The 83121-nt window shown below is 71.5% G+C and carries 69 protein-coding genes, 1 tRNA gene and 1 pseudogene; 41 read left to right on the top strand and 30 right to left on the bottom strand.

The genetic code is table 11. The features are described from left to right. From JYK17_RS16930 to dnaK, 5 genes and pseudogenes are all read left to right on the top strand, one after another. Window positions 1-627: pseudogene (locus tag JYK17_RS16930) on the top strand (hypothetical protein); the annotation flags it as partial. Between the two features lie 93 nt (window positions 628-720). Next, window positions 721-1782, top strand: a complete 1062-nt coding sequence (locus JYK17_RS16925) for an ATP-binding protein (protein WP_108006312.1) — start codon at window positions 721-723, stop codon at window positions 1780-1782. Beyond that, window positions 1779-3578, top strand: coding sequence for a vWA domain-containing protein (locus JYK17_RS16920; protein WP_222810654.1), 1800 nt, complete (start codon window positions 1779-1781; stop codon window positions 3576-3578). Before JYK17_RS16925 ends, JYK17_RS16920 begins: the two co-directional genes overlap by 4 nt. 64 nt (window positions 3579-3642) lie before the next feature. Next, window positions 3643-4068 carry an OsmC family protein gene (locus JYK17_RS16915; RefSeq protein WP_108006308.1) on the top strand — a complete coding sequence of 142 codons (426 nt, stop codon included), beginning with the start codon at window positions 3643-3645 and terminating at the stop codon, window positions 4066-4068. A 110-nt stretch (window positions 4069-4178) separates the two neighbouring features. Continuing rightward, window positions 4179-6044 (top strand): molecular chaperone DnaK, encoded by a 1866-nt coding sequence (gene dnaK / locus JYK17_RS16910; RefSeq protein WP_108006306.1) that lies wholly within the window; start codon window positions 4179-4181, stop codon window positions 6042-6044. 64 nt (window positions 6045-6108) lie between these two features. Here the strand turns inward: dnaK and narJ are convergent, their stop codons facing one another. Next, on the bottom strand, window positions 6109-6603 hold the full coding sequence (gene narJ, locus JYK17_RS16905; RefSeq protein ID WP_108006304.1) for a nitrate reductase molybdenum cofactor assembly chaperone: 495 nt from the start codon (window positions 6601-6603) through the stop codon (window positions 6109-6111). 132 nt (window positions 6604-6735) lie between these two features. Next, a complete protein-coding gene (locus JYK17_RS16900) occupies window positions 6736-7599 on the bottom strand; it encodes a Sco1979 family transcriptional regulator (protein WP_108006302.1) in 864 nt (287 codons plus the stop codon). A gap of 267 nt (window positions 7600-7866) precedes the next feature. Here JYK17_RS16900 and JYK17_RS16895 point away from each other — a divergent pair, with 267 nt between their 5' ends. Further along, on the top strand, window positions 7867-8064 hold the full coding sequence (locus JYK17_RS16895) for a hypothetical protein (protein WP_222810657.1): 198 nt from the start codon (window positions 7867-7869) through the stop codon (window positions 8062-8064). Here the strand turns inward: JYK17_RS16895 and JYK17_RS16890 are convergent. Next, complete coding sequence (locus JYK17_RS16890; protein ID WP_222810653.1) at window positions 8046-8885, bottom strand: helix-turn-helix domain-containing protein; 840 nt, start codon at window positions 8883-8885, stop codon at window positions 8046-8048. The genes JYK17_RS16895 and JYK17_RS16890 overlap by 19 nt on opposite strands. Before the next feature lie 183 nt (window positions 8886-9068). Between JYK17_RS16890 and JYK17_RS16885 the strand changes: the two genes are divergently transcribed. Together JYK17_RS16885 and JYK17_RS16880 are read left to right on the top strand one after the other, a co-directional pair. Next, on the top strand, window positions 9069-9374 hold the full coding sequence (locus tag JYK17_RS16885) for a 4a-hydroxytetrahydrobiopterin dehydratase (protein WP_108006298.1): 306 nt from the start codon (window positions 9069-9071) through the stop codon (window positions 9372-9374). 4 nt (window positions 9375-9378) lie between these two features. Continuing rightward, a complete protein-coding gene (locus JYK17_RS16880) occupies window positions 9379-10125 on the top strand; it encodes a class I SAM-dependent methyltransferase (protein WP_108006296.1) in 747 nt (248 codons plus the stop codon). On the opposite strand, the gene JYK17_RS16875 is transcribed toward JYK17_RS16880, so the two are convergent. Together JYK17_RS16875 and JYK17_RS16870 are read right to left on the bottom strand one after the other, a co-directional pair. Beyond that, window positions 10106-10570: a hypothetical protein gene (locus JYK17_RS16875; RefSeq protein WP_108006294.1), complete on the bottom strand. Its 465-nt coding sequence runs from the start codon at window positions 10568-10570 to the stop codon at window positions 10106-10108. The two genes, JYK17_RS16880 and JYK17_RS16875, sit on opposite strands and share 20 nt — an antisense overlap. Next, entirely contained in the window at window positions 10567-11046 is a 480-nt protein-coding gene (locus JYK17_RS16870) for a hypothetical protein (RefSeq protein WP_222810652.1), read from the bottom strand. The genes JYK17_RS16875 and JYK17_RS16870 overlap by 4 nt, the downstream gene beginning before the upstream one ends. A 39-nt stretch (window positions 11047-11085) precedes the next feature. Between JYK17_RS16870 and JYK17_RS16865 the strand changes: the two genes are divergently transcribed. Next, window positions 11086-12036, top strand: coding sequence for a helix-turn-helix transcriptional regulator (locus JYK17_RS16865; protein ID WP_222810651.1), 951 nt, complete (start codon window positions 11086-11088; stop codon window positions 12034-12036). An 81-nt stretch (window positions 12037-12117) separates the two neighbouring features. Here the strand turns inward: JYK17_RS16865 and JYK17_RS16860 are convergent, their stop codons facing one another. Together JYK17_RS16860 and JYK17_RS16855 are read right to left on the bottom strand one after the other, a co-directional pair. Continuing rightward, on the bottom strand, window positions 12118-12393 hold the full coding sequence (locus tag JYK17_RS16860) for a hypothetical protein (protein ID WP_108006288.1): 276 nt from the start codon (window positions 12391-12393) through the stop codon (window positions 12118-12120). A gap of 109 nt (window positions 12394-12502) precedes the next feature. Beyond that, the gene (locus tag JYK17_RS16855) at window positions 12503-13279 is read right to left on the bottom strand and encodes a phytanoyl-CoA dioxygenase family protein (RefSeq protein ID WP_372465144.1); all 777 of its coding nucleotides are present in this window, start codon (window positions 13277-13279) and stop codon (window positions 12503-12505) included. A 137-nt stretch (window positions 13280-13416) separates the two neighbouring features. On the opposite strand from JYK17_RS16855, the gene JYK17_RS16850 reads away from it, so the two are divergent. Next, window positions 13417-14406, top strand: coding sequence for a class I SAM-dependent methyltransferase (locus JYK17_RS16850; protein WP_222810649.1), 990 nt, complete (start codon window positions 13417-13419; stop codon window positions 14404-14406). A 74-nt stretch (window positions 14407-14480) separates the two neighbouring features. On the opposite strand, the gene JYK17_RS16845 is transcribed toward JYK17_RS16850, so the two are convergent. Then, complete coding sequence (locus JYK17_RS16845) at window positions 14481-15773, bottom strand: glycosyltransferase family 39 protein (protein ID WP_108006282.1); 1293 nt, start codon at window positions 15771-15773, stop codon at window positions 14481-14483. A gap of 370 nt (window positions 15774-16143) precedes the next feature. Here JYK17_RS16845 and JYK17_RS16840 point away from each other — a divergent pair, with 370 nt between their 5' ends. Both JYK17_RS16840 and JYK17_RS16835 read left to right on the top strand, forming a co-directional pair. Further along, entirely contained in the window at window positions 16144-19590 is a 3447-nt protein-coding gene (locus tag JYK17_RS16840; RefSeq protein WP_222810648.1) for an nSTAND1 domain-containing NTPase, read from the top strand. 57 nt (window positions 19591-19647) lie between these two features. After that, window positions 19648-20352, top strand: a complete 705-nt coding sequence (locus JYK17_RS16835) for an SDR family oxidoreductase (protein WP_108006278.1) — start codon at window positions 19648-19650, stop codon at window positions 20350-20352. Window positions 20353-20404: 52 nt separating this feature from the next. Here the strand turns inward: JYK17_RS16835 and JYK17_RS16830 are convergent, their stop codons facing one another. The 4 genes from JYK17_RS16830 to JYK17_RS16815 all read right to left on the bottom strand — a co-directional run bounded on the left by JYK17_RS16830 (window position 20405) and on the right by JYK17_RS16815 (window position 25849). After that, window positions 20405-21100, bottom strand: a complete 696-nt coding sequence (locus JYK17_RS16830) for a glycoside hydrolase family 75 protein (protein ID WP_108006276.1) — start codon at window positions 21098-21100, stop codon at window positions 20405-20407. 221 nt (window positions 21101-21321) lie between these two features. Beyond that, entirely contained in the window at window positions 21322-22107 is a 786-nt protein-coding gene (locus JYK17_RS16825) for an aldo/keto reductase (protein WP_222810656.1), read from the bottom strand. Between the two features lie 165 nt (window positions 22108-22272). Then, window positions 22273-24099, bottom strand: coding sequence for an AMP-dependent synthetase/ligase (locus JYK17_RS16820; protein WP_108007445.1), 1827 nt, complete (start codon window positions 24097-24099; stop codon window positions 22273-22275). 250 nt (window positions 24100-24349) lie between these two features. After that, complete coding sequence (locus JYK17_RS16815) at window positions 24350-25849, bottom strand: MFS transporter (protein WP_108006274.1); 1500 nt, start codon at window positions 25847-25849, stop codon at window positions 24350-24352. Between the two features lie 133 nt (window positions 25850-25982). Between JYK17_RS16815 and JYK17_RS16810 the strand changes: the two genes are divergently transcribed. Continuing rightward, window positions 25983-26963 (top strand): Lrp/AsnC family transcriptional regulator, encoded by a 981-nt coding sequence (locus JYK17_RS16810; RefSeq protein ID WP_222810647.1) that lies wholly within the window; start codon window positions 25983-25985, stop codon window positions 26961-26963. Between the two features lie 877 nt (window positions 26964-27840). Here the strand turns inward: JYK17_RS16810 and JYK17_RS16805 are convergent. Beyond that, complete coding sequence (locus JYK17_RS16805) at window positions 27841-28713, bottom strand: LysR substrate-binding domain-containing protein (protein ID WP_222810646.1); 873 nt, start codon at window positions 28711-28713, stop codon at window positions 27841-27843. Window positions 28714-28855: 142 nt separating this feature from the next. On the opposite strand from JYK17_RS16805, the gene JYK17_RS16800 reads away from it, so the two are divergent. After that, entirely contained in the window at window positions 28856-29905 is a 1050-nt protein-coding gene (locus tag JYK17_RS16800; protein WP_108006268.1) for a bile acid:sodium symporter family protein, read from the top strand. Here JYK17_RS16800 and JYK17_RS16795 read toward each other — a convergent pair. The 3 genes from JYK17_RS16795 to JYK17_RS16785 all read right to left on the bottom strand — a co-directional run bounded on the left by JYK17_RS16795 (window position 29841) and on the right by JYK17_RS16785 (window position 34026). Next, window positions 29841-31076 (bottom strand): DUF5005 domain-containing protein, encoded by a 1236-nt coding sequence (locus tag JYK17_RS16795; RefSeq protein ID WP_108006266.1) that lies wholly within the window; start codon window positions 31074-31076, stop codon window positions 29841-29843. The genes JYK17_RS16800 and JYK17_RS16795 overlap by 65 nt on opposite strands. A gap of 10 nt (window positions 31077-31086) precedes the next feature. Then, window positions 31087-32952 (bottom strand): exo-alpha-sialidase, encoded by a 1866-nt coding sequence (locus JYK17_RS16790; RefSeq protein ID WP_222810645.1) that lies wholly within the window; start codon window positions 32950-32952, stop codon window positions 31087-31089. A gap of 144 nt (window positions 32953-33096) precedes the next feature. Beyond that, window positions 33097-34026 (bottom strand): quinone oxidoreductase family protein, encoded by a 930-nt coding sequence (locus JYK17_RS16785; protein WP_108006262.1) that lies wholly within the window; start codon window positions 34024-34026, stop codon window positions 33097-33099. Window positions 34027-34142: 116 nt separating this feature from the next. Between JYK17_RS16785 and JYK17_RS16780 the strand changes: the two genes are divergently transcribed. Next, window positions 34143-34580, top strand: coding sequence for a MarR family winged helix-turn-helix transcriptional regulator (locus JYK17_RS16780; RefSeq protein WP_108006260.1), 438 nt, complete (start codon window positions 34143-34145; stop codon window positions 34578-34580). Window positions 34581-34599: 19 nt separating this feature from the next. Continuing rightward, window positions 34600-35124, top strand: a complete 525-nt coding sequence (locus JYK17_RS16775; RefSeq protein ID WP_108006258.1) for an isochorismatase family protein — start codon at window positions 34600-34602, stop codon at window positions 35122-35124. A 656-nt stretch (window positions 35125-35780) separates the two neighbouring features. Here JYK17_RS16775 and JYK17_RS16770 read toward each other — a convergent pair. Beyond that, a complete protein-coding gene (locus JYK17_RS16770; protein ID WP_108006256.1) occupies window positions 35781-36500 on the bottom strand; it encodes an SDR family oxidoreductase in 720 nt (239 codons plus the stop codon). A gap of 121 nt (window positions 36501-36621) precedes the next feature. On the opposite strand from JYK17_RS16770, the gene JYK17_RS16765 reads away from it, so the two are divergent. After that, window positions 36622-37455, top strand: a complete 834-nt coding sequence (locus JYK17_RS16765) for a LysR family transcriptional regulator (protein WP_108006254.1) — start codon at window positions 36622-36624, stop codon at window positions 37453-37455. A 71-nt stretch (window positions 37456-37526) separates the two neighbouring features. On the opposite strand, the gene fdhD is transcribed toward JYK17_RS16765, so the two are convergent. The 5 genes from fdhD to JYK17_RS16740 are packed head-to-tail and all read right to left on the bottom strand — an operon-like array spanning window position 37527 to window position 43999. Continuing rightward, on the bottom strand, window positions 37527-38375 hold the full coding sequence (fdhD, locus tag JYK17_RS16760; protein ID WP_108006252.1) for a formate dehydrogenase accessory sulfurtransferase FdhD: 849 nt from the start codon (window positions 38373-38375) through the stop codon (window positions 37527-37529). Window positions 38376-38382: 7 nt separating this feature from the next. Next, a complete protein-coding gene (locus tag JYK17_RS16755; RefSeq protein ID WP_108006250.1) occupies window positions 38383-39243 on the bottom strand; it encodes a 2Fe-2S iron-sulfur cluster-binding protein in 861 nt (286 codons plus the stop codon). Beyond that, on the bottom strand, window positions 39240-41063 hold the full coding sequence (locus tag JYK17_RS16750) for an NAD(P)H-dependent oxidoreductase subunit E (RefSeq protein ID WP_222810644.1): 1824 nt from the start codon (window positions 41061-41063) through the stop codon (window positions 39240-39242). Before JYK17_RS16750 ends, JYK17_RS16755 begins: the two co-directional genes overlap by 4 nt. 4 nt (window positions 41064-41067) lie before the next feature. After that, window positions 41068-42987, bottom strand: a complete 1920-nt coding sequence (locus tag JYK17_RS16745) for a molybdopterin oxidoreductase family protein (RefSeq protein ID WP_108006246.1) — start codon at window positions 42985-42987, stop codon at window positions 41068-41070. Between the two features lie 40 nt (window positions 42988-43027). Further along, complete coding sequence (locus tag JYK17_RS16740) at window positions 43028-43999, bottom strand: 2-dehydropantoate 2-reductase (RefSeq protein WP_108006244.1); 972 nt, start codon at window positions 43997-43999, stop codon at window positions 43028-43030. Between the two features lie 225 nt (window positions 44000-44224). On the opposite strand from JYK17_RS16740, the gene JYK17_RS16735 reads away from it, so the two are divergent. The 20 genes from JYK17_RS16735 to JYK17_RS16645 all read left to right on the top strand — a co-directional run bounded on the left by JYK17_RS16735 (window position 44225) and on the right by JYK17_RS16645 (window position 67769). Continuing rightward, window positions 44225-45556 (top strand): OFA family MFS transporter, encoded by a 1332-nt coding sequence (locus JYK17_RS16735; RefSeq protein WP_108006242.1) that lies wholly within the window; start codon window positions 44225-44227, stop codon window positions 45554-45556. Beyond that, window positions 45525-45659 carry an MFS transporter small subunit gene (locus JYK17_RS41365; protein ID WP_258198170.1) on the top strand — a complete coding sequence of 45 codons (135 nt, stop codon included), beginning with the start codon at window positions 45525-45527 and terminating at the stop codon, window positions 45657-45659. Before JYK17_RS16735 ends, JYK17_RS41365 begins: the two co-directional genes overlap by 32 nt. 173 nt (window positions 45660-45832) lie before the next feature. After that, window positions 45833-46771, top strand: a complete 939-nt coding sequence (locus JYK17_RS16730) for a beta-ketoacyl-ACP synthase III (RefSeq protein ID WP_108006240.1) — start codon at window positions 45833-45835, stop codon at window positions 46769-46771. 138 nt (window positions 46772-46909) lie between these two features. Then, window positions 46910-47587 carry a GntR family transcriptional regulator gene (locus JYK17_RS16725; RefSeq protein ID WP_108006238.1) on the top strand — a complete coding sequence of 226 codons (678 nt, stop codon included), beginning with the start codon at window positions 46910-46912 and terminating at the stop codon, window positions 47585-47587. Window positions 47588-47744: 157 nt separating this feature from the next. Then, complete coding sequence (locus tag JYK17_RS16720; RefSeq protein ID WP_108006236.1) at window positions 47745-48926, top strand: ROK family protein; 1182 nt, start codon at window positions 47745-47747, stop codon at window positions 48924-48926. Window positions 48927-49093: 167 nt separating this feature from the next. After that, complete coding sequence (locus JYK17_RS16715; RefSeq protein ID WP_222810643.1) at window positions 49094-50611, top strand: sugar ABC transporter ATP-binding protein; 1518 nt, start codon at window positions 49094-49096, stop codon at window positions 50609-50611. Further along, window positions 50608-51627, top strand: coding sequence for an ABC transporter permease (locus JYK17_RS16710; protein WP_016431642.1), 1020 nt, complete (start codon window positions 50608-50610; stop codon window positions 51625-51627). Before JYK17_RS16715 ends, JYK17_RS16710 begins: the two co-directional genes overlap by 4 nt. Before the next feature lie 64 nt (window positions 51628-51691). Further along, complete coding sequence (locus JYK17_RS16705) at window positions 51692-52732, top strand: substrate-binding domain-containing protein (RefSeq protein ID WP_108006232.1); 1041 nt, start codon at window positions 51692-51694, stop codon at window positions 52730-52732. Window positions 52733-52791: 59 nt separating this feature from the next. Further along, entirely contained in the window at window positions 52792-54000 is a 1209-nt protein-coding gene (locus JYK17_RS16700; RefSeq protein WP_108006230.1) for a Gfo/Idh/MocA family protein, read from the top strand. A 111-nt stretch (window positions 54001-54111) separates the two neighbouring features. Continuing rightward, a complete protein-coding gene (locus JYK17_RS16695) occupies window positions 54112-55110 on the top strand; it encodes a sugar phosphate isomerase/epimerase family protein (protein ID WP_108006228.1) in 999 nt (332 codons plus the stop codon). A 104-nt stretch (window positions 55111-55214) separates the two neighbouring features. Continuing rightward, window positions 55215-57719, top strand: coding sequence for a PQQ-dependent sugar dehydrogenase (locus JYK17_RS16690; protein WP_108006226.1), 2505 nt, complete (start codon window positions 55215-55217; stop codon window positions 57717-57719). A gap of 14 nt (window positions 57720-57733) precedes the next feature. Further along, window positions 57734-59101, top strand: a complete 1368-nt coding sequence (locus JYK17_RS16685; protein ID WP_108006224.1) for a ThuA domain-containing protein — start codon at window positions 57734-57736, stop codon at window positions 59099-59101. A 74-nt stretch (window positions 59102-59175) separates the two neighbouring features. Then, the gene (locus JYK17_RS16680; protein WP_108006222.1) at window positions 59176-60447 is read left to right on the top strand and encodes an inositol-3-phosphate synthase; all 1272 of its coding nucleotides are present in this window, start codon (window positions 59176-59178) and stop codon (window positions 60445-60447) included. Next, window positions 60444-61436, top strand: a complete 993-nt coding sequence (locus JYK17_RS16675; protein ID WP_108006220.1) for an SCO3242 family prenyltransferase — start codon at window positions 60444-60446, stop codon at window positions 61434-61436. Before JYK17_RS16680 ends, JYK17_RS16675 begins: the two co-directional genes overlap by 4 nt. Continuing rightward, window positions 61433-62419, top strand: coding sequence for a sugar phosphate isomerase/epimerase family protein (locus tag JYK17_RS16670; RefSeq protein WP_108006218.1), 987 nt, complete (start codon window positions 61433-61435; stop codon window positions 62417-62419). The genes JYK17_RS16675 and JYK17_RS16670 overlap by 4 nt, the downstream gene beginning before the upstream one ends. Continuing rightward, window positions 62416-63213 carry an EboA domain-containing protein gene (locus JYK17_RS16665; RefSeq protein ID WP_108006216.1) on the top strand — a complete coding sequence of 266 codons (798 nt, stop codon included), beginning with the start codon at window positions 62416-62418 and terminating at the stop codon, window positions 63211-63213. The genes JYK17_RS16670 and JYK17_RS16665 overlap by 4 nt, the downstream gene beginning before the upstream one ends. After that, window positions 63213-64061: a TatD family hydrolase gene (locus JYK17_RS16660; protein ID WP_181362313.1), complete on the top strand. Its 849-nt coding sequence runs from the start codon at window positions 63213-63215 to the stop codon at window positions 64059-64061. The genes JYK17_RS16665 and JYK17_RS16660 overlap by 1 nt, the downstream gene beginning before the upstream one ends. 3 nt (window positions 64062-64064) lie before the next feature. Further along, window positions 64065-65234, top strand: coding sequence for a metabolite traffic protein EboE (gene eboE, locus JYK17_RS16655; RefSeq protein ID WP_108006212.1), 1170 nt, complete (start codon window positions 64065-64067; stop codon window positions 65232-65234). Next, the gene (locus JYK17_RS16650; RefSeq protein ID WP_108006210.1) at window positions 65231-66628 is read left to right on the top strand and encodes an alkaline phosphatase family protein; all 1398 of its coding nucleotides are present in this window, start codon (window positions 65231-65233) and stop codon (window positions 66626-66628) included. Before eboE ends, JYK17_RS16650 begins: the two co-directional genes overlap by 4 nt. A gap of 100 nt (window positions 66629-66728) precedes the next feature. Next, complete coding sequence (locus tag JYK17_RS16645) at window positions 66729-67769, top strand: sugar phosphate isomerase/epimerase family protein (RefSeq protein WP_108006208.1); 1041 nt, start codon at window positions 66729-66731, stop codon at window positions 67767-67769. Between the two features lie 70 nt (window positions 67770-67839). On the opposite strand, the gene JYK17_RS16640 is transcribed toward JYK17_RS16645, so the two are convergent. The 5 genes from JYK17_RS16640 to JYK17_RS16620 all read right to left on the bottom strand — a co-directional run bounded on the left by JYK17_RS16640 (window position 67840) and on the right by JYK17_RS16620 (window position 75867). Continuing rightward, window positions 67840-69249 (bottom strand): OFA family MFS transporter, encoded by a 1410-nt coding sequence (locus JYK17_RS16640; RefSeq protein WP_181362312.1) that lies wholly within the window; start codon window positions 69247-69249, stop codon window positions 67840-67842. Further along, window positions 69246-70637 (bottom strand): OFA family MFS transporter, encoded by a 1392-nt coding sequence (locus tag JYK17_RS16635; protein WP_222810642.1) that lies wholly within the window; start codon window positions 70635-70637, stop codon window positions 69246-69248. The genes JYK17_RS16640 and JYK17_RS16635 overlap by 4 nt, the downstream gene beginning before the upstream one ends. Window positions 70638-70757: 120 nt before the next feature. After that, window positions 70758-72902, bottom strand: a complete 2145-nt coding sequence (locus tag JYK17_RS16630) for an acetate--CoA ligase family protein (RefSeq protein WP_222810655.1) — start codon at window positions 72900-72902, stop codon at window positions 70758-70760. Window positions 72903-72906: 4 nt separating this feature from the next. Beyond that, the gene (gene frc / locus JYK17_RS16625) at window positions 72907-74151 is read right to left on the bottom strand and encodes a formyl-CoA transferase (protein ID WP_258198186.1); all 1245 of its coding nucleotides are present in this window, start codon (window positions 74149-74151) and stop codon (window positions 72907-72909) included. 33 nt (window positions 74152-74184) lie between these two features. Next, on the bottom strand, window positions 74185-75867 hold the full coding sequence (locus JYK17_RS16620) for a thiamine pyrophosphate-binding protein (RefSeq protein ID WP_108006200.1): 1683 nt from the start codon (window positions 75865-75867) through the stop codon (window positions 74185-74187). Between the two features lie 144 nt (window positions 75868-76011). On the opposite strand from JYK17_RS16620, the gene sucC reads away from it, so the two are divergent. From sucC to JYK17_RS16600, 4 genes are all read left to right on the top strand, one after another. Continuing rightward, window positions 76012-77142 (top strand): ADP-forming succinate--CoA ligase subunit beta, encoded by a 1131-nt coding sequence (gene sucC, locus JYK17_RS16615; RefSeq protein ID WP_222810641.1) that lies wholly within the window; start codon window positions 76012-76014, stop codon window positions 77140-77142. Window positions 77143-77156: 14 nt separating this feature from the next. Then, a complete protein-coding gene (gene sucD / locus JYK17_RS16610) occupies window positions 77157-78041 on the top strand; it encodes a succinate--CoA ligase subunit alpha (protein WP_128801454.1) in 885 nt (294 codons plus the stop codon). Between the two features lie 93 nt (window positions 78042-78134). Beyond that, a complete protein-coding gene (locus tag JYK17_RS16605) occupies window positions 78135-79697 on the top strand; it encodes an aldehyde dehydrogenase family protein (protein WP_128801453.1) in 1563 nt (520 codons plus the stop codon). Window positions 79698-79860: 163 nt separating this feature from the next. After that, window positions 79861-79945, top strand: a tRNA-Leu gene (locus tag JYK17_RS16600). Window positions 79946-80037: 92 nt separating this feature from the next. Here the strand turns inward: JYK17_RS16600 and JYK17_RS16595 are convergent. The 3 genes from JYK17_RS16595 to JYK17_RS16585 form a co-directional block, all read right to left on the bottom strand. Next, window positions 80038-80889: a PrsW family intramembrane metalloprotease gene (locus tag JYK17_RS16595; RefSeq protein WP_108006192.1), complete on the bottom strand. Its 852-nt coding sequence runs from the start codon at window positions 80887-80889 to the stop codon at window positions 80038-80040. 80 nt (window positions 80890-80969) lie between these two features. Next, window positions 80970-82067: an acyltransferase family protein gene (locus tag JYK17_RS16590; RefSeq protein WP_108006190.1), complete on the bottom strand. Its 1098-nt coding sequence runs from the start codon at window positions 82065-82067 to the stop codon at window positions 80970-80972. A 136-nt stretch (window positions 82068-82203) separates the two neighbouring features. Next, the gene (locus tag JYK17_RS16585) at window positions 82204-82659 is read right to left on the bottom strand and encodes a tellurite resistance TerB family protein (protein WP_108006189.1); all 456 of its coding nucleotides are present in this window, start codon (window positions 82657-82659) and stop codon (window positions 82204-82206) included. Window positions 82660-83121 lie beyond the last annotated feature (462 nt).

Here is an 83121-nt window from a genome sequence, read left to right as displayed (position 1 = left end):
GTGCGGGCCGCGCTGCGCCGGCCCGTCGAGGCGGGCGGCGAGGAGCAGCACCCGGCCCGCCGCCGCTCGGAGCCGCTCGTGCTGGCCTCCGGCAACCTCGGCCTGGTCTCCTTCCCGGACGTGCCGCACCGGATGAGCAAGGAGGAGATCGACGCCCGCCACCCGGCGCTGCTGACGACGCTCGCCAACCACCCCGGCATCGGCTTCCTGCTGGTGCGCAGCGAGAAGCACGGCGGGGTGGTGCTGGGCGCCCACGGCGCCGAGATACCGCTCGACGCGCTCGACGACAGGACGGGCCCGCTGGCCGTGTTCGGGCCGGGCGCGGCCGACGCCGTGCGCCGTACGCACTCCTTCGCGCACACCGCCGACATCATGGTCAACTCCGCGCACGACCCGGCCGACGGCGAAGTCCTCGCCTTCGAGGAGCAGATCGGCTCGCACGGCGGGCTCGGCGGCGCCCAGGGCAGGCCCTTCCTGCTCTCCCCGCTCGCGTTCTCCGAGCCGGCCGAGGACGGCCTCGACCTGGTCGGCGCCGAGCAGCTGCACCGCGTGCTGCGCCGCTGGCTGCGCGAGTCCAACGGCCCCCAGGTGCCGCTGACCACTCAGCCCGAGGAGCGGGCCGCGTGAAAATCGGCTGCGCCGGCTGATCCGTACGCACACACTGTCCGTATCGGACATCGCGCACCTGCGCGCCCTTCTCGACCCTCCTGGAGCCGCTGCGTGCAGGCAGCCGTCACCGTCACCCCCGCCCGTATACCGGAGCTGCTGCTCGGTCTCGCGACCGTGCGGCCGGTCTTCATCTGGGGCGCCCCCGGCATCGGAAAGTCCTCCCTCGTCCGGGAGTTCGCCGCATCGCTGGGACTGGAGTGCGTGAGCCTGCTCGGTACCCAGCTCGCGCCGGAGGACCTGATCGGCGTCCCGCAGATCCGCGAGGGGCGGTCCGTTTTCTGTCCGCCGGAGGCCATCGCCCGCGACGAGCCGTACTGCCTGTTCCTGGACGAGCTGAACGCCGCAACGCCGGACGTGCAGAAGGCCTTCTACTCGCTGATCCTCGACCGCCGCATCGGCACCTACGAGCTGCCGAAGGGCTCCATCGTCATCGGCGCCGGCAACCGCTCCACGGACAACGCCCTCGCGCGACCCATCGCCTCCGCCCTCGTCAACCGCCTCGCCCACGTCCATCTGCAGGCGTCCGCGAAGGACTGGCTGACCTGGGCCGCGAACAACGACATCCACCCGTGGATCCTGGAACACCTCACCGACCGGCCCGACCACCTGTGGTCCAAACCGCCGAAGACCGAGGAGCCCTTCTCCACGCCCCGCTCCTGGCACATGCTCTCCGACGCGCTGCACTCCTTCGGCCAAGGCCTCGACGAGGAGACGCTGAAGGTCCTCGCCCACGGCACGCTCACACCGGCGCACGCCACCGCGTTCTGCGGCTACGTCAAGATCGTGCGCAGCCGCTTCGGCATCGAGGCCGTCATCAAGGGCGACGCCCGCTGGCCCAACCGCCCGGAGGACCGCGACCTGCTCTACTACCTCGCCGAGTCCTTCCGCGGCCGCCTGATCAAGGAACTCCCGGTCAGCAAGGAGCACATGTCGGCGAACGGCCGGCAGACCGCGTACCGCGCCAAGTCGCTGCTGGTGCAGCTCGCCGAGATCTCCGTCGAGGTCGCCCAGACCGTCATCGCCTCCGACGCCGACGGCAACCCCGTACTGCCCTCGTGGTTCCTCATCGAGGCCGCCCGGGACATGCCGCGCCTGGTGGAGGCGCGCCGATGAGCCGCACCCGCGGCAAGGGGGAGAAGAAGCGGGACCTCGCGGCCGAGGCGTTCGCCGAGGGGATGAAGCTGGTGCGGGCCAACCCGGCGCTGGCCGCCGTCGAGTTCGGCATCTGCGGGCAGGAGGAGTGCCGGGCCGCGCCGCGCGACGGGCTCGTCGTCGTCGACTCCGACGCCGACCTGCACATCCACCGCAAGCGCCTGGCCGACCCCGGCGCCTGGGCCTGGGCGATCGCCCACGCCGTGCTGCACCTCGGCTTCGGGCACGTCCCGGCGGCGAAGGGCGCGCGCACCCAGCCGGACCGGTTCGACCTCGCCGCCCGCTGCGTCGTCGTCAACCGCTTCCTGCTCACCTTCAGCATCGGCACCACCCCCGACGACCTGCCCGGCTCCTATCCGGACGGCGACGAGGAGCAACTCGCCGCGCGCTGGCGGCGCGACGGGCTCCCGGCCGTCTACGAACGCTGCGGCACGGCGGGCCCCGAGCCCGACCAGCTGCTGGTGCCGTATACGGACTGGCTGGGCCAACCCCCGGACCACCAGCTGGCGTTCGCCACCGCGCTGACCCGCACGGTCTCCGCGGCGATGGACATGGCGGGCGGCCGCCGCGACTCCCTCAGCGGCGAACTCGCCCCGCTGCGCCCCTGGGAGCGGGCGCTGAGCTGGTTCATCTCCTCCTACCCGCTGCTCGGCGGCATCGCGGCCGGTATCGAGCTCGTCGCCGACGCCGAACTCACCCGCGCCCACGGCATCTCCGTCGCCGCGGTGAACCCGCAGGCCGGCGAGATCTACGTCAACCCGCTGCGCGGCTTCGAGGAGGAGGAATGGCGGTTCATCCTCGCCCACGAGATGCTGCACGCCGCCCTGCGCCACGGCGACCGCTGCGGCGCCCGCGACCCGTATCTGTTCAACATCGCCTGCGACTACGTCATCAACGGCTGGCTGTGCGAGATGCAGATCGGCACGATGCCCGAAGGACTGCTGCACGACCCGGAGTTGAAGGGCCTGTCCGCCGAGGAGGTCCACGACCGCATCGCCGGCGACCTGCGCCGGATGCGCCGCCTGTCCACGCTGCGTGGCAAGGGCCTCGGTGACGTCCTCGGCGCCCCGCTCGGCAGCCCCCGCGACCACGTCGACCTCGACGAGTTCTACCGCCGGGGCCTGGCCCAGGGCCTGGACCTGCACCAGCGCCAGGAGCGCGGCTTCCTGCCCGGCGGCCTGGTGGAGGAGATCCGCGCCCTCAGCCATCCGCCGCTGCCCTGGGACGCGCAACTGGCCCGCTGGTTCGACGAGTTCGTGCCCCGCCCGGAGCCCGTCCGGTCCTACGCCCGCCCCTCGCGCCGCCAGTCCTCCACCCCCGACATCCCGCGAGCGGGCCGGTACTTCCCGCCCGAGGAGATCGCCCGCTGCACCTTCGGCGTGGTCCTGGACACCTCCGGCTCCATGAACCGCACCCTGCTCGGCAAGGCGCTGGGTGCCATCGCCTCCTACGCCGAGGCCCGTGACGTACCGGCCGCCCGCGTCGTCTTCTGCGACGCGGCCCCGCACGACGCGGGCTATGTGCCGGTCACCGAGATCGCCGGGCGGGTGCGCGTGCACGGCCGCGGCGGCACGGTTTTGCAGCCCGGCATCGACCTGCTGCACCGCGCGGACGACTTCCCGCCGGGCGCACCGGTCCTGGTGATCACCGACGGCTGGTGCGACGTGCTGCGGGTGCGCCGTGAGCACGCGTATCTGATCCCGCAGGGGGCACGGCTGCCGTTCACCGCCCGTGGGCCGGTCTTCCGGGTGAGCTGAGAGCAAATGTGATCGGATGGTGCACAGGGCCCCAGCCCAGGGGACCGCGTCGAAAGGATTCATCGTGGCTACCACGCGCACCGCACACACCGAGTGGGAAGGCAATCTGCTCGAGGGCAACGGCGTCGTCACCTTCGACTCCTCCGGCATCGGCCAGCAGCCGGTGACGTGGGCGTCGCGGGCACAGGAGGCGAACGGGAGGACCAGCCCCGAGGAGCTGATCGCCGCCGCCCACTCCAGCTGCTTCTCCATGGCGCTGTCGCACGCCCTCGCGGGTGCGGGCACCCCGCCCACCAAGCTGATCACCAACGCCGACGTCACGTTCCAGCCCGGCGAGGGCATCACCGGTATCCACCTCACGGTCGAGGGCACGGTGCCGGGCCTGGACAACGACGGCTTCGTCGCCGCGGCCGAGGACGCGAAGAAGAACTGCCCGGTCAGCCAGGCCCTCACCGGGACGCCGATCACCCTGTCGGCGAAGCTCGCCTGACGCTGCACTTCCCTCAGATGCCGCGCCCGGAAAACGGGCGCGGCATTGACATTCCTGCACTCAAGTTTTGTGCTGGAGTCTGGGAAGTGCCCTGGCGGAAGGGGACCGAAATGGCACGCGCGGTCGGGATCGATCTCGGGACCACGAACTCCGTGGTGGCCGTCCTGGAAGGCGGTGAACCGACGGTCGTCGCCAACGCGGAGGGGGCCAGGACGACTCCGTCGGTCGTGGCCTTCGCCAAGAACGGGGAGGTGCTGGTCGGGGAGGTCGCCAAACGGCAGGCCGTGACGAACGTGGAGCGGACCGCACGCTCGGTGAAACGCCACATGGGGGACACGAACTGGCGCTTCCCGGACCAGGGCGCCATCGACGGCACGCGCTACCGCGCACAGGAACTGTCCGCGCGCGTGCTGCAGAAGCTCAAGCGGGACGCCGAGTCCTACCTCGGCGAGGACGTCACCGACGCGGTGATCACCGTCCCCGCCTACTTCGACGACGCGCAGCGGCAGGCGACCAAGGAGGCCGGGGAGATCGCGGGCCTGAAGGTCCTGCGGATCATCAACGAGCCGACCGCCGCCGCCCTCGCCTACGGCCTGGACCGCGGCGAGGAGCAGACCGTGCTGGTCTTCGACCTCGGCGGCGGCACCTTCGACGTCTCGCTGCTGGAGATCGGCGACGGCGTCATCGAGGTCAAGGCCACCAACGGCGACACCCACCTCGGCGGCGACGACTGGGACCAGCGCATCGTCGAGCACCTGGTGAAGAAGTTCCAGGGGCAGAACGGCATCGACCTCGGCAAGGACAAGATGGCCCTGCAGCGGCTGCGCGAGGGCGCCGAGAAGGCCAAGATCGAGCTGTCCAGCTCCTCCGAGACCACGATCAACCTCCCCTACATCACCGCCTCCGCCGAGGGGCCGCTGCACCTCGACGAGAAGCTGACCCGCGCCCAGTTCCAGGAGCTCACCGCCGACCTCCTCGACCGCTGCAAGACCCCCTTCCACCAGGCGGTCAAGGACGCCGGCATCAAGCTCGCCGCGGTCGACCACGTGATCCTCGTCGGCGGCTCGACCCGGATGCCCGCGGTCACCGACCTGGTCAAGGAACTCACCGGCAAGGACCCGCACAAGGGCGTCAACCCCGACGAGGTCGTGGCCGTCGGCGCGGCCCTGCAGGCCGGCGTGATCCGCGGCGACGTCAAGGACGTCCTGCTGCTCGACGTCACCCCGCTGTCCCTGGGCATCGAGACCAAGGGCGGCATCATGACGAAGCTGATCGAGCGCAACACCACGATCCCCACCCGGCGTTCGGAGATCTTCACGACGGCCACGGACAACCAGCCCTCGGTGGGCATCCAGGTCTACCAGGGGGAGCGGGAGATCGCCGCGTACAACAAGAAGCTCGGCGTCTTCGACCTGACGGGGCTGCCGCCCGCCCCGCGCGGGGTGCCGCAGATCGAGGTCGCGTTCGACATCGACGCCAACGGCATCATGCACGTCTCCGCCAAGGACATGGCGACCGGCCGCGAGCAGAAGATGACGGTGACCGGCGGCTCCGCCCTGCCCAAGGACGACATCGACCGCATGATGCGGGAGGCCGAGCAGTACGCGGAGGAGGACCGGCAGCGGCGCGAGGCCGCCGAGACCCGCAACCAGGCCGAGCAACTCGTCTACCAGACCGAGAAGTTCCTCCGGGACAACGAGGACCGCATCCCCGCCGACACCAGGACGGAGGTGCAGGAGGCGGCCACCGAACTCAAGGGCCTGCTGGAGCACGACGCCGGCACCGCCGAACTGCGCACCGGCGTGGAGAAACTGGCTTCCGTCAGCCAGAAGATGGGTCAGGCCATGTACGCCCAGGCCGACCAGCCCCCGGCGGACGGCGGCACCGAACAGCACACCTCACCGCAGGACGAGGAGGGCGTGGTCGACGCCGAGATCGTCGACGAGGACCGCGACGCCAAGGGCGGCGCCGCCTGAAGTCCCGAGACCCGCGATCAGCAACGCGAAGGAGATGTACGGCAGTACGCCCCCGCCAGTGCCGTCATGGGCGCGCTCCTGTACGAACGGTCGGCAGCGCCGCGCAGACGGCGTCCAGGACGCATGCGTACGGCGTGCCGAAGTCGGTGAGCCGGGACCGCAGTTGTTCAAGTCCCGCGCGGTGGACGGTGAGCAGGTCCGTGTTGCCGGTGCGGGCGGTGAACTCCAGCACCGCCGGCAGGAAGTCGGGCAGCTCCTCGCCGGTGAACTCGAGGCCCGCGGCCCGGTAGATGTCCTTGAAGCGCACCAGCGACATGCCGCGTCGCCGGGTGTCGCCGTCGGTCCACCGGCTCAGATAGAGGCTGTGGCGGTTCTTGAAGTCGAAGACCTGCACATAGTGCGCGGCCAGCTCCTGGGCGGGGGTGACGGCGGCGTGGTCCGTGAACTCCCGCAGCTGCGGGGCCGCTTCGCGCAGCAGCGGCAGCCGGGCGCGGAAGTCGTCGTCGGGGTAGGTCAGGCAGAGCGCGGCGGCCTGGTACAGCACGGCGTCCGAGGGCATCAGGCCTCCTTCGCTTCGTCTCCCTTGCTCACTCCTGTGCTACGACGCTAGGGGTGAGCCGGGTACGGCACCTGTTCACCGCGCCCGTTCGGGTCAGGGCAAGGCGGGCCGGGTGGGCCGGGTGGGCCGGGTTCAGAAGGTCTCGCGGTACTCCAGCAGGATCTTCTTGGTGCGCCGCGCCGACGCCGCCCGCGCCGTCATGTGGTCGAGGACCTCCAGATGCGCGGAGACCTCGGCGCGCGAGTCCAGGTACAGGGCGCCGGTCAGATACTCGGTGAACACCATGTCGGGCAGCTCGGGCTCCCCGAAGCGGAACAGCGTGAACGGCGCGTACGTCCCCGGGTGCGGGCCGTCCGCGAACTCGGCGATCTGCAGGGTGACGCCGTCCCGCTCGCTGACGTCCAGGAGCTTGTCCAGCTGGTCGCGCATCACCTCGCCACGGATGCTCACCGGCCGCCGCAGGACCGTTTCATCCATGATCACCCACAGGTGCGGCGGATCCGGGCGCTCGATCAGCTGCTGCCGGGTCATCCGCAGCGACACATGACGATCGATGGTCTCCGGGCCCGTCTGCCCTATCGTGCCCGCCTCCATCACGGCACGCGCGTACTCCTCGGTCTGCAGCAGGCCGGGCACGAAGTGCGGCTCGTAGCAGCGGATCAGGGTGGCGGCGCCCTCCAGGCTCACATACAGGCTGAACCAGTCCGGCAGCACATCGTGGAACCGCTGCCACCAGCCCGGCTGGTTCGCCTCCTCGGCGAGCGCGACGAACGCGGCCGCCTCGTCGTCCGGGACGCCGTACGTCTCGAGCAGCACCTGCACGTACGGGATCTTCAGGGCGACCTCGGCCATCTCCATCCGCCGAACGGTCGCCGGGGCCACGCGCAGGACGCGTGCGGCCTCCTCGCGTTTGAGGTCGGCCGCCTCCCGCAGCTCCTGCAGGCGCTTTCCGAGCACCACTTGCCCCACAGTGGGCGCGGGACGCCGCTCACTCACGCCACGCCTCCCCTACGCACCGAAGTAGACCGCGAAGAAGTGTGCCATGTCCCGCGGCGGATCCCACAGGCGCGGTCGCGAGGCGCTGCTCACACGCGCCCGTCGACGGGACGACGGCGACCGTGCGCGCCGGGCGTTGCCCCTGGGGTGATCGACCCGCCGGGCCGCGCGCGCGACCGTGGTGGGACCGGGTTCCGGGGCGGCGCAGTCCGGTCCGGAACCCGGTCCCAGCTGTCGCGACGCGACCTCGGCGGAGGGTGATCCGCCATGTCCGCAACCCAGTTCACCGCGCTCGCCCGCACCGGCGAGCCGCACACCGCACGGCGCCGCTTCCTCGCCCTCGACGCGGTGGTCACCGGCGTGAACGGCCTGGCCCACCTCGCCGCGTCCGGGCCGCTTGGCCGGTTTCTCGGCTCGCCCTCGACGACCGGCACGCTGAAGGCCCGTCAGGACATCAGCGAGTGAAGGTACTTGACCGTCGCCGGGTCGGCCGGGAGCAGCGTCTCGATGGCCAGCTCGGCGACGGTCACGTCCATCGGGGTGTTGAACGTGGAGATGGACGAGATGAACGACAGCACCCGGCCCTCGTGCTCGATCTGCATCGGCAGCGCGAAGTAGGGGACGGGCTCGGGCGGTTCCTCGTCCGCGGCCGTTTCAGGCACCGGGTAGGCCGCGACCTCCTCGTACAGCGCCCGCAGCGGTTCGGAGCGGTACAGCCCGATCTGGCGCTCCATCTGCGCGAGCAGATGACCCCGCCACTCGCGCAGATTGCGGATGCGCGGCGCCAGCCCCTCCGGGTGCAGGGTCAGCCGCATCACGTTCAGCGGCGGCTGCAGCAGGTGCTCCGCCACGCCGTCCATCAGCATCACGACGCCCCGGTTCGCCGCGACCACGTCGTACATCGCGTCGACGACCAGTGCCGGGTAGGGCTCGTAGCCCTGGATGAGACGCTCCATGCCCTCGCGCAGGGTGTCCAGCCGCGGCGAGTCCAGCGGGGTCTCCGGATAGTGCGGGGCGTAACCGGCCGCCAGCAGCAGGGCGTTGCGCTCGCGCACGGGCACGTCCAGATGCTCGGCCAGCCTGAGCACCATTTCCTCGCTCGGCCGGGAACGGCCCGTCTCGATGAAGCTGATGTGCCGGGCGGAGGAGTCGGCGCGCAGCGCCAGCTCCAGCTGGCTCACCCGCCGCCGCTCCCGCCAGGCCCGCAGCAGCGGACCGACGCCCTTGTCGGCGGCGGCCGCCGGGGCGGCCGAGGGGGCGGAGCGTCTGGCGGCGGCAGTGGTCATACGTACGACGGTAGTCGAGTACGCCGCCCGGGCGGAGGTGGATTTCGCCGGGGGCGCGGAGCCGGCGCCCGGCCCGCGCCGCAGGTGTCGGCCCCGTCGCCCCGGGCACCCTTCCGACCAGCACCGTGGTCACTCGTCTGTGGCAGCCTTGAGGGGTACCCGCCGTCCGGAAGGAGCGAGGTCATGGCCGTCGAACCGCTGTCGCAGAAGGAGATCGAGGACCGGCTCGCCGAACTGCCCGGCTGGTCGCTCGACGGCGACCGCCTCACGCGTCACTACCGCCTGGGCTCGCACTTCGCGGCGACGGCGATGGTCGTCCACATCGCCCAGGTGCAGGAGGAGCTGGACCACCACTCCGACCTCACCCTCGGCTACAACACGCTCGACCTGTCCGTGCACACGCACAGCGCGGGCGGCGCCGTCACCGAGAAGGACTTCGAGCTGGCGCGGAAGGTGGAGGCGCTCGCCCCCGGCCACGGGGCCCAGTGACGCCGTGCTCGACTACGACAAGGAGGCCGCCGCCTACGACGCCAGCCGCGGCGGCGAGAAGCGCGCCGAGGCGGCCGCCGGCGCCGTCCTCGGGCTGATCCCCGTGAACGCCGGGCGGCTGCTCGACCTCGCCTGCGGCACCGGCATCGTCACCCGCCGGCTCGCCGCCGCCCGCCCCGGCCTGCGGGTGACGGGCGCCGATCTGACGTACGGCATGGCCCGGATGGCGGCCGCACGGCTGCCCGGCGCGATCGTGCTGGCCGACAGCCGCCGGCTGCCTTTCGCCGACGCCACCTTCGACGCCGTCACCAGCGTGTGGCTGCTGCACCTCCTCGACGACGCCCACGACGTACGGGGCGTCGTCGCCGAGTGCGCCCGGGTGCTGCGGCCCGGCGGGGTGTATGTCACCACCGTCGACAAGGCCGCCGCGCACGACGTGGGCAGCGACATCGACGAGGTGCTGGCCGGGCGCCCGCGCCGGGCCGCGCGCGACGCCGCGGCACTCGTCGAGTCGTACGCCGTGCGGTGCGGGCTGCTGCCCGCCGCGCCCGCCCGCTTCCTCGGCCACGGCCAGGGGCGCAGCCCCCGGGGCACCGCGGCGGACCTCGGGCGCGGCTGGTTCACGATGCTGCCGCCCGGCGACCCGCTGACCGAGCGGTTCGCCGCCGGTCTCGCGGCCCTCCCGGACCAGGACCGGCCGCGCGCCGACCCCGTCTTCAGCCTGCGGTCCTTCAGGAAGCCCGCCGGGTGAAGTCCATGATCCAGTTGGTCAGCCAGCTCGCGCCGCCGTCGGTGGAGAACGCCTGTTCCCAGCGGGCTGCGGCGGGGGAGAGGCCCGACCAGACGTAGCGCACACGCACGTCCTTGCCGTCGTGCATGTCGTCGCCGTAGAACTCTCCTCGGTCCCCGTCGAAGCGGCCGACGACCGGCGGGAACAGCTGTCCGCTGCGGCTGTTGGACCAGCTCAGCGACCACTCCTCGCGCTCGGTGTCGAACAGCCGCAGCGTCAGCCCCTTCGCGCCCAGGTGCGGCATGTCGATCTCGTCGATGTTCGCGGCACCGTCGAACAGCGGCCGGCACCAGGCTGTGGCGGGGAACTCCTCCCAGCCGCTGTCCGGGTCGAGGAAGTCGGTCCTGCGACGGTTGGCGACCTGCCACTCGCCGTGCAGGAAGTCGAAGTCGTGCGGGCCGCTCATCGGCGCTCTCCAGTGATTCCTTCGGGCAGGGTGTCGGTCAAGTAGGCGTCGAGGTCCGGGACTTCGGGCACGAGCATGTGCCGTACCCAGGCGTCCCGCTCGTGCTGGAGCGGCGGCAGCTCGAAGACGCAGCCGATCCAGGGCAGTTCGGGCCTGACGAAGTTGGTCGGGTCGTGGTCGGGACAGCCGACGACCGGCTGGCCCGCGGCCGCGTTGGCGTAGTGCAGGACGTTGTCCCACACCCAGCTGTAGGCGTTGACGTAGGCGCCGTCGTCGTTTCCCCGGTGAACGACGACGAACGTCACCGGTGGCGTCCCGTCCGGCTCCGGCAGCAGCTCGGGCAGGATCGCGTACGCCGCCTTCGCCACGTCGGGCGCGATGCCGGCGGGGTCCGCGGTGACGTGGTAGCGCTTGATGTGCCGGCCGCCGACCTCGATGGGCGGCGGCACGGTCAGGAACTTCTCCGCAAAGGCCATGAGGTGACGCTAGGGGCGCTTCACTGACACCATGTGTCAGTGAAGTCCAGCCGGCTCGTCTCGATCCTGCTTCTGCTCCAGACCCGGGGCCGGATGACCGCCGCCCAGCTCGCCGAGGAGCTGGAGGTCTCGGTGCGCACGGTCTACCGGGACGTGGAGGCGCTGGGCGCGGCGGGCGTCCCGCTGTACGGCGACGCGGGCCACGCCGGCGGCTACCGGCTCCTCGACGGCTACCGCACCCGGCTGACCGGCCTGACCGCCGAGGAGGCCGAGGCGCTGTTCCTCGCCGGTGTCCCCGGCCCGGCCGCCGAACTGGGCCTCGGCTCGGTGCTGGCCGCCGCGCAGCTCAAGGTCCGCGCCGCCCTGCCCGCGGAGCTGCGGGCGCACGCCGACCGGATCAGCGGCCGCTTCCACCTGGACGCCCCCGGCTGGTACGCGGACGCCGAGGAGACGCCGTATCTGCCCGCGGTCGCCGACGCGGTGTGGAACGGCCGGGTGCTCGACGTCCTGTACCGCCGCTGGGCCGAGCCGACCGACGTCGAGCGCCGCCTGGAGCCGTACGGCCTGGTGCTGAAGGCGGGCCGCTGGTACGTCGTCGCCGCCCCCGGACCGCGCACCTTCCGCGTCGACCAGATCCTCCGACTGACCGCCACCGACGAGGAGTTCACCCGCCCGGACGACTTCGACCTGGCCGCGTACTGGACGGCGTACCAGCGCGACTTCCACGACCGGCTGTACCGCGCGGAGGCGCTGGTGCGACTTGCGCCGGGCGTGCGGCTGCCGAGGGCCGTCAACGAGCGTACGGACGACGAGGGTTGGACGCTGGCCCGCGTCCCCGTCGAGTCCGTGGAGCACGCCCACGGCGAGTTCCTGCGCCTGGGCGCGGACGTCGAGGTCCTCGAACCGCCGCAACTGCGGGCCCACATGGCCCGCACGGTGGCCGAACTGGCCGAAAGATACGGCGACTCGGCGCAGACGCGCGGCGACTGAGGGGCGGAACCCGTCGGCGTCCGGCGCGAGAAGCGGAAGGCGGCCGCCCGCGGGGACACGGGCGGCCGCCTCACCGGGTGGTCAGAGCAGGCCGCCGAGCAGGCCGCCCAGCAGCCCGGTCACGGCGCCCAGGAGGCCACCGAGCAGACCGTCCGAGGAGGAGGAGTCGTCCGAGGACGGCGTGAGACACGCCTGGTGGCCCAGGAGGGACACATGGGTGGTCCCCGCGCAGGCGGCGGGGGTGTCGGTCGGCGTAGCCGCAGAGGCACACGGCGCCATGAGGGTCAGAGCGAGTACGGGGGCGGCGAGGACCGCCGCGACACGGGCGCGGGTCGCCTTGCTGGTGCGCTGCGACATAGCTGGCCTTTCGAGGCTGTGGGGGAAACTTTCTTGATCAGCCTCACGCGGCCCCGCACGCTCCGCAACTTTTACCTCACGCACGGTGAGAGCCTGCGGTGTACCGGGGTCAGGCCTCCTGGTTCAGGCCCCGGCGGATCGCGAACTCCACCGCGGAGTAGTCGCCGTCCGGCCGCTCCAGTTCGTAGGGCACGGCCGGCATCAGGGGTGGCTGGGCCATGAAGCGGGGGCGGCTGCCGTGGTGCGGCTGGGCCGCGTGCACGAGGAAGGGGTGACACAGATAGACGTCGCCGGGGCGGCCGGTGGCATACGCGAGCGGCCGGTGCGCGGAGGCCTCGACGACCTGCGGGGCGATCCTCAGCATCGAGACGCCCTGCTCGCCGTACGGTTCCAGGACCGGCGGGACGTCGAGGTGCGAGCCGACCCGGATCCGGGTGGGCGCGTCCTGCTCGGTCACCTCGGAGAAGAGGAAGAGCATCAGCAGCGCGCGGTCGCGGGAGCGCAGGTTGGTGTGGTGCCAGCGGGTCTCGGCGCCGTCCGGGAGATAGCTGCCCTCGATGTGCCAGCCCGCGTCGTCCGGCTCGTCGTCGTGCGGGAAACGCAGCGGGAAGCTGCCGAGTGAGTAGCGCGGCATCCAGCGGCCCTCGCCGACGATCAGGTCGAACGCCTCGTGCAGCACATGGGAGTTGGCGGCCGCGGCGAACGGTCCCTGCGCCATGCCGCCCACCCAGACCACCGGGTCCTTCCAGGTGGACGGGTCCTCGCGGTCGTATCCCGTCTCCTGCCACAGCAGCCGTGCGCAGTCCTCGGCGACGCGCGGCGGGAACGCCCCCTCGATCTTCACGAACCCGTCCCGGAGGAAGTCCTCCACCATCGTGTCGTCCATCGGGTCATCGTGGGCGACCCGTCCGGTGCCGCGCATCTGATTTTCCGGCACCATTTTTTGCTGTGACGGCAACAGTGCTTGCCGATGTGGGGTGCGTCGGAGCACCATGGCCGGACGCGGACGAGAGGCTGACCACCATGGCGCACGGACACCACGACGGATCGCACGAGAAACGGAGCGAGGTGGGGAGCGGGAAACCGAGCGAGGGGCACGGGGACGGGACGGGGCACGAAGACGGGCACGGGGGCGGGACGGGGCACGGAGGGCATCACCACCACGACCACACCGACATCGACTGGGCCGAGATGGCCCCGCTGCTGGAATCGCAGGCGGAGCTGTTCACGTCGCTGTACGAGCGGGCCATGGCCTGGCTCACCGACAAGCAGACCGAACCGGGGCTGATCGTCGACGCGGGCAGCGGGCCAGGTGTCGTCGCGTGTCTGATGGCCGAGGCGTTCCCAGGGGCGCGGATCGTCGCGGTGGACGGCTCCGAGCCGCTCCTGGAACGCGCCCGCGCACGCGCCGACCGCCTCGGCGTCGGGGACCGCTTCGGCACGCTCGCCGGTGAACTGCCCGGCGTCCTGGACGAGTTGGACTACCCCGCCGATCTGCTGTGGGCCAGCCGCAGCCTGCACCACCTCGGCGACCAGCGGGCCGCGCTGGCCGCCTTCGCCGCGAGGCTCGCGCCCGGCGGCACGCTCGCGATCATGGAGGGTGGACTGCCCGCGCGTTTCCTCCCGCGCGACATCGGGATCGGCCGGCCCGGTCTGCAGGCCCGGCTCGACGTGCTGGAGGAGGAGTGGTTCGCCGACATGCGCGCGAGCCTGCCCGGCGCGGTCGCGGAGGCCGAGGACTGGCCCGCGCTGATGACGACAGCGGGCCTGCGGCCCACCGGCACCCGCACCTTCCTGCTGGACCTGCCCGCACCCGCCAAGGACCGTGCGCGCGCCTACGTCGCCGCCACGCTGGGCCGCCTGCGCGACGGCTTCGGCGACCGGCTCGACGCCACCGACCGCGCCACGCTCGACCGCCTCCTCGACCCCGACGACAAGGCGAGCGTCCACCACCGCCCCGACGTGTTCGTCCTGGCCGCGCACACCGTGCACACGGCGGTCCATGCGATGTGAGGGGTCGCGTGATGTGAGGGGTTGAGGGGTCGCGTGATGTGCGGATTCACGTGTGGAGGGGGACAGCGCCCCCCTCAACACCGCCCCGGCCGCGCATACACCGACACCCGCGCTCCGTGCACCCGCCGGGTCCCGCACGACACGAAGTACCGCGCCAGCACCTGCCGCTTGGCGATCTCCTGCGGGGTGCGGTCCACGGGCTGGCCGGCCGGGTCGCGCAGGACGACGATCCGGTGGGCGGCGAGGACACGGGCGCGGATCACCGGGGCCGGGGCCTCCGTGCCGTAGAGGGTGTGCGAGGCGTACGGGGTGCGGTCCAGGGCCAGGTCGTGCAGGGCGCGGAAGGGCGCCGGGTCGGGGAACGACCACACCCGGCGGCGTGACGGCAGGTAGAGGATGCCGTCGGCGTCGCGGCCCGCCGTGCGCACGGCGGCGGCGACCGCGGTGACGTCGTCGATGCGACTGCCCGGGGTGCGCAGGGTGAGGGTCACCGGCAGCAGGGCCAGGACGCTCGCCCCGGCGACGAGGACGGCCGTCGCGCGCACCCGTCCGCCCGCGAGGAGCAGCCGGTCCAGGGCGGCGCCCACGAGCAGGGCCGTCCCGGCCTGGGCGTAGAGGACGTAGCGGTCCACGTACAGCGGTTTGGCGAGGGAGACGAGCAGGAGCAGCAGCGGCGGGAGCAGCAGGAGGGGCAGTGCCACGGTGGGCAGGTCCCTGCGGCCCGAGCGCCGGAGCAGGACCGCGCACGCGATGCCGAGCGCCGCCACCCCGCCGATGCCCGCCAGCGCGCCGGCCCCCGCCCCGCCGATCCATGCCACCTGCGCCGACTGACGCATGCTCAGGACGGCGAGCGGGGCGACACAGACGCAGACTCCGGCCGACACCCACAGCCCGGTCCGGCGGGCCCGTCCCGGCAGCGCGACGAGATGCGCCACGAGGGCGAGCACGGCGAACTCGTGCAGCAGACACGCCGTCAGGGCCACGACACCGTACGCCGTCCAGGCCCCGCGCGTACGCGTACGGACAGCGCGCACGAGCAGATACGTCGCCCAGACGACGAGCGCGCACACCAGGGCGTACGACCGGCCCTCCTGCGCATAGCGCTGCACCGGCGGGAGCAGGGCGAAGACGACCCCGGACAGCAGCCCAGCGCGCCGTCCCGCGAGACGGTGCCCGAGCAGGGCCAGCGTCCCGGCCGCCGCGGCGGTCGCGAGGACGGAGGGCAGACGGAGCACGAGCAATGGGTCCAGGCCGCCCAGGCCGCCCAGGATGTCGAACAGGCCGTGCAGCAGGAGGTAGTGGAGGCCGTGCACGGCGTCCGCGTTGCCCAGGGTCGCCCACAGGTCGGGGAGCGGGCGGTGTGCCATGTCATATGTCACTGCCTCGTCCCGCCACAGACCGCCCCCACGCCGCACCCCCCACAGCCCAAGGCCCAGCGAGAGAAGAACGGGGACGAGCACGGTCGCCCGGCCGACCGGCACGAGTGACGCATCGGGCGCGCGGTCCGGGCTGGGCGGGCGGCCCTGGCGGTCCGTGCGTTCTGGGTGGCGCGGCGTGAGGGTGCGTCGAGTTGCGTCGGCGAGGGCGATGGTCGGCTCCGGTACGTCGTGGCGGGCGTGTGCACCGACGAGTCCAGAGGTCAGGGGATTGTTGGGCAGCCCCGGTTCGGGGCGCCCAACAATTCGGCGGGGTGCTTGTTAGCGTGGGACGGGGCCGCGAGCGACGGGGGAGATGCGCATGGGGCGGCGGGAGAAACCTCTGGATCCGGGCGGGGGAGCCGTCCAGCGATTCGCCTACGCACTGCGCAAGTTGCGCGACGAGGCGGGCACGCCGACGTACCGCGAGATGGCACGGCGGGCCGGATACTCCGCACCCACCCTGGCCGCCGCAGCGGCCGGCGAACGGCTGCCCAGCCCCGCGGTCCTCGCGGCCTACGTCACGGCGTGCGGCGGCGACCCCGAGGAGTGGGCGCAGCGGCTGCGCGAAGCCCTCGGCGAGGAGGCCGACGCCCGGCTGTCCGACGACACCGACGACAGTCCGTACCCGGGACTGGCCCGCTTCGAGCCGGGCGACGGCGAGCACTTCCACGGGCGCGACGAGCTGACGGCCGAACTGGCCGCGCTCACGCGCCGGGCACGGTTCGCGGCGGCGGTGGGCGCCTCGGGCAGCGGGAAGTCGTCCTTGCTGCGGGCGGGCCTGATACCCGCGCTGAGACAGACGGCCGACCCCGCACTGCGCCCCGCCGCGATCCGACTCCTCACCCCGGGGCCGCACCCCGCCCGCACCCACGAGGCGCTCTTCGCACCCCACCCCGCGCCCGGTGACACCCTGCTCGTCGTCGACCAGTTCGAAGAGGTCTTCACGCTCTGCGCCGACCCCGCCGAACGGGCCCTGTTCCTCACCCGGTTGCTCGCCGCGACCCAACCGGCGTCCCGGCTGCGCGTGTTGATCGCCGTACGCGCCGACTTCTACGGCCGCTGCGCCGAACACGGGCCGCTGGCCGCGGCGTTGAAGGACGCCACGCTGCTGGTCGGACCGCTGTCGCCGCGAGGTCTGCGGGAGGCGGTGGTCCGGCCGGCCGCGGCGCGACGGCTCGTCGTCGAACGCGCGCTGACCTCCCGCATCGTCGCCGACGTCGCCGACGAACCGGGCGGGCTGCCGCTGATGGCCCACGCCCTGCGGGAGGTCTGGCGGCGGCGCACCGGCAAGACGCTCACCCTCGCCGCGTACGAGGCCGTCGGCGGCATCCAGGGCGCCGTCGCGCACACGGCGGAGGCCGCCTACGCCGGGTGCACACCGTCCGAAGCCGCAGCAATCCGCCGCCTGTTGCTGCGTCTGGTGAACCCCGGCGAGGGCACCGAGGACACCCGCCGCCCGGCCGGCCGCGCGGAACTGGACGCCGACGACACCACCGCCCGCGTCCTCGAACGGCTCGTCCGCGCCCGTCTGCTGACCGTCGACGGCGACACCGTCGACCTCGCCCACGAGGCCCTGCTCGGTGCCTGGCCCCGGCTGCGCGGCTGGATCGACGAGGACCGCGAACGCCTCCGGCTGCACCGGCGGCTCACCGAAGCGGCGGCGGCCTGGGAGGAGTTGGGCCGGGACGCGGGCGCACTGTACCGGGGGATACGACTGACCGAGGCACGCGAGGCGTTCGAGGGGGAGCTGCGCGGAAGTGACGAACCGCGCGAGACCTGTGAAGCCCGCGAAAGCGGCGAACTACGCGCGAACACAAGCGAGTTGAACCGCGTCGAGCGGGCCTTCCTCGCCGCCAGTGCCGACGCCCAGGAGCAGGCGCGGCGGGCCGCGGCCCGGGCCACGCGGCGGTTGCGTGCCCTGACCGGGGCGCTCGCCGCGCTGTTGTGCCTGGCCGTCGTGGCGGGGGTGGCCGCCTGGCGGCAGGGCGGGGTCAACGCTCGGCAGCGCGACGAGGCCGAGGCCCGCCGGGTCGCCGCGATGGTGGACACCCTGCGGGAGTCCGATCCGCGCACCGCGATGCGTCTCGCGCTCGCCGCCTGGCGGACCGCCGATCTGCCCGAGACCAGGACGGCGCTGCGTACCGCCGCCGCGCAGAGCGGGCAGGACGCGTTCACCCAGCCCGAGCAGGGCGGCCGCGCCCTCAACGCTCCGTCCTGGCTGAGCGCCGACGGCCGGGTGCTGACCAAGGTCGCCCACGACCGGGTCCTGCAGTGGGACGTGCGCACGCACCGGCAGATCCGTTCCCTGCACGTTCCCGGTCTGTCGCAGGGCGTGGTGGACGTCAGCGACGACGGCAGGTTCGTCGCCCAGCAGGCCCCCGGTGGGCACGGCACGCTCGTCCGCGGGATCGCCGACAAGAGCGTACGGCGGCTCGCGACCGGTCAACGGGCGGACGTCGAGGGCCGGTTCGGGCCCGGCGGGCACACCTACCTGGTCGGCCGCAACGCACACGAGCCCGGCGGCGACCGGATGGTCCTGGAGCTGTGGGACGTCGACCGGCAGCAGGTGCGTCATCGCTACGACCACGGCGAGGACGACGGCCCGCTGCCCCTGCCGAGTCCGGACGGACGTCATCTCGCCTGGTGCGGGAACGACGACACCCGGCTGCGCATCCTCGACTTCACGGCCGGCCGTCTGCTCGCCGCCCACCTGCCCCGCTCCACGGAACGGCTGCTGTGCCAGGGAGAGGAGCTCGTCTTCACCCCCGACGGCGACGCGGTCGCCGCCGCCACCTCGGTGGGCATCGTGACGTGGGACTTCCGCACCGGTCGCGAGCGCCCCCGGCTGCCGCTGGCCGGCGGCGCCAACAGCGTGGTGTTCCACGGCGCCTACGCCCTGGCATGGACCCCAGGCTCCGTCTCCCTGTGGCGCACCGACCTGCCGGCCCCCGCGGACGACGGTGCGCGCGCACCCCTGCTGACCTATCCGGTCTCGGCCCGGTCGATCGGCGACTTCCGGCTGGACCCCGGGGCGGACCTGCTGAGCTATCTGGAGGATGGGCGCACCAGCACGGTGCACACGCTGTCGCTGCACGGCCTCATGGGCCGGGCATGGCGCACGCGGGCGGCGGCGCACGCCGCGTTCGACGCCCACGGCCGCCCCGCGCCCGCCCATGAACTCCCGGTCGTCGACAAGGAGAGCACCGTCGCGGTCGACGCCACCGGTCGCACCGCGCTGACCCCCGAGGGCGCCCTCGTGGACGTCGCAACGGGCGCCCGGCGCCCGGGCGGGGTGACGGGCGAGGACCTGCTCGCCACGGGCGCTTTCAGCCCGGACGCGCGCTACCTCGCCGCCGAGGACGGCGTCGGCCGCCTCACCCTGTGGGACGCGCGCACCTGGCGCAGGCTCGCGGTCCTCAGGCCGACCGGCGCCACCGTGACGAGGTCGGCCCTCGCCTTCTCCGCCGACGGTTCCCTGCTCGCGGCGAGCGCGGCCGACGGATCCGTGCAGGTGTGGGAGACCGCGCGGACCCGGCTGCCGGCCGCGACCGTACCGGCCGGTGACGGGCCCGTGCTCGCCCTGGGGTTCGGCCCGCACGCGCGCACCCTGCACATCGCCACACCCCATCTGCCGGACCGCACCGCCGAGTTGGCGCCGAGCGATGCCGCCTCCGAGGTGTGCTCGCGGGCCGGGGGCGGCGCCACCGAGGCCGAGTGGCACCGGTACCTGCCGTCCGTGCCGTACCGCGACAGCTGCGGCACTTGACTTGGAGAGCGCTCCAACTGGTTCACTCCCCATGTCGAACGAACCACAGGGGGAGACATGGCCACGACCACCGAATCGCCCGTCACACTGATCACCGGCGGAGCCACCGGCATCGGCGCCGCCGTCGCGCGCCGGCTGCTCGACGCCGGGCAGCGGGTGGCCGTCACCGGGCGCCGGGAGGAAAGGCTGCGCGCCTTCGCCGAGGAACTCGGCAGCCCCGAGCAGCTGTTGACGCTTCCCGGGCACGCGGCCGAGTACGCCGACGTGCAGTCCGCGGTCGACAGCACACTCAAGACGTACGGCCGGCTGGACACGGTCGTGGCCAACGCCGGGTTCGCCACCCACGACTCCGTGGCGGACGGCGACCCGGCCGGCTGGACCGAGATGGTGCTCACCAACGTCCTCGGCCCGGCGCTGCTCGTGCGGGCCTCCGTCGACGCGCTCAAGGAGAGCCGGGGCCGGATCGTCCTGGTCGGCAGTGTCGCCGGGTTCGTGAACACCCCCGGCAACATCTACGGGGCGACCAAGTGGGCGGTGACGGGTCTCGCCGAGAACACCCGCCGTCAGGTCACGGAGTTCGGCATCGGCGTCACCCTGATCGCACCCGGACGGGTGGAGACCCCGTTCTGGGACGGCGGCCTGCCACCCGGTCATCTGCTGACCGCCGACCAGATCGCGGACTCGATCGTCTGGGCACTCGGGCAACCGGCCGGAGTCGACGTCAACACCGTCGTCGTGCGGCCGATCGGGCAGCCCAACTGACCGCCGCGCACGGCCGGTCGGGCTGCACCGCGTCCGTCCTCCCCGGGCGGCTCTAGTTGTTCTGCAGGAACTGCTTGGCCAGCCGGTCGCCCAGCGTCACCGCCGCGCTGTGGCTCTCGATGGGGGAGACCTGCGAGTTCTTGAAGAGGATGTAGGTCACCCCGGAGTCGGTGCCGCCGGTCTCCGGGTCGGGGTCGATGCCGAGCGCGTCGGCGGTGGCGTAGGAGGCCTCGCCGATGATCTGCGTGGGGCCGGTGTCGCCGACGACGGCGTACTCCACCTTGTTGTCGTAGATCACCGCGACCACGCCGCCGCCCTTGATGCCGGCGTTCGCGTAGTTCCAGATGCCGCTGGAGCTGGGCACGACGACGTACGGCAGTGAATCCGCCTTCAGCGGGCTGCCGTTGGACTGATGGAAGGCCGTGTCGTCCTGGTACCAGGGGTCGGTGTCCTCGTTGCAGTTCGACGTGCGCTGGCCGTCGCAGTCGACGTCCATGTCGGCCTTCCAGAACACGGCGCCGTTCTTGCCGCACACGGGGACGGTGGCCGACGTCTCCTCGTCGGTGCGGTACTTGCCGTTGGAGATCTGGGAGCAGGACGTCACCTTGGCGAGCAGGTCGGCCGCGCTGACCGAGCCCTCCTGGGTGGACGCCGGTCCCGCGGAGCCGGAGGCGCTCGCAGGGAGCACTCCGGCTGCGAGCAGGGCGGCCCCGGAGGCCGCGGCGAGGGTCAGTGTTCGTATACGCACTGTGGGGGACCCTTCTGTTAGGAAAGTTTCCTGACCGGGTTGGCGTACACGGTGGACCCATGGGCATGCTCGCGTCAAGACTGTGAACGCGGAAACACGTCCATGAACTCGGCAACAAGCCTCATGAATGCGGAAACGGCTCCGCCCCGCCGCGTGGTACTCGCGCGACGGGGCGGAGCCTCGTTCCGACCGGTGTCAGGTTCCGTCGAAGGGGGTCGGGCTCAGTTGAGGGCGTTCGGGTCGGGGCCCAGGCGCCGGTCCTCGTTCAGCGCGCTGATGGCCGCCAGGTCCTCGGTGTCCAGGCTGAAGTCGAAGACCTCGATGTTCTCCCTGATCCGGGACGGCGTCACGGACTTGGGGATCACGATGTTGCCGATCTGGAGGTGCCAGCGCAGGACGATCTGGGCCGGGGTGCGCCCGTGCTTCTGCGCGATGGCGACGATCGCCGGGACCTCCAGGAGTCCCTTGCCCGAGCCGAGCGGCGACCAGGCCTCGGTCGCGATGCCCTGCTCGGCGTGGAACTCGCGGGCGGCGTGCTGCTGCAGATGCGGGTGCAGCTCGATCTGGTCGACCGCCGGGACGACCGAGGTCTCCTCGATCAGCCGACGCAGGTGCTCCGGCTCGAAGTTGGAGACGCCGATCGCGCGGATGCGGCCGTCGGCGTGCAGCTTCTCGAAGGCCTTGTACGTGTCGACGTACTTGTCCCGGGCCGGGGTCGGCCAGTGGATCAGATACAGGTCGACGTACTCCAGGCCGAGCTTGCCGAGCGACACGTCGAACGCGCGCAGCGTCGAGTCGTACCCCTGGTCGCGGTTGTGCAGCTTGGTGGTGACGAAGATGTCCTCGCGCGGGACGCCGGAGGCCGCGATCGCCCGGCCGGTGCCCTCTTCGTTGCCGTAGATCGCGGCTGTGTCGACGCTGCGGTACCCGGCCTCCAGCGCGGTGGCCACAGCACGCTCCGCCTCGTCGTCCGGCACCTGCCAGACGCCGAAGCCCAGCTGGGGCATCTCGACGCCGTTGTTGAGGATGATCGGGGGGACCTTGCTCACGAGCTCTGGATCCTTACGGTTGTCGTCAGGTGGTACTCCCCATCGTCAACGATCACGGCCCGTGATGCATTCCTGACCGGAGAATTCACCGGTGCCGGACCGTCAGACCCGGGAGCCGGGCACTCAGGCCTGGTACAGGGCCTCGACCTCGTTGGCGTAGGCGTTCTCGATGGCCTTGCGCTTCAGCTTCAGGGACGGGGTCAGCAGACCGTGTTCCTCGGTGAAGGGCTGGGCCAGTATCCGGAACGTGCGGATCGACTCGGCCTGCGAGACAAGGGTGTTGGCGGCGACCACCGCACGCCGCACCTCCGTCTCCAGGTCGGCGTCGCGCACCAGTTGGGCGGGGCCCATCTGCGGCTTGCCGCGCATCTGCAGCCAGTGCTCGACGGCCTCCTGGTCGAGGGTGACCAGGGCGGCGACGTAGGGCCGGTCGTTGCCGACGACGATGCACTGGTTGACCAGCGGATGGTCGCGGACGCGCTCCTCCAGCAGACCCGGCGAGACGCTCTTGCCGCCGGAGGTCACCAGGATCTCCTTCTTGCGGCCGGTGATGGTGAGGTAGCCGTCGTCGTCGAGGGAGCCGAGGTCACCGGTGGCGAGCCAGCCGTCGTGCAGGGTCTCGTCGGTGGCCTTCGGGTTGTTGAGGTAGCACTGGAAGATGTTCTCGCCGTGCAGCCAGATCTCGCCGTCGTCCGCGATGTGCACGGTGACACCGGGGATGGGCTGTCCGACCGTGCCGTAGCGGGTGCGTTCGGGCGGGTTGGCGGTCGCGGCCGCCGTCGACTCGGTCAGGCCGTAGCCCTCGTAGATCTGCACGCCGGCGCCCGCGAAGAACAGGCCGAGCCTGCGGTCCATCCCGGAGCCGCCCGACATGGCGTTGCGGATCCGGCCGCCCATCGCGGCGCGCACCTTGGCGTAGACGAGCTTGTCGAAGAGCTGGTGCTGCATGCGCAGACCGGCCGAGGGTCCGGGGCCGATGCCCCAGGCCTTGGCCTCGACGGCGTCCGCGTACTTCACGGCGATGTCGACGGCCTTCTCGAAGGGCCCGGACTTGCCCTCCTTCTCGGCCTTGCGGCGGGAGGCGTTGAAGACCTTCTCGAAGATGTACGGCACCGCGAGGATGAACGTGGGCCGGAAGGCCTGCAGATCGGGCAGCAGGGCCGACGCGTTCAGCTGCGGCTGGTGGCCGAGGCGCACCCCTCCGCGGATGGTGGCGACCTCCACCATGCGTCCGAAGACGTGCGCGAGCGGCAGGAACAGCAGGGTCGACGCCTCGTCGCCCTTCTTGGTGTGGAACACCGGCTCCCAGCGCTGGATGACGGTGTCCGACTCGTACATGAAGCTGCCGTGGCTGATCACACAGCCCTTCGGGCGGCCCGTGGTGCCCGAGGTGTAGATGATCGTCGCGACCGAGTCCGGGGTGATCGCCTGCCGGTGTCGGTGCACCACGTCGTCGTCGAGGTGGGCGCCGGCGTCGTAGAGCTCCTGCAGGCAGTCGTTGTCGAGCTGCATGAGCTGGCGCAGCTGCGGCAGCCGGTCGATGACGGTGGCGATCGTCATCGCGTGGTCCTCGTGCTCCACGATCGCGGCCGTGCACTCGGAGTCGTAGAGCATCCAGAAGCACTGCTCCGCCGACGAGGTGGGGTAGATCGGCACCACCTGGGCGCCGATCGTCCACAGGGCGAAGTCGAACAGGGTCCACTCGTAGCGGGTACGGGACATGATCGCGACGCGGTCGCCGAACCGGACGCCCCGGGCCAGCAGGCCCTTGGCGAGGGCCATGACCTCGTCGCGGAACTCGGCCGAGGTGACGTCCCGCCACTGTCCGCTCTCGTCCTTGCGGCCGAGCGCGATGTGCAGCGGGTCCTCCTGGGCACGCTCGAAGACGACGTCGGCCAGACCCCCCACAGTGGGTGCCAGCGTCAACGGCGGGCTGGTGAACTCGCGCAATCCCACTCCCCGCTCCCTCAGCGCTGTATCGAGTACTCCGCAAGCGCCGTGAAAGCTACCCCACGCGGAGACAGGGCGGGAGGGGGGCCAAAACCGAACATCCCTCAGCTATACCCTGGTCACCGGCCGGAAAATGCCCCCACATACGGAAGGGTCGGACAGAAAACTGACGGTTGAGTAAGTTTCGGTCCCGTAATCTCCACCGAATCTGTACGACCCGGCTACCGCCCTTGACCGCTGGTCAACGACCTCATCGGCGCGGCGGAACCGTCTCCTCCGCAAGCGTTCCGGAGCCCGCATTCATCACTCCCTTCCGGGGCGCTCGCGGCGTCCGGACCAGCGTCACCACCAGCGCTCCTGCGACCGTCGCGGTCAGCCCGGCCACCACCGCAGCGGTGTTCAGACCCGACGCGAACGCCGTGCGCAGCGCCCGCTCGGAGAAGGCCCCGCGCAGGGCGCCGGCCGCGCCGCCCGCCAGCGCGTGGGCCGCGTCGTGCGGGAGCGTGTCGTTCATCCGTGACGTCACCACCGTGCCGTAGACCGCGATGCCGAGGGCATACCCGAGCTGCCGGAACGTATTCACCGCACCGCCCGCCATCCCCGACCGCTCCGGCGGTACGGCGGCCAGCGCGGCGCCCGCGATGCCCGGCGAGACCAGGCCCGTGCCGACCCCGGCCAGGATCAGCCCCGGTATCAGCGCGGACGCCGTCGAGCCCGTGTCCAGGCCGGTCATGCAGAACTGGCCGGTGCCGATCAGCAGCAGCCCGCCGCCGACCGTGATCCGGGCCGGCACCCCGTGCAGCAGCCGGCCGCCCGCCGCGGCCACCGCGAACGACGACAGCGACAGCCACAGGAAGACCAGCCCGCCGCGCACCGGGCTCATCCCTAGCAGCGTCTGCAACCAGATCGAGTCGTACGCCATCAGGCTGAACGCCGCCGCGTTGAAGGCGAGCGCGCCCACCATGACGCCGGAGAACGCGGGCTTGAGGAACAACCGCGGGTCCAGCAGCGGGTCGGCGCTGCGCCGCTCGACCGCGAGGAAGCCCGTCAGGGCCGCCAGGGCGGCCGCGAACGTGAGGAGGGTGCCCGCCTCGCCCCAGCCGTGCTGCCCGGCCCGCACCGCGCCGTACGTCAGCGCTCCGGCGAACGCGGCGAACGTCGCCGTGCCCGCCCAGTCCACGCGCCGCTCGCGCGAACCGTGCGACTCCGGTACGACCCTCAGCGTCAGCCACACCGCGAGCACGCTCACCGGCAGGTTGACGTAGAAGATCCAGCGCCAGCCCGGGCCGTCCGTCAGCAGCCCGCCGAGCACCGGGCCCACCGCGGCCGCCGCACCCGCGACCGCGCCCCACACGCCGAGCGCCACCGAGCGCTGCCTGCCTTGATAGACCGAGGCGAGCAGCGGCAGCGTGGTCGCGAACATCGCCGCCGCCCCGAGACCCTGCAGCGCCCGCGAGGCGACCAGCATCCCGGGACCGCCCGCCAGGCCGCACAGCAGCGAGGCCGCGGCGAACACCACCACGCCCACGACGTGCACCCGCCGCCGCCCGAGGATGTCGGCGGCGGCGCCCGTGCCGAGCAGCACCGCAGCCAGCGCCAGCGCGTATCCGTCCATCACCCACTGTAGATCGCTCAGCGACGCGTGCAGCGACGCCGCCATGTCCGGCAGTGCGACCACCGCGATCGTCACGTCCAGCAGCAACATGAACGTGCTCAGGCACACCGCCGTGAGCGGCCCCCATGTACGCATGTCCTCAACTCCTGTGCTCCGTGCGCCTGCTTCGTACGCGGCGCATGCGTATGCCTCCGTACGATGGGCGCCACGCGGCCGATCGCCATGGTGTCGACCCACCCGGCGGCGGAATCCGATGGGAGTGGGTTCGATGGAGATGGAATCCGACGTCTTCGACCAGCTCGATCTGCGACTGCTGCACGCGCTGGAGGTCAACGGGCGCGCCTCCTTCAGCCGGATCGCCGCCGTGCTCGGCGTCTCCGACCAGACCGTCGCGCGCCGCTACCGGCGGCTGTGCGCCGAGGGCGGTCTGAGGGTCGTCGCGGTACGGGACGCCGACGCCCTCGGGCAGGACCAGTGGACGCTGCGGCTGCGCTGCGTGCCGGACAGTGCCCTGGCCATCGCGGAGGCGCTCGCCAAACGTCCCGACACCAACTGGGTCGGGCTCGCCTCCGGCGGCACCGAGGTCATCCTCGGCACCCGGCCGCGCAGCCCCGGCGACCGTGACGACCTGCTGCTGGGCAAGCTGCCGCGCACGCCGCGCCTGCTGGAGATCAGCGCCCACCAGATGCTGCACCGCTTCTACGGCGGGCCGAGCGGCTGGCTGGAGAAGTTCGCGGTGCTGGACCCGGACCAGATCGAGGCCCTGACGCCGGACCCCGTGCCCGACCCGGGCCCCGCCCGCGTCGACCCCGAGGATGAGCCCCTGCTCGCCGTCCTGGAACGCGACGGCCGCGCCACCTACCCCGAACTGCAGCGCGCCACCGGCCGCTCCGAGTCCGCCGTCAAACGCCGCCTGGCCACGCTGCTCGCCTCCCGCGCCGTCTACATCGACGTGGAGTACGACTCCGAGACCATCGGCTACCCGGTCGCCGCGGCCCTCTGGCTCACCACGACCCCTGCGGCCCTGCACTCCGTCGGCGAGGCCCTGGCCGCCCACGACCAGATAGCCCACGCAGCCGCCACCGCCGGCCCCACCAACCTCACGGCCACCGCGGTGTTCCGCAACACCGCCGACCTCTACACCTACCTCAGCGGCCCCCTCGGCCACCTGGAGGGCGTCCAACACGTCGAGGCAACCCCGTTCCTACGCCGAGTGAAGCAACTGACGTACCGGGGGAGGCCGCGCTAGGGGGGCGGCCATGCGGCCTGGGTCACGATGCCCGGTGTGCCGCTCGGGGGCGGCGGTGCCGGGTGGCTGACGTGGCGTCGGCTGGCGGGCGGCTCGGCGCGCTTGCGGACGCGCGGATGGTCCAACTCCCACTTGGCCGGCAGGCCCGATCGCTGCGCTCCGGGCCGGTCGCATGGCGGGTCCCGGGGGCGTCTGGCGTGGCGATGCCCGCACTGTCCGCTGCGAGTCCGGCCCTCCGGACGGTCGGCGAGACTGGTCGGAACTCCCTGGCCGCTGTGCCGACGCTGCGGGTGGTCCCGTCCGCCAGGACCGTTGAACTCTCGCCTGGCTCACGGCGCTTGGCCCGCCCGCGCGCCGTGTTGCCGGGCCGCCCACGTGGCGCAGTCTCGCGGGGCGGCGTGGCGTCTTGCGGACGTGGGCATCGTCCGGCTTGCGCTTGGCTCGCGACGCCTGGGCCGCCCGCTCGCGGGCCGTGTCGCCGGGCTGCTGATGTGGCTGCCCTGGCGGGTGGCCCGACGCCCTGCGGACGTGCACGCCCGCACCGCCCGTCGCGAGGTCGGCCCTTTGGGCGGGTGCCGACCAGGACCGTTCAACTCCCGCTTGGCTCCCGAGGCAATGGAACGCCCGCTCGCGGGCCGGGCTGCCGGGCCGCCCGCGAGGCGCCGGGTCGCGGCGTGGCCCGGCGTCCTGCGGACGCATGGATCGTTCAACCCCCGCCTGGCTCGCGCCGCCAGGCGGCGCCTGCCCGTGTGCCGCACCTCCGGGGGCCGCTCAAGCGGCAGGCCCTGGCCGGCCGCCCGGCACCCTGCGGAGCCGTACGCTCGCACCGCCCGCCCCGCGGCCCCCCTCCGGCCAGGCGACCGGCGCGGTCATCCCCTTAATCGCTGCGCCTCCGCTGCAAGCGGTCCCCTCCCGCCAAAATCGTCGCCGCCAGGGCGTTCGCCGCCTCCTGGGCCCTGCCAGGGCGGCGGCCGTGGATCAGGACGAAGTCGACTGGGGCTAGTTCGGGGAGGGCGAAGCGGGTCGGGACGCGGGTCAGGCCCGGGGGGATCAGGCCGCGGGAGTGGGCCATGACGCCGAGGCCCGCGCGGGCCGCTGCGATGAGGGCGCTGAGGCTGCCGCTGGTGCAGGCGATGCGCCAGGGGCGGCCCTCGCGGTCCAGGGACTCGATGGCCACGGCGCGGGTGATGCCGGGCGGCGGGAAGACGATCAGCGGTACCGGGCGGTCCGCGTCCAGGCGCAGCCGCTCGGCGCCGATCCACACCAGCTCGTCGTGCCAGACCAGCTGCCCGCGCGCGTCCTCGGTCCGCCGCTTGGCCAGCACCAGATCCAGCTTCCCGGCCGCCAGCTGCTCGTGCAGCGTCCCCGACAGCTCGACCGTCAGCTCCAGGTCCACCTCGGGATGGTCGTAGCGGAAACCCTCCAGGATCTCCGGCAGCCGGGTCAGTACGAAGTCCTCCGAGGCGCCGAAGCGCAGCCGCCCGCGCAGCCGGGTCCCCGTGAAGAACGCCGCCGCCTGCTCCTGCACCTCCAGGATCCGCCGCGCGAACCCGAGCATGGCCTCGCCGTCCTCGGTCAGCTCCACGGAGTGGGTGTCCCGGGTGAACAGCTGCCGCCCGGCCGCCTCCTCCAGCCGCCGCACATGCTGGCTGACCGTCGACTGGCGCAGCCCCAGCCGCCGCGCGGCCTGGGTGAAGCTCAGGGTCTGCGCGACCGCGAGAAAGGTGCGCAGGTGGGAGGGGTCGTACATGCCGACAACCGTAGCCCTTTATCTCGAGCCGCGATAACAGTCAGAGCGGTATGACGGATTCCCGATCGTCGACCGGAGGAGGACGATGGACGGGGGCTCTCCGGCCCCAGGACCGACGACAGCAATCAGCAAGTGGAGCAACGTGAAACGCCCGCAATGGCCGAGTTGGATGCCGATCGACCCGTACATCCTGCTTCTGCTCGGAACCGTGGGCCTCGCGGCCCTCTTCCCCGCCCGCGGGACGGGGGCCGATGTGGCCTCGGGCGCCTCCACGGCAGCGATCGCCTTCCTGTTCTTCCTGTACGGCGCCCGCCTGTCCACCCGCGAGGCGATGGACGGGCTCAAGCACTGGCGGCTGCACGGCACGGTCCTCGCCTGTACGTTCCTGATCTTCCCGCTGCTGGGTCTCGCCGCCCGCGGTCTCGAACCGGTCCTGCTGACCCACCCGCTCTACCAGGGCCTGCTCTTCCTCACGCTGGTGCCCTCCACCATCCAGTCGTCGATCGCCTTCACCTCGATCGCCCGCGGCAACGTCCCCGCCGCGATCTGCGCCGGCTCCTTCTCCTCCCTCGTCGGCATCGTCGTCACCCCCTTGCTGGCCGCGGCCGTGCTCGGCAGCAGCGCGGGCGGCTTCTCGGCCGACTCGCTTGTCGACATCGTGCTTCAGCTGCTGGTGCCGTTCCTCGCGGGGCAGCTGCTGCGCCGCTGGATCGGCGGCTTCGTCGCCCGGCACAAGAAGGTGCTCGGCCTGGTCGACCGCGGCTCCATCCTGCTCGTCGTCTACGCCGCGTTCAGCGAGGGCATGGTCCGGGGCATCTGGCACCAGGTGAGCGTCGTCCGGCTCGGCGGCCTGCTCGTCGTCGAGGCCGTCCTGCTCGCCGTCATGCTGACCCTGACCTGGTACGGCGCGAAGGCCATGCGCTTCGGCCGCGAGGACCGCATCGCCATCCAGTTCGCCGGCTCCAAGAAGTCCCTCGCCTCCGGCCTGCCCATGGCGAGCGTCCTGTTCGGCGCGCACGCCTCCCTGGCCGTGCTGCCGCTGATGCTCTTCCACCAGATGCAGCTGATGGTGTGCGCGGTGATCGCCAAGCGCCGCTCCCGCGACGTCCCCGACCAGGCCGCGCCCCTCACCCCGCGGGAGTCAGCCGCACCGACACGAACCGCGGTCGGTACAGGCTCACGTTCGCATTGATGCTCGCCGAAGCGCCCGTCGTGCGAAGCCAGTTGACGTCGTAGCTCAGCACCAGCCGTCCGTCGCCGCCGCCCGCGCCGAGGTCGCCGCCCGACACGGCGGGGTGCGCCTGCGGGTTGTACGCGGCGGTCCCGGCGGCCGGCAGCGCGGGGCTGACGTTTTTCGTCGGCCCGTGCCACGGCCCGGTGGGGGAGCAGGCCCAGTACGAGGTCACGGTGGTCAGCCCGGCCGTCCCCGAGGCCATGGTGAACAGCAGGTAGGTGCCGTCCACCGGCACCACGGAGAACGCGCTGCCCACCTTCGCCCCCCGCAGCGGCCGCGGCCGCAGCCCCCAGCCCGAGCCGCTCCAGTACCGCCAAGCGGACGGCTCCCCGAGCCGCCCCTCGGGCACCCGGGCCACGTACGCCGACGAGGCCGGCCGGTTCGCGGCCCGTCCGTCGTCGCCGCCGTAGACGTACGTCCAGCCGCCCCGGTCGACCAGCGTGGTGCCGAACAGGACGCGCCGGGACGGGTCGGCGACCAGGCTCTGGTCGAGCACCTTCACGACCGACTCGACCCGCAGTGAGGGCAGCGAGAGGGTGGCGACCTCGGTGGCGGTGGGCACGCCGTAGATCCACGGCGACTGCCCGGCCGTCCGCACCCACAGCAGCACCCGTACGACCTTCCTTGAGGAGCCGGGGGAGCGGGGCTCGACGCGGGCGGCGACGGGCCAGCGCCACTGGCCCGGGGCGGGGTCGGGGAAGAACGGGGCGGGGAGCGTGGCCGTCAGGCGGCCCCCGGCGTCCATCACCACGGCCGAGTTGCGCACCAGCGGGGCCGTCCGGTCCCGCCAGGCGTACGACTCGCCGACCGGGTTGGGCGGGCCGTGCACCCGGCCGAGATAGGTGTCGGAGAACAGCCACAGCACCCGGCCGTCCGGCAGCCGCACCGAGTGGGTGCCGTCGCCGCCGGTCCAGTCGTCGGTACGGGTGGCGTCGTCGCCGTAGCGGGCGAACTCGCCGGTGAGGTGTTCGTCGGCCGACCAGGAGGCGATCTCGAGGGGCGAACAGCCGCCGCCCTCCCGGTCGTTGCCGTCCGGGAGGGCGGTGAGCAGCACGGCACCGAGAACCAGGGCCAGCAGCAGGCCGAGTCCGGTTCCCGTCCGCTGTCGTGCTCGTACGTCCTCGGGCACGCACGGGACGTTAGTGGCTGCCGCTCACATGGTCCATGGGCAGCCACAGCACGGTGCCCCGCGCGGAGGTGTCCCGGCCGGCGAGTTCCTCGTCGCTCAGCGCCCGGTCCCACACGTGGACGTCGTCGATCGCGCCGGTGAAGAACGCCCGGCTGTCCATGCGCTGCCCGATGTGCACGCCGAACGGCGAGTTGCGGCTGACCGACCCCGGTACGTCGGTGGCCGTGGCCGCCGCACCGTCGACCGCGATCGTCAGCTGTCCTCCGCCGCGGCGCAGCGTCAGACGGTGCCAACGGCCGTCGTTGTAGGCGCCGTTCGTGCTGACGGACACCGTCCGCGGGGCCGCGGCGCCGTCGCGCACGGTGATCAGCCCCTGGATGCGGTCGCTCGCGGGCTCGCCGCGCAGCCAGACCTGGGGCTGCGTGGTCCCGATCCCGCCCATCCACAGCAGCGGCTGCTCACCGGTCGTGGCCGTGTAGCGGAACCACAGCGACGCCGTGAAGTCCTTCGTCCCGAGCGGGAGTCGGTCGCTGTACGGCAGGCGTACGGCGTCGTCGACGCCGTCGAACTCCAGCGCCCTGCCGTGGACGCCGTCCGTGGTCCGCGCACCGCCCAGCACGGCCGCCGGGCGGGCGTGCCGGGCGAGGTCGGTGGTGGTCGGGTCCGGGCCTCGGCGCGCCTGCAGCCAGTCCTCGTCGAAGCGGGCGAAGCGGATCTCGTCGCGGGCGTCGACGGCACCGCCCTCGTACATCAGCCCCACCGTGTCGGCGCCGATGCGCGCCATGTCGGAGTAGCCCGACCAGTCCGTGGTCACCACCGTGCCGCGGTCCACGCTGTCCCAGGTGCGGCCGCCGTCGTAGGAGGAGCGGATCATCATGGTCCGGCGGCGGTCGGGGTCGCCGGGGCAGGCCAGCAGGATGCGGTCGCCGAGGCGGAGCATCGAGCCCTGCACCTGGGGCGCGTACAGGTCCGGAAGGGCGTGGAAGGGCGCGGTGAAGCTGCTGCCGCCGTCGCGGCTGACCGCCTGGGTGCGGTGACCGAGGTCGGTGCCGTCCGTCTCGCGGCCGCTGACCAGGACCGAGCCGTCGGTGCGCTCGGTGAGCGTCATCTCGGACGGCTTCTGCCGGAAGGTGCCGTCGTCGGCGATCGGCCAGGTGTCGTTGGCGCCGATCCTCCAGTGGTCGCCGCCGTCGTCGCTGACGATCAGGGCCGCGTTGTTGGCGGTGACCCGACTGCCGTCCCACGTCTCGGTGTTGACGGCGAACACCAGCCGCCCGGCGTGCCGGCCGCGGGTGAGCTGGATGCCGTGCACGGGTCCGGTGGCGTACCAGGAGTTCCAGTTCGCGGGCAGGATCTCGGAGCTGAGGTCGCGCGGCTGCGACCAGGTGTTCCCGTCGTCGTCGCTGTACTGCAGGTGCGGGGTGCGGTCGCAGGGGACCGAGCAACTGGCGCTGTCCGTACGGCCGGTGTTGTACGTCTCCGCCAGCAGGATGCGGCCGGTCCTGCGGTCCACGATCGGCGCCGGGTTGCCGTGGGTGTCGCCGCCGCCGTCGTTGACGACCTGCAGCGGGCCCCAGGTGCGGCCGCCGTCGGTGGAGCGCTTGAGGACGATGTCGATGTCGGCGGCGTCCCCGCAGTTGAGGACGCGGCCCTCGGCGAACGCCAGCAGGGTGCCGTCGTTCGTCCGCACGATCGCCGGTATCCGGAAGCAGGCGTAGCCGGGATCCTGCGAGGCCTTGAAGAGGATCTGCTGGTCGAACACGGGTGCCTTGGCGGGGGATTGGGCGTGAGCGGGGCTCGGCAGCGCGGCGACGCCCAGCAGGACGGCCACCGCGGTGACGACGGATCTCAGACGCGTGCGAAGACGTGACGGCATGGTGCGAACCTGCCCTTCGGAGGTCTGGACATCTGGACATCCCACGTCCAACGTCCCGGCCACTGAGGCTAGTTGCGACTCCCGTGGCCCACAAGAACCGTGCGCCCGATCGGTGCGTCGTCGGCGGCGCGGCACCGCGGTGCTTCAGGCGACCGGGTCGGGCCGGAGCACCACCTTGCCCAGGTTGGCGCGCGACTCGATCACCGCGTGCGCCTCGGCGGCGTCCTCCAGGGCGAACTCCCCGTGCACGACCGGTCGCAGGACTTTGTCGGCGAACAGGCGCCACAGCTCCCGCCGCCACCGCTCGTACAACTCCGGCTCGCAACGCGCGATCCGCGCCATCTGGAAGCCGATCACGGACTTGGCGCCCACGAGCAGGTCGTACGCCTTCACGGTCCCCCCGCCCGAGCTGTACGCCACCAGCCGCCCACCGGGCGCGAGGGCGGCGAGCGCCGGGGTGAGCAGGTCGCCGCCCACCGCGTCGAGGACGTGGTCGACGGGCGCGCCCCAGCTCGTGTCGCCGTACACGACCACCTCGTCGGCGCCGAGGGAGCGCACGAAGGCGGCCTTTTCCGGGTCCGATACGGCGCCCACCACCCGGGCCGCGCCCCGCGCCCTCGCGAGCTGTACGGCGAGGTGGCCGACGCCGCTCGCCGCGGCCGTGATCAGGGCCGACTCGCCGGGCTCGGGGCGCGCGGAAGCGAGGGCGCCGAGGGCGACGAGACCGCTGCGGACCAGGGCGACCGCGTCCACGGCGGTCGCGCCGTCCGGGACAGGGGAGGCCATGGTCTCGTGCAGCAGGGCGAAGTCGGCGTAACCGTGCCCGAAACACAGCCCGGTCACGCGCTCACCGATGCGGAAGCGGGTGACGCCCTCACCCGCGGCCACGACATCGCCGGCGATCTCGCCGCCGAGCGGGACCGGTTCGGCGGCCTCGGTGACCTTGCGGACGACCGGCAGTGTGACGCCCACGGCCTCGCAGCGGACCAGGAGTTCACCCGGGCCCGGCCGCGGAACCGGGGTTTCCTCCAGGAAGAGGGGGCCGCCGGTGGATTCGTAGCGGACGCGGCGCATGGCGTACCTCCATGGCTGGGTGAGGGCTCGTCGGGACTCCCCATGCATTCATTGGGAGGCCCAACGATATCGACAAGCCGTTGGGGGGTCCAACGACTTCTCGCTAGGCTGTGGCCATGTCCGAAGCCCCCCTCGCCGCGATCCGAACCCTCCCCAGCTGGCTGCTCGGCCGGGCCGCCGCCCGTGGGCGGGCCCTGGTGGGCGAGGCGCTGGCCGCGGAGGGGCTGAAGATGTGGCACCACGTGGTGCTCTCCGCCGTACGCGATCTCGCCCCCGTCGCCCAGGCCGACCTCGGGCGCGGCGTGCAGCTCGACCCCAAGGACCTGGTCGGCGTCCTCAACGACCTCCAGGACGCCGGGCTCGTCGTGCGCGAACCGGACCCGAAGGACCGCCGCAAGAACGCGGTCTCCCTCACCCGCGAGGGTGCGCGGCTGCTGAAGCGCTGCGAGAGGGCGGCGCGAGCGGCCAACGACGAGCTGCTCGCGCCGCTCTCACCGGCCGAACGCGACCGTTTCATGGGCCTGTTGATCCGGATCTCGGGCACGGAGGGCTGATGACGGATAACGTTCCGTCATGACCCCACCCCTCGCCCTCGATCCCGCGCGCACCGCCCTCGTCCTCGTCGATCTGATGGAGCGGCTCGTCGCGCTGCCCCTCGAACCTCGCAAGGGCACCGAAGTCCTCGCCGCAGCCGAGGAGTTGGCGACCGCCTTCCGCGCGGCGGGCGCCACCGTCGTCCTCGTCCGCGTCGAACGCCCCGCCGTCGCCGAACAGCCGCCCGGCAGCGGACTGGCCGCCGGCCTGCCGCAAGCCGGCGACCTGGAGATCGTCAAGCGCACCATCGGCGCCTTCCAGGGCACGGACCTGGACGAGCGCCTGCGCGAACGCGGCGTCCGCACCCTGGTGTTCGGCGGCATCGCCACCAACCTCGGCGTCGAGTCCACCGCCCGCGCGGCCGGCGACCTCGGCTACGACCTCGTCTTCGTCGAGGACGCGATGGCCGCCTTCACGTCCGCCGAACACGAGGCATCGGTACGGCTGGACTTCCCACGCCTGGGGACGGTGGTGACGGCGGACGGGGTGCGGTTCGTGCCGTGAACCTGCCGCGTGCGGTGGATGGGCGGCCGGGTTTGGGCCCGGCATCTGCCTCGGAGGAGGGTTCCGCCGCTGTCCACGGTGACGGTCGAGCCGGTGCGGCGTCTGTGGGCTTGCGCGCTCGGCCGGGGGCGGTTCTCGCCACGGGGCGGTGTGGACCCGCGCCAGCGGTGGACGCGCGGCCGGGTTTGGTCCCGACCCCCGCCTCGGAGGAGTGTTCCGCCGCCGTCCACGGTGACGGTCGAGCCGGTGTGACGTCTGTGGGCTTGCGCGGTTGGCCGGGGCAGGTCCCGCCACGGGTCGGTGTGGACCCATGCCGGGGGAGACCGACGGCGGACGGTGCGGCTCATGGTGTGGACCGCGCCTGCGGCGGACGCCCGGCCGGGGGCGGTCCCTGCACAGCTCGGGGCGGACCCATGCCGGGGAGACGGGCGGCGGGCAGGTGCGGTTCGTGGTGTGGACTGCACCCGCGGCGGACGCCCGGCCGCGTTCGGGCCCGGCACCCGCCTCGGACGGGGGTTTCGCCGCTGTCCACGATGACGACCGAGGTGCGACGTCCGCGGGGTCCCGCGCCTAACCGGAGGCAGGTCCCGCCGTAGTTCGGTGCGGACCCGCGCCCGCGGCAGACGCGCGACCGGATTTCGGGCCCGGCATACGGCTCAGACGAGCGTCCCCCCGCCGTCCACCGTGACGATCGAGCCGGTGCTGTAGCCGCCGCGCATCAGGTACAGGTAGGCCTCGGCGATGTCCGTTGCCTCGCCGATGCGGCCTACCGGCAGGGTGCCGGCCATGGACGCGTACAGGCCCTCGCGCTCGGCCGGGGGCAGGTCTCGCCAGAGGTCGGTGCGGACGATGCCGGGGGAGACGATGTTGACGCGGACCGGGGCGATCTCCAGGGCCAGCGCGCGGGTGAGGGACTCCATCGCCCCGCACAGGCTCGCCGCTACGGTGGTGCCCGGCATCGGGCGGCGTGCGACCGTGCCGGTCGTCAGCACCACCGAGCCGCCGGGCCGGATCGCCGGGGCGCCGTGCTTGACGGCCGTGTACGCGCCCCACAGGCGGGTGTCCAGGAAGCGCCGGGCCCGCCCGAGGTCGGCTGTGGCGAGGGGCTCCATCAGCAGGGATTCGCCGGCCGTGTAGACGAGGTGGTCGAAGCCGCCGACCCGGTCGAAGAAGCCGCGTACGGCCTCCTCGTCGGTCGCGTCCAGGGCGTGCCCCTCGGCGCCCTGCGGCAGCCGTTCGAGCGCGGCGTCCACGCTCTCCTTGCGGCGTGAGGCGACCACGACCTCCGCGCCCTCCCCGGCGGCGCCCTGCGCCACCGCCAGACCGATCCCGGACGTACCCCCGATGACGACGATCCGCTGTCCTTGCAGGCTCATGCTGTTCTCCTCAACGCGATTGCTCGGTGCCATCCAGCCTGCGGTCGCCCCCGGGCCGCCGTCCAAGACCTCTTCCGGCGTCGGCGATACCCTGAAGGCATCGCCGACAGAAGGGCCGGCCATGGACCTCGACCTGCGGAAGGTGCGCTACTTCGCGACGGTCGCCGAACTGCTGCACTTCGGCCGGGCCGCCGAGCGGCTGCACATAGCGCAGCCCGTGCTGAGCCGGCAGATCAAGGCGCTGGAGAAGGACTTGGGGGCCGCGCTGTTCCAACGCGACAGCCACGGCGTGACTTTGACCCCCGCCGGACGCCAACTCCTCGACGACGCGGGCTCGTTGCTCGCCGCCGCCGACGCGACCAGGCGCCGGGTGCGGCGGACCGCCCGGGGCCCGGGCCGCCTCGTCGTGGGCTTCCGCGCGGGCGTCGTCGTCACCCCGGCGGTGCGCGTCTTCGCCGCGGCACACCCGGACGTGGACGTGCAGACCTGCCGCGTCGAGTGGGACGACCAGGAGCGGCTGATCCTCGACGGCACCGTGGACCTCGCCTACGTGCGCACTCCGATCGACGGCAGCGGCCTCAAGCTGGTGCCGCTGTTCGGCGAGGCCCGGCTGGCGCTGCTGCCCGCGGACCACCGGCTGGCCGGCAAGCCGGCGCTGGAACTGTCCGACCTGGCCGGCGAGACCTGGCTGCGCTACACCGACACCGGGGCCGACGAGGTGCCGATCCGGGTGGTGGAGGAGAAGTTCGAGCGGGTGGCGTCGGGCGCGGGCATCACGCTCGTACCGGCGTCGATCGCCGCGCAGTACTCCCGCTCCGACATTACCTATGTGCCCGTCACCGACGCCGAACCCGACCGGGTGTTCCTGGCCTGGGAGACGAGCCGCCGCTCACCGCTCGTGGCGGCGTTCGCCGAGGCGGCTCGCTCCCTCGTCCCAGAGGGCCTGGGAGCCTGAGGCGGGGCCCCTGCGGCGCAGGGGGCGCTCCCCGCCGGTCGGGGCCCCGCCGCCGTGTCGCGGAGAGGCGGTCACGCCTGGGCGGCCGCGGTCCGCAGGGCGATGCGGTCCTCGCCCGCGTACACGTTCATGGAGCTGCCCCGCAGGAATCCCACCAGGGTCAGCCCGGTCTCGGCGGCCAGGTCCACGGCCAGCGACGACGGTGCCGAGACCGCCGCCAGGACCGGGATGCCCGCCATGACCGCCTTCTGCGCCAGCTCGAAGGAGGCCCGGCCGGAGACGAGCAGGAGCGCGCGGGACAGCGGCAGGTCCCCGCTCTGCAGCGCGCGGCCCACCAGCTTGTCGACCGCGTTGTGCCGGCCCACGTCCTCCCGTATGTCCAGCAGCTCCCCCGCCTCGCTGAACAGGGCCGCCGCGTGCAGGCCCCCGGTCCGGTCGAAGACGCGCTGGGCCGCCCGCAGCCGGTCGGGGAGGCTCGCGAGCAGCTCGGGCTCGACGCGGACCGGGGGAGTGTCGGCGATCGGCCAGCGGGCCGTCGTACGGACCGCGTCCAGGCTCGCCTTGCCGCACAGGCCGCAGGACGAGGTCGTGTAGACGTTCCGTTCGAGCGTGATGTCGGGGATCGTCACGCCGGGGGCGGTCCGCACGTCGACCACGTTGTACGTGTTCGAGCCGTCGACGGTGGCGCCCGCGCAGTACACGATGTTCTGCAGGTCCGACTGCTCGGCCAGCACGCCCTCGCTCACCAGGAAGCCCGCGGCCAGCGCGAAGTCGTCGCCCGGGGTGCGCATGGTGATCGCGAGCGGCTTGCCGTTCAGCCTGATCTCCAGCGGTTCCTCGGCGACGAGCGTGTCGGGGCGGGTGGAGATGGCCCCGTCCCGGATGCGGATCACCTTGCGTCGTTCCGTGACTCGTCCCATGTCGTGTTCAGTCCCGGTTCTGTACGTGCTGGTAGCCGAAGCGGCCCTTGATGCAGAGGTTGCCGTGGGTCACCGGGTTGTCGTGCGGTGAGGTGACCTTCACGATTTCATTGTCCTGCACGTGGAGAGTGAGGTTGCAGCCCACTCCGCAGTACGCGCAGATCGTCGTCGTCTCCGTCTGCGCCGACTCGTCCCAGGTACCCGCCGCGCGCATGTCGAACTCCGACTTGAACGACAGGGCTCCGGTCGGGCACACCTCGATGCAGTTGCCGCAGTACACGCACGCCGAGTCGGTGAGCGGGGCGTCCTGCTCGACCGCGATCCGGGCGTCGAAGCCGCGACCGGCGACCGAGATCGCGAAGGTGTTCTGCCACTGGTCGCCACAGGCGTCCACGCACTTGTAGCAGAGGATGCACTTGTCGTAGTCGCGCACGTACAGATCGTTGTCGACCCTGGGTTCCTCGTTCAGGCGGGCCGCGTCCGGGCCGAAGCGGTCCGGCTTCGCCTCGTACTCCTTGATCCATTCAGCGACTTGTGGAGTCATCGACAAGTCGACCGAGGAGGCGAGGAGTTCGAGGACGATCTTGCGGCTGTGCCGGGCCCGCTCGGTGCCGGTGCGCACCTCCATGCCCGCCTCGGCCTTGCGGGAGCAGGCCGGGACCAGGGTCCGGGAGCCCTCCACCTCGACCACGCAGACACGGCAGGCGTTCTTCGGCCGCAGCGTGTCCCCCTCGCACAGCGTCGGGATGTCCTTCCCGGCCGCCCGGCAGGCGTCCAGGATCGTCGCGCCCTCGGGGGCGCGCACGGCCTGTCCGTCGATGGTGAACTCCAGCAGCCGGCGCGGTATCCCCAGCTCTGTCACGGTCATTCGTACGCCCCCAGACGGTCGATGGCGGATTCCACGGCGTTCCACGCGGTCTGTCCCAGACCGCAGATCGAGGCGTCCCGCATCGCGCGGCCGACCTCTCTGAGCAGGGCGATGTCGTCGGCGGCGGCCGCACCCGTGCGCTCGGCGATCCGGTGCAGCGCCTCCTCCTGGCGCACGGTCCCGACCCGGCAGGGCACGCACTGGCCGCAGGACTCGTCGCGGAAGAACTCCGCGATGCGCAGCAGCAGCCGGGGCAGCGGGACGGTGTCGTCGAAGGCCATCACGACCCCCGAGCCGAGCGTGGTGCCCGCCTCCCGGGTGCCTTCGAAGGTGAGCGGGATGTCCCTCTCGTCCGGCCGTACGAAGCCGCCGGCGGCGCCTCCCAGGAGCACGGCCCGCAGCCTCGGGCGCACCCCTGCCAGGTCGAGCAGCTCGCCCAGCGTGGCGCCGAACGGCAGCTCGTAGATGCCGGGCCGCTCCACGCTGCCCGAGACGCAGAACAGCTTCGGTCCGGTGGACTTCTCCGTGCCGATCGCCGCGTACGCCTCGGCGCCCATGGTCAGGATCGGCAGGACGTTGACCAGCGTCTCGACGTTGTTCTCCACGGTCGGCTTGCCGAACAGGCCCTTCTCCACCGGGAAGGGCGGCTTGGAGCGCGGCTCGCCCCGGTAGCCCTCGATGGAGTTGAACAGGGCCGTCTCCTCGCCGCAGATGTAGGCGCCCGCACCGCGCCGGATCTCGATATCGAAGGCGTAGCCCTGGCCGAGGACGTCGTCGCCGAGGAAGCCACGCGCGCGTGCCTGCGCGATCGCGTGCTCCATCCGCCGCAGCGCGCGCGGGTACTCGCCGCGCAGATACAGGTAGCCCCGGTGCGCGCCGGTCGCGTACGCCGCGATCGTCATCGACTCCACCAGCGCGAACGGGTCGCCCTCCAGGATCACGCGGTCCTTGAAGGTGCCCGGCTCGGACTCGTCGGCGTTGCACACCAGGTAGTGGGGGTGGTCGGGCTGCGACGCCGTGGCCTGCCACTTGCGGCCGGTGGGGAAGGCGGCGCCGCCGCGCCCGACCAGGCCGGAGTCGGTGACCTCGCGGATGACCCCGGCGGGGCCGAGCGCGAAGGCCCGGCGCAACGCGGCGTAGCCGCCGTGGGAGCGGTAGTCGTCCAGCGACGACGGGTCCACGACGCCGACGCGGCGAAGGAGCGTCAGACCGGGGTCCCCGGCCTGGGGCACCGCCATCGCCGCCGGCGGTTCCTGCGGCGCGGAGTCCGGCGAACTCGCGGCCAGTACGGCCTCATGGACCGTCGCGGGCGCCGACACCGCCGTACGCACCGGATCACCCGCCTTGATCGCGAGCGCGGCGGGTGCCCGCTCGCACAGGCCGAGGCAGGGGCTGCGCTCGACGTGCACGCCGCTGCCGAGGCCGAGCCTCGCCTCCACGCCAGCGCACAGCTCGGACGCCCCGGCCGCCGCGCACGCGAGGTCCGTGCAGACGTGCAGCACGGTCGCCGGGCGCGGCTTCACCGAGAACATGGAGTAGAAGGTGGCCACCCCGTACGCCTCCGCCGGCGGCACGGTCAGCCGCCGGCACAGGTGGTCCAGGGCGCCGTCGCTGATCCAGCCGACCCGGTCGTTGATCGCGTGCAGCCCCGGCAGCAGCAGGTCGCGCCGGTCCCGGGCCTCGCGGCCGCCGCGCGCCCACCGGAGGTCGGCGTCGGACCGGTCGGCGCCCTCCCAGGAGGACTCCGGAGGGCCGAGCAGCGCGTCGATCGCCGCCCGTTCCTCGTCCGTCGGCTTGCTGTCGCCGAAGTGCAGATCCACCAGGTCACCTCACGATGGTCGCGACGGGAAGCTTCTCGATGCGGATGGCCGACGCCTTGAACTCCGCCGTCCCCGCGATCGGGCAATTGGCCTCGATCGTCAGGCTGTTGGTGTCCACCTCGTCGGGAAAGTGCATGGTCATGAAGGCGAGTCCGGGCCGCAGCGCCGGCTCGACCCACACCGGGGCCACGACCGCGCCCCGCCGCGAGGACACCTGCACCTCCTCGCCCACGACGACCCCGTACCGCTCGGCGTCCTCCGGGCTCAGCTCGACGTGCTCGCCGCGCCGCAGCGGGGAGGCGAAACCGCCGCTCTGCACACCGGTGTTGTAGGAGTCCAGGCGCCGTCCGGTGGTGAGCCGGATCGGGTACTCCTCGTCCGTCAGGTCGACGGGCGGATCGTGCTGGACGATGCCGAACGGCGCGGGCCTCCCCCGCCGCTGCGGATCCTTCTCCCACAACCGGCCGTGCAGATAGGTCGGTTCGAGTTCCTCGGTGCTCGGGCACGGCCACTGGATGCCCTGGTGCTCCGCCAGCCGGTCGTACGTCATCCCGTAGTGGTCGGGGGAGACGGACCTGAGCTCGTTCCAGACGGCCTCGGCGTCGGCGTACTTCCAGTCGTGGCCCAGGCGCGCGGCGATCTCGCACATGATGTCGATGTCCTCGCGGGCCTCGCCCGGCGGGTCCACCGCCTTGCGCACCCGCTGGACCCGCCGCTCACTGCTGGTCGTCGTACCGTCGGTCTCCGCCCAGCCCGCCGTGGCGGGCAGGACGACGTCGGCGAGTTCGGCCGTCTTCGTCAGGAAGATGTCCTGCACGACGAGGAAGTCGAGCTGCCGCATACGGCGCACCGCCTGGTCACTGTCGGCCTCCGACTGCGCCGGGTTCTCGCCGATGCAGTAGACGGCCCTGACCGAGCCCTCCTCCATCGCCTCGAACATCTCCGTCAGATTCAGCCCGTAGTGCGGCCGGATGACGGTGTCCCAGGCGGACTCGAACTTCAGCCGTATGTCCGGGTCGAGGAGGTCCTGGAAGCCGGGCAGGCGGTTGGGGATCGCGCCCATGTCGCCGCCGCCCTGCACGTTGTTCTGGCCGCGCAGGGGCTGCAACCCGGCACCGTAGCGGCCGACTTGACCGGTCAGCAGGGACAGGTTGATCAGCGCGCGGACGTTGTCCGTGCCGTTGTGGTGCTCGGTGATGCCGAGGGTCCAGCACAACTGGGCGCGCTCGGCGCGGGCGTAGGCGTGCGCCAGGTCCTTGATGGCGCGGGCCGGTACCCCCGTCACCTTCTCGGCGAGCGAGAGCGTCCACGGCTCGACGAGCTTCTTGTACTCCTCGTAGCCGGTGGTGGCGCGCTCGATGAACGCCTCGTTGGCCAGGCCCGCGTGGATGATCTCGCGGGCGACGGCGTGCGCCAGCGGGATGTCGGTGCCGACGTTGAGGCCGAGCCAGCTCTCCGCCCACTCGGCGGTGGAGGTGCGGCGCGGGTCGACGGCGTACATCCGGGCGCCGTTCCTGATCCCCTTCAGCACGTGCTGGAAGAAGATCGGGTGCGCGAAGCGGGCGTTGGAGCCCCACATCACGATGACGTCCGTGTGCTCGATCTCCTCGTAGGAGGAGGTGCCGCCGCCCGAGCCGAACGCCGCCGACAGACCCGCGACGCTCGGCGCGTGGCAGGTGCGGTTGCAGGAGTCGACGTTGTTGGTGCCCATGACGACCCGCGCGAACTTCTGCGCCACGTAGTTCATCTCATTGGTCGCGCGGGCACAGGCGAACATGCCGAACGCGTCCCGGTTGCGCTGCAGGCCCCGGGCCACCCGGTCCAGGGCCTCGTCCCAACTCGCCCGCCTGAAGGGCTCGTCGCGCGCGTCGCGGACCAGCGGGTGGGTGAGCCGGGTGTAGATCTTCGGTTGCCGCTTCCTCATACGACACTCCTCATGCGGCGCTCCTGACTCTGCTGACTCCTCATGCGGCGCTCCTCAGTGCGAGCAGGTCCGAGATGGCGTGCACGGTGCGCAGGGTGGGCACGTCGACGCCGGTGATCTCCGCCAACTCGACGACCGCGGCCAGCAGTACGTCGAGTTCGAGCGGCTTGCCGCGCTCCAGGTCCTGGAGCGTGGAGGTGCGGTGGTCGCCGACCTTCTCGGCGCCCGCGAGCCGGCGCTCGATGGAGATGCCGATCTCGCAGCCGAGGGCCTCGGCGACGGCGAGCGTCTCGGCCATCATGGTCTCGATGACCTTGCGGGTGCCGCCGTGCAGGCACATCTGCCGCATGGTCGCGCGGGCCAGCGCGCTGATCGGGTTGAACGAGATGTTGCCGAGCAGCTTGAGCCAGATGTCGTTGCGCAGATCCGGCTCGACCGGGCACTTCAGCCCCCCGGCGACCATGGCCTCGCTGAAGTCCAGGCAGCGCTTGGACACGCTGCGGTCGGGCTCGCCGACGGAGAACCGGGTGCCTTCCAAGTGCCGTACGACACCCGGCTGTTCGAGTTCCGTGGCGGCGTACACGACGCAGCCGACGGCCCGTTCGGGCGCGAGCACCGCACTGACCGCGCCGTCCGGGTCCACGCTCTCGACGCGGTGGCCGTCGTGGGGGCCGCCGTGCCGGTGGAAGTACCACCAGGGGATGCCGTTCTGGGCGGCGATCACCGCGGTGGCGTCGTGCAGCAGTGGCTCGATCAGCGGCCCGCACGCCGCGTACGAGTTGGCCTTGAGGCCGAGGAAGACATAGTCGACCGGGCCGATCGCGGCCGGGTCGTCGGTTGCGTGGGCGCGCGCGGTGAAGTCCCCGCGCGGGCTGAGCACCCGTACTCCGTGCTGCCTCATGGCCGCCAGATGCGGTCCACGGGCGACAAGATGCACGTCGGCGCCGGCGCGATGCAGCGCGGCTCCGACATAGGCGCCGATCGCACCGGCGCCGAGAACTGCGACTTTCATGACGTGGGAGCTCCGTTCGGTTCGAGGGATACCGCGGAGATGGCGCGTCGTCGAACTTCGTCGACTGAATATTGTCTACAGTATGGTGCGAAGGCCAGCAAGGGTTCGCGCACGCTTCGGGAAACCGGTCGGTTCAACCGTTCGTCGCATCCTGCATACCGCTCATCGCATACGGTCGACCCGTCGCCTTTTCAACAACCCTGCGGCTGCCTACCGTCCGGGATCATGAGTCCCCCTGTCGCACCAGCAGGCTGGAGCCGCTGGCTCGTACCCCCCGCCGCTCTCGCCGTCCATCTCTCCATCGGCCAGGCCTACGCCTGGAGCGTCTTCAAGCCGCCCCTCGAGTCCGCACTGGGCCTCAGCGGCACCCAGAGCGCGCTGCCCTTCCAGCTCGGCATCGTCATGCTCGGGCTGTCGGCCGCGTTCGGCGGCACACTCGTGGAGCGCAACGGGCCGCGCTGGGCCATGACCGTCGCCCTGATCTGCTTCAGTTCCGGCTTCCTGCTCTCCTCGCTCGGCGCCTGGACCGAGCAGTACTGGCTGATCGTCCTCGGCTACGGCTTCGTCGGCGGCATCGGCCTCGGCATCGGCTACATCTCGCCCGTCTCCACCCTGATCAAGTGGTTCCCCGACCGGCCCGGCATGGCCACCGGCATCGCGATCATGGGCTTCGGCGGCGGCGCGCTCATCGCCTCCCCGTGGTCGGCGCAGATGCTGGAGTCGTTCGGCACCGACAGCTCCGGGATCGCGCTCGCGTTCCTCGTGCACGGGCTCGCGTACGCCGTCTTCATGTCCCTGGGCGTGCTGCTGGTGCGGGTCCCGCGCACCGAGAAGCCCGTCGAGGGCGCGCCGAGTGCCCTCCAGGGACCGCAGGTCTCCGCCCGGAACGCCGTGCGCACCCCGCAGTTCTGGCTGCTGTGGATCGTGCTCTGCATGAACGTGACCGCGGGCATCGGCATCCTGGAGAAGGCCGCCCCGATGATCACCGACTTCTTCGCGGACACCTCGATGTCCGTGTCGGCCTCGGCCGCCGCCGGCTTCGTCGCGCTGCTGTCCGCCGCCAACATGGCGGGCCGCATCGGCTGGTCGTCGACCTCCGACCTGATCGGCCGCAAGAACATCTACCGCGTCTACCTGGGCGTCGGCGCGGTGATGTACGCACTGATCGCACTGTTCGGCGACTCATCCAAGCCGCTGTTCGTCCTGTGCGCCTTCGTGATCCTCTCCTTCTACGGCGGCGGCTTCGCCACCATCCCCGCCTACCTCAAGGACCTGTTCGGCACCTACGAGGTCGGCGCCATCCACGGCCGGCTGCTCACCGCCTGGTCCACGGCCGGCGTCCTCGGACCGCTGATCGTGAACTGGATCGCCGACCGGCAGGAGGACGCGGGCAAGCACGGCTCCGCCCTGTACGGCGTCTCCTTCCTCATCATGATCGGGCTGCTCGTCGTCGGCTTCGTCGCCAACGAACTCGTCCGGCCCGTCGACGCCCGCCACCACATCCCCGCCCCGAGAAAGGCCGCCGATGTCGAACGACAGCAGTCAGAGTCCGCCTGACCGCCGCCTGTTGATCGCCTTCGCCTGGCTGTGGGTGGGGGCACCGCTCGTCTACGGGCTCTACGAGCTCGTGCACAAGGCGACACAGCTGTTCACCGGGTGAGACTGCACCGGGTGACTGTTCGGCAGGAGAGCGGGCGTCCGCCTTTGCCCCAACGGATGACAGAATCCGACAACCCGGACGCCCGTTTCCTGTCAGCTCGGCTGCCGTCGTACCCGTGAGTCACTGATCAGACTGGTGGATCCACAACCCAGGGCAACGAGGGGGACCACCGAATGAACGGCTCGCGCATCGCCGCCGTCGGCCACTACCAGCCCGCCAAGGTACTCACCAACGAGGACCTGGCGCGCATGGTCGACACCAGTGACGAGTGGATCACCTCACGGGTGGGCATCCGTACCCGCCACATCGCCGGGCCCGACGAGCCGGTCGACGAACTCGCCGCCCACGCCGCCGCCAAGGCCCTCGCCGCCGCGGGCCTCGCGCCCGGCGACATCGACCTGGTGCTGGTCGCCACCTCCACCGCCGTGGACCGCTCGCCCAACATGGCCGCCCGGGTCGCCGCCCGGCTCGGCATCCCCTCGCCCGCCGCGATGGACGTCAACGTCGTGTGCGCCGGGTTCACCCACGCCCTCGCCACGGCCGACCACGCGGTGCGGGCCGGCGCCTCGGTGCGCGCGCTGGTCGTCGGCGCCGACAAGATGTCCGAGGTGACCGACTGGAGCGACCGCAGCACCTGTGTGCTCGTCGGTGACGGTGCCGGAGCCGCCGTCGTGGAGGCCTCGGACGAGCCCGGCATCGCACCGGTGCTGTGGGGCTCGGTGCCCGAGATGGGGCACGCGGTGCGGATCGAGGGCACCCCGGCACGGTTCGCCCAGGAGGGCCAGAGCGTCTACCGCTGGGCGACCACCCAACTGCCGCCCCTCGCCCGCAAGGCCTGCGAGCGCGCCGGACTCGCACCCGAGGACCTCGCCGCCGTCGTGCTGCACCAGGCGAACCTGCGCATCATCGAGCCGCTCGCCGAGAAACTGGGCGCCGTCAACGCCGTCGTGGCCCGGGACGTCGCCGAGTCGGGGAACACCTCGGCGGCGAGCATCCCGCTGGCGTTCTCCAAGCTCGTCGAACAGGGCGCCGTCCGCACCGGGGACCCGATCCTGCTCTTCGGTTTCGGCGGGAATCTCTCCTACGCGGGCCAGGTCGTCCACTGCCCGTGACCTGCGGGAAGCGCAGGTGTGACGCAACCGACTCCCGGATCGACTGGCCCTCGTGCGCCGTAGACTGTAGACGAAAGACAATCCATACTTACTTTCCGGCTGCACGTGCTTGACGCCGCCCAGGAGGGGGACCGACGGATGCTGTCGACAGGACTGCCGCAGGGTGCGGTACCCAAGCTCGAACGACCCGGTCCGCTGCGCGACCGTGTCTACGAAGCACTGCTCGAACTCATCACCACGCGCGCCCTCCAGCCGGGCCAGCATCTCGTCGAGAGCGAACTCGCGGGCCATCTGGGCGTGTCGCGCCAGCCCGTGCGGGAGGCGCTGCAGCGGCTGAACACCGAGGGCTGGGTCGATCTGCGGCCCGCCCAGGGCGCGTTCGTGCACGAGCCGACGGAGGAGGAGGCCGATCAGCTCCTCACGGTCCGTACGCTGCTGGAGGCGGAGGCCGCCCGGCTCGCCGCGGCCAACGCCAACGCCGCGGGCATCCAGGCCCTGGAGGACCTGTGCGCGGAGGGCGAGAACGCCGTCGCCGCGGACGACGTGGACGGGGCCGTCGGCATGAACGCCCGCTTCCACGCCAAGATCATGGAACTGGCCGGCAACACCGTGCTCGGCGAGCTGGCCGCGCAGGTGGACCGGCGGGTGCGCTGGTACTACACGCCCGTCGCCCGGCAGCGCGGCAGCCAGTCCTGGATCGAGCACCGCGCCCTGATCGCGGCGATCGTGGACCGCGACGAGCAGCGCGCCACCCAGCTGATGCGCGAACACACCGAGCACACCCGGCGGTCGTACCACGCGCGGGCGACGTCGTAGCGCCCGCCTTTCCATCCCGGCTTTGTCCTGTCAGTGGAGAAAGTCGACGGTAATTCCTGCACAGCTTCTTCCCAGCTTCGGCGCCCGCTGCTACGTTCCCCTCGAAAGCCCGAACACAGGCGCGGCCGATTGAGGCGGGGAGGGGCTCGTGAGACGTATGACGGCACGACCCGCGAATGCTCATCAGGCCCGGCTGCTGAAGCTGCTGCGCGACGGAGGACCCAACTCCCGTGCGCAGCTGGGCGATCAGGTCGATCTGTCACGGTCCAAGCTGGCCGTGGAGGTGGACCGGCTGCTGGAGACGGGCCTCGCCGTGGCCGACGGACTCGCCGCCTCGCGCGGCGGCCGCCGCTCCCACAACATCCGGCTCAATCCCGAACTGCGGTTCCTCGGCGTCGACATCGGCGCGACCTCGGTCGACGTCGCCGTCACCAACGCCGAGCTGGAGATCCTCGGACACCTCAACCAGCCCATGGACGTACGCGAGGGACCGGTCGCGGTCTTCGAGCAAGTCCTGTCCATGGCAGCGAAGTTGAAGTCCTCGGGACTCGCGGAGGGGTTCGACGGCGCCGGCATCGGCGTCCCCGGACCGGTCCGCTTCCCCGAGGGCGTCCCGGTGGCTCCCCCGATCATGCCGGGCTGGGACGGCTTCCCCGTCCGGGAGGCGCTCAGCCAGGAACTCGGCTGCCCGGTCATGGTCGACAACGACGTGAACCTGATGGCGATGGGGGAGATGCACGCGGGCGTCGCACGCTCCGTGGGCGACTTCCTCTGCGTCAAGATCGGCACCGGCATCGGCTGCGGCATCGTCGCCGGCGGTGAGGTCCACCGCGGCGCGACCGGCAGCGCGGGCGACATCGGGCACATCCAGGCCGTGCCCGACGGACGACCTTGCGCCTGCGGCAACCGGGGCTGCCTGGAAGCACACTTCAGCGGGGCGGCTCTCGCCCGCGACGCCGTGGAGGCGGCCGAGCAGGGGCAGTCGGAGGAACTCGCGAACCGGCTGGAGGCGAACGGCACCCTGAGCGCCGTCGACGTCGCCGCCGCAGCCGCCGCGGGCGACGCCACCTCCCTCGACCTGATCCGCGAGGGCGGCGACCGCACCGGCCAGGTCATCGCCGGACTGGTCTCGTTCTTCAACCCGGGCCTGGTGGTGATCGGCGGCGGGGTGACCGGCCTCGGCCACACCCTGCTCGCCGCGATCCGCACCCAGGTCTACCGACAGTCACTGCCCCTCGCGACCGGCAATCTGCCCATCGTGCTGGGGGAGTTGGGACCCACCGCCGGAGTCATCGGCGCGGCCCGGCTCATCAGCGACCACCTGTTCTCACCTGCGTAAGCACACGGTTCGTAGCTGGTAGTACGTAGTACGTAGTTCGTACACAGCACATCCGGCACAGCGCGCTGCTCCGCCCTGCCCTGAACACGCCTGTCCGACACGCCTGCCCGAACACGCCTGCACGAAGGCACCCTGCACCGGCCCGCACGCCCGCCAAGGGGATCCGCATGGCTCCAGAACCACCGCTGCTCAGCATGTCCGGCATCACCAAGTCGTTCCCCGGAGTCCGGGCCCTCGACGGCGTCGACCTGGATGTCCAGGCCGGTGAAGTGCACTGCCTGCTCGGCCAGAACGGGGCCGGGAAGTCCACCCTGATCAAGGTCCTGGCCGGCGCCCACCAGCCCGACACGGGCAGCATCCGCTGGCGCGGCGAGGAGGTCACCCTCCGCTCACCCATCGCCGCCATGCGCCTCGGCATCGCCACCATCTACCAGGAACTCGACCTGGTGGAGCACCTGTCGGTGGCCGAGAACGTCCACCTCGGACATGAACCGACGGCCGCCGGCTTCGTCGTACGGGGAAGGGCGGCCAGGGCCTCGACCGCCCGGCTGCTCAAGCGGCTCGGGCATCCGGAGATCGAACCGGCGCGGCTGGTCGGGCAGTTGTCGGCGGCGCAGCAGCAGATCGTGTCCATGGCCCGGGCGCTCTCGCACGACGTACGGCTCATCGTGATGGACGAGCCGTCCGCGGCCCTCGACCCGGACGAGGTCGACAACCTCTTCCGCATCGTCGGGGACCTGACCGCCGACGGAGTCGCCGTCGTCTACATCTCCCACCGGCTGGAGGAGATCAGGCGCATCGGCGACCGGGTGACCGTGCTGAAGGACGGCCGCGCCGTCGCCGGCGGGCTGCCCGCGAAGTCGACGCCGACCCGCGAGGTCGTCGCGCTGATGACCGGCCGCAATGTGGAGTACGTCTTCCCCGACCGGCCCGCCTCGGCCCCGGACGGTGCGCCGGTGCTGGAGGTCAGGGGACTGACGCGGCGGGGCGAGTTCGAGCCCCTCGACCTGGACGTCCACCCGGGCGAGATCGTCGGCCTCGCCGGTCTCGTCGGCTCCGGACGCTCCGAGATCCTGGAGACGATCTACGGCGCCCGCAAGGCCGACGCCGGTCAAGTCCGGGTCGGCGGGCGGGCGTTGCGCTCCGGAAGCGTACGCGCGGCCGTCCGCGCCGGTCTCGGGCTCGCCCCCGAGGAACGCAAGGCGCAGGCCCTGCTGATGCTGGAGTCCGTCACCCGCAATGTCTCGGTCTCCTCCATGTCCCGCTTCTCGCGCGGAGGTTGGATCGACCGCCGGTCCGAGGCGGGGGCGGCGCGGGCGGCCACCCGTGAGCTGTCGCTGCGGCCCGACAACCCGGCCGTGCCGGTGCGCACCCTGTCCGGCGGCAACCAGCAGAAGGCGGTCCTCGCGCGCTGGCTGCTGCGCGGCTGCCGCGTCCTGCTGCTCGACGAGCCGACCCGCGGCGTCGACGTCGGCGCCCGCGCTGAGCTCTACGCCGTCATCCGCCGCCTCGCCGACGAAGGCCTCGCCGTGCTCCTGGTCTCCAGCGAGGTCCCCGAGGTGCTCGGGCTCGCCGACCGCGTCCTGGTGCTCCGCGAGGGCCGCGTCGTGCACCGCGCCCCCGCCCGCGAACTCGACGAACACCGCGTACTCGACCTGGTCATGGAAGGAAGCCCGGCCTCATGACGCAGCATGCCTCCCCGCCACGGGACAACACCGACAAGGTGCCGCCGGTGGGTCAACCGCCGTCCTGGCGCGGCCTGTTCGCCCGCGCCGACGTGCGCACCCTGTCCCTGCTCGGCGTCCTCGCCGCGCTCATCCTGATCGGCGGGATCACCAAACCGGACGAGTTCCTGGACACCCGCAACCTCCAACTCGTCCTCACCCAGGCCTCGGTGATCGGCGTCGTCACCGTCGGCATGACCTTCGTCATCACCTCCGGCGGCATCGACCTCTCCGTCGGCGCGATCGTCGCCCTCGCCTCCGTATGGGCGACTACGGTGGCCACCCAGGACTACGGCTTCGCGGGCGTCCTGTTCACCGCGGTGATCGTCGGCGTCGGCTGCGGCCTGGTGAACGGCCTGCTCATCGCCTACGGCGGCATGGTCCCGTTCATCGCCACGCTCGCCATGCTGGCCTCCGCACGCGGACTCGCCCTGCAGATCACCGACGGCAAGACGCAGATCGTCACCATCGGCAGCATCCTCGACCTCGGTGAGCGGGACGCATATGTCCTCGGTGTCCCCCCGCTCGTCATCGTGTTCGCAGTCGTGACGATCATCGGCTGGCTGATCCTCAACCGCACCACCTTCGGCCGCCGCACGGTCGCCGTCGGCGGCAACGCGGAGGCGGCCCGCCTCGCCGGCATCGACGTACGCCGCCAGCGCCTCTACCTCTACCTGCTCTCCGGGCTGTGCTGCGGCATCGCCGCCTTCCTGCTGATCATCCTGTCCGGCTCCGGCCAGAACACCAACGGCAACCTCTACGAGCTGGACGCCATCGCGGCCGCGATCATCGGCGGCACGCTGCTCAGCGGGGGCCGCGGCACCATCACCGGCTCCGTGCTGGGTGTCCTCATCTTCACGACGATCACCAACATCTTCGCCTTGAACAACCTGCAGAGCGACGTCCAGCAGATCGCCAAGGGCGCGATCATCGTGGCGGCTGTGCTGGTGCAGCGCCGGACTGCCAGCTCGACCTGAGGAAAGGGTCAGTACCATGTCACATACCACGGGTAGTGCCATGTCACATACCACTCGAAGTGCCATGTCACATACCACCAGCCGCAGAGGCCTGCTCTTCGGAACCGCCGCCGTCTCCGCCACCGCCCTCCTCGCCGGTTGCACCAGCAACGACTCCAAGGACGAGAAGCCGGCCGCGAACGACCAGTCGGCAGCCGACGACAAGCCCGGCAAGCACGTCACCATCGGCTTCGCCGGCCCGCAGGCCGACCACGGCTGGCTCAACGCGATCAACGACAACGCCAAGAGCCGGGCCAAGAAGTACTCCGACGTCACGCTGGAGATCACCGAGGGCTCCAACGACACCGCCGCCCAGATCGGGCAGATCGAGACCCTCATCAACAAGAAGGTCGACGTCCTGGTCGTGCTGCCCGCCGACGGCAAGGCGCTCACCCAGGTCGGACTCAAGGCGATGCGCGCGGGCATCCCCGTCGTCAACCTCGACCGCATCTTCAACTCCCCGCAGGCGTACCGCTGCTGGATCGGCGGCGACAACTACGGCATGGGCCTCAACGCCGGCACGTACATCGGCGAGAAGCTCAAGGGGAAGTCGAACGCCAAGGTCGTCGAGCTGGCCGGCCTGGACAACCTGGAGCTGACCAAGCAGCGCACCCAGGGCTTCGACGACGCCCTGAAGAACTACCCCAACATCAAGAAGGTGGCCCGGCAGGCCGCCGAGTTCACGGTCGAGTCCGGACAGGCCAAGATGGCCCAACTCCTCCAGGCGCAGCCCAAGTTCGACGCCCTGTGGAACCACGACGACGACCAGGGCGTGGGCGCGCTGCGCGCCATCGAGCAGGCCGGACGCGACGACTTCCTGATGGTCGGCGGCGCCGGCGCGCTCTCCGCCTTCCAGGCCATCAAGCAGGACAACGGCGTGCTGAAGGCAACCGTCCTGTACCCGCCGACGATGGCCGCGTCCGCCATCGACCTCGCCCGCGCGCTGGGCCAGTCCAAGGGCATCGGCGGCCTCGCCGAGTTCGAGATCCCGGCCTCGCTGACGCTGTACTCGGCCGTCGTCGACAAGGACAACGTCGACCAGTACATGCCCACGGGCTTCCGCTGACCGAATCCGCCCCGCACCCCCCACGGCGCATTCACCACCAGGACGAGGAGGACATCCGTATGGGACAGCCCCAGCAGCCGGACGAACCGGAGGCGGCGAAGCCGCCGTTGCGCGTCGGCATGGTCGGCTACGCCTTCATGGGCGCCGCCCACTCACAGGGCTGGCGCACCGCGGGCCGCGCCTTCGACCTGCCGCTGCGTCCGGTCCTGAGCGTGATCTGCGGGCGGGACGCGGAGGCGGTGCGCCGGGCGGCCGACCGGCACGGCTGGGCGGCGGCCGAGACCGACTGGCGGGCCCTGATCGCGCGGGACGACGTCGACCTCGTCGACATCTGCACCCCCGGTGACAGCCATGCCGAGATCGCCCTCGCCGCCCTCGCCGCGGGCAAGCACGTACTGTGCGAGAAGCCCCTCGCGAACACCGTCGAGGAGGCCAGGGCGATGGCTGACGCCGCCGAAGAGGCGTACGGACGCGGGCAGTTGGCGATGGTCGGCTTCAACTACCGCCGGGTGCCCGCCACCGCCCTGGCCCGGAACATGATCGCCGAGGGCAGGCTCGGGGTACTGCGCCACCTGCGGGTGACGTACCTTCAGGACTGGCTGGTAGACCCGCAGTTCCCGCTCACCTGGCGGCTGCGCAAGGAACTGGCCGGCTCGGGCGCGCTCGGCGACCTGGGCGCCCATGTCGTCGACCTCGCGCAGTACCTCGCGGGCGAGCGGCTGGCCGGGGTGTCGGCGATGACGGAGACCTTCGTACGGGAGCGGCCGCTGCCCGTCGGCGCCACCAGCGGCCTGTCGGCGGTGCAGTCCGCCGGGACCGGCCAGGTCACCGTCGACGACGCCGCGCTGTTCACCGGCCGCTTCACCTCCGGCGCCCTCGCCTCCTTCGAGGCCACCCGGTACGCGACCGGCCGCAAGAACGCCCTGCGCATCGAACTCAACGGCTCGCACGGCTCGTTGGCCTTCGACCTGGAGCGGCTCAACGAGCTGTCGTACCACGACGGCACCGAAGCAGCGACGCACGCCGGCTTCCGACGCATCCTCGTCACCGAGCCCGACCACCCCTATCTGGACGCCTGGTGGCCGCCGGGCCACGGCCTGGGCTACGAGCACACCTTCGTCCACCAGGCCCGCGACCTCGTCCACGCGGTCGCCGAGGGCCGCAGGCCCGAACCCTCCTTCGCCGACGGGCTGCAGGTGCAGCGCGTGCTGGCGGCGGTGGAGGAGAGCGCCGAGAAGAACTCCGTGTACACGCCCATAGCTGTCTGAACCGCAGTTGGAATCGCAGTCTGAAGCGTCGTCCGAATCGCAGTCTGAAACGTCGTCCGAAGCGTCGTCCACATCGCAGTCTGAATCGCCGTCCGAGAAGGGTTCGGAGCAATGCCTCGTCAGTTCACGCTCTTCACCGGCCAGTGGGCCGACCTGCCGCTCGAAGAGGTCTGCCGCCTGGCCCGCGACTTCGGCTACGACGGCCTCGAACTCGCCTGCTGGGGCGACCACTTCGAGGTCGACAAGGCGCTCGCGGACCCCGCGTACATCGACTCCCGGAAGCAGCTGCTCGACGAGTACGGCCTCAAGTGCTGGGCCGTCTCCAACCATCTGACCGGCCAGGCCGTGTGCGACGCGATCATCGACGAACGCCACCAGGCCATCCTGCCGGGCGAGGTGTGGGGCGACGGGGAACCCGAGGGCGTACGGCAGCGGGCCGCGCAGCGCATGAAGGACACGGCGCGCGCCGCGGCCGCCCTCGGCGTCGACACCGTCATCGGCTTCACCGGCTCCGCGATCTGGCATCTGGTCGCCATGTTCCCGCCCGCGCCGGAGTCCATGATCGAGCGCGGCTACGAGGACTTCGCCGAGCGCTGGAACCCGATCCTGGACGTCTTCGACGAGGAGGGCGTGCGCTTCGCCCACGAGGTCCACCCCAGCGAGATCGCCTACGACTACTGGACAACTCACCGCGCACTGGAGGCGGTTGGGGGCCGCCCCGCCTTCGGTCTGAACTTCGACCCGTCGCACTTCGTGTGGCAGGACCTCGACCCGGTCGGCTTCCTGTGGGACTTCCGCGACCGGATCTACCACGTCGACTGCAAGGAGGCCCGCAAGCGCCTCGACGGCCGCAACGGCCGCCTCGGCTCCCATCTGCCCTGGGGCGACCCGCGCCGCGGCTGGGACTTCGTCTCCGCCGGTCATGGCGACGTCCCCTGGGAGGACGTCTTCCGGATGCTGCGCTCCATCGACTACCGGGGCCCCGTCTCCGTCGAGTGGGAGGACGCGGGGATGGACCGCCTGCAGGGCGCACCCGAGGCCCTGACCCGTCTGAAGGCGTTCGACTTCGAGCCGCCCTCGGCCTCCTTCGACGCGGCGTTCGGCAACTGAGCCGCCTCAAGGCACAACTGATCGCTCGTCAACTCTCCGGGATGCCGGCGCATCCCGGCGCACCCCCACCCACCCGTACAACCGGCCCCTTACTGGAGGCATCCGTGCACGGGAACACCAGCACCACCAGCACCGACAGAATCGAGGCGCACAGACACCGCTTCCGCAGAGCCGTCGCCCTCCTCGGCGGCGCGCTGCTCGCGGGCGCGTCCCTCACCCTCACCGCTCCCCACGCCGGCGCGGCAGTCGCCGAGCCGGGGGCCGCGCCGGCGGCAGCCGCGGCCGAGGACTTCCAGCAGGTCACCCTCGCCAAGGGTGAACCGGAGACCGGGGAGCCCATGTCGCTCGCCGTGCTGCCCGATCGCTCGGTCCTGCACACCTCGCGCGACGGCGAACTGCGGATGACGGACGCCGCGGGCAACACCCGGCTCATCGGCAAGCTCGACGTCTACAACCACGACGAGGAGGGCCTCCAAGGCGTCGGCGTGGACCCGGACTTCGCGAACAACCGGGCCATCTACCTCTACTACGCGCCTCCGCTCGACACGCCTGCCGGCGACGCCCCCGAGACCGGCACCGCCGCCGACTTCGCGCCCTTCGACGGCGTCAACCGCCTCTCCCGCTTCACCCTGAACGCGGACGGCACCCTCGACCTGGCCAGCGAGAAGAAGGTCCTCGACGTCAAGACCTCGCGCGGCATCTGCTGCCACGTCGGCGGTGACATCGACTTCGACGCGGCGGGCAACCTGTACCTGTCGACGGGCGACGACTCCAACCCCTTCCAGTCGGACGGCTTCAACCCCATCGACGAGCGCCCCGACCGCAACCCCGCCTTCGACGCCCAGCGTTCGGCCGGCAACACCAACGACCTGCGCGGCAAGATCCTGCGCATCAAGGTCAACGACGACGGCTCGTACTCGATCCCGGAGGGCAACCTCTTCGCGCCGGGCACCGACAAGACGCGGCCCGAGATCTACGCGATGGGCTTCCGCAACCCGTTCCGCTTCAGCGTCGACAAGAAGACCGGCATCCTCTACGTCGGTGACTACGGCCCCGACGCGGGCGCCGCCGACCCGGCCCGCGGACCGGGCGGCCAGGTCGAGTTCGCGCGGGTGACCGCCGCCGGCAACTTCGGCTGGCCGTACTGCACGGGCGACAACGACCCTTACGTGGACTACGACTTCGCGACCAAGACCTCCGGCGCGACCTTCGACTGCAACGCCCCGAAGAACAACTCCCCGCACAACACCGGCCTCACCGACCTGCCGCCCGCCCAGCCCGCCTGGATCCCCTACGACGGGCCCTCCGTACCGGAGTTCGGGGACGGCTCGGAGTCCCCGATGGGCGGCCCGGTCTACCACTACGACGCCACGCTCGACTCACCCGTCAAGTTCCCCGAGGCCTACGACGGCAACTTCTTCGCCGGCGAGTTCGGCCGCCGCTGGATCAAGCGGATCGTGAGCGACGACAACGGCACCGTGCAGTCGATCAACGCCTTCCCGTGGACCGGCACCCAGGTGATGGACATGGCGTTCGGCCCCGACGGCGCGCTCTACGTCCTCGACTACGGCACCGCGTGGTTCGGCGGCGACGAGAACTCGGGCCTGTACCGCATCGAGAACGCCACCGACGGCCACTCACCGGTCCCGCAGGCCGCGGCGAGCAGAACGTCCGGGCAGGCACCCCTGAAGGTGCGCTTCTCCTCCGAGGGCTCGACCGACCAGGACGGTGACGCCCTGACCTACAGCTGGGACTTCGGCGACGGCGCCACGTCGACCGCGGCGAACCCCACGCACACGTACCGGACGAACGGCACCTACTCCGCGACCGTGACCGCGAAGGACCCGACCGGCCGCACCGGCAGCGCCAGCGTGCAGGTCGTGGTCGGCAACACCGCCCCGAAGGTGACGGTCGAACTGCCCAAGGACGGCCAGCTGTTCAGCTTCGGTGACGCGGTGCCGTTCAAGGTGAAGGTCACCGACCCGGAGGACGGCCGCGCCATCGACTGCTCGAAGGTGACGGTCACCTTCATCCTCGGCCACGACACCCACGGGCACCCGATCACCTCCGCGAACGGCTGCTCCGGCACCATCCAGACCACCTCCGACGGCGGCCACGACGAGAACGCCAACATCTTCGGCGTCCTAGACGCCGAGTACACCGACAACGGAGGCGGCGGCCAGGCGGCGCTGACGACGCACGACCGCAACGTCCTGCAGCCGCGCCACCGGCAGGCCGAGCACTTCGGCAGCGCCTCCGGCGTCGACGTCTTCACCAAGGACACCGCGCACGGCGGCAAGACGGTCGGCAACATCGACAACGGCGACTGGATCTCCTTCACGCCGTACGTCCTGAACAACGCCAAGTCCGTCACCGCGCGCATCGCGTCCGGCGGCGCGGGCGGCACGCTCGAGATCCGCGCGGGCTCCGCGACAGGCACCCTGCTCGGCAAGGCGACCGTGCCGGTGACCGGCGGCTGGGAGAACTTCCAGGACGTCAGCGCCGACCTGTCCCGCGCACCGAGGGGCACGACCACGCTCTACCTGGTCTTCAAGGGCGGCTCGGGCGCACTGTTCGACGTCGACGACTTCACGTTCACCACCGGCTGAGAGGAGGAGACGTGATGCGCTCAACCAGCAGACTGGCCACGGTGGTTGTCGGGGCCGCACTCATGCTCGGCTGCGTCTCGGGACCCGCCTCCTCGAACGCCGGCGGGCACCCGGGCGGCCACTGGGCCGACGGGAAACGGGTACTGGTCTTCTCCAAGACGGCCGGCTTCCGACACGACTCCATCCCCGACGGCGTGGCAGCGGTGAAGCAACTCGGCGAGAGCGCCGGCTTCGCCGTCGACGCCACCGAGGACGCGAGCGCGTTCACCGCGAAGAACCTGCGGCGCTACGACGCGGTCGTATTCCTGTCGACCACGGGTGACGTCCTCGACGCGACCCAACAGGGCGCGTTCGAGGGCTACATCCGGCACGGCGGCGGCTACGTCGGCATCCACGCCGCCGCCGACACCGAGTACGACTGGCCCTTCTACGGCGGCCTCGCCGGCGCCTGGTTCCAGTCGCACCCGGCGATCCAGCAGGCGAGGGTGAACGTCGAGGACCGCTCCCACCCCGCCACCGCGGGCCTGGGGCCGACCTGGGACCGCACCGACGAGTGGTACAACTACCGCTCCAACCCGCGGGATCGGGCTCATGTCCTCGCCTCGCTCGACGAGTCGTCCTACAGCGGCGGCACCATGAACGGCGACCACCCGATCTCCTGGTGCCAGAACTACCAGGGCGGCCGGGCCTTCTACACCGGCCTCGGCCACACCAAGGAGTCGTACACCGAACCCGCCTACCTGCAGCACCTGTTGGGCGGAATCCGGTGGGCGATCGGTGACGCCCAGGCCGACTGCCGCGCGGAGAACGGCTACCGCCCGCTCTTCGACGGCACGTCCGCTTCGCTAAACGACTGGCAACAGGCGGGCCCGGGCTCCTTCACCCTCTCCGGCGACGGCACCCTGACGTCGTCGGGCGGCATGGGCCTGCTCTGGTACGCCACTTCGGGCTTCACCTCGTACTCCCTGAAGCTCGACTGGAAGATGTCCGGCGCCGACGGAGACGACAACTCCGGCGTGTTCGTGGGCTTCCCGCCCTCGGACGACCCGTGGTCGGCCGTCGACAACGGCTACGAGATCCAGATCGACGCCACCGACGTACCCGACAAGACGACCGGGTCCGTCTACGGCTTCCAGTCCGCCGACCTGAAGAAGCGCGACCGGGCGCTGAACCCGCCGGGGCAGTGGAACACGTACGAGATCCGGGTCGAGGGCGAACACCTTCGCATCTGGCTCAACGGCGTGAAGATCAACGATTTCACCAACACCGTTCCGGCCCGGAGCCTGCGTGACGGGCACATCGGCATCCAGAACCACGGAGCCGACGACCAGGTGTCCTTCCGCGACATCCGGATCAAGGAACTGCCCGGCAAGGGCAACTGACCGGCGGCGGGCGGGGGACGCCGGACCTCCGCCCGCCGTCTTCCGGCACGACGCGCTCGACAAGGAGGCTGCCCATGTCCGCGTCCGTTTCCGAATCCCCCACTCCCTCGCGCGTCGGCGTATGGCTGATCGGGGCGCGCGGCTCCGTCGCGACCACCGTCGTGGCGGGCTGCGCCGCCCTCACCGCCGGCCTGCACCCGCCGACCGGCCTGATCACCGAGACCCCGATGTTCGCCGGCGCGGGCCTGCCGCCCCTCGCCTCCCTCGTGTTCGGCGGACACGACACACTGGACTGCCCGCTGCCCAAGCGGGCGGAGGCACTCGCGGCGGGCGGCGTCCTCCCGCCGGGCCTGCCCACGGCGGTGGCGGCCGAACTGGCCGCCGCCGACCGGGAGATCAGACCCGGAGGCCCCACCCCCGGCGACAGCCGCGACGAGGACGAGCTGATCGCCGCCTTCGCCGCGGACATCGGCGACTTCGTACGACGCCGCGGCCTGGCACGCGCCGTGGTCGTGAACGTCGCCTCCACCGAGCCCCCGGCCACCGGGCACACCCTCCCGCCCAGCTCGCTCTACGCGGCAGCCGCCCTGCGCGCGGGCTGCCCCTACGTCAACTTCACCCCCTCCACGGGCCTGCACCACCCGGCGCTGGCCGCGGCGGCGGCATCCCGCGGTCTGCCGTACGCGGGCCGCGACGGCAAGACGGGCCAGACGCTGCTGCGTTCCGTCCTCGGCCCGATGTTCACGCAACGAGCCCTCGCCGTCCGTGCCTGGTCCGGCGCCAACCTGCTCGGCGGAGGCGACGGCGCCGCCCTGGCCGACCCGGGCGCGGCCGCCGCGAAGAACGCGGGCAAGGAACGGGTTCTCGCCGACACCCTAGGTACGACGCCCGAGGGCGAGGTCCACATCGACGACGTCCCCGCACTCGGCGACTGGAAGACCGCCTGGGACCACATCGCCTTCGACGGCTTCCTCGGCACCCGCATGATCCTCCAGACCATCTGGCAGGGCTGCGACTCCGCCCTGGCCGCCCCGCTCGTACTCGACCTGGCCCGGCTCACCGCCCGCGCCCACGAAGCGGGCCTGTCCGGCCCGCTCGGCGAACTCGGCTTCTACTTCAAGGACCCGGTGGGGGAGGGGCCTTCGGCCCTGGGGGAGCAGTACGCGGCGCTCGCGGGGTTCGCGGAACAACTGCGGCGCGGGCCAGGCGTGCTGGACGTGGGGGATCTGGGGGACGCGCGGGACGTGGGGGATGCGCGAGACGCGGGGGGCGCACACGGTGCCGATCGTGGTGCCGTTCGTGGTGCCGTTCCCCGTGGTGGGCGCCGACCGGGGCGGTCGCGGTGAGCGGGGCTGTTGCGGCACCCCGACGCTCCGGCCGCGCGAGCCGCAGACGTGCCTGGGCCGAACTGCTGCGCCTGCCCGCCCTGTTCACGGTCCCCGGCGACGCCCTTGCCGGCGCGGCGGCGACCGCCGCTGCCCCCAACCCCCGCACCCTGCTCGCCATCGGCTCCTCCCTCTGCCTCTACGAGGCCGGCATGGCCCTCAACGACTGGGCGGACCGCGAGGAGGACGCCGCCGAACGCCCGCACCGCCCGCTGCCCTCCGGCCGTATCCACCCGGCCGCCGCCCTGTCCGCGGCCTGCGCGCTCACCGGGGCCGGGCTCGCCCTCGCCGCACGCGCGGGACGCCCCGCCCTCGCGGTCGCCGCGCCGCTGGCCGCCACGGTCTGGTCGTACGATCTCGCCCTGAAGCACACCCCGGCAGGACCGCCGGCCATGGCGGCGGCGCGCGGGCTCGACCTGCTCCTCGGCGCGGCGGCCACCACGGGCCGCACCCGCGAGGCCCTGAGCTCCGCGGCGCTGCTCGGCACCCACACCCTGGCGGTGACGGCCGTGTCCCGCCGGGAGACGACCGGCGGTACCCCGCTGTCCCCACTGGCAGCCCTCGTCACGGCCGCGGCGCTGGCCCGCCTGGCCGCCCGCCGCCCTCCCCAACTCCCGGCAGGCCGAGGGGAAGCAGCCACCCGCGGCCTGCCGGGCACCACGCCCGAGCCCGGGGACGCGACCGCCCGCACACCGGCCGCTGCAACCGCGTCGCTCCTGCGCCCAGCTCTCGCCGCCGCCTACGCGGCCACCGCCGCCCGCCCCTACTTCCACGCCACCCTCAACCCGTCGCCCCCACTCACCCAACGCGCCGTCGCCGGCGGCATCCGCGCCACCATTCCGCTGCAGGCGGCCCTCGCGGCCCGCGCCGGCGCCTTCCCCACGGGCCTGCTGGTCGCCGCGCTGGCCCCACTCGGCAAGCGTTTCGCGAGGACGGTGAGCGTCACATGAGCGCACAGCACGGGACGGTGCCGCCGAAGACCCGAGCTCCTCTCACTACTCCCTTCCGTTTCGGCTACGGCACCAACGGACTGGCCGACCTCCGACTCGACGACGCCCTCGCCCTCCTCGCCGACCTCGGCTACGCCGGCGTAGGGCTGACGCTCGATCACATGCATCTCGACCCGATGGCCCCCGACCTGCCCGCCCGCACCCACCGGCTCGCGGGGCGGCTGACCGAGCTGGGGCTCGACGTCACCGTGGAAACCGGCGCCCGCTATGTGCTGGACCCTCGGCGCAAGCACGGCCCGTCCTTGCTGGACCCTGATCCGGACGACCGGGCCCGGCGCGTCGACCTGCTGATCCGGGCGGTGAAGGTCGCCGCCGACCTCGGTGCCCACGCCGTGCACTGCTTCAGCGGGATCACACCACCCGGCACGGACACCGACACCGCGTGGAAGCGCCTGTCCGAGGCGCTCACCCCCGTCCTGGAGGCCGCCACCGCCGCCGGGGTCCCCCTCGCCGTGGAACCCGAACCGAGCCATCTCCTCGCCACCTTGGCCGACTTCCACCGACTGCGCGGTCACCTCGGCGACCCAGAAGCCCTCGGCCTCACCCTCGACATCGGCCACTGCCAGTGCCTGGAACCCCTCCCTCCCGCCGACTGCGTACGCGCCGCGGCCCCCTGGCTGCGCCACGTCCAGATCGAGGACATGCGCCGCGGCATCCATGAACACCTCCCCTTCGGCAACGGCGAGATCGACTTCCCACCCGTCCTCGCGGCCCTCGCCGAAACCGGCTACCAGGCCCTGACCGTCGTCGAACTACCCCGCCACTCCCACGCAGGCCCCCACTTCGCCGAACACTCCCTCCGATTCCTCCGGGAGGCGGCGGCAGCGCCCGCCCCTGCCACCGCGGCCGACCTTCCCGCCGCCACGCACCCCGCCCCACCCCCTGGCGATCCCTCCGCCACCCCCGAAGGGAGCACGTCATGACGCACCCGCACACCGCCCGGGACACCCCCGCGACGGAACCCGCGGGCACCGCCCCCGCCCCCGGTTCACCGGCCGAGCAACGTGACCGGCTCACGGCCCGGCAGGGCACCCCCACCCCCGCCACAGGCCCGGAGGGCACCCCCGCCGACCTGCACCACCACCTCACGACCCACCTCGACGGAGCCGCCCGCGCTTGGCTCGACCAAGCTCTCGACGAGGCCGCTGCACACCCGGGCATCCGCGGGCCCATCTCGGTATGGGAGTTGCGCCTTGCCGAAGCCGGGCGGCGGTGCGGTGCCGAGCACGCCGATGCGGCGCGGGTGCTGATCATGCACTCCGCCCGTGCCGGTACGGACGCCCTGTCCCGTGTCTATTTCCAGGGCACCGCCGCCGAACGCCGCTCCGTCCTGCACGCCCTGCCCCACCTGGTCGAGGGGCCGGAGGCCCTCCCGCTGGTCGAGGACGCCCTGCGCACCAACGACACCCGCATCATCGCCGCCGCCGTCGGCCCGTACGCGGCCCGGCACCTGGCGCCCCACCACTGGCGCCACGCCGTCCTGAAGTGCCTGTTCACGGGTGTGCCCGTCGCCGAGGTCGCCGACCTGGACCGGCGCGCCCACGCCGATGAGGAACTCGCCCGCATGCTCCGCGACTACGCCGCCGAGCGCACCGCCGCGGGCCGTCCCGTGCCCGAGGACCTCCACCGTGTCCTGACCCTGACCGACCCCACGGCCACCCCGCCCGCGCGGACCGTCCGGCACGGTGCGCGCGGCACCGACGGCAAGGAGTCCTGATGCGCATCTTCGACCCCCACATCCATATGACGTCGCGGACCACCGACGACTACCAGGCCATGCACGCCGCGGGCGTCCGCGCCCTGGTGGAGCCCGCGTTCTGGCTCGGCCAGCCCCGCACCTCGCCCGCCTCCTTCTTCGACTACTTCGACTCCCTCCTGGGCTGGGAACCCTTCCGCGCCGCGCAGTACGGCATCGCCCACCACTGCACCATCGCCCTCAACCCCAAGGAGGCCAACGACCCGCGCTGCGTGCCCGTCCTCGACGAACTGCCCCGCTATCTCGTCAAGGACCAGGTCGTGGCCGTCGGCGAGATCGGCTACGACTCGATGACCCCCGCCGAGGACACCGCCCTCGCCGCCCAGCTCCAGCTCGCCGCCGACCACGAACTGCCCGCGCTCGTGCACACCCCGCACCGCGACAAGCTCGCGGGGCTGCGCCGCACTCTCGACGTCGTGCAGGAGTCCGCGCTGGCCCCGGACCGCGTCCTGATCGACCACCTCAACGAGACCACCGTCAAGGAGGCCAAGGACAGCGGCTGCTGGCTCGGCTTCTCCGTCTATCCCGACACCAAGATGGACGAGGAGCGCATGATCGCGATCCTGCGCTCGTACGGGCCCGAGCAGGTGCTGGTCAACTCCGCCGCCGACTGGGGGCGCAGCGACCCCCTCAAGACCCGCAGGGTCGGCGACCTGATGCTGGCCGAGGGCTTCACCGAGGACGAGGTAGACCGGGTGCTGTGGCGCAACCCGGTCGCGTTCTACGGGCTCAGCGGCCGGCTGAATCTCGACATAGCGGCCACGGAAGCCACCCACGAGGGCAATTCCATCCTGCGCGGCGGGGCGTGATCCATGCGCTTCCGCCACCCCGACGGCTCCACCGTCCACCTCGCCTACTGCACGAACGTCCACCCGGCCGAAACGCTCGACGGCGTCCTCGCCCAGCTCCGCGACCACTGCGAGCCCGTCCGCCGCCGCCTCGGCCGGGACCGCCTCGGCATCGGACTGTGGCTCGCCAAGGACGCCGCGCACGCCCTCGTCACCGATCCGTCCGCGCTGCGCGGGCTGCGCACCGAACTCGACCGGCGCGGCCTGGAGGTCGTCACCCTCAACGGCTTCCCCTACGAGGGCTTCGGTGCCGAGGAGGTCAAGTACCGTGTGTACCGGCCCGATTGGGCCGATCCCGAGCGACTCGACCACACCACCGCCCTGGCCCGGGTCCTCGCCGGGCTCCTGCCCGACGACGTCACCGAGGGCACCGTCTCGACCCTGCCGCTCGCCTGGCGCACCGCCTATGACGAGGGTCGCGCCGAGAAGGCCCACGCCGCTCTGGTCACCCTCGCCGAGCGGCTCGACGCGCTCGACGAACTGACCGGCCGTTCCATTCGCGTCGGCCTCGAACCCGAACCGGGCTGCGTCGTCGAGACCACCGAGGACGCCCTCGCCCCGCTCACCGCGATCGCCCACCCCCGCATCGGCATCTGCGTCGACACCTGCCATCTCGCCACCTCCTTCGAAGATCCGCACACCGCCCTGGACGCGCTCACCGCGGCCCGCGTCCCCGTCGTCAAGTCCCAGCTGTCGGCCGCCCTGCACGCCGAACACCCCCATCTCCCCGAGGTCCGCGCGGCCCTCGCCGCCTTCGACGAACCGCGCTTCCTGCACCAGACCCGCACCTCCACCGCCGCCGGCCTGCGCGGCACCGACGACCTCGGCGAGGCCCTCCACGCCGACGCACTGCCCGACGCGGGACCCTGGCGCTCCCACTTCCACGTCCCCCTGCACGCGGCCCCCGCCGCGCCCCTCACCTCCACACTCCCCGTACTCGAGGCCGCGCTGACCCGGATGGTCGGCGGCCCGCACCCGCTCACCCGCCATCTGGAGGTCGAGACCTACACCTGGCAGGCACTCCCGCCCGAGCTGCGGCCCCGCGGACGCGCCCAGCTCGCCGACGGCATCGCTGCCGAACTCACCCTGGCCCGCGACCTGTTGACCGGCCTCGGCCTGAAGGAGCTGCCATGACCGCCCATCCGGCCGGCCCGGATCCCACTCCACTCCTCGTCCTCGACGTCGTCGGCCTCACCCCCCGTCTCCTCGACCACATGCCCCACCTCAAGACGCTCGCCCGGTCCGGCTCCCGGGCCGCGCTCGGCACCGTCCTGCCCGCTGTCACCTGCGCCGCCCAGTCGACCTTCCTGACCGGCACCCACCCTTCCGAGCACGGCATCGTCGGCAACGGCTGGTACTTCCGCGAGCTCGGCGACGTCCTGCTGTGGCGCCAGCACAACGGACTCGTCGCCGGCGACAAACTCTGGGACGCCGCCCGCCGCGCCCACCCCGGCTACACCGTCGCCAACATCTGCTGGTGGTACGCCATGGGCGCCGACACCGACTTCACCGTCACCCCCCGTCCCGTCTACTACGCCGACGGCCGCAAGGAACCCGACTGCTACACCCGGCCCCCGGCCCTGCACGACGAACTCACCGCAGAACTCGGCACCTTCCCCCTCTTCCACTTCTGGGGACCCGGCGCGGACCTGGTCTCCAGCCAGTGGATCATCGACGCGACCCGCCACATCATGGGCACCCGGCACCCGGACCTGACGCTGTGCTACCTCCCTCATCTCGACTACGACCTGCAGCGCTTCGGCCCCGACGACCCGCGCTCCCTGAAAGCGGCCGCCGACCTGGACGCCGCCATGGCCCCGCTCCTCGACGACGCCCGCACCGAGGGCCGTACCGTCGTCGCACTCTCCGAATACGGCATCACCCGCGCGGATCGGCCCGTCGACATCAACCGGGCCCTGCGCCGCGCCGGACTCCTGGACGTGCACACCCAGGACGGAATGGAGTACCTCGACCCGATGGCCTCGCGTGCCTTCGCGGTCGCCGACCACCAGATCGCCCATGTGTATGTGCGCCGGCCCGAGGACCTCGACGCCACGCGCGCCGCGCTGACCGACCTGCCCGGCATCGGTCAACTCCTCGACGACGAGGGCAAGAAGACCCATCACCTCGACCACCCGCGCTCCGGCGAGCTGGTCGCCGTCGCGGAGCCGGACGCCTGGTTCACGTACTACTACTGGCTCGACGACTCCCGCGCGCCCGACTTCGCACAGCTCGTCGAGATCCACCGCAAACCCGGCTACGACCCGGTCGAACTCTTCATGGATCCCCTCGACCCCTATGTCAAGGTCAAGGCCGCGACCGCGCTGGCGCGCAAGAAACTCGGCATGCGCTACCGCATGGCGGTCGTGCCGCTGGATCCCTCACTTATTCGCGGCAGCCACGGCCGCCTTCCGGCGAGCGACGACGACGGTCCGCTCCTCATCTGCTCCACCCCCCGCGCTGTCGGTGACCGCGTCGCGGCCACCGATGTGAAGTCACTGCTGCTCCGACTCGCCGGTCTCACCTGACGGACCGGCCTCTGCGGCCGCTCGGATCCAGGTGATCCGACTGGTCACAAGTGAAGCACTCACCACTGACAACGCCCTCCGACATCGAGGAGTTCCAGGCATGAGCCGCACCTCGCACACGGACCCCGAACTCACCCACCGCCTCACCAGACGGGGCATGCTCGGCGTGGCCGCGGGCGCCACCGCCGCCGCCCTGCTGGGCACGGCGACCCCCGCCACCGCCGCCCCGGCCACCGCGGCCGGCACCTCCGCCCACGGTCGCGGACGCCCTCTCCTGCCGCCCGGGCGGCTCGGCGTCCAGCTGTACAGCCTGCGGGACAAGGTCGCCTCGCTGGGCTTCGCGCCCGTCTTCGCCGAACTGGAGAAGTACGGGTACGACGAGATCGAGTTCGCCGGATACACCCAGGGCACCGGACCCATCACCCTGGCCCAGCTCAAGCGGTTGGCCAGGAACCACGGCCTGAACCCGATCGGCAGCCACGTCGGCTACTTCTCCAGCGACCCGAACGCGTACACCTTCGCCCAGAACCTCACCCAGGTCCTCGACGACGCCGAGGCCCTCGGTCTCAAGCACATCGGCACCGCATCGGGCCCGAACCGCTACGGCAACACCGTCGACGCCTGGAAGCGGGCCGCCGAGGAGTTCAACACCTACGGCGCCGCGGCGAAGAAGCGCGGCATGAAGTTCTACCAGCACAACCACTCCGACGAGTTCGCCTTCGCCACCGACGACCCCAAGGTCCGCCTCTACGACGTACTGCTCGCCGAGACCGACCCCGGCCTCGTCTACCTGGAGATGGACATCTTCTGGGCGTACGCCGGCCAGTTCCGCTTCTCCAAGCGGCCCGACGGCTCTCCCGCACCCTTCGAGCCCCTCGACTACGTGCTCAAGCAGCCCCACCGCTATCCGCTCTTCCACGTCAAGGACGGAGTGAGCGACCCGGACAACGAGTTCGGCTACCGCATGGTCGACGTCGGCGACGGCGACATCGACTACCAGAGGTTCATCTCCGCCGTGACCCGGCTGCGCGGCGAGCGCCTCGCCCACCACTGGCAGACCGAACACGACCAGCCGACCGAGTCGTTCACGTTCGCGCGCCGCTCCAGCGCGTATCTGCACTCCCTGCGCGAGAAGTGCTGACGCCCCCGGGGAACACACGTGAGGAGGCCCTCCCCGCGACCGGGGAGTGCCTCCTCACGCGCGCGTGCCGTCAGCTCGCGGGCTGCGGCTGCGCGATGGCTGCCTCCTCCTTGCCGCTGCGACCGGGCTGACGCAGCAGCAGCGCCAGCGCCGCCGCCACCATCGAGATCCCGCCGGCCAGCGCGTAGGCACCGTTGTAACCCCAGGCGCCCACCACCATCGAGCCGAGCCCGCCACCGAACAGGCCGCTGATCAGCTTGCCGCTGTACACCAGGCCGTAGTTGGTGGCGTTGTAGTTCTCCCCGAAGTAGTCCGGGGTCAGGGCGGCGAACATCGGGTAGAAGGCGCCGCCGCCGAAGCCGGAGAGGAAGGCGAAGAACAGGAACAGCCACTCGCTCTTCATGTCACCGGCCCAGATGACGCCGAACTGGGCCAGGCCGAGGACGACGATGACGAAGACCAGGGCGTTCTTGCGGCCCCAGTGGTCCGAAAGCCAGCCGACCAAGGCGCGGCCGACGCCGTTGATGACGGCCATGACACCCATCGAGGACGCGGCGACCAGCGGGCCGAAACCGATCTCCTTGGCGTAGTCGACCTGGAAGGAGATCCCGAAGATCGACACACCGCCGGTCATCACGACCGTGATCCACATCAGGGGCAGCATGCCCGTGCTGACGGCCTCCTTCGGGGTGAACTGGCGGACCGCCGGCGGGTTCTTCGCCAGACTCGCGGCGCTCTTGCTGTTCCCGGAGTGCGACAGCGGATCGACTTCGGCCGGCCACCAGTTCTTCGGCGGGTCCTTGAAGAAGTAGGCGCAGACCGCCACCACGATCAGCACGTACACGCCGATCAGGTCGAGCACCTCGTTGTAGTTCCCGGTGTCGAAGGCGTAGTTGAAGATGAAGATGAACGGCAGCGAGCCGTAGGCGAAGCCGCCGTTGACGAAGCCGGTCTTCGCGCCCCGCCGTTCCGGGAACCACTTTCCGACCATGTTGATGCAGGTCGCGTAGATCAGGCCCGAGCCCAGACCGCCGACCACGCCGAAGCCGAGGATGGCCAGTATCACGTTGTCGAAGTGGGACAGGGCCAGGAAGCCGACCAGACACATCGCGGCGCCCGTGTACATGGCGCGGCGCGCCGTGAGGATGCCGCGCTCGCGCAGCCAGCCCGCCGGGAACGCGATGCCCGCCTGGAAGAACACCCAGATGCTCAGGATCCAGAAGGTGTTGCTCTGCGTCCAGCCGTGCGCCTCGGAGAGGGTGTCCTCCGCGGAGCCGTAGGCGTACTCGGAGACGCTGATCGCCATCATGGCGACCCAGGGGAGGTACATCATGAACTTGCGGGAGTGACCGAGGATGTCCCGGTCGGTCTCGCCCACGCGGTAGACACGGCCGCGGGCGTCGGTCACTTCACGGTAGGGACGGTGTGCGGCGCCTGGATCCGCCGATGAGCTGCCTGTTGCTATGGGGTCCGCGGTCATGTCAGTGACATCTCCTCGCCGAGCGGGTGCGGGTTGGGGACGATGCGCCGGGCGTTCGGCCTGCCCGGTGCCTTCAGGAAAAGCGCCAGTACTGCGGTGGCCAGGCCGACGGACCCGGCCGCGGTGAACACGCTGTGGTAGTCCCACGAGCCGGTGACGAGCGCGCCCGTCACGAGGCCGACGAGCCCGGGGACCGCCGTCGAACTGTGGACCAGGCCGTAGTTGGCGGCGTGGTGGTTCTCGCCGAAGCAGTCCGCCGTCATGGCCGCGAACAGCGGGAGGACCGCCCCGCCGCAGAGGCCGCAGACCACGGCGCTGAACAGGAAGAACGGCATGCTGCCCGCCCGCCCCGAGACCAGCAGGCCGAACTGCGCCGTGCCGAGCCCGATGCAGACGATGCCGAGCGTGTTGCGGCGCCCGTAGCGGTCGGAGATCCGGCCGGCGACACCGCCTGCGACGCCGGCGACGAGGGCCGTCAGGACGATCGCCGCCGTCACGGCCCCGTCGGCGAAGCCCATTTCCTCGCCGTACGGCACGAGGACCGCGATGCCGAGGGCGCCGATGCCGGCCGTGCACAGCAGACAGACCGACATCAACCACAGGACGGGGGTGCGGGCGGCCTCCTTCGGGGTGTAGTGCCTGACCGCCGGCGGGTTCCTCCGCAGTACCCGGCGGATCCTCGGGTCGGCGGCCGGCTTCAGCGGGTCGATGTGCGCGGGCCACCAGTTCTTCGGCGGGTCCTGGAGGAGCCGGCCGGCCGCGGCCACGGCCAGGCACAGCCCGATGCCCGCACCGGTGAGCACGGCCCGCGCGGCGCTCGGGTCGAGGTCCGCGGCGAACAGGACGGCGAACGGCACGGCCCCGAGGGCGAGACCGCCGCCAGCCAGGCCCGTCGCGGCGCCCCTGCGCTCCGGGAACCACTTGCCGGCCGTGTTCACGCAGGTCGCGTGGACGAGACCGGTGCCGATGCCGCCGAACACGCCGAAGCCGAGGTGTGCGGCGCTCTCGTGCGGCGCGAACGCCAGGGCCGCACCGCCCAGCAGCGTGCACACGGCGCCGATCGTCATCGCCGTACGCGCCGGGAGCCTGCCGCTCTCCCGCAGCCGCCCGGCGGGGAAGGCCACGGCCGCCTGGAAGAACACCCAGACGCCCAGCAGCCGGAAGATGTCCTGGCCGCTCCACGGATGCGCCGTGTGGAGCGGGCCTGCCGCCGCCGCGAATGCGCACGCGGCGGAGCCGATGCCCGCCGTGCCCACCCAGGGCAGGACGGCCATCCAGGTGCGTGTCCGGCCCATCAGATCGACATCCGATTCGCCGATGCGATACACGCGCCCGTTGCGGTCCGTCACCTCCCTGCGGGGGACGGACGGATGGTAGGTCGTTGCCATTGCTCAGTGCCCCTTGCGTCGAAAGCTCTGGCCAGCGCCCCCTGTCCAATGCATTTCGCGTGCGCACGGGTCCCGGGGGCCGACCGGCCGCACTGCCGGCCGGCCCCGCGTCCACTCACGTCATGAACCGCCCCCCAACAGCCCCGCCGCGCGCGCCCAGCGGTACTTCGCGCCGAGTACCGCCACCGGCTTCTCGGTCGTGTACGGGTACGCCACGACCCCTCGCTCGTAGAGGTACTGGCAGGCCTCCTCGACCTCGACGTCACCCGCGAGGGAGGCCACCACGGGCTTCTCGATGCCGCGCTCGCGGAACTCGGCCACCACGCGCGCGGTGAGCTCCGCGAAGACCATCGGGGGAGTGACGATGGTGTGCCAGTAGCCGAGGACCAGCGAGTGGATGCGCGGGTCCTCCAGGCCCAGCCGGATCGTCGCCTCGTACGTCGACGGCGGCTCGCCCCCGGTGATGTCGACCGGGTTGCCCGCCGCCCCGAAGGGAGGGATGAACTTCCGGAAGGCCTCGTCCAGGTCCGGCGGGATCTCCATCAGGGACAGGCCGTTGTCGGTCACCGCGTCCGACAGCAGCACACCGCTGCCGCCCGCCCCGGTGATGATCACGACGTTGTCGCCCTTGGGGGTGGGAAGGACGGGCAACGCGCGCGCGTACTCGAGCATCTCGTTCAGGCCCGGCGCCCTGATGACACCGGCCTGCTTCAGGATGTCGTCGTAGACGGCGTCGTCGCCCGCGAGCGCCCCGGTGTGCGAGCCGGCGGCCTTCGCTCCCGCCGCCGTACGGCCCGCCTTCAGCACCACGACCGGCTTCTTCGGCACGGTCGCCCGCGCGGCCTCCACGAAGGCGCGCCCGTCCTTGAGGTCCTCCAGGTGCATCGCGATGCACTCGGTGTGCGGGTCCTCGCCGAACCAGGTCAGCAGGTCGTCCTCGTCGAGGTCCGACTTGTTGCCCAGGCCCACGATGGCCGACACACCCGTCTTCGTGGTGCGTGCGAAGCCCAGGATCGCCATGCCGATGCCGCCGGACTGCGAGGTCAGCGCCACCCCGCCCTTGACGTCGTACGGCGTGCAGAACGTGGCGCACAGGTCCTGCCACGTCGAGTAGTAGCCGTAGATGTTCGGCCCGAGGAGGCGTACACCGTGCCGCTCCGCGATCGCGACGATCTCCGCCTGGAGTTCGTGCTCGCCGGTCTCGGCGAAGCCGGAGGGGATCAGCACGGCGTTGGGGATGTTCTTGCGTCCCACCTCTTCGAGGGCCGAGGCCACGAACTTGGCGGGGATAGCGAAGACCGCCACATCCACCTCACCGGGAACGTCCGTGACACTCTTGTACGCCTTGCGGCCCTGAATGTCATCGGCCTTGGGGTTCACCGGATGGATCTCCCCGGCGAAGCCTCCGTCGATGAGGTTGCGCATCACGGAGTTGCCGATCTTGCCCGGCTCGTTGGAGGCACCGATGACGGCGACCGAGGACGGCTCCATCAGGCGGCGCATCGAGGTGAGGATCTCCTCGCGCGTGTACGTCCTGCGCGGGGGTGGCTGCTTCTCGGCGAGGATCACGCGGATGTCGGCGGCGACCGCGCCCTCCGGGGTCGCGATCACCGGGTTGAGGTCCACCTCGGCGATCTCCGGGAAGTCCGCCACCAGCTGTGACACCCGGCGGATCTGCTCGGCGATCGCCCACCGGTCCACGCCCGCGGCGCCGCGCACCCCGTTCAGGATCTCCGCCGACCGGATCGAGTCCAGCATCGACATCGCCTCGTCGGCGCTGACCGGCGCCAGCCGGAACGTGATGTCCTTGAGGACCTCGACGAGCACACCGCCGAGCCCGAAGGCCACCACCTTCCCGAACGTCGGGTCCGTCACCGAACCGACGATGACCTCCTGCCCCTGCGGCAGCAGTTCCTGCACCTGCACGCCCTCGATCCGCGCCGAGGCGTCGTACGCGCGCGCGTTCTCGACGATCCGGTGGAACGCGGCCCTGACGTCCGCGGCACCCTCGACGCCGACGATCACACCGCCGGCGTCGGTCTTGTGCAGGATGTCCGGGGAGACGATCTTCATCACGACCGGCCCGCCGAAGCGCGCCGCGTACGAGACGGCCTCGTCGACGTCGGTCGCCAGCTCCTCTCCCGGTACGGCGATCCCGTACGCGTCGGCGATCACCTTGCCCTCGGGCGCGGTCAGCGCGGTCCGCCCCTCGGCCCGCACAGTGTCGAGGAGCGACCGCACCCGCAGCACCCGGTCTTCGGCCATCACGTCAGATCACTCCGTTCGACTTGAGCAGGCGCAGCTCCTCGTCACCGAGGCCGAGCTCGCCGATGTAGACCGCTTCGTTGTGCTCGCCCAGCAGCGGTGAACTGGTCACCTCGACGGGGGAGTCGGAGAGCTTCAGCGGGCTGCCCACGGTCACGAACTCGCCCCGCTCGGGGTGCGGCACGGTGACGACCATCTCGTTGGCGACCAGCGAGTCGTCCTCGATGATCTCCTTGGTGGACAGGATCGGCCCGCACGGGATGTTGTGGGCGTTGAGCCGCTCCAGCACCTCCCACTTGGGCAGCGTCGAGGACCACTCCTCGATCAGCTGGAACATCTTGTTGAGCTTGGGCAGCCGGGCCTGCGGCGTCGACCACTCCGGGTCGTCGGCCAGTTCGGGCCGGCCGATCAGCTCGCTGAGCGGCTTCCAGCCGACGGGCTGCACGATGACGTACACGTAGTCGTTGGGGCCGCCCGGCGCGCACTTGACCGCCCAGCCGGGCTGGCCTCCGCCGGACGCGTTTCCGGACCTGGGAACTTCCGTGCCGAAGTCCTCGTTCGGATATTCAGCGAGCGGACCATGGGTCAGGCGCTGCTGATCGCGCAGCTTCACCCGGCAGAGGTTGAGCACGGCGTGCTGCATGGCCACGTTGACCCGCTGGCCGCGCCCGGTGTGCTCGCGCTGGAACAGCGCCGCGAGGATCCCCGCCACGACGTGGACGCCCGTGCCCGAGTCCCCGATCTGGGCCCCCGTCGCCAGCGGCGGCCCGTCCTCGAAACCGGTGGTCGACATCGACCCGCCCATGGCCTGCGCGACGACTTCGTACGCCTTGAAGTTGGTGTACGGGCCCTCGCCGAACCCCTTGATGGAGGCATAGACGATCCGCGGATTGATCTCCTGGATGCGGTCCCAGGTGAAGCCCATGCGGTCGACCGCGCCCGGTCCGAAGTTCTCGACCATGACGTCGGAGCGCCGGATCAGCTCGGTGAGGATCTCCTTGCCGCGCTCGGTCTTGGTGTTGAGGGTGATGCTCCGCTTGTTGCAGTTGAGCATCGTGAAGTAGAGGGAGTCGACGTCCGGGAGGTCGCGCAGCTGCCCCCGCGTGATGTCCCCGGTCGGCGCCTCCAGCTTGATGACGTCCGCGCCGAGCCAGGCCAGCAACTGGGTGGCGGAGGGCCCGGACTGGACGTGCGTCATGTCGAGGACACGAACACCCGCAAGAGCCTTGGTCGGCTGCGAGGTCGAGATGGTCTCGGTGGTGTCGGTGGTCACCAGGTCACCTCACTTGTACATGGTCTGGTTCATGGTTCCGGGGGCGTACGCGTCCGGGTCGACCCAGACGTTGATCAGCGACGGCTTGCCCGACTCGCGGGCGCGGCGCAGCGCGGGGCCGATGTCGGCGGGGTCGCGGACCTCCTCGCCGTAACCGCCCAGCATCTGCGCGAACTTGTCGTAGTGGACATCGCCGAGGGTGTTGCCGACCCGCTCGCGCTCCTCGCCGTACTTGGCCTTCTGGCCGTAACGGATCTGGTTCATCGAGGAGTTGTTGCCGACGATGCCGACGAAGGGGAGGTCGTAGCGGACGAGGGTCTCGAAGTCCCAGCCGGTCAGTGAGAAGGCGCCGTCGCCGAAGAGGGCCACCACCTCCTTGTCGGGCCGCGCCTGCTTGGCCGCGAGCACGAAGGGGATGCCGACGCCGAGGGTGCCGAGCGGGCCCGGGTCCATCCAGTGCCCGGGCGCCTTGGGCTGGACGACCTGCCCGGAGAAGGTGACGATGTCGCCGCCGTCGCCGATGTAGATCGAGTCCTCGGTGAGGAAGTCGTTGATCTCGCTGACCAGGCGGTACGGATGGATCGGCGAGGCGTCGGACTTCAGGCTCGGCAGCCGCTTCTCGATGGCGGTCTGCTCGGCCGCGCGCAGTTCGTCCAGCCACTCCTTGCGCTTGGCGGCCCCGCCGTTGACGCGTCCGGAGGCGGCCTCGGTGACCGACTTCAGGACGAGTCCCGCGTCGCCGACGATGCCGAGGTCGATGTCGCGGTTCTTGCCGACGGTGCGGTAGTCGAGGTCGATCTGCACGACGGTCGCGTCCGGGGACAGGCGCTTGCCGTAGCCCATGCGGAAGTCGAAGGGCGTGCCGACGATGACGATGACGTCGGCGTTGGAGAAGGCGTAGCGGCGGGAGAGCTGGTAGTGGTGCGGGTCGCCCGGCGGGAGGGTGCCGCGCGCCGCGCCGTTCATGTACGCCGGGATGTTCAGGGTGCGGACGAGGTCGGTCGCCGCCTCGCTGCCACGGGTCGTCCAGACCTGGCTGCCGAGCAGAATGGCCGGCTTCTCGGCGTGCACGAGCAGGTCGGCGAGCTTCTCGATCGCCTCGGGGTCGCCGGCCGAGCGGGTCGAGGCCCGGTAGGCGCCGGCCTTCGGCACCCGCGCCCTGTCCGCGGGCACCTTGGCGTCCAGCACGTCGCGCGGGATCTCGAGGAAGGAGGGGCCGGGCGCGCCGTGGTAGCACTCGCGGAACGCCATCGACACCATGTCCGCCGCGCGGGCCGTGTCCGGCACGGCCGCGGCGAACTTGGTGATCGGCGTCATCATGTCGACGTGCGGCAGGTCCTGCAGTGAGCCCATCTTGTGCTGGGTGAGGGCCCCTTGGCCGCCGATCAGCAGCATCGGGGACTCCGCGCGGAACGCGTTGGCGACACCGGTGACGGCGTCGGTCGTTCCGGGGCCCGCGGTGACGACGGCGCAGCCGGGCTTGCCGGTGATGCGGGCGTAGCCGTCGGCGGCGTGGGCGGCGACCTGCTCGTGTCGGACGTCGACGACCTCTATGCCCTCGTCGACGCAGCCGTCGTAGATGTCGATGATGTGGCCGCCGCACAACGTGTAGATGCGGTCGACTCCCTCTGCCTTGAGCGCCTTGGCAACGAGATGACCACCGGAAATCACGTCCTGGGTGTCGTCGGGCATGGCGAAGTCCTGTCCCTTCGTAGGGGGTGGAACTGCTCTCGCGGTACATTGCATACAGTCGACGAATACTGTATGAACCTTGTTATCCCGCATCCGGTGGGTGGTGTCCAGGGGGCGTGCGGCACTTTTAAGACAGGAGCCGGAATGGACCTGTACGAACACCAGGCAAGGGAACTCTTCGAGGAGCACGGCATCGTGGCCCCCAGGGCCGCGGTCACCGACTCGCCCAAGGAGGCACGCGGGATCGCCCGCACGCTCGGTGGGCAAGTGGTGGTGAAGGCCCAGGTCAAGACCGGTGGGCGAGGCAAGGCGGGGGGCGTGAAGTTCGCCGCCGATCCGGCCGCGGCCGAGCTCACCGCACGGCAGATCCTCGGCATGGACATCAAGGGCCACACGGTCCGCAAGGTGATGCTCGCCGAACCTGTGGAGATCGAGAGCGAGTACTACGTCTCCTACGTCCTCGACCGCGCGGCCGGCACCTTCCTCGCGATCGCCTCCGCCGAGGGCGGCATGGAGATCGAGGAGGTCGCCACCGCCCGGCCCGAGGCGGTGGCCCGCATCCCCGTCGACCCGGCCGAGGGCGTCACCTCGGCGAAGGCGGCCGAGATCGCCGAGGCGGCGGCACTTCCGCCGCAGACCGTCGACGTCCTCGTACGGCTGTGGGACGTGCTCGTCCGCGAGGACGCGCTGCTCGTCGAGGTCAACCCGCTCGTACGAACGAAGCAGGGCCACATCCTCGCCCTGGACGGCAAGGTGACCCTCGACGACAACGCCCGCTTCCGGCAGGCGCGTTGGGGCGCCGACGAGGTCGAGCACGACGACCGGCTGGAGGCGGCGGCCGCCGCCAAGGGCCTCAACTACGTGAAGCTGGACGGCGAGGTCGGCATCATCGGCAACGGCGCCGGACTGGTCATGTCCACCCTCGACGTGGTCGCGGGCTGCGGAGCCCGCCCCGCCAACTTCCTCGACATCGGCGGCGGCGCCTCCGCGCAGATCATGGCCGACGGCCTGTCCGTCATCCTCTCCGACCCGGCCGTGAAGTCCGTCTTCGTCAACGTCTTCGGCGGGATCACCGCCTGCGACGCGGTCGCCGAGGGCATCGTGCAGGCGCTGGACGCCGTCCAGTTGACCAAACCGCTGGTCGTACGCCTCGACGGGAACAACGCGGCCCGCGGCCGCACCGTCCTCGACGAACGCGCGCACCCGCTGGTCCAGCAGGCCACCACCATGGACGGCGCCGCCGCCCGTGCCGCCCAACTCGCCACCGCCAACTGAGGAGACGGGACGACATGGCGATCTACCTCACCAAGGAGAGCAAGGTCCTCGTCCAGGGCATGACCGGCGGCGAGGGCATGAAGCACACCCGGCGGATGCTCGCCGCCGGCACCGACGTCGTCGGCGGCGTCAACCCCCGCAAGGCGGGCCGCACCGTCGACTTCGACGACCGGGCCGTCCCCGTCTTCGGCTCGGTCGCCGAGGGCATGGAGGCCACCGGCGCCGACGTCACCGTCGTGTTCGTGCCGCCCGCCTTCGCCAAGGCCGCCGTCGTCGAGGCCGCCGACGCGGGCATCGGCCTCGCGGTCGTCATCACCGAGGGCATCCCCGTGCACGACGCCGTCGCCTTCCACGCCCACGCCAAGTCCAAGGGCACGCGGGTCATCGGCCCCAACTGCCCCGGCCTGATCACCCCGGGCCAGTCCAACGCGGGCATCATCCCCTCCGACATCACCAAGTCCGGCCGCATCGGCCTGGTGTCCAAGTCGGGCACGCTCACCTACCAACTCATGTACGAGCTGCAGGACATCGGCTTCTCGACCTGCGTCGGCATCGGCGGCGACCCCGTCGTGGGCACCACCCACATCGACTGCCTGGCCGCCTTCCAGGACGACGCCGACACCGAACTGATCGTCCTCATCGGCGAGATCGGCGGCGACGCGGAGGAGCGGGCGGCGGCATACATCCAGGAGCACGTCACCAAGCCGGTGGTCGGCTACATCGCCGGGTTCACCGCGCCCGAGGGCAAGACGATGGGGCACGCGGGCGCCATCGTGTCCGGCTCGTCCGGCACCGCGCAGGCGAAGAGGGAGGCGCTGGAGGCGGTCGGGGTGCGGGTGGGGAGCACGCCGACGGAGACGGCGAAACTCGTGCTCGCGCGTCTCGAAGAGCAGGGCTAGCTCACCCATGGTCGAACCGAGTACTCGAACCGGGTACTCGAACCGAGCCATGCAATCCCGCCCCCGACTGTGCACCGAGAGCGGAGCAACCGAATGGCATCCACCCTCACCTCCAACACACCCACCCTCACCCTCAAATCGGGCACCTCCTGGGAAGACGCCTGGCAGCGCTGCCTCGCCGTCGCTCCCGAGGCCTTCCAGGACGACCGTGTCCTCAACCTGTGGGGCTCCGGATGGCGGGCCGACGGCCGGGCCCTGCCCGCCATCAGCCCCGTCGACGGCAGGCCCGTCGCCGGCCCGCCCCGCCTGGACCGCGACACCGCGCACCAGGCCGTCCGCGCGTCGCTCGACCAGCACCGCGCCTGGCGGCACATCCCGCTCGAGGAGCGCCGCGCCCGCGTCGCGGCCACCCTCGACGCGCTCACCCAGCACCGCGAACTCCTCGCCCTGCTGCTCGTGTGGGAGATCGGCAAGCCCTGGCGGCTCGCCCAGGCGGACGTCGACCGGGCCATCGACGGAGTGCGCTGGTACGTCGACGGCATCGAGCCGATGCTCGCCGGCCGGGCCCCGCTGGACGGCCCGGTCTCCAACATCGCGAGCTGGAACTACCCGATGAGCGTGCTCGTTCACGCAATGCTGGTACAGGCCCTGGCGGGCAACGCGGTGATCGCCAAGACCCCGACCGACGGCGGCGTCGCATGTCTGACCCTGGCCTGTGCGCTTGCCGTCCGCGAGGGGCTCCCCGCCAGCCTCGTCAGCGGCAGCGGGGGCGAGCTGTCCCAGGCGCTGGTGCGGGCGCCGGAGATCGGCTGCGTCTCCTTCGTCGGTGGCCGCGACACCGGCGCCGCGGTGGCCACGGCCGTCGCCGACCTCGGCAAACGTCATGTACTGGAACAGGAGGGACTCAACACCTGGGGCATCTGGAACTTCTCCGACTGGGACGCGCTCGGCACGTTCGTCCCCAAGCTCTTCGACTACGGCAAGCAGCGCTGCACGGCGTATCCGCGCTTCGTCGTCCAGCGGCACCTCTTCGACGACTTTCTGGCGGCGTACCTCCCGGCGGTGCGCACGCTCAGGGTCGGCCACCCGCTCGCCGTGGAGAAGGCCGACGACCCGTATCCGCGGCTGGACTTCGGGCCGGTCATCAACGCCGCCAAGGCCAAGGAGCTGCGCGACCAGGTCGCCGAGGCCATCGACCGCGGCGCCGTCCCGCTGCACCGCGGCAGCGAGGCCGACGGCCGCTTCCTGCCCGGCCAGGACACCTCGGCGTACGTCCATCCGGTCACGCTCCTCGGCCCGCCACCGTCCTCGCCCCTGCACCACGCGGAACCGTTCGGCCCGGTCGACACCATCGTCCTGGTCGACACGGAGGCAGAGCTGCTGGCGGCGATGAACGCCTCCAACGGCGCGCTCGTCGCCACCCTGTCCACGGACGACGGGGCCACCTTCGACCGGCTGGCCCCGCAGATCCGAGCCTTCAAGGTGGGCCGCGGCAAGCCCCGCTCCCGCGGCGACCGCGACGAGCTGTTCGGCGGGTTCGGCGCCTCGTGGCGGGGCGCGTTCGTCGGGGGCGAGCTGCTGGTGCGGGCGGTGACCCAGGGCCCGGCGGGGGAGCGGCTGCCCGGGAACTTCCCGGACTACCACCTCATGCCCTGACGGTAGCGGCCCGATCGCTGCCGGTGACGCGTTCCCGGTCCGCTTCGGCGGCCCCGGAACGCGTCCCGGCGACCCGGATATGCAGGTGAAGGGCACTGCGAAAGCTTGGTATTGTTGTCCATGTCGCCGGGGCGAACACCCCAGTCAAGGCGGCAGACACCTTGTCCGGGTGGCGGAATGGCAGACGCGCTAGCTTGAGGTGCTAGTGCCCTTTATCGGGCGTGGGGGTTCAAGTCCCCCCTCGGACACTGACCGGATCGTGCGGGTCGAGCTGAGTCTCGGCCCGCACGAGCTGTTTTCCGGGGTTCTGCAGTGTCCGGGTTCTACAGTGCCCGGGGTTCTACGCCGGCTGAGGTCGCGGCTGTGCGCCGGCAGCCGGCAAGGTGAGGCTGCGGGTTCCCAGGCGGAACAGGACGTAGCTGGTGACGGCGACGGCGAGGTATCCGAGGAACAGGACCGGGTTCTTGGACTCGTAGGTGAGCAGGCCGTCGTTGGCGGAGTGGAGCAGGGCGACCAGCAGATAGCCGCCGACCAGGCCGGCGGTCAGCGTGACCTTCCCCCGTTTCTGCCAGCTGGTGAAGGCGAGTGCGCAGAGCAGACCCGTCCAGGCCAGGTGGCCGAAGGGTTCGGTGAGCCCGCGTCCGATCAGTGTGCTCTCGGCGGCCGTGATGCCGTCGGAGAGGGCCGCCTGCAATCCGTAGGACATCGACTCCAGCACGGCGAAGCCCAGGGCGGCGGCGAAGCCCAGGGCGACGCCGGAGCGGACGTCCAGGTATCGGCCGGTGAGGGCCATCGCGAGTACCGGCAGGAACTTCGCGAGTTCCTCGATGAACCCGACCACCAGGATCTCCGGACTGTTCAGGTCGCGGATGAACTCCGCGTCGAAGAACCCCCCGAGGGCCAGAGAGATGCCGCCGCCGAACAGGAACATGCCCAGCAGTACGGACGGCGGGACGCTGGTGGCGAATCCGGTCCTGGTGTGGGTGGCCATGGCGAACGCGAGCGGCGCCGCCGCGGCGCCGTAGAACAGGGCCGCCGGAACCACGGCCTCGTTGTCGGTCGTCAGCATGACGACCGACATCAGGACCGCCAGCACGGTCATCGACAGCCATGTCTGGAACCACGGCCGCTTGAAGAACTGAAGCCGATAGACGAATCCCCTGCGTTTCACCGTGACGGTGCGGTTCACCATGACGGTGGCCCTCCCGCGCTCGGGGCAGCGGCAAACGCTTCGTTGCTCCGCCGGAGTGAAGGCTCACGGCAGCCGTGCCCTCAGGACGCCTGTGCCTCCCGTCGGAACGCCCAGTCCATCCTCGGCTCGATCACGAAGCGGAAGATCCGCCGTACCGGGGGAGTGCACAGCACGGTCACCACCGTGGCGGCGACGAGGGTGGCGGCGATCTCGCCGAGCGGGCCGTGCACCCAGGCCGGGTCGTACCAGCCCCAGAACTTCGACCCCTGGGCGACGAAGCCGTGCAGCAGATAGCCGTACAGCGTGCCGGCGCCCAGTGCCGTGAACCACAGACGGCGGCCGGGCACCCAGGACAGGAAGCAGGCGACCAGGACCACAGAGCAGCCGAAGCCGGCCAGCGTCATCAGCGGCCCGCACCAGGCGGGTGCCCCCAACTCCTGGGCGCTGTCACGGTGGAAGAACCAGGCGCCGGTCATCCGCGGGGCCGCCCAGTACGACACGAGGAGCGCACCGGCCAGCACCGGCAGGGCCAGCGACCGCACCCGCCAGCACCGCACCAGCCGGAAGTGCTCGGGCCGCAGGCACAGGCCGAGCACGAAGTACGGCAGGAACTGCAGCACGCGCTGCAGATCGAGGTCGTTGCCGATGGACGGGGAGACGGTCGCCAGCATCGCGACGACGAGCGCGACCGGCAGCGGCCAGCGCGCGTTCTTCCAGAGCGGGGTGGTCAGCCGCCAGACGAACAACGCGATCAGGAACCAGGTCAGGTACAGGGGGTCCAGGAGGGTGATCGGCCGGTCCGGTACGCCGTCGGTCCAGCGGGTGTAGAGGGTGTACGCCGTCTCGAACACCACGTACGGCACGAGGACCCCGGTCACCAGGCGCTTGATCTTCGCCGGGCTCGCGTCGAAGCTGCGCGAGAAGTACCCGGAGATGACGATGAACGCCGGCATGTGGAAGGCGTAGACGAAGTTGTAGAGCGCCGTGACGGTCCGGCTGCCGTCCCGCAGGGGCTCCCAGGAATGCCCTATCGCCACCAGCACGATCGCCAGGTACTTCGCGTTGTCGAAGTACGCGTCGCGCTGTTTCGCCCGCCCTTGTTGCACGGCCCGCGGGGAACCTGTGCCCTCTGGGGAGCGTCTTGCCTGAGTTGCGGCTGAGGTCTGCGGATAGGACATCCCACGCGCCTCACCGGTTCTGCGCGGCGTAAACCCCCGGGACGGCGATCACTGCGCAGAGGCCCGGGAGGCCCCGCACGAGCGGGACCACCCGGGCCCTGGGTGCTGGGAGTGCCTTGAGTGCCCTGCGCGCTCGTCAGAGGTCGAACTCGTGCGGCGGCAGGTCCAGCGTGAAGCACGCCTCCCGCACGATGGCCTGCTCGGTCTTGTCGAAGTCGCCGTCGGCGCCGCCGATGACGATGCCGATCTGGATGACGGCACGGGCCTCGGCGGGCTTCTTCTTCGCCTTGGCGATCTCCTGCAGCACGCTGACCTTGCCGAAGGCGAAGTCGGCCGTCAGCTTGTTCAGGTTCTCCTCGAAGCGGCGGCGCAGATCGTCGGCCGGGAAGTTCTGCAGGACCTCGTTGGTGGAGATCAACTGGGCGACGCGCTGGCGCTCGGCCGGGTCGATGGTGCCGTCGGCGGCGGCGACCAGGGCGCACATCGCCATGCTGGCATCGCGGAAGGCGCCGCTCTTCAGGTCGTTCTTCTTCGCCACGAGCTGGGTCTGCATCGTCGATGCGGATTCCCTGATGCGGTCCCACAGGGCCATGAGAACTCCATGTCTTCGGGTGTCGTAAGAGATCTTCAAAGATCTACAGCAACGTAGAAACTAGTGGCGCGGCGGATAAGTTCCGGCTGCGGGCCGCGAAAAATGCCGTGCCCTGCCCGCCCCGGCTTCCCTACACTCGCCACGCACCGTGCGTCGCCGTGACGCGCGGGACGAGTGAGGAGGACGGCCGTGCGCTACTGCACCGATGTCGTCGTCCCCCGCTCGCGGTACGAGGTGATCCTCGTGTCCCCGTCCGTCCGGTGCCCGCTGCGCGGCCGGTACCGGATGCCCGCGACGAACGTCTGACGCGGCCCGCCGTCGTCAACTGCGCCCGCGAAAGGGCCCGTTCGCCGGGAATCGCGCTGCCCATCTTCGATCATCCGCACATCTACACATCCGCACATCCGCGATGATCACCGATCAGCAGAAAGGCCGACGGGCCGTGCGCACCGACACCCACCT

Source organism: Streptomyces plumbidurans, from assembly GCF_019857225.1.
Taxonomy (GTDB): domain Bacteria; phylum Actinomycetota; class Actinomycetes; order Streptomycetales; family Streptomycetaceae; genus Streptomyces; species Streptomyces plumbidurans.
The sequence above is the reverse complement of the archived record's forward strand: the minus strand, read 5'-3'. Positions and strand labels throughout refer to the sequence as shown.

What these genes read in the sequence shown, in the direction of transcription:
- JYK17_RS16730 (WP_108006240.1), top strand. Translation starts at nt 45,833, where the DNA reads ATGAACGGCTCGCGCATCGCCGCCGTCGGCCACTACCAGCCCGCCAAG.
- JYK17_RS16700 (WP_108006230.1), top strand. Translation starts at nt 52,792, where the DNA reads ATGGGACAGCCCCAGCAGCCGGACGAACCGGAGGCGGCGAAGCCGCCG.
- JYK17_RS16850 (WP_222810649.1), top strand. Translation starts at nt 13,417, where the DNA reads ATGGCGCACGGACACCACGACGGATCGCACGAGAAACGGAGCGAGGTG.
- JYK17_RS16620 (WP_108006200.1), bottom strand. Translation starts at nt 75,867, where the DNA reads ATGCCCGACGACACCCAGGACGTGATTTCCGGTGGTCATCTCGTTGCC.
- JYK17_RS16755 (WP_108006250.1), bottom strand. Translation starts at nt 39,243, where the DNA reads ATGACCGTGACAGAGCTGGGGATACCGCGCCGGCTGCTGGAGTTCACC.
- JYK17_RS16815 (WP_108006274.1), bottom strand. Translation starts at nt 25,849, where the DNA reads ATGCGTACATGGGGGCCGCTCACGGCGGTGTGCCTGAGCACGTTCATG.
- JYK17_RS16630 (WP_222810655.1), bottom strand. Translation starts at nt 72,902, where the DNA reads ATGGCCGAAGACCGGGTGCTGCGGGTGCGGTCGCTCCTCGACACTGTG.
- JYK17_RS16895 (WP_222810657.1), top strand. Translation starts at nt 7,867, where the DNA reads ATGTCCGCAACCCAGTTCACCGCGCTCGCCCGCACCGGCGAGCCGCAC.
- JYK17_RS41365 (WP_258198170.1), top strand. Translation starts at nt 45,525, where the DNA reads ATGTCGAACGACAGCAGTCAGAGTCCGCCTGACCGCCGCCTGTTGATC.
- JYK17_RS16685 (WP_108006224.1), top strand. Translation starts at nt 57,734, where the DNA reads ATGCGCTCAACCAGCAGACTGGCCACGGTGGTTGTCGGGGCCGCACTC.
- JYK17_RS16605 (WP_128801453.1), top strand. Translation starts at nt 78,135, where the DNA reads ATGGCATCCACCCTCACCTCCAACACACCCACCCTCACCCTCAAATCG.
- JYK17_RS16595 (WP_108006192.1), bottom strand. Translation starts at nt 80,889, where the DNA reads ATGGTGAACCGCACCGTCACGGTGAAACGCAGGGGATTCGTCTATCGG.
- JYK17_RS16715 (WP_222810643.1), top strand. Translation starts at nt 49,094, where the DNA reads ATGGCTCCAGAACCACCGCTGCTCAGCATGTCCGGCATCACCAAGTCG.
- JYK17_RS16840 (WP_222810648.1), top strand. Translation starts at nt 16,144, where the DNA reads ATGGGGCGGCGGGAGAAACCTCTGGATCCGGGCGGGGGAGCCGTCCAG.
- JYK17_RS16645 (WP_108006208.1), top strand. Translation starts at nt 66,729, where the DNA reads ATGAGCCGCACCTCGCACACGGACCCCGAACTCACCCACCGCCTCACC.
- JYK17_RS16590 (WP_108006190.1), bottom strand. Translation starts at nt 82,067, where the DNA reads ATGTCCTATCCGCAGACCTCAGCCGCAACTCAGGCAAGACGCTCCCCA.
- JYK17_RS16705 (WP_108006232.1), top strand. Translation starts at nt 51,692, where the DNA reads ATGTCACATACCACCAGCCGCAGAGGCCTGCTCTTCGGAACCGCCGCC.
- JYK17_RS16745 (WP_108006246.1), bottom strand. Translation starts at nt 42,987, where the DNA reads ATGAGGAAGCGGCAACCGAAGATCTACACCCGGCTCACCCACCCGCTG.
- JYK17_RS16680 (WP_108006222.1), top strand. Translation starts at nt 59,176, where the DNA reads ATGTCCGCGTCCGTTTCCGAATCCCCCACTCCCTCGCGCGTCGGCGTA.
- JYK17_RS16770 (WP_108006256.1), bottom strand. Translation starts at nt 36,500, where the DNA reads ATGAGCCTGCAAGGACAGCGGATCGTCGTCATCGGGGGTACGTCCGGG.
- JYK17_RS16725 (WP_108006238.1), top strand. Translation starts at nt 46,910, where the DNA reads ATGCTGTCGACAGGACTGCCGCAGGGTGCGGTACCCAAGCTCGAACGA.
- JYK17_RS16790 (WP_222810645.1), bottom strand. Translation starts at nt 32,952, where the DNA reads ATGCCGTCACGTCTTCGCACGCGTCTGAGATCCGTCGTCACCGCGGTG.
- JYK17_RS16890 (WP_222810653.1), bottom strand. Translation starts at nt 8,885, where the DNA reads ATGACCACTGCCGCCGCCAGACGCTCCGCCCCCTCGGCCGCCCCGGCG.
- JYK17_RS16740 (WP_108006244.1), bottom strand. Translation starts at nt 43,999, where the DNA reads ATGAAAGTCGCAGTTCTCGGCGCCGGTGCGATCGGCGCCTATGTCGGA.
- JYK17_RS16810 (WP_222810647.1), top strand. Translation starts at nt 25,983, where the DNA reads ATGGAGATGGAATCCGACGTCTTCGACCAGCTCGATCTGCGACTGCTG.
- JYK17_RS16585 (WP_108006189.1), bottom strand. Translation starts at nt 82,659, where the DNA reads ATGGCCCTGTGGGACCGCATCAGGGAATCCGCATCGACGATGCAGACC.
- JYK17_RS16835 (WP_108006278.1), top strand. Translation starts at nt 19,648, where the DNA reads ATGGCCACGACCACCGAATCGCCCGTCACACTGATCACCGGCGGAGCC.
- JYK17_RS16735 (WP_108006242.1), top strand. Translation starts at nt 44,225, where the DNA reads ATGAGTCCCCCTGTCGCACCAGCAGGCTGGAGCCGCTGGCTCGTACCC.
- JYK17_RS16720 (WP_108006236.1), top strand. Translation starts at nt 47,745, where the DNA reads ATGACGGCACGACCCGCGAATGCTCATCAGGCCCGGCTGCTGAAGCTG.
- JYK17_RS16870 (WP_222810652.1), bottom strand. Translation starts at nt 11,046, where the DNA reads ATGGCCTTTGCGGAGAAGTTCCTGACCGTGCCGCCGCCCATCGAGGTC.
- JYK17_RS16665 (WP_108006216.1), top strand. Translation starts at nt 62,416, where the DNA reads ATGACGCACCCGCACACCGCCCGGGACACCCCCGCGACGGAACCCGCG.
- JYK17_RS16825 (WP_222810656.1), bottom strand. Translation starts at nt 22,107, where the DNA reads ATGCCCCAGCTGGGCTTCGGCGTCTGGCAGGTGCCGGACGACGAGGCG.
- JYK17_RS16765 (WP_108006254.1), top strand. Translation starts at nt 36,622, where the DNA reads ATGGACCTCGACCTGCGGAAGGTGCGCTACTTCGCGACGGTCGCCGAA.
- JYK17_RS16845 (WP_108006282.1), bottom strand. Translation starts at nt 15,773, where the DNA reads ATGGCACACCGCCCGCTCCCCGACCTGTGGGCGACCCTGGGCAACGCG.
- JYK17_RS16660 (WP_181362313.1), top strand. Translation starts at nt 63,213, where the DNA reads ATGCGCATCTTCGACCCCCACATCCATATGACGTCGCGGACCACCGAC.
- sucC (WP_222810641.1), top strand. Translation starts at nt 76,012, where the DNA reads ATGGACCTGTACGAACACCAGGCAAGGGAACTCTTCGAGGAGCACGGC.
- JYK17_RS16885 (WP_108006298.1), top strand. Translation starts at nt 9,069, where the DNA reads ATGGCCGTCGAACCGCTGTCGCAGAAGGAGATCGAGGACCGGCTCGCC.
- JYK17_RS16670 (WP_108006218.1), top strand. Translation starts at nt 61,433, where the DNA reads ATGAGCGCACAGCACGGGACGGTGCCGCCGAAGACCCGAGCTCCTCTC.
- JYK17_RS16785 (WP_108006262.1), bottom strand. Translation starts at nt 34,026, where the DNA reads ATGCGCCGCGTCCGCTACGAATCCACCGGCGGCCCCCTCTTCCTGGAG.
- fdhD (WP_108006252.1), bottom strand. Translation starts at nt 38,375, where the DNA reads ATGGGACGAGTCACGGAACGACGCAAGGTGATCCGCATCCGGGACGGG.
- JYK17_RS16695 (WP_108006228.1), top strand. Translation starts at nt 54,112, where the DNA reads ATGCCTCGTCAGTTCACGCTCTTCACCGGCCAGTGGGCCGACCTGCCG.
- JYK17_RS16780 (WP_108006260.1), top strand. Translation starts at nt 34,143, where the DNA reads ATGTCCGAAGCCCCCCTCGCCGCGATCCGAACCCTCCCCAGCTGGCTG.
- sucD (WP_128801454.1), top strand. Translation starts at nt 77,157, where the DNA reads ATGGCGATCTACCTCACCAAGGAGAGCAAGGTCCTCGTCCAGGGCATG.
- JYK17_RS16650 (WP_108006210.1), top strand. Translation starts at nt 65,231, where the DNA reads ATGACCGCCCATCCGGCCGGCCCGGATCCCACTCCACTCCTCGTCCTC.
- dnaK (WP_108006306.1), top strand. Translation starts at nt 4,179, where the DNA reads ATGGCACGCGCGGTCGGGATCGATCTCGGGACCACGAACTCCGTGGTG.
- JYK17_RS16855 (WP_372465144.1), bottom strand. Translation starts at nt 13,279, where the DNA reads ATGGACGACACGATGGTGGAGGACTTCCTCCGGGACGGGTTCGTGAAG.
- JYK17_RS16635 (WP_222810642.1), bottom strand. Translation starts at nt 70,637, where the DNA reads ATGGCAACGACCTACCATCCGTCCGTCCCCCGCAGGGAGGTGACGGAC.
- JYK17_RS16775 (WP_108006258.1), top strand. Translation starts at nt 34,600, where the DNA reads ATGACCCCACCCCTCGCCCTCGATCCCGCGCGCACCGCCCTCGTCCTC.
- narJ (WP_108006304.1), bottom strand. Translation starts at nt 6,603, where the DNA reads ATGCCCTCGGACGCCGTGCTGTACCAGGCCGCCGCGCTCTGCCTGACC.
- eboE (WP_108006212.1), top strand. Translation starts at nt 64,065, where the DNA reads ATGCGCTTCCGCCACCCCGACGGCTCCACCGTCCACCTCGCCTACTGC.
- JYK17_RS16860 (WP_108006288.1), bottom strand. Translation starts at nt 12,393, where the DNA reads ATGTCGCAGCGCACCAGCAAGGCGACCCGCGCCCGTGTCGCGGCGGTC.
- JYK17_RS16805 (WP_222810646.1), bottom strand. Translation starts at nt 28,713, where the DNA reads ATGTACGACCCCTCCCACCTGCGCACCTTTCTCGCGGTCGCGCAGACC.
- JYK17_RS16920 (WP_222810654.1), top strand. Translation starts at nt 1,779, where the DNA reads ATGAGCCGCACCCGCGGCAAGGGGGAGAAGAAGCGGGACCTCGCGGCC.
- JYK17_RS16710 (WP_016431642.1), top strand. Translation starts at nt 50,608, where the DNA reads ATGACGCAGCATGCCTCCCCGCCACGGGACAACACCGACAAGGTGCCG.
- JYK17_RS16875 (WP_108006294.1), bottom strand. Translation starts at nt 10,570, where the DNA reads ATGAGCGGCCCGCACGACTTCGACTTCCTGCACGGCGAGTGGCAGGTC.
- JYK17_RS16640 (WP_181362312.1), bottom strand. Translation starts at nt 69,249, where the DNA reads ATGACCGCGGACCCCATAGCAACAGGCAGCTCATCGGCGGATCCAGGC.